The organism is Pseudomonas khavaziana, assembly GCF_019145205.1.
GTDB classification, from domain to species: domain Bacteria; phylum Pseudomonadota; class Gammaproteobacteria; order Pseudomonadales; family Pseudomonadaceae; genus Aquipseudomonas; species Aquipseudomonas khavaziana.
Genome location: NZ_JAHSTT010000011.1, coordinates 1 through 112,434, shown reverse-complemented (window position 1 = coordinate 112,434; position 112,434 = coordinate 1). Strand labels below are relative to the sequence as shown.

General features: G+C 60.4%; 111 protein-coding genes, 1 tRNA gene and 2 pseudogenes (1 of these 114 only partly in view). 74 read left to right on the top strand and 40 right to left on the bottom strand.

All coding sequences use genetic code 11. The annotated features are described in order from the left end of the window. Positions 1-795, bottom strand: the 5' portion of a protein-coding gene (gene pvdN / locus KVH01_RS23025) for a pyoverdine-tailoring periplasmic protein PvdN (protein WP_217883032.1). It extends 474 nt beyond the left edge of the window; the window shows 795 of its 1,269 coding nt (coding positions 1-795); the start codon lies at positions 793-795; its stop codon lies beyond the left edge, outside the window. Positions 796-813: 18 nt separating this feature from the next. Continuing rightward, positions 814-2,163 carry a pyoverdine-tailoring dipeptidase-like protein PvdM gene (pvdM, locus tag KVH01_RS23020; protein WP_217883031.1) on the bottom strand — a complete coding sequence of 450 codons (1,350 nt, stop codon included), beginning with the start codon at positions 2,161-2,163 and terminating at the stop codon, positions 814-816. 142 nt (positions 2,164-2,305) lie between these two features. Between pvdM and pvdP the strand changes: the two genes are divergently transcribed. Further along, positions 2,306-3,931 (top strand): pyoverdine maturation tyrosinase PvdP, encoded by a 1,626-nt coding sequence (gene pvdP, locus KVH01_RS23015; protein ID WP_217883030.1) that lies wholly within the window; start codon positions 2,306-2,308, stop codon positions 3,929-3,931. Positions 3,932-3,952: 21 nt separating this feature from the next. On the opposite strand, the gene KVH01_RS23010 is transcribed toward pvdP, so the two are convergent. From KVH01_RS23010 to KVH01_RS23000, 3 genes are all read right to left on the bottom strand, one after another. Beyond that, the gene (locus tag KVH01_RS23010) at positions 3,953-4,495 is read right to left on the bottom strand and encodes an acyl-CoA thioesterase (protein WP_217883029.1); all 543 of its coding nucleotides are present in this window, start codon (positions 4,493-4,495) and stop codon (positions 3,953-3,955) included. Between the two features lie 752 nt (positions 4,496-5,247). After that, positions 5,248-5,478, bottom strand: coding sequence for a hypothetical protein (locus KVH01_RS23005; RefSeq protein ID WP_124400378.1), 231 nt, complete (start codon positions 5,476-5,478; stop codon positions 5,248-5,250). Positions 5,479-5,621: 143 nt separating this feature from the next. Next, the gene (locus KVH01_RS23000) at positions 5,622-6,344 is read right to left on the bottom strand and encodes a pirin family protein (RefSeq protein WP_217883028.1); all 723 of its coding nucleotides are present in this window, start codon (positions 6,342-6,344) and stop codon (positions 5,622-5,624) included. Between the two features lie 179 nt (positions 6,345-6,523). Here KVH01_RS23000 and KVH01_RS22995 point away from each other — a divergent pair, with 179 nt between their 5' ends. Further along, entirely contained in the window at positions 6,524-7,474 is a 951-nt protein-coding gene (locus tag KVH01_RS22995; RefSeq protein ID WP_043051494.1) for a GlxA family transcriptional regulator, read from the top strand. Positions 7,475-7,624: 150 nt separating this feature from the next. Further along, entirely contained in the window at positions 7,625-9,079 is a 1,455-nt protein-coding gene (locus tag KVH01_RS22990) for a winged helix-turn-helix domain-containing protein (RefSeq protein WP_217883027.1), read from the top strand. On the opposite strand, the gene KVH01_RS22985 is transcribed toward KVH01_RS22990, so the two are convergent. After that, positions 9,026-11,797: an ATP-binding protein gene (locus KVH01_RS22985; protein ID WP_217883026.1), complete on the bottom strand. Its 2,772-nt coding sequence runs from the start codon at positions 11,795-11,797 to the stop codon at positions 9,026-9,028. The two genes, KVH01_RS22990 and KVH01_RS22985, sit on opposite strands and share 54 nt — an antisense overlap. Positions 11,798-11,855: 58 nt before the next feature. After that, complete coding sequence (locus KVH01_RS22980; RefSeq protein ID WP_043051491.1) at positions 11,856-12,254, bottom strand: helix-turn-helix domain-containing protein; 399 nt, start codon at positions 12,252-12,254, stop codon at positions 11,856-11,858. A gap of 204 nt (positions 12,255-12,458) precedes the next feature. Between KVH01_RS22980 and KVH01_RS22975 the strand changes: the two genes are divergently transcribed. From KVH01_RS22975 to KVH01_RS22955, 5 genes are all read left to right on the top strand, one after another. Then, the gene (locus KVH01_RS22975) at positions 12,459-13,364 is read left to right on the top strand and encodes a LysR family transcriptional regulator (protein WP_217883025.1); all 906 of its coding nucleotides are present in this window, start codon (positions 12,459-12,461) and stop codon (positions 13,362-13,364) included. Positions 13,365-13,624: 260 nt separating this feature from the next. Continuing rightward, a complete protein-coding gene (locus tag KVH01_RS22970) occupies positions 13,625-14,215 on the top strand; it encodes an antibiotic biosynthesis monooxygenase (protein WP_043051489.1) in 591 nt (196 codons plus the stop codon). Continuing rightward, the gene (locus KVH01_RS22965; RefSeq protein WP_217883024.1) at positions 14,212-16,050 is read left to right on the top strand and encodes an amidohydrolase; all 1,839 of its coding nucleotides are present in this window, start codon (positions 14,212-14,214) and stop codon (positions 16,048-16,050) included. Before KVH01_RS22970 ends, KVH01_RS22965 begins: the two co-directional genes overlap by 4 nt. 24 nt (positions 16,051-16,074) lie before the next feature. Then, on the top strand, positions 16,075-16,692 hold the full coding sequence (ycaC, locus tag KVH01_RS22960) for an isochorismate family cysteine hydrolase YcaC (protein WP_043051487.1): 618 nt from the start codon (positions 16,075-16,077) through the stop codon (positions 16,690-16,692). Between the two features lie 197 nt (positions 16,693-16,889). Continuing rightward, entirely contained in the window at positions 16,890-17,771 is an 882-nt protein-coding gene (locus tag KVH01_RS22955; protein WP_217883023.1) for a LysR family transcriptional regulator, read from the top strand. Here the strand turns inward: KVH01_RS22955 and KVH01_RS22950 are convergent. Together KVH01_RS22950 and KVH01_RS22945 are read right to left on the bottom strand one after the other, a co-directional pair. Then, a complete protein-coding gene (locus tag KVH01_RS22950; RefSeq protein WP_217883022.1) occupies positions 17,758-18,795 on the bottom strand; it encodes an AraC family transcriptional regulator in 1,038 nt (345 codons plus the stop codon). The genes KVH01_RS22955 and KVH01_RS22950 overlap by 14 nt on opposite strands. 1 nt (position 18,796) lies before the next feature. Continuing rightward, positions 18,797-19,711 carry a GGDEF domain-containing protein gene (locus KVH01_RS22945; RefSeq protein ID WP_217883021.1) on the bottom strand — a complete coding sequence of 305 codons (915 nt, stop codon included), beginning with the start codon at positions 19,709-19,711 and terminating at the stop codon, positions 18,797-18,799. Between the two features lie 382 nt (positions 19,712-20,093). Between KVH01_RS22945 and KVH01_RS22940 the strand changes: the two genes are divergently transcribed. From KVH01_RS22940 to KVH01_RS22920, 5 genes are all read left to right on the top strand, one after another. Continuing rightward, complete coding sequence (locus tag KVH01_RS22940; RefSeq protein WP_217883020.1) at positions 20,094-22,607, top strand: TonB-dependent receptor; 2,514 nt, start codon at positions 20,094-20,096, stop codon at positions 22,605-22,607. A 143-nt stretch (positions 22,608-22,750) separates the two neighbouring features. Further along, a complete protein-coding gene (locus KVH01_RS22935; protein ID WP_217883019.1) occupies positions 22,751-24,616 on the top strand; it encodes a phytase in 1,866 nt (621 codons plus the stop codon). Between the two features lie 48 nt (positions 24,617-24,664). Beyond that, positions 24,665-25,357 carry a protein TolQ gene (gene tolQ, locus KVH01_RS22930; RefSeq protein ID WP_043051366.1) on the top strand — a complete coding sequence of 231 codons (693 nt, stop codon included), beginning with the start codon at positions 24,665-24,667 and terminating at the stop codon, positions 25,355-25,357. Between the two features lie 14 nt (positions 25,358-25,371). Further along, positions 25,372-25,818 carry a protein TolR gene (gene tolR / locus KVH01_RS22925; protein ID WP_032889397.1) on the top strand — a complete coding sequence of 149 codons (447 nt, stop codon included), beginning with the start codon at positions 25,372-25,374 and terminating at the stop codon, positions 25,816-25,818. After that, complete coding sequence (locus tag KVH01_RS22920; RefSeq protein WP_217883018.1) at positions 25,815-26,570, top strand: energy transducer TonB; 756 nt, start codon at positions 25,815-25,817, stop codon at positions 26,568-26,570. The genes tolR and KVH01_RS22920 overlap by 4 nt, the downstream gene beginning before the upstream one ends. Positions 26,571-26,641: 71 nt before the next feature. On the opposite strand, the gene KVH01_RS22915 is transcribed toward KVH01_RS22920, so the two are convergent. Together KVH01_RS22915 and KVH01_RS30045 are read right to left on the bottom strand one after the other, a co-directional pair. Continuing rightward, entirely contained in the window at positions 26,642-27,601 is a 960-nt protein-coding gene (locus tag KVH01_RS22915; protein WP_217883017.1) for an ABC transporter substrate-binding protein, read from the bottom strand. Positions 27,602-27,686: 85 nt separating this feature from the next. Beyond that, positions 27,687-27,785, bottom strand: a pseudogene (locus tag KVH01_RS30045) (hypothetical protein); the annotation flags it as partial. A 148-nt stretch (positions 27,786-27,933) separates the two neighbouring features. Here KVH01_RS30045 and KVH01_RS22905 point away from each other — a divergent pair. Both KVH01_RS22905 and glsB read left to right on the top strand, forming a co-directional pair. Then, on the top strand, positions 27,934-28,278 hold the full coding sequence (locus KVH01_RS22905; RefSeq protein ID WP_057011215.1) for a hypothetical protein: 345 nt from the start codon (positions 27,934-27,936) through the stop codon (positions 28,276-28,278). A 55-nt stretch (positions 28,279-28,333) separates the two neighbouring features. Then, entirely contained in the window at positions 28,334-29,242 is a 909-nt protein-coding gene (glsB, locus tag KVH01_RS22900) for a glutaminase B (RefSeq protein WP_217883016.1), read from the top strand. A gap of 151 nt (positions 29,243-29,393) precedes the next feature. Here the strand turns inward: glsB and KVH01_RS22895 are convergent, their stop codons facing one another. The 5 genes from KVH01_RS22895 to KVH01_RS22875 form a co-directional block, all read right to left on the bottom strand. Next, positions 29,394-29,633: a DUF6124 family protein gene (locus KVH01_RS22895; RefSeq protein WP_217883015.1), complete on the bottom strand. Its 240-nt coding sequence runs from the start codon at positions 29,631-29,633 to the stop codon at positions 29,394-29,396. A 371-nt stretch (positions 29,634-30,004) separates the two neighbouring features. Next, a complete protein-coding gene (locus KVH01_RS22890; RefSeq protein WP_217883014.1) occupies positions 30,005-31,273 on the bottom strand; it encodes an NAD(P)/FAD-dependent oxidoreductase in 1,269 nt (422 codons plus the stop codon). Then, complete coding sequence (locus KVH01_RS22885; RefSeq protein WP_217883013.1) at positions 31,270-32,022, bottom strand: amino acid ABC transporter ATP-binding protein; 753 nt, start codon at positions 32,020-32,022, stop codon at positions 31,270-31,272. The genes KVH01_RS22890 and KVH01_RS22885 overlap by 4 nt, the downstream gene beginning before the upstream one ends. Continuing rightward, complete coding sequence (locus KVH01_RS22880; protein WP_043051693.1) at positions 32,019-32,687, bottom strand: amino acid ABC transporter permease; 669 nt, start codon at positions 32,685-32,687, stop codon at positions 32,019-32,021. Before KVH01_RS22880 ends, KVH01_RS22885 begins: the two co-directional genes overlap by 4 nt. Next, positions 32,684-33,466, bottom strand: a complete 783-nt coding sequence (locus tag KVH01_RS22875; protein WP_217883012.1) for an ABC transporter substrate-binding protein — start codon at positions 33,464-33,466, stop codon at positions 32,684-32,686. Before KVH01_RS22875 ends, KVH01_RS22880 begins: the two co-directional genes overlap by 4 nt. A gap of 214 nt (positions 33,467-33,680) precedes the next feature. Between KVH01_RS22875 and KVH01_RS22870 the strand changes: the two genes are divergently transcribed. Continuing rightward, the gene (locus tag KVH01_RS22870) at positions 33,681-34,460 is read left to right on the top strand and encodes an IclR family transcriptional regulator (protein WP_217883011.1); all 780 of its coding nucleotides are present in this window, start codon (positions 33,681-33,683) and stop codon (positions 34,458-34,460) included. A gap of 201 nt (positions 34,461-34,661) precedes the next feature. Here the strand turns inward: KVH01_RS22870 and KVH01_RS22865 are convergent, their stop codons facing one another. Both KVH01_RS22865 and KVH01_RS22860 read right to left on the bottom strand, forming a co-directional pair. Further along, complete coding sequence (locus tag KVH01_RS22865; protein WP_057022581.1) at positions 34,662-35,906, bottom strand: saccharopine dehydrogenase family protein; 1,245 nt, start codon at positions 35,904-35,906, stop codon at positions 34,662-34,664. A 28-nt stretch (positions 35,907-35,934) separates the two neighbouring features. Further along, the gene (locus tag KVH01_RS22860; protein WP_043050558.1) at positions 35,935-37,032 is read right to left on the bottom strand and encodes a carboxynorspermidine decarboxylase; all 1,098 of its coding nucleotides are present in this window, start codon (positions 37,030-37,032) and stop codon (positions 35,935-35,937) included. A gap of 252 nt (positions 37,033-37,284) precedes the next feature. On the opposite strand from KVH01_RS22860, the gene metE reads away from it, so the two are divergent. Next, positions 37,285-39,573, top strand: coding sequence for a 5-methyltetrahydropteroyltriglutamate--homocysteine S-methyltransferase (gene metE, locus KVH01_RS22855; RefSeq protein WP_217883010.1), 2,289 nt, complete (start codon positions 37,285-37,287; stop codon positions 39,571-39,573). 119 nt (positions 39,574-39,692) lie between these two features. Here metE and KVH01_RS22850 read toward each other — a convergent pair whose 3' ends face one another. Continuing rightward, positions 39,693-40,847, bottom strand: a complete 1,155-nt coding sequence (locus tag KVH01_RS22850; protein ID WP_217883009.1) for a DUF1624 domain-containing protein — start codon at positions 40,845-40,847, stop codon at positions 39,693-39,695. Between the two features lie 72 nt (positions 40,848-40,919). Here KVH01_RS22850 and KVH01_RS22845 point away from each other — a divergent pair, with 72 nt between their 5' ends. The 3 genes from KVH01_RS22845 to yfcF all read left to right on the top strand — a co-directional run bounded on the left by KVH01_RS22845 (position 40,920) and on the right by yfcF (position 43,560). Further along, positions 40,920-41,462, top strand: a complete 543-nt coding sequence (locus KVH01_RS22845; protein WP_043050588.1) for a DUF924 family protein — start codon at positions 40,920-40,922, stop codon at positions 41,460-41,462. 242 nt (positions 41,463-41,704) lie between these two features. Next, positions 41,705-42,823 carry an MFS transporter gene (locus KVH01_RS22840; protein WP_217883008.1) on the top strand — a complete coding sequence of 373 codons (1,119 nt, stop codon included), beginning with the start codon at positions 41,705-41,707 and terminating at the stop codon, positions 42,821-42,823. A 110-nt stretch (positions 42,824-42,933) separates the two neighbouring features. Continuing rightward, a complete protein-coding gene (gene yfcF / locus KVH01_RS22835; RefSeq protein ID WP_217883007.1) occupies positions 42,934-43,560 on the top strand; it encodes a glutathione transferase in 627 nt (208 codons plus the stop codon). Here yfcF and KVH01_RS22830 read toward each other — a convergent pair. Then, positions 43,519-43,803, bottom strand: coding sequence for a hypothetical protein (locus KVH01_RS22830; protein ID WP_046072273.1), 285 nt, complete (start codon positions 43,801-43,803; stop codon positions 43,519-43,521). The genes yfcF and KVH01_RS22830 overlap by 42 nt on opposite strands. A 136-nt stretch (positions 43,804-43,939) precedes the next feature. On the opposite strand from KVH01_RS22830, the gene KVH01_RS22825 reads away from it, so the two are divergent. Together KVH01_RS22825 and KVH01_RS22820 are read left to right on the top strand one after the other, a co-directional pair. Further along, positions 43,940-44,584: an ATPase gene (locus KVH01_RS22825; protein WP_217883006.1), complete on the top strand. Its 645-nt coding sequence runs from the start codon at positions 43,940-43,942 to the stop codon at positions 44,582-44,584. 45 nt (positions 44,585-44,629) lie between these two features. Continuing rightward, entirely contained in the window at positions 44,630-44,971 is a 342-nt protein-coding gene (locus KVH01_RS22820) for a hypothetical protein (RefSeq protein WP_043050565.1), read from the top strand. Positions 44,972-45,229: 258 nt separating this feature from the next. Here KVH01_RS22820 and rne read toward each other — a convergent pair whose 3' ends face one another. Then, complete coding sequence (rne, locus tag KVH01_RS22815) at positions 45,230-48,376, bottom strand: ribonuclease E (RefSeq protein ID WP_217883005.1); 3,147 nt, start codon at positions 48,374-48,376, stop codon at positions 45,230-45,232. A 765-nt stretch (positions 48,377-49,141) separates the two neighbouring features. Between rne and rluC the strand changes: the two genes are divergently transcribed. Genes rluC through KVH01_RS22800 form a run of 3 tightly spaced genes read left to right on the top strand, consistent with a single transcriptional unit; the run spans position 49,142 to position 51,755 of the window. Next, positions 49,142-50,101: a 23S rRNA pseudouridine(955/2504/2580) synthase RluC gene (rluC, locus tag KVH01_RS22810; protein WP_005790558.1), complete on the top strand. Its 960-nt coding sequence runs from the start codon at positions 49,142-49,144 to the stop codon at positions 50,099-50,101. Continuing rightward, on the top strand, positions 50,088-50,750 hold the full coding sequence (locus KVH01_RS22805) for an HAD-IA family hydrolase (RefSeq protein ID WP_043050095.1): 663 nt from the start codon (positions 50,088-50,090) through the stop codon (positions 50,748-50,750). Before rluC ends, KVH01_RS22805 begins: the two co-directional genes overlap by 14 nt. A 21-nt stretch (positions 50,751-50,771) precedes the next feature. Next, positions 50,772-51,755, top strand: coding sequence for a S49 family peptidase (locus tag KVH01_RS22800; protein ID WP_217883004.1), 984 nt, complete (start codon positions 50,772-50,774; stop codon positions 51,753-51,755). Positions 51,756-51,888: 133 nt separating this feature from the next. Here KVH01_RS22800 and KVH01_RS22795 read toward each other — a convergent pair whose 3' ends face one another. Next, positions 51,889-52,467: a Maf family protein gene (locus tag KVH01_RS22795; protein WP_217883003.1), complete on the bottom strand. Its 579-nt coding sequence runs from the start codon at positions 52,465-52,467 to the stop codon at positions 51,889-51,891. Positions 52,468-52,572: 105 nt separating this feature from the next. Here KVH01_RS22795 and KVH01_RS22790 point away from each other — a divergent pair, with 105 nt between their 5' ends. The 20 genes from KVH01_RS22790 (at position 52,573) to KVH01_RS22695 (ending at position 70,183) form a co-directional block, all read left to right on the top strand. After that, a complete protein-coding gene (locus KVH01_RS22790) occupies positions 52,573-53,103 on the top strand; it encodes a YceD family protein (protein WP_034120803.1) in 531 nt (176 codons plus the stop codon). Positions 53,104-53,116: 13 nt separating this feature from the next. Further along, complete coding sequence (gene rpmF / locus KVH01_RS22785) at positions 53,117-53,299, top strand: 50S ribosomal protein L32 (RefSeq protein WP_003179396.1); 183 nt, start codon at positions 53,117-53,119, stop codon at positions 53,297-53,299. 4 nt (positions 53,300-53,303) lie between these two features. Next, positions 53,304-54,314: a phosphate acyltransferase PlsX gene (plsX, locus tag KVH01_RS22780; RefSeq protein WP_217883002.1), complete on the top strand. Its 1,011-nt coding sequence runs from the start codon at positions 53,304-53,306 to the stop codon at positions 54,312-54,314. A gap of 139 nt (positions 54,315-54,453) precedes the next feature. Further along, positions 54,454-55,392, top strand: coding sequence for an ACP S-malonyltransferase (gene fabD / locus KVH01_RS22775; RefSeq protein ID WP_217883001.1), 939 nt, complete (start codon positions 54,454-54,456; stop codon positions 55,390-55,392). Positions 55,393-55,416: 24 nt separating this feature from the next. Continuing rightward, a complete protein-coding gene (gene fabG, locus KVH01_RS22770; protein ID WP_003189275.1) occupies positions 55,417-56,160 on the top strand; it encodes a 3-oxoacyl-ACP reductase FabG in 744 nt (247 codons plus the stop codon). A gap of 191 nt (positions 56,161-56,351) precedes the next feature. After that, positions 56,352-56,588 carry an acyl carrier protein gene (gene acpP, locus KVH01_RS22765; RefSeq protein WP_003175607.1) on the top strand — a complete coding sequence of 79 codons (237 nt, stop codon included), beginning with the start codon at positions 56,352-56,354 and terminating at the stop codon, positions 56,586-56,588. 128 nt (positions 56,589-56,716) lie between these two features. Further along, positions 56,717-57,961 carry a beta-ketoacyl-ACP synthase II gene (gene fabF, locus KVH01_RS22760; protein ID WP_217883000.1) on the top strand — a complete coding sequence of 415 codons (1,245 nt, stop codon included), beginning with the start codon at positions 56,717-56,719 and terminating at the stop codon, positions 57,959-57,961. Beyond that, on the top strand, positions 57,961-58,776 hold the full coding sequence (pabC, locus tag KVH01_RS22755) for an aminodeoxychorismate lyase (protein WP_217882999.1): 816 nt from the start codon (positions 57,961-57,963) through the stop codon (positions 58,774-58,776). The genes fabF and pabC overlap by 1 nt, the downstream gene beginning before the upstream one ends. A 1-nt stretch (position 58,777) precedes the next feature. Beyond that, on the top strand, positions 58,778-59,899 hold the full coding sequence (mltG, locus tag KVH01_RS22750; protein WP_217882998.1) for an endolytic transglycosylase MltG: 1,122 nt from the start codon (positions 58,778-58,780) through the stop codon (positions 59,897-59,899). 19 nt (positions 59,900-59,918) lie between these two features. Next, positions 59,919-60,551, top strand: coding sequence for a dTMP kinase (gene tmk, locus KVH01_RS22745; protein WP_217882997.1), 633 nt, complete (start codon positions 59,919-59,921; stop codon positions 60,549-60,551). After that, positions 60,544-61,533: a DNA polymerase III subunit delta' gene (locus KVH01_RS22740; RefSeq protein ID WP_217882996.1), complete on the top strand. Its 990-nt coding sequence runs from the start codon at positions 60,544-60,546 to the stop codon at positions 61,531-61,533. Before tmk ends, KVH01_RS22740 begins: the two co-directional genes overlap by 8 nt. Positions 61,534-61,597: 64 nt before the next feature. Beyond that, positions 61,598-62,386, top strand: coding sequence for a TatD family hydrolase (locus tag KVH01_RS22735; RefSeq protein ID WP_217882995.1), 789 nt, complete (start codon positions 61,598-61,600; stop codon positions 62,384-62,386). A gap of 445 nt (positions 62,387-62,831) precedes the next feature. Next, entirely contained in the window at positions 62,832-63,497 is a 666-nt protein-coding gene (locus KVH01_RS22730) for a TetR/AcrR family transcriptional regulator (RefSeq protein ID WP_217882994.1), read from the top strand. Positions 63,498-63,623: 126 nt separating this feature from the next. Continuing rightward, on the top strand, positions 63,624-64,592 hold the full coding sequence (locus KVH01_RS22725; protein WP_043050083.1) for a GTP 3',8-cyclase MoaA: 969 nt from the start codon (positions 63,624-63,626) through the stop codon (positions 64,590-64,592). A gap of 136 nt (positions 64,593-64,728) precedes the next feature. Continuing rightward, positions 64,729-65,334: a DUF4823 domain-containing protein gene (locus KVH01_RS22720; RefSeq protein WP_043050082.1), complete on the top strand. Its 606-nt coding sequence runs from the start codon at positions 64,729-64,731 to the stop codon at positions 65,332-65,334. Between the two features lie 16 nt (positions 65,335-65,350). Next, positions 65,351-65,911, top strand: coding sequence for a DUF1285 domain-containing protein (locus KVH01_RS22715; protein ID WP_217882993.1), 561 nt, complete (start codon positions 65,351-65,353; stop codon positions 65,909-65,911). A 70-nt stretch (positions 65,912-65,981) separates the two neighbouring features. After that, positions 65,982-66,695, top strand: coding sequence for a GntR family transcriptional regulator (locus tag KVH01_RS22710; RefSeq protein WP_217882992.1), 714 nt, complete (start codon positions 65,982-65,984; stop codon positions 66,693-66,695). Then, complete coding sequence (locus KVH01_RS22705; protein WP_043050079.1) at positions 66,692-67,693, top strand: ADP-ribosylglycohydrolase family protein; 1,002 nt, start codon at positions 66,692-66,694, stop codon at positions 67,691-67,693. The genes KVH01_RS22710 and KVH01_RS22705 overlap by 4 nt, the downstream gene beginning before the upstream one ends. Positions 67,694-67,800: 107 nt before the next feature. Next, positions 67,801-69,267: a purine-cytosine permease family protein gene (locus KVH01_RS22700; RefSeq protein ID WP_217882991.1), complete on the top strand. Its 1,467-nt coding sequence runs from the start codon at positions 67,801-67,803 to the stop codon at positions 69,265-69,267. After that, on the top strand, positions 69,260-70,183 hold the full coding sequence (locus KVH01_RS22695) for a PfkB family carbohydrate kinase (protein ID WP_217882990.1): 924 nt from the start codon (positions 69,260-69,262) through the stop codon (positions 70,181-70,183). The genes KVH01_RS22700 and KVH01_RS22695 overlap by 8 nt, the downstream gene beginning before the upstream one ends. 271 nt (positions 70,184-70,454) lie before the next feature. Here KVH01_RS22695 and KVH01_RS22690 read toward each other — a convergent pair whose 3' ends face one another. The 4 genes from KVH01_RS22690 to KVH01_RS22675 are packed head-to-tail and all read right to left on the bottom strand — an operon-like array spanning position 70,455 to position 72,831. Beyond that, the gene (locus KVH01_RS22690; RefSeq protein ID WP_043050076.1) at positions 70,455-70,835 is read right to left on the bottom strand and encodes a Rho termination factor N-terminal domain-containing protein; all 381 of its coding nucleotides are present in this window, start codon (positions 70,833-70,835) and stop codon (positions 70,455-70,457) included. Between the two features lie 50 nt (positions 70,836-70,885). Then, positions 70,886-71,152 (bottom strand): hypothetical protein, encoded by a 267-nt coding sequence (locus tag KVH01_RS22685; RefSeq protein ID WP_217882989.1) that lies wholly within the window; start codon positions 71,150-71,152, stop codon positions 70,886-70,888. 51 nt (positions 71,153-71,203) lie between these two features. Next, the gene (locus KVH01_RS22680) at positions 71,204-71,548 is read right to left on the bottom strand and encodes a hypothetical protein (RefSeq protein WP_057014649.1); all 345 of its coding nucleotides are present in this window, start codon (positions 71,546-71,548) and stop codon (positions 71,204-71,206) included. Next, positions 71,545-72,831: an MFS transporter gene (locus KVH01_RS22675; protein ID WP_225924325.1), complete on the bottom strand. Its 1,287-nt coding sequence runs from the start codon at positions 72,829-72,831 to the stop codon at positions 71,545-71,547. Before KVH01_RS22675 ends, KVH01_RS22680 begins: the two co-directional genes overlap by 4 nt. 188 nt (positions 72,832-73,019) lie before the next feature. Here KVH01_RS22675 and KVH01_RS22670 point away from each other — a divergent pair, with 188 nt between their 5' ends. The 6 genes from KVH01_RS22670 (at position 73,020) to KVH01_RS22645 (ending at position 78,965) form a co-directional block, all read left to right on the top strand. After that, on the top strand, positions 73,020-73,499 hold the full coding sequence (locus KVH01_RS22670) for a GNAT family N-acetyltransferase (RefSeq protein WP_043050118.1): 480 nt from the start codon (positions 73,020-73,022) through the stop codon (positions 73,497-73,499). A 148-nt stretch (positions 73,500-73,647) separates the two neighbouring features. Beyond that, positions 73,648-74,469 carry an SDR family oxidoreductase gene (locus KVH01_RS22665; protein ID WP_217882988.1) on the top strand — a complete coding sequence of 274 codons (822 nt, stop codon included), beginning with the start codon at positions 73,648-73,650 and terminating at the stop codon, positions 74,467-74,469. A 35-nt stretch (positions 74,470-74,504) separates the two neighbouring features. Beyond that, on the top strand, positions 74,505-75,485 hold the full coding sequence (locus KVH01_RS22660) for a substrate-binding domain-containing protein (RefSeq protein WP_217882987.1): 981 nt from the start codon (positions 74,505-74,507) through the stop codon (positions 75,483-75,485). Beyond that, positions 75,482-76,981 carry an L-arabinose ABC transporter ATP-binding protein AraG gene (gene araG / locus KVH01_RS22655; RefSeq protein WP_217882986.1) on the top strand — a complete coding sequence of 500 codons (1,500 nt, stop codon included), beginning with the start codon at positions 75,482-75,484 and terminating at the stop codon, positions 76,979-76,981. Before KVH01_RS22660 ends, araG begins: the two co-directional genes overlap by 4 nt. A gap of 18 nt (positions 76,982-76,999) precedes the next feature. Next, positions 77,000-77,965, top strand: coding sequence for an L-arabinose ABC transporter permease AraH (gene araH, locus KVH01_RS22650; RefSeq protein WP_217882985.1), 966 nt, complete (start codon positions 77,000-77,002; stop codon positions 77,963-77,965). Positions 77,966-78,161: 196 nt separating this feature from the next. Then, entirely contained in the window at positions 78,162-78,965 is an 804-nt protein-coding gene (locus KVH01_RS22645) for an IclR family transcriptional regulator (protein WP_217882984.1), read from the top strand. On the opposite strand, the gene KVH01_RS22640 is transcribed toward KVH01_RS22645, so the two are convergent. Beyond that, positions 78,966-80,018: an NAD(P)-dependent alcohol dehydrogenase gene (locus KVH01_RS22640; RefSeq protein WP_217882983.1), complete on the bottom strand. Its 1,053-nt coding sequence runs from the start codon at positions 80,016-80,018 to the stop codon at positions 78,966-78,968. Between the two features lie 180 nt (positions 80,019-80,198). Here KVH01_RS22640 and KVH01_RS22635 point away from each other — a divergent pair, with 180 nt between their 5' ends. Next, complete coding sequence (locus tag KVH01_RS22635; RefSeq protein WP_217882982.1) at positions 80,199-81,092, top strand: AraC family transcriptional regulator; 894 nt, start codon at positions 80,199-80,201, stop codon at positions 81,090-81,092. 174 nt (positions 81,093-81,266) lie between these two features. Here KVH01_RS22635 and KVH01_RS22630 read toward each other — a convergent pair whose 3' ends face one another. Continuing rightward, a complete protein-coding gene (locus KVH01_RS22630) occupies positions 81,267-82,931 on the bottom strand; it encodes an electron transfer flavoprotein-ubiquinone oxidoreductase (RefSeq protein WP_217882981.1) in 1,665 nt (554 codons plus the stop codon). Between the two features lie 515 nt (positions 82,932-83,446). Between KVH01_RS22630 and KVH01_RS22625 the strand changes: the two genes are divergently transcribed. From KVH01_RS22625 to KVH01_RS22560, 14 genes are all read left to right on the top strand, one after another. Then, the gene (locus tag KVH01_RS22625; protein WP_015885405.1) at positions 83,447-84,196 is read left to right on the top strand and encodes an electron transfer flavoprotein subunit beta/FixA family protein; all 750 of its coding nucleotides are present in this window, start codon (positions 83,447-83,449) and stop codon (positions 84,194-84,196) included. Positions 84,197-84,198: 2 nt separating this feature from the next. Next, the gene (locus KVH01_RS22620; protein ID WP_057014755.1) at positions 84,199-85,128 is read left to right on the top strand and encodes an electron transfer flavoprotein subunit alpha/FixB family protein; all 930 of its coding nucleotides are present in this window, start codon (positions 84,199-84,201) and stop codon (positions 85,126-85,128) included. Between the two features lie 179 nt (positions 85,129-85,307). Further along, positions 85,308-86,123, top strand: a complete 816-nt coding sequence (locus KVH01_RS22615) for a substrate-binding periplasmic protein (protein ID WP_217882980.1) — start codon at positions 85,308-85,310, stop codon at positions 86,121-86,123. Between the two features lie 9 nt (positions 86,124-86,132). After that, positions 86,133-86,495 carry a DUF4398 domain-containing protein gene (locus tag KVH01_RS22610; RefSeq protein ID WP_217882979.1) on the top strand — a complete coding sequence of 121 codons (363 nt, stop codon included), beginning with the start codon at positions 86,133-86,135 and terminating at the stop codon, positions 86,493-86,495. Next, on the top strand, positions 86,492-87,304 hold the full coding sequence (locus tag KVH01_RS22605; RefSeq protein WP_217882978.1) for an OmpA family protein: 813 nt from the start codon (positions 86,492-86,494) through the stop codon (positions 87,302-87,304). Before KVH01_RS22610 ends, KVH01_RS22605 begins: the two co-directional genes overlap by 4 nt. Positions 87,305-87,556: 252 nt before the next feature. Continuing rightward, complete coding sequence (locus KVH01_RS22600) at positions 87,557-88,996, top strand: aminotransferase-like domain-containing protein (RefSeq protein WP_217882977.1); 1,440 nt, start codon at positions 87,557-87,559, stop codon at positions 88,994-88,996. A gap of 93 nt (positions 88,997-89,089) precedes the next feature. Further along, complete coding sequence (locus tag KVH01_RS22595) at positions 89,090-89,578, top strand: translation initiation factor 2 (RefSeq protein WP_217882976.1); 489 nt, start codon at positions 89,090-89,092, stop codon at positions 89,576-89,578. 162 nt (positions 89,579-89,740) lie between these two features. Further along, complete coding sequence (locus KVH01_RS22590) at positions 89,741-89,995, top strand: YkgJ family cysteine cluster protein (RefSeq protein ID WP_043047177.1); 255 nt, start codon at positions 89,741-89,743, stop codon at positions 89,993-89,995. Positions 89,996-90,036: 41 nt separating this feature from the next. Next, positions 90,037-90,642, top strand: coding sequence for an START domain-containing protein (locus tag KVH01_RS22585; protein ID WP_217882975.1), 606 nt, complete (start codon positions 90,037-90,039; stop codon positions 90,640-90,642). A gap of 79 nt (positions 90,643-90,721) precedes the next feature. Beyond that, positions 90,722-90,982: a hypothetical protein gene (locus KVH01_RS22580; protein WP_034126755.1), complete on the top strand. Its 261-nt coding sequence runs from the start codon at positions 90,722-90,724 to the stop codon at positions 90,980-90,982. A gap of 215 nt (positions 90,983-91,197) precedes the next feature. Next, positions 91,198-91,539, top strand: coding sequence for a ribonuclease E inhibitor RraB (locus KVH01_RS22575; RefSeq protein WP_003193463.1), 342 nt, complete (start codon positions 91,198-91,200; stop codon positions 91,537-91,539). Between the two features lie 446 nt (positions 91,540-91,985). Next, complete coding sequence (locus KVH01_RS22570) at positions 91,986-93,395, top strand: circularly permuted type 2 ATP-grasp protein (protein WP_217882974.1); 1,410 nt, start codon at positions 91,986-91,988, stop codon at positions 93,393-93,395. 4 nt (positions 93,396-93,399) lie between these two features. After that, entirely contained in the window at positions 93,400-94,350 is a 951-nt protein-coding gene (locus tag KVH01_RS22565; protein WP_043047173.1) for an alpha-E domain-containing protein, read from the top strand. Beyond that, a complete protein-coding gene (locus tag KVH01_RS22560) occupies positions 94,347-95,129 on the top strand; it encodes a transglutaminase family protein (protein WP_217882973.1) in 783 nt (260 codons plus the stop codon). Before KVH01_RS22565 ends, KVH01_RS22560 begins: the two co-directional genes overlap by 4 nt. A 103-nt stretch (positions 95,130-95,232) precedes the next feature. On the opposite strand, the gene KVH01_RS22555 is transcribed toward KVH01_RS22560, so the two are convergent. Continuing rightward, complete coding sequence (locus KVH01_RS22555) at positions 95,233-96,033, bottom strand: c-type cytochrome (RefSeq protein ID WP_217882972.1); 801 nt, start codon at positions 96,031-96,033, stop codon at positions 95,233-95,235. A 649-nt stretch (positions 96,034-96,682) separates the two neighbouring features. On the opposite strand from KVH01_RS22555, the gene KVH01_RS22550 reads away from it, so the two are divergent. From KVH01_RS22550 to KVH01_RS22540, 3 genes are all read left to right on the top strand, one after another. Continuing rightward, positions 96,683-97,888 carry an acetyl-CoA C-acetyltransferase gene (locus tag KVH01_RS22550; protein WP_217882971.1) on the top strand — a complete coding sequence of 402 codons (1,206 nt, stop codon included), beginning with the start codon at positions 96,683-96,685 and terminating at the stop codon, positions 97,886-97,888. A 16-nt stretch (positions 97,889-97,904) separates the two neighbouring features. Beyond that, positions 97,905-100,049 carry a 3-hydroxyacyl-CoA dehydrogenase NAD-binding domain-containing protein gene (locus KVH01_RS22545; RefSeq protein ID WP_217882970.1) on the top strand — a complete coding sequence of 715 codons (2,145 nt, stop codon included), beginning with the start codon at positions 97,905-97,907 and terminating at the stop codon, positions 100,047-100,049. A gap of 206 nt (positions 100,050-100,255) precedes the next feature. After that, entirely contained in the window at positions 100,256-100,978 is a 723-nt protein-coding gene (locus KVH01_RS22540; RefSeq protein WP_217882969.1) for an amidotransferase, read from the top strand. Here the strand turns inward: KVH01_RS22540 and KVH01_RS22535 are convergent. The 3 genes from KVH01_RS22535 to KVH01_RS22525 all read right to left on the bottom strand — a co-directional run bounded on the left by KVH01_RS22535 (position 100,975) and on the right by KVH01_RS22525 (position 103,754). Next, positions 100,975-101,946 (bottom strand): magnesium and cobalt transport protein CorA, encoded by a 972-nt coding sequence (locus tag KVH01_RS22535; protein WP_043047199.1) that lies wholly within the window; start codon positions 101,944-101,946, stop codon positions 100,975-100,977. The two genes, KVH01_RS22540 and KVH01_RS22535, sit on opposite strands and share 4 nt — an antisense overlap. 159 nt (positions 101,947-102,105) lie before the next feature. Next, entirely contained in the window at positions 102,106-102,849 is a 744-nt protein-coding gene (locus KVH01_RS22530) for a 1-acylglycerol-3-phosphate O-acyltransferase (RefSeq protein WP_217882968.1), read from the bottom strand. Between the two features lie 212 nt (positions 102,850-103,061). Continuing rightward, positions 103,062-103,754, bottom strand: coding sequence for a crotonase/enoyl-CoA hydratase family protein (locus tag KVH01_RS22525; RefSeq protein ID WP_217882967.1), 693 nt, complete (start codon positions 103,752-103,754; stop codon positions 103,062-103,064). 321 nt (positions 103,755-104,075) lie between these two features. On the opposite strand from KVH01_RS22525, the gene KVH01_RS22520 reads away from it, so the two are divergent. Next, positions 104,076-104,165, top strand: a tRNA-Ser gene (locus tag KVH01_RS22520). Between the two features lie 85 nt (positions 104,166-104,250). On the opposite strand, the gene KVH01_RS22515 is transcribed toward KVH01_RS22520, so the two are convergent. Then, positions 104,251-104,520, bottom strand: a complete 270-nt coding sequence (locus KVH01_RS22515) for a short-chain dehydrogenase (protein WP_217882966.1) — start codon at positions 104,518-104,520, stop codon at positions 104,251-104,253. Positions 104,521-105,059: 539 nt separating this feature from the next. Here KVH01_RS22515 and KVH01_RS22510 point away from each other — a divergent pair. Further along, positions 105,060-106,187 (top strand): saccharopine dehydrogenase NADP-binding domain-containing protein, encoded by a 1,128-nt coding sequence (locus KVH01_RS22510; RefSeq protein ID WP_217882965.1) that lies wholly within the window; start codon positions 105,060-105,062, stop codon positions 106,185-106,187. A 2-nt stretch (positions 106,188-106,189) separates the two neighbouring features. After that, positions 106,190-106,687: a DUF2269 family protein gene (locus KVH01_RS22505; protein WP_003193355.1), complete on the top strand. Its 498-nt coding sequence runs from the start codon at positions 106,190-106,192 to the stop codon at positions 106,685-106,687. Between the two features lie 50 nt (positions 106,688-106,737). On the opposite strand, the gene KVH01_RS22500 is transcribed toward KVH01_RS22505, so the two are convergent. The 6 genes and pseudogenes from KVH01_RS22500 to KVH01_RS22475 form a co-directional block, all read right to left on the bottom strand. Beyond that, positions 106,738-106,905: a hypothetical protein gene (locus KVH01_RS22500; protein WP_404822085.1), complete on the bottom strand. Its 168-nt coding sequence runs from the start codon at positions 106,903-106,905 to the stop codon at positions 106,738-106,740. Continuing rightward, positions 106,902-107,355 (bottom strand): annotated as a pseudogene (locus KVH01_RS22495) (thiol-disulfide oxidoreductase DCC family protein). Before KVH01_RS22495 ends, KVH01_RS22500 begins: the two are co-directional and overlap by 4 nt. A 131-nt stretch (positions 107,356-107,486) precedes the next feature. Further along, entirely contained in the window at positions 107,487-108,218 is a 732-nt protein-coding gene (locus KVH01_RS22490) for a hypothetical protein (RefSeq protein ID WP_225924324.1), read from the bottom strand. 2 nt (positions 108,219-108,220) lie between these two features. Next, on the bottom strand, positions 108,221-108,556 hold the full coding sequence (locus KVH01_RS22485) for a hypothetical protein (protein WP_003193349.1): 336 nt from the start codon (positions 108,554-108,556) through the stop codon (positions 108,221-108,223). Between the two features lie 162 nt (positions 108,557-108,718). Beyond that, positions 108,719-109,297, bottom strand: a complete 579-nt coding sequence (locus tag KVH01_RS22480) for a DUF4337 domain-containing protein (protein WP_124379015.1) — start codon at positions 109,295-109,297, stop codon at positions 108,719-108,721. 54 nt (positions 109,298-109,351) lie between these two features. After that, a complete protein-coding gene (locus tag KVH01_RS22475) occupies positions 109,352-109,717 on the bottom strand; it encodes a DUF2784 domain-containing protein (RefSeq protein WP_217882964.1) in 366 nt (121 codons plus the stop codon). 107 nt (positions 109,718-109,824) lie between these two features. Here KVH01_RS22475 and KVH01_RS22470 point away from each other — a divergent pair, with 107 nt between their 5' ends. Beyond that, positions 109,825-110,514 (top strand): HAD-IA family hydrolase, encoded by a 690-nt coding sequence (locus tag KVH01_RS22470; protein ID WP_043047105.1) that lies wholly within the window; start codon positions 109,825-109,827, stop codon positions 110,512-110,514. Between the two features lie 111 nt (positions 110,515-110,625). On the opposite strand, the gene KVH01_RS22465 is transcribed toward KVH01_RS22470, so the two are convergent. Continuing rightward, positions 110,626-111,372 carry a 3-oxoacyl-ACP reductase family protein gene (locus tag KVH01_RS22465; protein WP_217882963.1) on the bottom strand — a complete coding sequence of 249 codons (747 nt, stop codon included), beginning with the start codon at positions 111,370-111,372 and terminating at the stop codon, positions 110,626-110,628. A 106-nt stretch (positions 111,373-111,478) separates the two neighbouring features. Here KVH01_RS22465 and KVH01_RS22460 point away from each other — a divergent pair, with 106 nt between their 5' ends. Then, entirely contained in the window at positions 111,479-112,402 is a 924-nt protein-coding gene (locus tag KVH01_RS22460; protein WP_217882962.1) for a LysR family transcriptional regulator, read from the top strand. The last annotated feature ends 32 nt before the right edge of the window (positions 112,403-112,434 follow it).

Here is a 112,434-nt window from a genome sequence, read left to right as displayed (position 1 = left end):
GCCGAACATCCACTTGTGGGTGCCGGCGATGAAGAAGTCGCAGTGCATGTCCGGGAAATCCAGGTTCTCGACGCCGAAGCCATGTACGCCGTCGACCACATAGAGGATGCGGTCGTTGTCGTCACGGTTGCGGTTATGTTCGTTCACCAGTTGGCCGATCTCGCCGATGGGCAGTTTCACGCCGCTGCCGGATTGCACCCAGGTCATACCCAGCACGCGGGTGTTGGGGCGAATGTTGCGCTTGATATTGCCCATCACTTCGTCGACGGATACCTGGGCGGCGTTCTCGAACAGGTGGATACGACGCACCCGGGTGCCCTGCTTGAGCGCACGAAAATCCAGGCTGTTCTGCGTGGCGTAGTGCTCATGCACCGTGGTGAGGATTTCCTGGTCCGGCCGCACCTTGATCCCGCCATAAATCATCGCCAGGCCTTCGGACGTGCTGCCGGTGAGAGCGATCTGTGCAGGAGTTGCATTCAGGTAGCGGCCGGCCCATTCACGCACCTGGCCTTCACGCTTCCAGGTTTCCTGCAAGTCCCAGTCCATCGCCAGACCTGGGTTGCGGTCGATTTGCATGCGATAGCGTTCAATGGCCTCGCGCACCGGCTTGGGGTGCGAGGCCACCAGGAAGTTGGAAAAGTGCAGGTAATCCGGGTCCTGGTTGAACAGCTGTTTTAGTCCCGTCCATGGGTCGTTCGTAGTGGCTGCCACTGCCCGGGGTAGCAGTGCGGTGCCCAGTGGCAGGCTCGCGGCAAAGACGCCGGCCTGCTTGAGAAATGTACGGCGGTCGGTCATGGACTTACTTCGTGGTGATTAGCGGTTGGCCAATGGCTTGGCGGCTTTTTGTACCTGGTCCCAAACCCGCAGGAAGTTGCCTCCCCACAGCTTGGCGATATCGGCTTCGGAGTAGCCGCGCTGGATCAGTTCGGCGGTGACATTGCGCACCTCGCCGACGTTCTCCCAGCCCTTGAGGCCGCCGCCGTCGTTGAAGTCCGAGGCGATGCCGACGTGATCGATGCCGATCTTGCGCACGGTGTAGTCGATGGCGTCCCCCAGGTCCTTGAGGGTGGCCTTGGGTTCTTCCTCGAGGATGGCGTACAGCGCGCTGGCGTATTGGCCGAAGCGTTGTTCGGGCCAGGCGGCAATGATTGCGTCGCCGGGCATCAAGGCCACGGCCAGGTTGGGCAACGGCGGCAGGTCGAAGCGCGCGCGCAGGGCGTTGAGCTTGTTCTGGGTCGGTTGGCTCAAGGGGCGCAGGTACGCAGGGAAGCCCACCACCTGCACCACACCGCCGCTGTTCTTGATCAGTTGCAGTTCCTTGTCGCTGAGGTTGCGTGGGATATCCACCGACGCCCGTGGCGCCGAGTGGGACGCCACCATCGGCGTGCGGCTCAATTGCGCGACCTGCTCCAGGGCCTTGGTCGACATCTGCGACACGTCGATGATCACTCCCAGGTCATTCAGGCGGTGCACCGCTTGTTGGCCGATGGGCGAGAGGCCCTCGAGGGCGTCGGTCGAATCATTGAAAAACGGCAACGGACGCGACGAGTCGGACCAGGCGTTATTGCCGATGTAGCTGAAACCGAACATGCGCATGCCGCGTGCGGCCCACAGGTCGAGCTGGTTCAGATCATTGCCCAGGGGATAGGCGTTGAGCATGCTGATGAAAATTGCAAACTTGCCTTCGCCGTGCAGGCGCCGCATATCGTCCGGGGTGTAGGCGATGCCCACCTGGTTGGGAAAATCACGAACCATGCCGGAGATGATCTTGTAGCGCACCTCCTGCTCATGGCGGGCCTCTTCGACAAAACCGTCGGTGGGCTTGTGCGGGGCATTGGGGCCGCTCCAGATTTCCGGCCAGCCAAAGATCGTCAGCGCCGCGCCGGACAATCGCCCACGCGCTGCCTTGGCCAGGTCGAACTGGCCGCTGCCATCCTTGTCGGCCTCGTTGCCCGCTGTGCCGAAATCCAGGGGCACGGTGATATGGCTGTCAAACGACAACAGGCGATCCTGCATTTCATTGGCTTGCTGGATCACCTCCAGCGAGTAGCCGGCGTTGCCCTTGAACCACTGATCCCAGACCAGAAAGCCGGCCCCGGCACCGATAGCCAGAGCCAACGGCAGGCCGATATACAGCGCCTTTTTCGAACGTGATTTTGTCATTGCCATCTCAGTCAGTTGAGGCCTTTGCTATCAGGAAAGAACGAGCGATGACGGGGGAAATTTAGATGGTGGTGGTACGGCGGTAAATTTCAGCGGGCTGCAAACGTTCTAGCTCTGATTAAGCCGTTTCCTAAGGTAGACAATGACAATCTCTCGACGTGGGTTCATCGCAGGCCTGGCGCTGACCGGCGCGGCCGTGCCGGCGGCCTTTTACGCCCATCGCGAGCTGACGCGGGAAGAGTTCCCCATTACCCCCGGCGAAGCCACGGTCGACCTTGCCGATACTCAGGGCCAGCACCTGGCGGACGCCTTGCGCGGTGTGTGGAGCCTGCGCCTGGAAGGCCGCGATGCCGGGCTCAAGGACTTGCCTTTGCAGGGCTTGGAACTGCTGCTCGACATCGCCCCCCGTGGCCGCGGCCTGCGTGGTTACCTGGACACCGCCGAGAACCTGCGCGCCGACGGCGAGCCGCGTTACCGTGTATTGGGCGATCTGCTCACCGGCGATGGCGCCGTGCTCTATTGGCGGTTGATCGACCGCGATGCGCAGGCCGGTGTGCCCACCTATGAATTCAAGATGACCCTCGATGAAGTCTGGGCCGACTTCGGCAATGCCGGCAGCGGCACCCTGAGCGGGCAGATTCTCGACCTTGCGCGCCCCCTGGCCTTGACCGAGCGCGACAATCGTTTCATCGCCCACAAACAGCTGTTTCCCGAAGCCCGCCAGCGCATTGGCCTGAATCCGACCTTGCTGGCCTGGCTGGTGTCTCCCGAACATCGGCTGTTTCACCAACTCTGGCATGCCAGCCGTGATCGGTGGCACAAGCTCTCCGAAGAGCAACGCGAGGCCCTGCGCGGCATCGGCTGGCAACCCGGGCCCCGGGGCCAGGAGCGCGACGCCCGAGGCAAACGCAAGGATCGCAACGGCTCGGGTATCGACTTTTTCTTCATGCACCGCCATATGCTCGGCACCGCACGCTCCATGCAGGATTTGCCCTCATGGCCGCAATTCCCCGAACCGCAACCTGCGCTGGAGCGTGATCGCCTGGGTTTTGTGCGGTACTTCGACAACCACGACGGCTTCGCGCTGCCCCCTTGTTGGTCGGCACCGGATGACGCCGACTACACCCAGTGGGTCAGCGATATCAAGGCGGCCGAGACCTACCACAGCAACTTCCAGGTCTGGGAGTCCCAATACCGCGATCCGCGTTACCTGGCCCAACTGACCCTGGGGCAACTGGGCTCGGAGATGGAGCTGGGCCTGCACGACTGGCTGCACATGCGCTGGGCCTCGGTGCCCCGCGATCCGTCCAACGGTGCGCCGGTGCCGTTCGCCCGCGACCCTGCGGACTTTGCCGCGCGCTGGTATGCGCCTGAAAACGACTTTCTCGGCGATCCATTTTCATCCCATGTAAACCCGGTGTTCTGGCATTTCCATGGCTGGATCGACGACCGCATCGAAGACTGGTTCCGTGCCCACGAACGGTTCAACCCAGGCGAGGTGACGCGGATGAGGGTCAACGGCGTGGCCTGGTTTGCACCGGGCCGATGGGTGGAGGTGGGCGACCCATGGCTGGGCCCGGACACCCACGGCTGCAGCACCACACCGGGGCTGCAACAGGGGCGCTCGATGGAAATGGACCCGGAAATCATGAAGCTGGCCCTGCGTATCATCTTTGGCGCCGATGAGGAACTGCTCGAGGGTTTGTTCAAGCGCGTACCAAAACGGCCGTGGTATGCGCGGCACTTGAAGGTCAAGCGTCAGACATAAGATGTAGCCCAACAGATGTGTTCAAACCTGCTCTTCATCCCTCAGTTGCACACTCATTTCATCGCAACTACGCGCCCAGTTGCTTAGCCATTGCGGCATCGGCGGCGAGCTTTCGTTCAAACCCAGTTCGCGCACGAATTCCGCCGGGGGCAGGGTGCCCTTTGCGGAGCGAAACACCCCGCGTATCACCACCACGCCAATCACTCGGCCGTTACTGACGAAACGGTGTTCCATCAGGCTCCACTTGTGGTCCCAGCCGAGCATGCGGGTGTGCACTTCGAAGACCTCGAACAGCTTCAACTCTCGACGGAACTTGCCCCAGGTATCGCCCACGATCGGCACGGCCTTGTGACGCAGCGCCACACGGAAGGCGCCGGTGCGCAAGACAAAATCCATGCGCGCCACATCCGCCAGGGTGAAGTACCGGCCATTGGTGACATGCCGGTTGAGGTCCAGGTCCAGGGGCCAGACGCGCATGCGCACCACCGTGGTGTCCAGGCCATGTACCGGTTTGCGCCATGGGCGGCGCAACAGCATGTGCAGTAATCGAAACCAGAGATTCATGAAACTACTCGACAGTTGATCAATGGCAGCACTGTAAAGATGCGTGATCGGCTAGGGTAGGTCCGCAAATGACTTATTACATGGGAAAAGCGCAAATCGGGTTCTAATATGCACATTGTTCTGCTGCGGTTTCTTTTTACTCTCAAGGGGGCCTTGCCGACGGTTGCCCAAAGCCGACCAGTACCTGACTGACGGTCTCGGTCCAAATGTGGAGGGGGCTTGCCCCCGATGACGGCCTCACAGCCGACCAGTATCTAACTGATGGTCGCGGTCCAAATGTGGGAGGGGGCTTGCTCCCGATGGCGGCCTGACAGTTGACCAGGATGTTGGATCACACCGAGTACATATCCATTATTTAGGTAACGGCCACAATTGGTTCCGCTTTTACAGCGGGTCACTTTGAAAAGCGCAAAGTAACCAAACGCTCTTGCCCCACCACTCGGCACCTCGCCCAGGCTCGGTGTGCCCGTAATCCGCCATGGATTTGGGGGGCCGCCGCCACGCGCCATCCATGGCGCGGGGCGGCTAAACCGGCATCCCTGCCGGTTTACCCCCCAAATCCCTGTCGAATTCCGGCCAGCGTGGTTTAACGGGGCGCCTAAGATCAAGATCAAAAGCCAGATCAAGAGCGGCTCGCTGCGCATCGTGGTTGGCGTAGGGCGATGCAGGATTTTGCGATTTTCATGCAAATCGCAGACGAAAAAAAACCGGCTGATCAGGCCGGTTTGGGGTGTCCCGCCAACTGAGCGGGGTTATACGTGGGTGCTCAGCAAGCGTTCGGCACCACCTTCGGCGAGGCCACGTTCCTGCAGGCGATCCGCACCGCCTTCAGCCAGGCCACGTTCCTGCAGGCGATCCGCGCCACCTTCGGCAACGCGGGTTTCTATCAGGCGATCCGAGCCGCCTTCAGCGACTACCGGATGGGCAAAAGCGTTTGCAGCGAGTACCGAGAAAGCGAGGCTAAGCAAGAGTTGGCGTTTCATGATGGTGTGCTCCGAGTGTCTTAGTTTGGGTGCCGTTTGGCATGGGGTTGATGTTACGCGTTGGTTTTTTTAAGAGAACTTCATTGCGCTGATGGTGACTATCGATGCCAGCGATGGTCCTTGCCGAACCATCACTGCAAGCCTCACGGCATCTGCGGCAGTTCATTGGGGCGCAGGTCGAACACCAGCACCTCGGCGTCCTCGCCATGGCTCAGGCGAATCTGGCGCTCGTCACGCACCCGCACACCGTCGCCTTCCTGCAGGCGTTGGCCATTGAGTTCAACGCTGCCGCGTGCCACATGAACGTAGGCGTAGCGATCCGGCGCCAGCTCCAGCCGTGTGCTTTCGTCGCCGTTGAACAGCCCGGCATACACCCGTGCATCCTGGCGAACGTTCAGCGAGCCATTGGCGCCGTCCGGGGAGATGATCAACTGCAAGCGCCCGCGCTTCTGCGCTTCACTGAAATGTTCCTGCTGATAGCGCGGCTTGGCGCCGGCCTCGTTGGGCACGATCCAGATTTGCAGGAAGTGCACCCCCAGACGTTGGCTGTGGTTGAACTCACTGTGGGCCACGCCGCTGCCGGCGCTCATCAACTGCACATCGCCGGGTCGGATCACCGAGCCGGTGCCCAGGGTGTCCTTGTGTTCCAGGGCGCCTTCGAGCACGTAGGAGAAAATCTCCATGTCGCGGTGCGGGTGCTGGCCAAAGCCTTTGCCGGCGGCGACGCGGTCATCGTTGATGACCAGCAGGTCGGAAAAACCCTGTTCGTTGGGGTTCCAATAGTTGGCGAAAGAGAAGGTGTGGAACGACTTCAACCAACCGTGATTGGCGGCGCCGCGTTCGGAAGCTTTGCGAAGGGTCAGCATGGTCCAGTCCTCAAGTGAGCGCGGGCTGCGAGATGCAGGGCGCTGGGGTGAGGAGAAGATTAATGGTTATCGAATTATTCATTAACGAGCTGAAAATAGAATAACTGTCTCCCTCTGGTTGACACTCAAAGTCGTGCCATAATGCCCGCCGCATTTCTGTTCAATGGACTCTCCCGCTTATGAAAACCGTGGCCATGGCGCTGTTTCCGGACTTCCTGCTGCTCGACATGGCCGGGCCGCTGGAAGTGTTTTCGATTGCCAACCGCTACCTGCCGGCAGCCGATCACTACCAGATCCTGACCATTGGCACTGAGCCCGGGCCGTTGCGGGCCTCCAACGGCGTGATGGTGCAGACCGATCTGCTCCTGGAGCAGGACCATGCCGCCTATGACCTGCTGCTGGTGCCTGGTGGCCCGGGTGCCTATAACGAATGCCATCCCGCGCTGCTGCCCTGGCTGAAAGCAGCGGCGCCACGGTCCCGGCGTTTCGGCTCGATCTGCACCGGCGCCTTCGTGCTCGGGCACGCAGGCTTGCTGGACGGGCATCGCGTGACCACCCACTGGCATTACACCGAGCGGCTGATCAAGGCGTTCCCCAATGCCATTGTCGAGACCGACCGTATCTACTTGCAGGACGGGCGCCTGATCACTTCGGGCGGCGTCACCGCCGGTATCGACCTGGCCCTCTCGGTGGTCGCCCAGGACCACGGCAAGCAAGTGGCGGTGGATGTGGCCAAGGTGCTGCTGGTGGTGATGAAGCGCCAGGGCGGTCAGGCCCAGTTCAGCCCGATGACCGCTGCCGTGGCGCCCCAGGAAACCGCGATCACCCGCGTGCAGAACCATGTACTGGCGCATCTGGAACAAGCCTTTACCATCGAATCCATGGCCGAACTGGCCGGCATGAGTGCACGGCATTTTGCGCGACTGTTCGCCAAGGACGTGCAGATGACGCCCATGGCGTTCCTGCAGGGCGCACGCATCGACCGTGCCCGGCACTTGTTGGAAACCACCGACCTGCCACTCAAGACCGTGGCGTTCCACGCAGGCTTCGGCAGCGTGCGGCATATGCGTTTTCTGTTCAGTGAAAAGCTGGGTCTGAACCCTACCCAATACCGACAACAGTTCAGTTAACGACACAATGTCCGTCCAGGGCACTCGATTGTCCGTATCGCTCCCCGTGCCAGCATTGCCCTGTCATCGCCAGCTGGCAAGATAGCGCCGAGCCCATGGAAAAGGACGCGCAGGCACTCAAGCACGGGTGTTCCAGCGCTTTTAGCGGACATGCACAACTCTGCGGCGATCAGCTTCGGCCCTTACACTTTTCATCGGCAACAGCGCCTGGTCAGCAAGACGGGCCTGCCGGTGGCGCTGGGCGGACGCGCCCTGGATATTCTTGCGGTGCTGCTCGAGGCGCCTGGGCAATTCATCAGCAAGACGACCTTGATCCAGCGGGTCTGGCCCAACAGTGTCGTCGAGGACAATAACCTGCGCGTGCACATTGCCGCATTGCGCCGGGCGCTCGACGGGCCACGCCTGATCCTCAATCACCCCCAGCGCGGTTACTGTTTCGTCGCCCCTGTGCAAGGTTCGGCGCCGACGTTACTGCCACAGCACAACCTGGCGGCGCGGCTCAGCCCGATATGTGGCCGCGATGAGCTTGTACGGGTGCTGGCGCGACGCTTGCCCGCGCACCGGCTGTTGACGCTCACCGGGATGGCCGGCATTGGCAAAAGTACATTGGCCCTGGCCTTGGCCGAGCGGGTATTGCCCCGCTACCGCGACGGGGTGTGGTGGGTCGACCTGACCCGCATGCATGCACCCCACGAACTGCTCGGCAGTCTGGCCACGGTATTGCAACTGCAGGATTGCGAGTGCCTTGATGAGCTGTGCCGCCAATTGGCCTCGCGCCAGTTGCTGTTGGTACTCGATGGTGCCGACCGGTTGCTGGGCGCGTCTCGCAAGCTGGTGCGTGCATTGCGCGAACGGGCGCCCGGCGTCAGCGTGCTGGTCAGCAGCCGCGAAGCGCTGCTGGCCCCTGGCGAGTGGGTGCTGCGCGTGCCGCGTCTGGCCGTGCCGTCGCCGTCGGCATTGAGCAGTGTCGAGCAGGCCATGATCTGTCCCGCGGTGCAGCTGTTCATCGCTCGGGTGAGTGCCAGCCAGCAGGGGTTTGTATTACGACGTCAGGATCTGGCAGCGCTGCGCGATATTTGCCGGCGCCTGGACGGTATCCCGTTGGCCCTCGAACTGGCGGCGGTCCAAGTCGACGCATTGGGCGTCAGCGGTGTGCAGAGACAGTTGCGCACGGGGCTGGAGACGTTGACCGGTGGGCGACGCACGGCGGTGGAACACCATCGATCACTGACTGCTGCCCTGAACTGGAGCTACGAACGCCTGAGCCTGCCGGAGTGCTGGCTGTTCCTGCAGTTGGGGTTGTTCAAGATGGCAGTGACCTTGCCCGCCTTGAGCGAGCTGGTGAGCGGGACCGAGCTTGAGCACGCCGACCTGGCCTATCTGCTGGCGCGCCTGGTCAATGTCTCGCTGCTGAGCGTCGAACCTGGGCTAGACCCCCAGCGCCGCTACCGCCTGCTCAATTGCGTGCGCAGTTATGCCCTGGCGCAACTGCGTGACCCGCGTCAGGTCGAGCGTTTGCAGCAGGGTTACGAGCCATGTGTGGGCGCTTTTTCAGGCCGGCCGTTTGTCTTGCAACTCGTCGAGCAGGCTGCCTGCGCGGACTAAGTCGCGAGTGGTGAAGCCTTCGGTAAATCGCCCGTAGACTGAACCCAGCAGGTCCCGCGCCGCCTGCAAACGCCCCTGTTGTTGCCACAGTTGTGCCAGGGAAGTCGCACAGCGCAGTTCCCAGGCCAAGGCACCTTGTTGGTGCGCCAGGCCCAGGGTGTCGAGCAACAGGGCTTCAGCGGCGCGACTGTCGTCCCGTTGCACCCACTGTTCGGCACAGACCCGCAGGATTTCAGGCGCGCACCAGCCCGAAGAGCCTGCGCGTGCGCGCTCGAAGGCTGCTTCATTGACTTCGTCGGCGCCGAATGTGATCAGGGTGTCCTCGATCAGTCCCAGGCCCTGCAGATCCTGGTTGCCCAGGATGCCGGCGTAATGTCCGGCCCAGGTCTGAAACAGCTGCGCCGAATGTTTGTGCGACTGTTCCAGCAGCAGCTTTTGCAGGGCTTGAGCATCGTCTTCGTTGCCGTTGTAGCGGGCGATGACGACCCCGGCCAGGGCCAGGGTGTAACAGATCGACGTGCCATGATTGATCTGCAGGGCCAGCTCCAGCGCCTGGCTGGCGGTGCGCCAGGCGCGATCGGGAAACCCCTGCAACCACAGGATCCGCGCCAGCAGGGTCAAGGACGCCACGCTTTGATCGTATTGCACGCCGACGCCATGGGCGAACCGGTTCACATGGCCGCTGTGGCTCATGCGCTGCAGCACTTGTTCGGCATTGTGTCGGGCGAGCGCCTGGTTCCCGGTGTAATGCTGGGCCAATGCGCGCAATCGTTGGGCGCTCAGCTCCAGCAACGGTTCGGTACGCGGGTCGAGGCGATCAAACTGCAGGCTTTGTTGCAGCGCTTGGGCATAGCGCCCGGCGCACAGGTTTACAGCCATTTGTCCGGAGACCGCACGCAGTTGCCCTGCAACGTCCCGACGTGCCAGGGCCAGGCGTTCGGCACTGACAAAGGCTGCAATGGTGCGGGGCGCAGCGCCCATGGCATGGTAGGAGAGGCTGCCCAGGGCCAATTGCAATTGAAGGATCAGTTGCGTGCAGGGCGTATCGACCTGGCCTATCAGCGCCAGTGCCTTGTCCACATAGCCGCCGTGCTCACGCAGCAATGACAATTCCTGCCACAGGGGCATTGCGCTGACCGTCAGGCGGATGGCCAGCAAGTGCCCGACGTCCTCGGCAAAGCCCCAATCGAGTGCGGCGCGCACGTCTTCGCGCAGCGGTGCATAGCGGTCAAGCCAAGGCTGTGTGGCCAGCAGTTCCCAGTCGGTCCGGGCCTGCTCCATCAGCGCCAGGCAGCGGGCCGCATGGCGCTCTCGGGTGGCTGGCAGTTCGCCGGCGAGGCTGAGCTTTTCCAGGGCGTAGGTGCGGGTGATATCCAGCAGGCGATACACCATCTCGTCATCGCCGGCTTCCACATTCAACAAAGACTTGGCCACCAATTGCGTGATGGAGCCCAGCACTTCGGCGGGTGCGAGCGTTTCCCCTGCGATCACCGCTGCGGCGCTGGCCAGGCTGAAGCCTGCGCGAAAAACCGCGAGGCGACGCAGGCAGGTTTTTTCGCACTCGCCGAGCAGGTCAAAGCTCCAGTCGAGGGTAGCCCGCAGCGTTTGCTGGCGGGGCAGGGCGCTGCGCCGCCCGCGGGCCAGCAGGCGGAAATTGTCTTCCATCTGTACCAGCAGCCCCTGTAAGCCAAAACGCTCGATTTGCGCGGCCACCAGTTCAATTGCCAGGGGAATGCCGTCCAGGCGCTGGCAGATATCAATCGCCAGGGGCAGTTCAGCTTCGCTGAGGGCAAAGCTGTCCTGATGGGACATGGCCCGCTCGATCAGCAATTGCATGGCCGGATAGCCCAGGGCCTGGGCACGGTTGCCGGTGGCGGGCGGGCAGGCCAGCGGCTCGAGGCGTTGCACATATTCACCGTCGGCGCGCAGGGCTTCGCGACTGGTGGTGAGGATGTGCAGGTGCGGCGCATGGCGCAACAGGGTTTCGCTGATCAGGGCGATGTCGTCGAGCAAGTGTTCGCAGTTGTCGATCACCAGCAGCATCTGGCGTGCCTGCAGGCTACGGGCGAAGCTGACCAGCGGTGCATTCGCAGCGGGTGTCAGGTCGAGGAGGGCGGCGAGGTTGGGCAGGATCATCGAGGCTGCGCTGAGTGGCGCCAGGTCCAGCAGATGAATGCCGTCACGGTAATGCCCGATCAACAACTCGGCGACGCGCAGGGCCACGGTGGTCTTGCCGATGCCACCGGCGCCGGTCAGGGTGATGAAGCGCTGCTGCGGCAGTTGCTGCACCAGGGCGTCGATCAGGGCTTGGCGGCCAATCATTCGCGTACGCCGCAACGGCAGGTTATGGCTCGGGCGCTGGGGCATGCCACCTGTGGGTAGCGTCATCGGTTCAATGCTCAGTGGCGCGACAAAACTGTAGCCGCGCTGAGCGACCGTGACGATATAGCGCTGCCCGGCCTGGCCATCGCCCAGTGCCTTGCGCAACGCGGCCATATGCACCCGCAGGTTGCCGTCTTCCACCACGGTTTTAGGCCAGACCCGCGAGATCAGCTCCTGCTTGCTCACCACATTGCCGGCCTGCTCCAGCAGGACCAGCAGGATATCCACGGCCCGCCGCCCCAGGCGCAGCGGGCGACCGGCCTCCAGCACCAAACGCTGGCGCGGGTGGACACGGTAGGGGCCGAAGTGCACGGCCTGGTCGCTCAAGTCAGTCATGGCTGCCCTGGTTCCGGAGTCGAAGATGGGCCAGCATATTCCAGGTGCGTGAAGACCACTAGGCGGCGATCACCAAAGGCTTGTGGCGCGACTGATGGTTTCGCCAGGTCATCGGGTTCACGCCTTCGCTGCGCGTGAACATATGGCAGAAGTGCGCCTGGTCGCAGAAACCACATTCCAGGCTGATTTGCGTGAGGCTCAAGGACGAACCGGTGATCAACTCCTTGGCGCGCTGGATGCGTTGCTGGCGGATCCATTCCTGGGGCGATAGCCCGGTGGTGCATTTGAATGCGCGGGAAAAGTGGCTGCGCGACAAGGCGCAGGCCTGGGCGAGGTCGGCGATGGCCAGGCTTTCGCCGAGGTTGGCGAGGATCAGTTGCTTGGCGATTCGTTCGCGCCGGGGGCACAGGCCGCCGGTGGCGGACAAACGTGGGGCGTATTGCTCGAGTCGGGCCATGACAGATATCCGTAGTCGATGGGAGCGTTCCCGGTGGATGAGTGCAGTGTAGACGCCTGCATTCTTGGTGCAGGAGCACCGGCCTGACGAGTTAATCGTTGTTAATTTCGCCAGCTGCAGGCGTGGAAAAGACAGCACAGGCATGCAATCACGGGTGGTGCGGATATGCTTCCCTGACCGTCTGGAAAACGTTTGGATACCGCCATGAACCGCAACGACCTGCGACGCGTCGACATGAACCTGCTGGTGATTTTCGAAGCCTTGATGTTTGAAAAAAACCTGACCCGGGTCGCCGAAAAACTATTTATGGGCCAACCGGCCGTGAGCGCCGCACTGGGTCGTTTGCGCGACTTGTTCGACGACCCATTGCTGCTGCGCAACGGCCGCGGCATGGAGCCCACGTCCCGTGCGGTGGCAATACTCAAGGAGCTGCAACCGGCCATGGACACCATCTCGGGCGCCGTCAGCCGCGCCAAGGACTTCGACCCTTCCAGCAGCAGCGCGGTGTTTCGCATCGGCCTGTCCGATGACGCCGAGTTCGGGCTGTTTCCGGCGTTGCTCAGCCAACTGCGCGAAGAGGCACCGGGCATCATCGTGGTGGTGCGCCGGGCTAATTACCTGTTGATGTCAGCTTTGCTGGCCAGCGGTGAGATCTCGGTGGGCGTCAGCTACACCACCGAACTGCCGGCCAATGCCAAGCGCAAGAAACTGCGGGACATCCCTTGCAAGGTACTGCGCGGCGATGACGGCGTGGCGCCGCTGACCCTGGATGACTACTGCGCCAGGCCCCATGCGATGGTGTCGTTTTCAGGCGACTTGAGCGGCAATATCGACCTCGACCTGGCACGCATCGGCCGCTCGCGCCGTGTGGTGCTGGCTGTACCGCAGTTCAGCGGGTTGCGTGCATTGCTGGCGGGCACGCAGATTATCGCCACCGTACCGGATTACGCGGCCTGCGCTTTGACCGAGGGCACCCGCTTGCGCGCCGAAGACCCGCCGTTTGCGATCGATGCAGCGGAGCTGTCGATGGTGTGGAGCGGGGTGCATGACAATGACCCGGCGGAACGTTGGTTGCGGGGGCGAATTTCGGAGCATATGGCGGCGAACTGACTGCCAAGTGACTCAGTCTCAAGCCTGTCGGTGATCCTCTGTAGGAGCGAGCTTGCTCGCGAAGAACGTCAACGATAACGCGTGTTTTCTGAATAAACGCGGCGCCTATGGGTTTTTCGCGAGCAAGCTCGCTCCTACAGGCATAGGGCTTGCCCCCTCCAACATCCTCACGCTCCAAACAGCACATACATCCAATTCCCAATATCCACGGCCCGGCAAACTCCTCCCATCGCTCAATCCTGCGGGGGAGTCACCCAACCATGGACCCAACACCCAAGACCAGCCCGGACGAAGTCGTCACGCTGGTGGTCAAGCACCGGGTCAAGCCCGGGCGCGAAACCGAGTATGAAGCCTGGCTGCGCCGTATCGTGCGTATTGCCGGTGAGCGCCCCGGCCATCTGGGCGTCGATGTGGTACGCAGCCGGCAGAACGGCATGGCGCTGTTCACCTGTGTGCTGCGCTATCGATCCACCGATGCCCTGGAATTGTGGCTTGACTCTCCCCAACGTCAGGCCCTGATCGACGAAGCCGCGCCGATGCTGGCGGACGGCGACCAGACCGAAATCGGCGCCGTCAATGAGTTCTGGTTCGCGCCCCAGGCCGACGGCGCTGCCCAGCCGCCGCGCTGGAAGCAGGCAGTGGTCAGCCTGTGCGTGATTTTGCCGCAAACCTTGCTCCTGCCGTTTATCTGGGGGCCGATCCTGCGCCTGCACCCGTTGCTATCCAACTACGTGGTCTCCACTTTCCTGGTCACCCTGACCATTGTGCTGTTGGTGGTCTACCTGCTGATGCCGGCGGCCACCCGCTTGTTTGCCCCCTGGCTTCAACCTTCTGTAAAGGAAACCCTATGAACGCCGATCTGATTTTGTTCAATGGCCAGTTTCACACCGTGGACCGGGAAAACCCACGGGCCACCGCCGTCGCCATTCGTGAGGGGCGCTTTGTCGCTGTGGGTACCGACGGTGAAGCCATGGCCCTGCGCGGCAGCGCCACCCAGGTCATCGACCTCAAGGGCCGCACGGTGATCCCCGGGCTCAATGACTCGCACCTGCACCTGATCCGTGGCGGGCTGAACTACAACCTCGAACTGCGCTGGGAAGGCGTGCCGTCCCTGGCCGATGCCTTGCGCATGCTCAAGGACCAGGCCGACCGTACCCCTACACCGCAATGGGTGCGCGTGGTCGGCGGCTGGAACGAATTCCAGTTCGCCGAAAAACGCATGCCCACCCTCGAAGAACTCAACCAGGCCGCGCCGGACACCCCGGTGTTTGTGCTGCACCTGTACGACCGCGCCTTGCTCAACCGCGCGGCGTTGCGGGTGGCCGGCTACACCAAGGACACGCCCAACCCGCCAGGCGGCGAGATCGTACGCGACAGCCACGGCAACCCCACCGGCATGCTGGTGGCGCGTCCTAACGCGATGATCCTGTATTCGACCTTGGCCAAGGGTCCGAAACTGCCCTTGGAATACCAGGTCAACTCCACCCGCCAGTTCATGCGCGAACTCAATCGCCTGGGCCTGACCAGCGCCATCGATGCCGGTGGCGGCTTCCAGAACTATCCCGATGACTATGCGGTGATCGAACAGTTGGCCAAGGATCAACAGTTGACGGTGCGCATCGCCTACAACCTGTTCACCCAGAAGCCCAAGGAAGAACTCAGCGACTTCAAGAACTGGACCGGCAGCGTCACTCTGCATCAGGGCGATGACTATCTGCGTCATAACGGCGCTGGCGAAATGCTGGTGTTTTCGGCGGCGGATTTCGAAGACTTCCTCGAACCGCGCCCGGACCTGCCGCTGACCATGGAACAGGAGCTGGAACCGGTGGTACGCCACTTGGTGGAACAGCGCTGGCCGTTCCGCCTGCACGCCACCTACGACGAATCCATCTCGCGCATGCTCGATGTGTTCGAGAAAGTTAACCGCGACATTCCCTTCAATGGCTTGCCATGGTTTTTCGACCATGCTGAAACCATTACCCCGAAAAACATCGAGCGCGTGCGCGCCCTCGGCGGCGGCATTGCGATCCAGGACCGCATGGCGTTCCAGGGTGAATACTTTGTCGAGCGCTACGGTGCCAAGGCCGCCGAAGCCACGCCGCCGATCAAGCGCATGCTCGCCGAAGGCGTGCCGGTAGGAGCGGGCACCGATGCCACGCGGGTCTCCAGCTATAACCCCTGGACCTCGTTGTACTGGATGGTCAGCGGCCGCACCGTTGGCGGCCTGGAGCTGCACGCCGAGGGTCTGCCACGCCTTACCGCGCTGGAGTTGTTTACCCACGGCAGCGCCTGGTTCTCGTCCGAGCAGGGCAAGAAGGGCCAGATCAAGGTCGGCCAGCTGGCGGACGTGGCCGCGTTGTCGGCGGACTTCTTCAGTGTCGACGAGGAAGCCATCAAGTGGATCGAATCGGTACTGACCGTGGTCGGCGGCAAGGTGGTATACGGCGCGGGTGACTTCGAAGATTTCGCCCCGCCACGCGTGCCGGTGCTGCCGGACTGGTCGCCGGTGGTCAAGGTACCAGGGCACTGGCGTCCGTCCTCGCCCTTGCAGGCCCAGGTCCACCAGTGCAGCGGCCCGTGCGGCGTGCATGCCCACAGCCATGAAAAAGCCCGTCTTTCCAGTGTCCCAGTCAGCGACTTCCAGGGCTTCTGGGGTGCGTTTGGCTGTTCATGCTTTGCCTTTTAATCCAGAAACCAAAGGAGTTACCCCATGACTTACAAGCGCTTGAACAAAGACGACGCGGTTGTCCTGCTGGTCGATCACCAGACCGGCCTGATTTCTCTGGTGCAGGATTTCTCCCCCAACGAATTCAAGAACAACGTGCTGGCCCTGGCCGACGTGGCGAAGTTCTTCAACCTGCCGACCATCCTGACCACCAGTTTTGAAGGCGGCCCCAACGGCCCACTGGTGCCAGAGCTCAAGGCACTGTTTCCGGATGCGCCGTACATCGCCCGCCCTGGCCAGATCAACGCCTGGGACAACGAAGATTTCGTCAAGGCCGTCAAGGCGACCGGTCGCAAGCAGATCATCATTGCCGGCGTGGTCACGGATGTATGCGTAGCCTTCCCGACCCTGTGCGCCCTCGACGAAGGGTTCGAGGTATTCGTGGTCACCGACGCCTCCGGCACCTTCAATGAAACCGTGCAACAAGCCGCCTGGGCACGTATGACTGCCGCCGGCGCACAGTTGGTGAACTGGTTCTCGGTGGCCTGCGAGCTGCAGGTTGACTGGCGCAACGACATGGAAGGCCTGGCCAACCTGTTGTCGCCGCGCATTCCCAACTACCGCAACCTGATGAACAGCTACTCGGCGTTCACCGCCAAGTAAGCAGGTCTGCCAGATGTAGGCAGTCTCCTGTGGGAGGGGGCTTGCTCCCGATGGCGGTGTGTCAGTCACAGCACTTTTGACTGATGCACCGCCATCGGGAGCAAGCCCCCTCCCACATTTGATTGTGTTCCCATATTAGGTTTGTGGTGTGGCCGCTGAAAGGCTATAAATCAGCCATCGTCCACCGAGAAGCGACAATGAACCCTTTCGAAGACATGCGCCTGTTCTGCCAGGTCATGGAGTCCGGCAGTTTCACCGCTGCCGCCGAGCAACTGGGCCTGTCCAAGCAATTCGTCAGCCGCCGCCTGATCCAGCTGGAAGAGCGCCTCGGCGTGCGTCTGCTCAATCGCTCTACCCGGCGCCTGGATGTCACGCCTTTGGGGCAGAGCTACTACGAATCCGCCCTGCGCCTGCTCGGTGAAGTCGAGCAAGTGGAGCAGGGCATCGCCGGCCAGAACAGCGAGCCGCGTGGCACCATCCGCCTCAGCGCGCCGTTGTCATTCGCCATGGCTCACCTGGGCTGCCTGCTGCCGTTGTTCCTGCAACGTCATCCGCAGGTGTCGGTGGAAGTCGACCTGAGCGACCGCCCGGTAGACTTGATCGGCGAGGGCTACGACCTGGTGCTGCGCATCGGCACCCTGGAAGATTCCACCCTGATTGCCCGCCGGATCGCCAGCGTGCAGCGGGTGTACTGCGCCAGCCCCGATTACCTGGCGCTGCGGGGTACGCCGTTGAAACCCGAGGACCTGACCGCGCACGCCTGCCTGCCCTATGGCCATGGTCGCCAGGTGCAATGGCGCTTCAAAGGCAAGTTGCAGGGGTTGAACGTCAGTGGGCGTATGCGCGTGAATAACGGCGAGTTGTTGCGTGATACCGCCATCGCCGGGCTGGGGGTGACCTACCTGCCGACCTTTATCGTCGCGGAGGCGTTGAAAGATGGGCGCCTGGTGACACTGCTGGACGACTTCGCCCCCGAAGCACTGACCCTGTCGGCGGTATATCCCCAGCACCGGCAAAGCTCACGGCCGGTGCAGGCGCTGGTGGAGTTTTTGCGCGAACGCCTGGCTAGCGGCTGTTGAACAGCTGGCGGATCAGGTTCGGTGTGCTGCCGGTCCAGCGCTTGAACGAACGCCGGAAGTTCGCCGCATCGTTGAAGTTCAGGTACGTCGCCACCTCATCATTGCTGTAGCCCTTGAGCTGATACAGGTGCAACGCCACCTGTTTGCGTACCCGGTCCACTTGCTGTTGAAAACCGGTGTCATGCTTGCTCAACTTGCGCTTGAGGGTCGCCGGGCTCATGGCGAAGGCCTGGGCCGCCTGTTCCAGGCTGGGCGGCTGGCGTACCAGGTCGCGCAGGTAGTCGTAGAGACAGTCGAGAAAGCTGCCAGCAAAACCCAGCTGTTCGATCTGCTCGCGGGCCTGCCGACGCGCAACCTGACCGGCCGTGGCCGAGGCGCCAGGCCAGGGGCGGGTGAGGTATTCACGCGGGATGCTCATCATGTCCAGCGGGCGCTCAAAATGCGTGTCTTCGCCCAGGTGAACCCAGTACTGCTCGATATAACGCGGCTCGGCATGGCTGAAACTGCATGCCCACGGCAGGCGCTCGCCGCTCAGCCATTGGCTCATGGCAACCAGCGAGGTCATGCTGGCTTCCAGCAGGAAACGCCAATGCTCGCCGGCGCCGCAACTGTCCAGCCAGTACAGGTAGGCGTGATGCTCATCCAGCTCCAGTTGCAGGGTGGCCAACGGGCTGAGCAGCACCTGTTGCTGGATCAGGATCTCCACGGCCTGGTGCAGGTTTTGCGCATGGCCTAGGGCGTGGCTGGCGGCGCCGTAATAGCCCGGCAGCAGACGCTGGCCAAACAAGAAGCTGCTGTCGTCGGCGTCCAATAACTTGCGGCTGTTGCCGATCAGGCCGAAGAACTGTTGCGGGCTCAGGTGCGCGGTGCCGGCCAGGATGTCCTCGTGAAACAGGCCGGTGCCGCGCAGCAGGCGATGGCTGTCGATGTCGCGGGACAAGGCCAGGTCGATCAGCGTGGCGGGTTGGTAATGCCCTGGGATGAAGCGGCTGTCGGCTTCATACCAGCTGGTTTTCACGGCCATCTCAGGCACTTTTCGCAAGCGGTTGCTTGGCCCTGGCCAACGCCAGGTTCAGGCGCTTGAGCAAGTCCTGGGACGGTTCTTCAAGGGCCATGACTACGGCGGTGGTCGCGGCCAGTTGCAGGCGTTCGCCTTGTTGCCGGGTCTTGTGGGCCAGGCCGAGCACTGCCTGCTGCAACTCCAGCGCCAGCTCCCTGGCCTGGCGTTCACCGGTATTGGGCAGCAGTACCACAAAGCGGTCACCGGCCAGGCGGCACAGCAGGTCCTGGCGGCGCAGGTTGAGCAGCAGCAAATGGCTGAGGGCCTGCAGCACCGCGTCACCCTCGGCATGCCCGTAGGCCTGGTTGATGGCGGCAAAGTTGTCCAGATCCAGGGCGAGCAGCGACAGCGGTTGTTGCTGGTCGCGACTGTCTTGCAGGCTGCCGGCCAACTGGCGCTTGAGATAGTCAGCGCCGGCCAGCGGCGTGAGTTTGTCGAACAGCCGATGCTCACGGAACAGCCGCTCGCGTTTTTCCATCTGCGCGCTGATCGCCAGTTGTTCGCGGTGCCAGTGGTAGATGCCGATGGTCAGCAGGACCATGCCCACCGGCATCGGCCCGGACTCCAGCCAATGGTCCCAGGTGATGCTGTCGGGCAGGCGGATAAACTCGTCGAGGCTGTCGATCCACCAGGAGAAAAAGATGCACGACAGGCCCAGCGCCAGGTAGTTGGTGACGCGCCCTGCGGGGCGGCTTTTGAGCACTAGTCCCAGCCATACCAGGGCGAGCAGGGCGGAACCGCCTTCGCCGACAATATCCAGCCACACCCATTCACTGACGCTTTTCAATTCGCCACAGGCCAGGTGCAGGATCAGCCCGAGATTGGCGGCGACCAGCAGCAACGAGAGTTTCCAGCGGTGGGGCTTGAGCACGCAAAACATGGCCGCGAGTCCTTGGGCAAATGAGCGATGGGCGCCAGCACAGCAGATGGATGTGACCGTTGGATGACGGTGGGCGAGGGTCGAATCAGCTCATCTCACAGGCAACAAAGATTAAACATGTGGTAGGGGGCTTGCTCCCGATGACGGTGTATCAGTCAGCTTATTTGTAGCTGACACACCGCTATCGGGGGCAAGCCCCCCTCCCACATGAGAACTGCTGAGGTCATATCAGCTCATTCCAAGCCAATAATCCGTGTAAACCTGCGGTTTACGGACATGACCACTCAATGCTGTCACAGAACCGTCATCCCCCACCCCTAGCGTGCCCTCCCAGTTGCCGGGCCCTCTTGCCTGGCGCCAATGGATTCTTGGGGAGGATTGCATGTACAAGCGCACCGGGCTCGTCAGCTTCACGCTTACCGCCTTGGCCCTGGCGATGGCCAGCGAGCGGCTCACGGCGGCCGAGGCGGCCACCACCGAGCATGTCGAAGTGGTCGGCCAGGCCGCTGCCATGGACAGCGCCCTCAAGGAACAACGTTCTTCCGACAGCATCAGGAGCGTGATACATGCCGACGGGGTAGCCCAATTACCGGATGAAAACGTCGCCGAAGCGGTGCAGCGCCTACCGGGCATCAGTGTGGAACGCGACCAGGGCGAAGGGCGTTTTGTCAGCGTGCGCGGCCTGGGCCCGGACCTCAACAGCGTCACCATCAACGGCACCCTGGTGCCCGCGCCGGAGAGCGAACGCCGCGCCGTGGCCCTCGATGTACTGCCCTCTGAGTTGGTGCAATCGCTGTCGGTGATCAAGACCCTGACCCCGGACATGGACGCCAACTCACTCGGCGGCACCGTGGATGTGAAGAGCCTGTCGGCGTTCGATCACAAGGGCCTGTTCTATACCGGTAGCACCGAAGCCAGCTACGACAAGAACACTCGCCAGACCAGCCCGAAATTCTCCGGTGCCGCCAGTAACCGCTTCAGCCTCGGCGATGGCATCGATAACTTCGGCGTGGCCGCAGCGCTGAGCTGGCAGAAGCGCGACTTCGGTTCGGATAACGTCGAGACCGGTGGCGCCTGGGATTTCACCGACGGCGCCAGGCTCAACGAGTTCGAACAGCGCGACTACGACATCAGCCGCGAACGCGCAGGTGGCGGCCTGAACTTCGACTACAAGCCCGACGACCTCAGCAGCTATTACCTGCGTAGCCTCTACAGCCGCTACAAGGACACCGAAACCCGCAACGCCGCCAGCCTCGAATTTGCCGACCCGCAAGCGCCTGGTGAACTGGGCGATGCCGAGGGCAAGCGCAAGCTGAAAAACCGTGAGGAAACCCAGCAGATCCAATCCTATGTGTTTGGCGGCGAACGCATGCTGGGCCTGTGGACCCTCAGCGGCCAGGCCGGCTACAGCCAGTCCAGCGAAGATAGCCCGGCGCACATTGCGGGCGCCACCTTCGACGGCGGCGACTTCGCCAACAGCGGTTTCTATGACAAGGACAAACCCCGTCCGATCATCGGCAGCGGCTTCTACGACGCCAGCAATTTCAGCCTCGACAAGGTCGATTGGGAGAAACAGTACACAAAGGACACCGAGAAAAACCTGCGCCTGGACCTGGCCCGTGACTATGACCTGAGTGGCTATGCCTCCCAGTTCAAGTTCGGTGGCAAGGCCAGCCGCCGCAACAAGGACAACGACTTGGAGGCCTGGGTCTATAAGGACCTGGATCAGCAAGGTCTCAGTGATGAACAGCTCAACCTCACGCAGTTCCAGAAGGGCAGTGTCGACTACCGTCTCGGCCGATATGGCCCAGGTATCAGCGCGGGCAACATCCGCCAGCTGATTGGCGGCCTCAATCGGGATGATTTCTACGACCCCACCGAGTCCAGGGTCAACGACTTCACCATCCGCGAAGATATCAACGCCGGCTACCTGATGAACACCGTCGATATCGACGACTGGCGGTTCATCGCCGGGATGCGTTACGAGGGCACCGAGTTCGAAGCCAAGGGCACCGGCGCCACCGACGGCCAGTTCAGCGCCACAGAGACCAAGCGGCGTTATCACCATTGGTTGCCGGGCCTGCACGCACGCTATCAGATCGATAAGAACACCCAGGTGCGCGCCGCCTGGACCAAATCCGTGGTGCGCCCAACATTCGGCCAGCTGGCGCCGGGTTTCGTGATCGACGATGACGAAGCCACCTTCGGCAACCCGGACCTCAAACCCCTGGAATCGAGCAACCTGGACCTGGGCATCGAACACTTCATGGGCCGTGCCGGCACCGTATCGGCGTTCGTGTTCTACAAGGACATACAGAACTTCGTCTACAACACCGACGTGGCCGGCACGGGTGCCTGGGCCAACTTCTCCGAGGCCCACACCTACGCCAACGGCGACAGCGCCAAACTCTACGGCCTGGAGCTGGCCTACTCACAGAAGTTCGACTGGCTGCCCGCGCCGTGGAATGGCTTGCTGGTCGGTGCCAACAGCACCTTCAGCCGCTCCAGCGCGGATATCGAAGGTTTCGACAGCGCCAGCGGGCGCAACCGCAAGCGCAGCATCAGCCTGCCCAACCAGTCGGACACGGTCGGCAACCTGATGCTTGGCTGGGAAGACGACAAGCTCAGCCTGCGCCTGTCGGCCAACTACAAATCGGCCTACCTGTATGAACTGGCCTCGATCAACGACAAGGCCCATGACCTGCACGTCGACGCGCAGACCTTCGTCGACTTCAGTGCGCGCTACTCGGTGACCAAGAACCTGCAAGTCAGCTTCGAGGCCCAGAACCTCACTGATGAGTCGTACTTCGTCTACACCGGCCACCGCAGCTACAACGGCCAGTACGAAGAGTACGGCCCCACTTACAAGCTGGGCCTGACCTTCACCCATTTCTAAACCGCACCTGGATTCCAATGTGGGAGGGGGCTTGCTCCCGATAGCGGTGTGTCAGCCTCCATTGTATTCACTGAACCACTGCCATCGGGAGCAAGCCCCCTCCCATATTGGATCTTTATCGTATTCGAAGGATTTGCCTGTTCATGAGAATTTCCAAGCTGTACCTGTTGATCGCGCTGGTCACCGGCGCCAATGCATTCGCCACCGACCTGGCCCTGTCGCCTTGGGCGCCGAGCCTGAATGCCGAAGCCGTGGCCTTTTTGCCCAACGCCACCGAGCGCCTGGCCGCCGGTACCCGCGACGGGCTACAACTGCTCGACAGCCAGGGCGCTGAACTGGCGCGCTTCAAAGGCAATTTCACCAGCCTCGATACCCGCGTCACAGGCGCCCAGGTACTGGTCGCCAGCCTCGACAACGACCGCCAACAGGCGTTGCTGATCAGCCTGGACACCGCCAGCAAAAAATGGGGCAAGCCCCTGTACCTGCCAACCCGCGACTACTCGGTGAATGGCCTGTGCCTTTATCGCGATTCGGTGGCCAACCTGTTCGTATTCCTGGTGGGCGAAGAAGGCAAGGGCGAGCAATGGCTGGTGGGCAACGGCGCGACGCTGCTCGCCGAACCCCAGCGTGTACGCGGTTTGCCGCTGCCGCCATCGGCGCAATTCTGCCAGGTGGACGACGCCACCCAGCAGTTGGTGGTCAATGAAGAGAATGTCGGCTGGTGGGCCTACCCAGCGCACCCGGAAGCCGATGTGAAACGCACACCGGTGGCGCTGTTCGATGACTCCAAGCGCCAAGCCGGGGCCATGGCGCTGGTGCCGGGTGGCATGGTTGCGCTGGACCCGAAGAGCGCCCAGTTGCACCTGTTCCAGCACGCCGGCGAGCGCTGGCTGGAGGAAGTGAGCCTGAGCCTGCCGGGGCTCAAAGAACCGCAGCAACTGGCGATCAATGGCCGCCAGCTGCTGGTGCGCGATGACGACAGTGGCAAGCTCTACCAGGCCAGGCTCGACTGGCAGGCCAAGCCCGTCGCGGCCGCACCGACGCTGCCGGAAGTCGCGGCCTTGCGCCAGAGCGATCCGGTTGGCCGCCAGGGCGATGCGGCGGACGACCCGGCGATCTGGATTCACCCCCAGACACCGGCCAGCAGCCGTGTGCTCGGCACCAACAAAAAACAGGGCCTGCTCGCCTATGACCTCGACGGCAAGCTGTTGCAGGAGCTGGCGGTGGGCCGTCTGAATAACGTTGATGTGCGTTCCAACTTCAAGCTCGGCGCACAAACGGTCGACCTGGCCGTGGCGAGCAACCGCGACCGCAACAGCCTGAGCCTGTTCAGCATCGACCGTCAGAGCGGCGAGCTGCGTGAAGCCGGTGAAGTGCCCACGCCGCTCAAGGATATCTATGGCATTTGCCTGTTCCAGCCCGCCAGCGGCGAGATCTACGCGATTGCCAACGGCAAGGACGGCACCTTCCTGCAATACCGTCTCAGCGCGCCGCACGGGCGTGCGCAAGGCGAGTTGGTGCGCCAGTTCAAGGTCGACAGCCAACCCGAAGGCTGCGTGGCCGACGATCAGCGCCAGCGCCTGTTTATCGGTGAGGAAGACGTCGGTGTATGGGCGGTGGATGCACGCGCCGACCAGCCGGCAACGTTGACCAGCGTGATCAAGGTCGGCCCGCAGCTGCATGCGGATGTCGAGGGCCTGGCGCTGTACCAGAGCGATCAGCGTGACTATCTGGTGATCTCCAGCCAGGGCAATGACAGCTACCTGGTGGTGGACGCCGAACCGCCGTTTGCCGTGCACGGTGCCCTGCGCGTTGGCTTGAATGCCGCCGGCGGCATCGATGGTGCCTCCGAAACCGACGGCCTCGAGGTCACGGCCGTCAACCTGGGCGGGCCATGGAGCCAGGGCATGCTGGTAGTGCAGGACGGGCGCAAGCGCATGCCCGAGCAAACCCAGAACTTCAAGTTCGTACCCTGGGCTGAGGTAGCCCGCGCCTTGAAGTTGCCTTGAGCCTGTCATCAGGCAGTCATTCATTTTCAATCGAATAGGAGCTTCACCATGCACGCGACGATGGAACATATGACGATCTGGGGGTTGATCAGCGACGCCAGCCTGTTGGTCAAGGCGGTCATGCTGACCTTGCTGTTGGCGTCCTTGCTCAGTTGGTACCTGATAATCCAGCGCGGCAGTGTGCTGCGCCGCCTGGAACGGCAGTTGAACGGTTTCGTGCAGCGTTTTCGTGCCGCGCCGGATTTGCCGGCGCTGTCCCGTGAGATCCAACAGGCGGGCGAGGGCGGCATTGCGCCGATCTTTATCGCCGGGGTCCAGGAATACCAGCACTTGCACAGTCATGACCCGGCTGTGCTCGAAGGCGTTGAGCGCGCCTTGCAGGTAGCGATCACCGAGCAGGAAATCGAGCTGGAAAAGGGCTTGCAATTTCTCGCCACCGTGGGATCGGTCAGCCCGTACATCGGCTTGTTCGGCACGGTATGGGGCATCATGAATTCCTTTATCGGCCTGTCCCAGGTGCAACAGGCCACGCTGTCCACCGTCGCGCCGGGCATCGCCGAAGCCTTGATTGCCACGGCCATCGGCCTGTTTGCGGCCATCCCCGCGGTGATCGCCTATAACCGCTTCGCGGCCCGCGGCCAGACACTGCTGACCCGCTACTACGCGTTTGGCAATGAACTGCAAGTGCGCCTGCACCGTTCCCTGCGCGGCACGTCGAGCAACCTGGCCGTGGCCGCCTGAAAGGAGCAATTCCCATGTTAGTCAGGCCGCAACGCAAGCACGGGCCCAAGGCCGAAATGAACGTAGTGCCGTATATCGACGTGATGTTGGTGCTGCTGGTGATCTTCATGGTCACCGCGCCGATGCTGACCCAGGGCGTGAAGATCGAACTGCCCAAGGTCGCCGCCGAGGCACTGGCCACCGACACCCGCCAGCAGATCCTCACGCTGTCGGTCAAGGCCGACGGTGGCTACTACTGGAACCTCGGCGGCGAACTCGATACCCAGCACCAGACCGACAGCGCCGTAAGCCTGGACGAAATGGGCGCCAAGGTCATGCAGGTAGTGGCGGCGCGCAGCGACACCCAGGTGTATATCCGCGCTGACGACAACGCCGGTTATGGCCGGGTGGTCGCGGCCATGGCGGTGTTGCAGAAGGGCGGTGTCAGCAACCTGGGACTGGTGACCGAGGCCCCGCAATGACGGCGATGATCATGCACAACCCCACGCCGGCGATGGCGCCCAGGGATGCTTCGGGGGTTTGGAGAAACAGCCTCGCCGCCGGCCTGGCGGTGGCACTGCATGTGGGCGTGCTGGCCGCGTTGATGATGGCTTGGTCGACGCAAACGCCTGTGGTGGATGCGCCGCGGGTGATGCACACCCAGTTGGTCATGCTGCCCGCTGCGCCCGCGCCTGAACCGCTGGCGGCTACCTCCGCACACCCTGAGCCTGAGCCGGTGCCTGAGCCGGTGCCGGCAAAGCCCAGGGTTGACCCGCAGGTCCAGGTGCAAAAACTCGAGAAAGCCGCCTTGGCGCGTAAACGCGTCGAGGAAAAGAAAGCCGAGCAACAGCAGGAGCGCCTCGCCACCGAACAACGCAACCGTGAGCTCGAACAACAGCGCCTCGATCAGCAACGCCTGGCCGTTGAAAAAGCCCGGGCTGCCATACCTGCGCCAGCCTTCGACAGCCGCCAATATCAACCCCTGAGCAAGGCAGCGCCGGACTATCCCGAGCGCGCCCTGGACAAGAACATTGAAGGCGATTGCACCTTGGAGTACAGCGTCAACATTCAGGGCCGCGTGGAGAATCCCAAGGTATTGGACGGCTGCCACCCACTGTTTATCCGGCCTTCACTGGCGGCGGCGAATACCTTTCGCTACCAGCCGAGGATCGTTGACGGCAAGGCTGTAGCCGTACCGGCAGTGCGCAACACCTTCCACTACCGCATCAAATGACTTCTCGCGGCCAACACAGGACCAATGTGGGAGGGGGAGTGTCCAGGCCAGCGTCTTGAGCGGAGCTGGCACTACAACTGGGACGCACGCTTGGTGTTGAAACTTGGATCGAAGCCCTGGGAGACGTCGATGTGCTTGGGCAGCAGCCCTTCTTTGACATAGGTGTCGGCGGTGGCTTGCAGGCCGCGGACCACGCTGTCGTCAATCGCGACAGGTGACAGGTGGGTGTCCTTGGCCACTTCGATGTGCACGGCCAATGGCAAGCCGGTGATCCTGGCCTGGGCGGCGGCGTATGCATCGGGGTGGGCGTTGGCCCAGGCGTAGGCGCGGTCAACCCGTGCGACAAAGTCGTCCAGTTGCACGCGTTTGTCGGCGATCGCCTGGCCGGTGGCGGCGAAATAGAGGTGATTGCTCAACAGGTTCTTGCCGCTGACCAGCACGCGGGCGTTGCTCTGTGAGGTGACCACGGTGGTGTAGGGGTCCCATGTTGCCCAGGCATCTGCAGTGCCGTTGTCCAGCACCAGCCGCGATTCGGCGGGCAGCAGGAAGATGAAGTGCACATCCTGGGTGCTCAGGCCGGCATCGTTCAGGGCCCTGATTGCCAGGTAGTGCCCGATGGAGCCGCGGCCGGTGACAATTTTCTTGCCCTTGAGATCTGCCGCAGTCTTGATCGGCGAGTCCTTGGGCACCAGCAGTGCGGTGGTGTTACGCCCTTCGGCATGGATGATGCTGATCACTTTGATTGAGGCGCCCGCGCCCAGGGCGAACACATAGGGAGCATCGCCCAGGGCGCCGACATCCACGGCGCCGGCATTCAGCGCTTCGCCCAGGGGCGAAGCCGAGGGGAATTCCGACCACTTGATCTCATAGGGAACGTTTTGGCTTTCGCCAGAAGCGTCCAGCAGTGCCTTGATCGTGGACTTCTGGTTGGCTACGCGCAGCGGTTGCAGGTCGGCTGCCTGGGCGGTGGACAGGCCGAGGGCCAATGCGGCGCCCAGCAGCAGGCGTTTGAATGGGGTGGCGTACAGCATGGGGCAAACTCCAGGCGTTGGATAAAAGGAGATACCTCCGCCTGGAGAAGGGGTCGGATGTCCGTGGGAACGGTGCAGCGGTGGGTCAGATTACATAGAAACCATGGGTGCCGTCGCGGGCCAGTTGCGCGACCAGGCCGAACTCCCAGTCCAGGTAAGCCTGCATGGCTTCCCGTGGGTGGTGGAGTCCAAGGACCGCGCCTGGGCATTGGCCCGCGATGTGCTCGATGAGCAGGTCTCGGATGTGGCGCATTTCTAAGCCTGGCCAACCCTCGACAGCGGCCACAATTGAACTACCTTGATTGACGAGCCTTCCCACTCGGTACTCAAGCATGCGCACGTTATGGACGCGGTATCTGGCGTTGCTGGACAACGACCTGAGCACACAGATCTTCGACAACGTAAAGAACCTGCTGGTGTGCGCACTGTTGTTCGCGGCGGGGACCAATACGCTGGTGGGGCAGCGTGAGTTGTTTATCGGGGTGTTCGCCTCCAACGTCGCCGGTTGGGGGCTGATTATCCTGTCGACGCTATTGATGTTGCTGAACGTCAGTGATGGCATTCGAAGGCTGGCCAAGTTGCGCTATCACTTGGCGCTGCAACTGTTGCTGATCCTGGTGTACGTGGTGGTTGCCGAGCGGGTGGTAGAGATTGTGTGGGGCTACCGCGCCCATTAACGTATCCTGCGCGCCTGGTTTTTTACTGATTCAAACACAGATGACAGGACAAGATATGCAGGCGCTGCTCGAGTCGATTCTCGACGAAGTGCGCCCCCTGATCGGCCTCGGCAAAGTGGCCGACTACATCCCCGCGCTGGCCGACGTGCCGGCCCAGCAACTCGGCATCGCGGTATACGGTAATGACGGCGCAGCTTATTGTGCCGGGGACGCCGACACCCTGTTCTCGGTGCAAAGCATCTCCAAGGTGTTCAGCCTGGTGCAGGCCATCGACCACGGCGGCGAGAGCATCTGGGAACGCCTGGGCCACGAACCGTCGGGCCAGCCATTCAACTCCATGGTGCAACTGGAATTCGAACGCGGCCGCCCGCGCAACCCGTTTATCAATGCCGGCGCCCTGGTGATCTGCGATATCAACCAATCGCGCTTCGCCGTGCCGATCCTGTCGATGCGCGACTTTGTGCGGCGCCTGTCGGGCAACCCGCAGATCCTGGTCAACAGCGTGGTTGCCGAGTCCGAAGCCCAGCATGGCGCACGTAATGCGGCCATGGCCTACCTGATGAAATCCTTCGGCAACTTTCACAACGATGTGGACGCGGTGCTGCACAGCTACTTCAACTACTGCGCCTTGCAGATGAGCTGCCTGGACCTGGCCCGGGCGTTCAGCTTCCTCGCCAACGAAGGCGTGAGTGCCCACAGTGGCGAGCAGATTTTGACAGCGCGTCAGACCAGGCAGGTCAACTCGATCATGGCCACCAGCGGGCTGTATGACGAGGCGGGCAATTTTGCCTATCGCGTCGGGTTGCCGGGCAAGAGTGGGGTAGGTGGCGGGATCGTCGCTGTGGTGCCGGGGCAGTTCACGGTGTGCGTGTGGTCACCGGAGTTGAACGCGGCGGGGAACTCGCTGGCGGGGATGAAGGCGTTGGAATTGTTGAGTGAGCGGATTGGGTGGTCGGTGTTCTGAACACATCACCAAAGCAAAATGTGGGAGGGGGATTGCTCCCGATAGTGGTGTGTCAGCTAGCATATTCTTCACTGACCCACGGCTATCGGGGGCAAGCCCCCTCCCACATTTGGATCTCCAATGGTTTGGAGGTCTTCATACGGTCTTGTCTTTACGCGACTGGGTGGGTTTCATCCAGCACCTTGCCTACCAGTAGCTGCACGCCTTCGAGCATTCGGCAGATACCCAGCGCTACATTGCGGTGGGCGCCGTCGATTTCGAAAGCCAGGTGGGTGGCGATGTCGGTAATGGATGCCAGGTCCTGGGAGGCATTGACCAGCAGGGTTTCAGTGTCGAGGTTGGGGCAGACAGTGAAAAGGGTTTCTGGGGGATTTGGGGTGTTTTTGATCATGGTGAAACTCCGTCGACAAGTGGAGCCGCCAGCGTTCGCGGTCAAACGAAGAGGGTGGCAGCTGTACGCGGGTTGACCGACCGGTTGTCAACGAACCCGGCATACCCGAAGGTATCCCGCGCACAACTGCCGCGACACGATACCTCAGGCACAAAAAAAACGCCTGAAGAGGTGCAGGGCGTAGCAGTTCGTTAACAAGGTCGGACGGTCAAATCCGGCCGCTGAATTGGCAGCGACGGCCCAGAGGTTAGTCAGTGAAGTTCCGATCTACAACCTGAAACAACTGTGGGAAAAGTCTGAGCGGTTGCTCGGTCCCACAGTGGCACAAAGCCCATTCCGCACGGGTTTTGTGTTGTTCGGTCGAGTCGGGGTCAGCTCACATTCAACCGATCCAACAAGCTGTACCAAGCCACCCCAGCCCCAATATAAAACCGCTGCAACCCATGCAACGGCAGCCGCTGCAACGGCGTCACCGGGTAGGCAAACTCTGCATGGCTGTCGCACAGCCGCCCGGCCAGTTGCTGGCCCAGGCTGGTACACAGCGCGATCCCACGCCCATTGCAGCCCAGTGCCAGGGTCAACCCCGGCGCCGGTTCGTGGACATGGGGCATGAAGTCCCGCGTGATCGCGATACGCCCGGCCCAGCGGTAGTCGAATTGCAGCGGTCCCAACTGCGGAAACAGCAGCGCCAGTGAGCGTTCCAGGTGGGCAAAGTCTTCTGGCCCGGTGGGATCGTTGAACAAACCACGGCCCCCCATCAGCAGACGCCCATAGGCGTCTTTACGAAAATACAGCAGCAACCTCTGTGCAGTAGACACGGTTTCCTGGCCGGGCAAGATGCTCTCGGCCGCGTGACCCTTCAATGGCTTGGTGGCGACGATAAAACTGTTGGCCGCCAGCACGCTCTGAGCCATGCCGGGCCAAAGGTTGCTGCTGTAGCCATTGGTCGCCAGCACCACTTGATCGGCCATGACCTGCGCGCCACCCGCTGTCTGCAACTGCCAAGCCGAACCCTGGCGCTGCAACCCTGTCACCGCGCTGTGGCCATGCACCCGCGCACCGGCCGCCAATGCTGCTGCGACCAAGCCACGGGCGTATGCCAAGGGCTGGATCGCGCCGGCACGCCCATCCAGCCAGCCGCCGGCAAACGCCGAGCTGCCCATGCGCGCCGCCACTGCACTGGCATCCAGATGTTGCACCGGCACGCCGCGCCGGGCCCATTGGTCCGCCCGCGCATGCAGCCTGGTCACGCCCCTTTCGTTGTAAGACACCTGCATCCAACCCTTGCGCACCGGGGCGCAATCGATACCATGTCGCTCGATCAGCTTGAATACCAGGTCTGCCGAGCCCGATACCGTGGAGATCAGCGCCTCGGCGCGCTCCGGCCCGTACATCCTTACCAGTTGCTCCGGGTCATATTTGAGCGTGGGGTTGACCTGCCCACCGTTACGCCCCGATGCGCCCCAACCTGGCTCATGGGCTTCCAGTACGCACACGCGCACGCCACGCTCGGCCAGGTGCAGCGCTGTCGACAAGCCGGTATAGCCAGCGCCGACAATCGCCACATCGACCTTCACTGACTCGTTCAGCGCGGGCGTGGGCACTACCGACGGTGCAGTTGCCGACCACAACGACTTCATGACAGGCTCCGCGTGTTGCCGGTGGGGTGCAGCACGCGCCGCAGGAAGTCCTGGGTGCGCGCATGCTGTGGGTTGCCCAGCACTTGCTCGGCGGGGCCGCTTTCGACGATGTAGCCGCCATGCAGGAAGCACACACGGTCGGCTACTTCACGGGCGAAGCCCATTTCGTGGGTGACCACGATCATGGTCATGCCTTCATCGGCGAGCGTGCGCATCACCGCCAGCACATCGCCGACCAGCTCCGGGTCGAGGGCCGAGGTGGGTTCGTCGAACAGCATGGCCTCGGGTTTCATCGCCAGGGCGCGGGCGATGGCCACGCGCTGCTGCTGGCCGCCGGAGAGTTGTTCCGGGTAGGCGTCGGCCTTGGCGCTCAGGCCGACTTTCTCCAGCAGTACCAGGGCTTCCTCGCGCACTTGCCGCGGCGGCTCACCTTTGACGTACACCGGGCCTTCCATCACGTTTTCCAGCACGGTGCGGTGGGGGAACAGATTGAAGCGCTGGAACACCATGCCCATGCGGCTGCGCAGGGTGTGCACCGTCTTGCTGGCGCGCTGCACGGTTTCACCGAACACCTTGATATGGCCGCCGTCGTAGGCTTCCAGTGCATTGATGCAGCGCAGCAGGGTGGATTTGCCCGAGCCCGAGGGGCCGACCAGGCACACCACTTCGCCCTTGGCCACGGCGAGGTCGACGCCGTGCAGCACGCGGTGGTCGCCGTAGTGTTTTTGCAGCTGACGAATCTCGATCATGCTTTTTTCCTCCGGCCCAGGTACTGCTCCATGCGGCGCAGGCCATATACCAGCGGCAAGCTCATCAGCAGGTAGAGCAGGGCGACCAGGGTGTAGACGGTCATGTTCTGGAAGGTCGACGAGGCGATCAGCTGGCCCTGGCGGGTCATCTCCGCCACGGTGATGGTGGACACCAGGGACGAGTCCTTGAGCATCATCACCAAAGTGTTGCCGTAGGGCGGCAGGGCGATGCGAAATGCCTGGGGCAGGATCACCCGGCGCATCATCAGCATCGGGCGCATGCCCAGGGCCTCGGCGGCTTCACGCTGGCCCTGTTCGACGGCAATGATGCCGGTGCGGAAGTTCTCGGCCTGGTACGCCGAGTAGGCGATGCCCATGCCGATCACCCCGGCGTAGAACGCGGTGAGGTGGATGCCCATGTCCGGCAGCACGAAGTAGATGTAGAACAGCTGCACGATGATCGGCAGGCCACGGATCACATTGATGATGGTACTGGCCGCCCACGACAGCGCACGGATCGGCGACAGCTTGAGCAACGCCAGCACCAGGCCGATGGCACTGCTGAGCAGGAACGACAACACCGTGATCTGGATCGTCACCCAGGCGCCTTGCAGCAGGATCGGCAGGAAGTCCTGGGCGTTTTGCAGGAACTCGGCCAAGTTCATGGGCGCGCCTGGGTATCCAGCCCCCATTTCTTGAGAATACTGTCCAGGGTGCCATCGGCCTTGATGCTGGCGATGGCGTTGTTCAGGCGTTCCAGGGTTTCGGCATCGCCCTTGCGCACCACCAGGCACACTTCGCCGACATTGGTGGGCTGGTAGTCAGGCGCCAGTTTCACGCCTTTGAATAGCTTCTGGCGGATCTGGTAAGCCACCACCGGCTGGTCGCCGACGGCGGCCTTGATGCGGCCCAGGGACAGGTCGCGGACCATCTCGCCGATGGAGTCGTAGGTGCGGATTTCCTTGAAAATACCCAGTTTGTTCAATTGGTCGTAGAAGATCGTCCCGGCTTGCACGCCGACCACCTGGTCTTTCAGCGGGGTGAGGTCGGGATAAGTGGCATTGTCATCGGCGCTGACGATCAGGCGTTCACCGTAGGCATACACCGGCGCGCTGAAGTCGACCACCTTGGTGCGCTCTTCGGTCTTGAGCATGCCGGCGGAAATAAAGTCCAGCTTGCCGGAGGTCAGCGACGGGATCAGGGCGGCAAAGTTGGTCTGTTCGATCTGGCTGCTGAACCCACCGGCTTTACCCACGGCTTCGGCCACGTCGACCATCACACCCTGAATGCTATTGCTCTTGATATCGAGGAAGGTAAACGGCGAACCACTGGCCGTTGCCCCGACTTTGTACGAGGACGCACCCTCTGCGTGCGCAACGCTGATACAAAGCGCGGCACATACACCGAAGGCAAGGCGGCGAAACAAGGGCGAAAGACTGTTCATCGGGTTACTCCATAAGGAAAACAGAAGTCAGTTGCGCAAGCGACTGCTGATAAAACCGCAAGCTCTATGCCATTTTGAATCGGATAAATCGTAAATGATCGAATAAAGTTTAATAAATGAACGTATTGTATCGCTATGCGATATTTAGTAGTCATTTTATAGCTTTTAAGGTAGAAATATCGCCACGCCTGATTGACCTGCCCGCGAGTTCGCCATGCCCGAAGACCGCAACAGTTTGCATAACCAATCCCTGGAAAAAGGCCTGTCTGTGCTCAAGGCATTCAGCGCCCAGCGCCGCAGCATGAGCCTTGCAGAGGTGGCCGAGGCCGCCGGCATGACCAAAAGCTCGGCCCAACGCATGGTGTTTACCCTCGAAAGCCTGGGTTACCTTCGGAAACACTCGCGCACACGACATTACCAACTCACACCTCGGGTGCTGGAGCTGGGGTTCAGTTACCTGGATGCGCATTCGTTGATTGAAGTGGCCAACCCGTTCTTGTCCGAGTTGACGCGGTTGACTGGTGAGACGTCATGTCTGACCGAGCCGGCGGGCCATGACATGACTTACATTGCGCGGTTTGTCAGCGCCGGGTTTGTGCCGGTGCACATGCCGATCGGTTCGCGGGTGCCGATGTACTGCACCGCGTCGGGGCGGGCTTATTTGAGCGCCTTGCCGCAGGATGAAGCGCTGGCACTGATCCAGAACAGTCAGCGAGTGGCGCACACCAGCCATACCGTGACAGATGTCGACCGAATTCTGGAATCGCTGCAGCAAGTACGCGAGCATGGGTATGCGGTAAATGGCCAGGAACTGTTCCTGGGCGACATGACCATCGGCGCGCCCGTGCTCGGCGCCAATGGCCGGCCGGTGGCGGCGGTGCATGTGGTGGCGCCGACCAGTCGCTGGAGCCAGGCGGAAGCGGAGCGGCAGTTGGCGCCGGCGCTTTTGCAGTGCTCAAGAGCGCTGAGTAACTCGGCGCGGAACCTGGAATAACAGGTAGTCCAGGTCAAAAGGTGGGTGGGGGCTTGCCCCCGATAGCGGTGGGTCAGTAAAGAATAGGCTGGCTGACACACAGCCATCGGGGGCGAGCCCCCTCCCACATTTGGCTCTCCAGCGTTCTGGGAATATCTAGAATACCCAGACAAAAAATGCGCCCGGTTGGGCGCATTTTTTTGTGTGGTCAGCTATCGCCTATCAGGCAATCGCATCCCAAGCGCGATCACCGTTCTCGTCCTTGATCCGGGTCGGTAAGCCCATCACATCCAGCGCTTTCAGGAACGGCTCAGCCGGCAGTTCCTCGACGTTGGCCATGTGCTTCACATCCCACTCGCCACGCGCAACCAGCAGCGCAGCAGCGACCGGTGGTACGCCTGCGGTGTAGGAGATGCCCTGGCTGTCGGTCTCGGCATACGCCTCTTCGTGATCAGCCACGTTGTAGATGAACATCTCACGCGGCTGGCCATCCTTGGTGCCTTTGACCAGGTCGCCGATGCAGGTCTTGCCGGTGTAGCCCGGGGCGAGCGAAGACGGGTCGGGCAGTACGGCCTTGACCACTTTCAACGGCACCACTTCCAGGCCTTCGGCGGTCTTGACCGGCTTCTCGGAGAGCAGGCCGAGGTTTTTCAGTACGGTGAACACGTTGATGTAGTGTTCGCCGAAGCTCATCCAGAAACGCACGTTGGGCACGTCGAGGTTTTTCGACAGCGAGTGCACTTCATCGTGGCCGGTGAGGTAGAGGTTCTGCGAACCAACTACCGGCAGGTCGTCGGTGCGTTTGACTTCGAACATGGTGTTGCTGGTCCACTGGCTGTTCTGCCAGCTCCACACCTGCCCGGTAAATTCGCGGAAGTTGATTTCCGGATCGAAATTGGTGGCGAAGTATTTGCCATGGGAGCCGGCATTGACGTCGAGAATGTCGATCGAATCAATGCGGTCGAAATGCTGTTGCTGCGCCAGCGCGGCGTACGCGTTGACGACACCTGGGTCGAAGCCCACGCCAAGGATGGCGGTGATGTTCTTCTGTTTGCATTCTTCCAGGTGATTCCATTCGTAGTTGCCGTACCACGGCGGGGTCTCGCAGACCTTGCCCGGCTCTTCGTGGATGGCGGTGTCGAGGTAGGCCACGCCGGTATCGATGCAGGCGCGCAGTACCGACATGTTGAGGAACGCGGAACCGACGTTGATGACGATCTGCGACTCAGTCTCGCGGATCAGGGCCTTGGTCGCTTCCACGTCCAGGGCGTTCAGCGCAAAGGCTTGGATATCAGCGGGTACCTTGAGGCTACCCTTGGCCTTGACGCTGTCGATGATGGCCTGGCATTTGGAGATGTTGCGCGACGCGATAGCAATACGACCGAGTTCGTCGTTGTGCTGCGCGCACTTGTGGGCCACCACCTTGGCGACACCTCCTGCACCAATGATAAGAACGTTCTTTTTCAATTGCTTTATTTCTCCTATATCCGCCAGCTTAGGAAAGGCTGGACAGGTAGTCGTCGTAACCAAATTCACGAACCACCTCGACTGTACCGTCGAGTTGTTTCACTACGATGGACGGCATTTTCAGGCCGTTGAACCAATTTTTCTTGACCATGGTGTAGCCCGCGGTGTCGATGAACGACAGCCGATCGCCGATGGCCAGCGGACGATCGAATTGATACTCGCCGAAGATGTCCCCGGCCAGGCAGGATTTGCCGCACACCATGTAGGTGTGTTCACCCTCGCTTGGCGCCAGTTTGGCATTGAGGCGATAGATCAGCAGGTCCAGCAGGTGGGCTTCGATGGAGCTGTCTACTACGGCGAGGTGCTTGCCGTTGTAGAGAGTGTCGAGCACGGTGACTTCCAGGGAGGCGCTGTTGGTGATCGCAGCTTCGCCCGGTTCCAGGTACACCTGCACGCCGTACTTCTCGGAGAACGCCTTCAAGCGCGCGCAGAACGCATCCAGCGCATAGCCTTCACCGGTAAAGTGGATGCCGCCGCCGAGGCTGACCCACTTGACCTTGTGCAGCAGCTCACCGAAACGTTCCTCGATGGTGCCAAGCATTTTGTCGAACAGGCTGAAGTCGCCGTTCTCGCAGTTGTTGTGGAACATGAAGCCAGAGATCTGCTCAATCACGCCGTCGATCTTCACCGGGTCCCATTCGCCCAGGCGGCTGAACGGGCGCGCCGGGTCGGCCAGCAGGTAGTCGGAGCTGCTCACCTGCGGGTTTACGCGCAGGCCACGGGTCTTGCCCTCGGAACGCTCGGCAAACCGCTGCAACTGGCTGATGGAGTTGAAGATGATCTTGTCGCAGTTCTCCAGCATCTCTTCGATTTCATCGTCGGCCCAGGCCACGCTGTAGGCGTGCGCTTCACCTTCGAACTTCTGGCGACCGAGCTTCAACTCATACAGCGACGACGAGGTGGTGCCGTCCATATATTGCTGCATCAGGTCGAACACCGACCAGGTGGCAAAGCACTTGAGTGCCAGCAGAGCCTTGGCGCCGGACTGCTCGCGCACGTAGGCAATCTTCTGCATGTTGACCAGAAGCTTCTGTTTATCGATGAGGTAATACGGCGTTTTGATCATTTTTGAGAGCCTGCGGCGGTGCCTGCCAAAAAAGGACACGCATTGTGCCCGCACTTGGAACAGATCGAAAGGTTAGCGGGCGGTTTTTGCGCGCCGTGCTTGAGCATAAGGCTTGAGTGTTACGGTTCGTTAGGATGACCGCGCTGCAAACATGAGCAGATCTTGTGATGATCTAGAATAAAATGAGTTTGTCTCACTATTACCGCCTGCCGACAATGGCTGCCATAAATACCGACATTGGAGTTGTAAGTCATGGCAGTCGCTCATTCCCTGGGATTTCCGCGCATTGGACGCGATCGTGAACTGAAAAAAGCGCAGGAAGCGTTCTGGAAGGGCGAGCTCGACGAGGCCGGCCTGCGTGCCGTGGGCCGTGACTTGCGCAAGACCCATTGGGAGCTGCAAAAACAGGCCGGCATTGAACTGCTGCCCGCCGGTGATTTCGCCTGGTACGACCAGGTGCTCACCCACTCGCTGATGTTCGGCGTGATCCCCGAGCGCTTCCGCCCGGCCGACGGCCAGGCCACGTTGCACACCCTGTTCGCCATGGCCCGCGGGGTCAGCGACACCTGCTGCGGCGGCGCTCACGCCCAGGAGATGACCAAGTGGTTCGATACCAACTATCACTACCTGGTGCCAGAGTTCAGCGTCGACCAGCACTTCCACCTGGGGTGGGACCAACTGTTCGAAGAGGTCAAGCAAGCCCGTGACCTCGGCCACGCCGTCAAGCCGGTCGTCATCGGCCCGCTGACCTACCTGTGGCTGGGCAAGGCCAAGGGTGGCGATTTCGACAAGCTCGATCTGCTCGAGCGCCTGTTGCCGCTGTACGGCCAGATCTTCCAGCGCCTGGCGGACCTGGGCGTGGAGTGGGTGCAGATCGACGAGCCGATCCTGGTGCTCGATTTGCCCCAGGAGTGGAAGAACGCGTTTGAGCGTGCCTATAACCTGATCCAGCGTGACCCACTGAAAAAGCTGGTGGCGACCTACTTCGGTGGCCTGGAAGAGAACCTCGGTTTGGCCGCTAACCTGCCAGTGGATGGCCTGCACATCGACCTGGTGCGAGCGCCGGACCAGTATCCGACCATCCTCGACCGCCTACCGGCTTATAAAGTGTTGTCCCTGGGCGTGGTCAATGGCCGCAACGTGTGGCGCTGCGACCTGGAAAAAGCCCTGGCCACCTTGCAGCATGCCCACCAGAAATTGGGCGATCGCCTGTGGGTTGCGCCGTCCTGTTCGCTGCTGCACAGCCCTGTGGACGTTGGCCGTGAAGACCAGCTGGATGCGGAGCTGAAAAGCTGGTTGGCCTTTGCTGTTCAGAAGTGTGCGGAAGTGGCGGTGCTCGCCCAGGCCGTCGACCAGCCCGAGGCGCCCAACATAGTTGTCGCCTTGGCGCAGAGCCGCACCATTCAAGCGGCTCGCGCGACTTCGCCACGCATCCACAAACCTGCCGTTCAAGCCCGTGCGGCTGCTATTTCTGCCCAGGACAGCCAGCGTCAGTCGCCGTTTGCCCAACGCATCGCGAAACAGCGGGCCGGCCTGGACCTGCCGCTGTTCCCGACCACCACCATCGGTTCATTCCCGCAAACTACGTCGATCCGCCTGGCACGCCAGTCTTACAAGGCCGGCAAGTTGAGCGAAGCCGAATACGTCGAGGCCATGCACAGTGAGATCAAGCACGCCGTCGAGGTCCAGGAAAACCTCGGGCTGGATGTGCTGGTGCACGGTGAAGCCGAGCGTAACGACATGGTCGAATATTTTGCCGAACAACTGGATGGCTACGCGTTCACCCGTTTCGGCTGGGTGCAGAGCTATGGTTCGCGCTGTGTGAAACCGGCGGTGATTGTGGGTGATCTGAGTCGCCCGAAAGCCATGACCGTGGAGTGGATCCGCTACGCCCAGGGCCTGACCGACAAAGTGATGAAGGGCATGCTGACGGGGCCTGTGACCATGCTGATGTGGTCGTTCCCACGGGAAGACGTGAGCCGCGAAGTGCAAGCGCGGCAACTGGCCCTGGCGATTCGTGACGAAGTGCTGGACCTGGAAGCGGCCGGGATCAAGATCGTGCAGATCGATGAAGCCGCGTTCCGTGAAGGCTTGCCGTTGCGCCAGGCGCAGTGGCAGCACTACCTTGACTGGGCCACCGAGGTGTTCCGCCTGTGCGCCTGTGGTGTGCGAGACGAAACCCAGATCCACACCCACATGTGCTACAGCGAGTTCAACGATGTGATCGAGTCCATCGCGGCGATGGATGCCGACGTGATTACCATCGAAACCTCGCGTTCGGACATGGAGCTGCTCGACGCATTCGAAGCCTTTGCTTACCCGAATGAAATCGGCCCGGGGGTCTATGACATCCACTCGCCACGGGTGCCGGATGCGTCGGAGATGGCCAACTTATTGCGCAAGGCCGCCAAACGGATTCCGGCGGAGCGCTTGTGGGTCAACCCCGATTGCGGGTTGAAGACCCGGGGCTGGCCGGAGACCGAAGCGGCGCTTATTCACATGGTCACCGCCGCCCGCCAACTGCGCGCCGAATTGGCCTGATACGGATTAAAAATGTGGGAGGGGGGCTTGCCCCCGATGGCGGAGTTTCAGTACCAAATCCATTGGCTGACCCACCGCTATCGGGGGCAAGCCCCCTCCCACATTTGGAGTAGCGATAGTCAGAGATATTTGAGCCAGGCGATGTCGCGCCGACGCGCCTTGAGCCCGGCAAACCAACGCACGGGCGGGTACAACGCCAGCGGCAGCAACAGTGCGGCCAGCCACACCGCGCCGATGCTGTCGAAGCCGAAATAATTGCCTTGGTTGAGTCCAAACAACGCAGCACAGGCCACATACAGTATTTTCAGCACATACAGGTGCAACAGGTAGAAGAACATCGGCGCGGCGCCAAACACGGCCAGTACACCGATCCAGCGTTTATGCCCGACACGTTCGAACGCCAGCAGTACCAACAAGCCAATGCCCAGCGTCAGCGCCAGGAACAACAGTGAAGGCGGGTACTTGGTAATGTTGAAGAAGCTCATCAGTGTCTGCACGCCGCTGTCATACGCCTGCCAAGGCTTGTCGCCGTACCCGTTGACCGCCCGCAACAACACAAAACCCACCAGCGCGCCCAACCCCGCCATCAACAAATAACGCTGACGTGTGGCCGGCGATGTGACATTGGCAAACCAGGGTCCAAGACCGTAGCCCAGGGCAATCACGCCGATCCACGGCAACACCGGGTAGGTCACGCGCAGCCGCAGGTTTTCAGACACCTGGATCCAACTGCGTTCATGCAGGATCGACCACACCAACTGCGACGTCGATCCCGGAGCCAAGTGCACTGCATCGAGCAGGTTATGCCCGGCAATGATCACCAGGGCCAAGCTGATCAGCAACGCACGCGGCAACCACACCAGGGCGGCGAGGGCGATCATGCTCACGCCGATTGCCCAGATCACCTGCATATAGATCACTGCGGGCGGCAACTGGAACGTCCAGGCGAAGTTGACCAGGGTGAACTCCAGCACCACCAAAAACAGCCCGCGCTTGAACAAAAACGCCGACACGTCGTGCCGGCCCTGGTATTTCTGGCCATACAGCCAGGCCGACAAGCCGGTGAGCAGCACAAACACCGGCGCGCATAGATGGGCCAGGGTGCGGCTGACAAACAGCGCAGGCTCTGTGCTGTCGATGCTCATCGGGTCGCTGACCTGGCGATGCAGCAGGAAGGTTTCGCGCACATGGTCCAGTAGCATGAACAGGATCACCAGGCCGCGCAGGGCGTCGATGGACTGCAGGCGTTGGCGTAAGGTAGTAGCGTCGGTCATAAGTAGGGAATCGCGAGCGGGCAAATAATTGACGTTATCCTATAACATTTATTGAGGCGCATGATGATCAGCATGAAAACGCAATCGGCCGAGGCCGTAATCGAATTCTGGAAACAGGCGGGGCCCAAGCGTTGGTTCGCCAAGGACGATGGCTTCGACACAGTTTTTCGCGACACCTTCTACGCCACCCATATGCAGGCTGCACGGCGCGAACTGGAAGATTGGCTGACCTGCGCCGACGGTGCGCTCGCGTTATTGATCCTGCTGGACCAATACCCGCGTAACGCCTTTCGCGGCACCGCGCATATGTTCGCCACCGATCCGCTGGCGCGCCTGTATGCGCACCAGATGGTGGACGCCGGACTGGATCAACAGATCGAACCTCAGTTGCGCGCGTTCTGTTATCTGCCGTTTGAACACTCGGAAGATCCGCAGGACCAGCAACGCTCGCTGACGCTTAACCAGCAGTTGGATGCCAATACTTACCACTGGGCCAAGGAACACGCCGTTATCATTGAGCGGTTCGGGCGCTTTCCTCATCGCAATGCGGTGTTGGGCAGGGCTACGACACCAGCGGAACAGGTTTTTTTGGATGAGGGTGGATTTGCGGGGTAGGGCGTAGGAGGAGGCTTGCTCATCGCCTCTAGCTGATCCAACAGCGCTGTGCGTCGGTTAGCTTGGAGGAAACCTGAATCACCTGAAGAATTCGCCTACAAAGTTTTAGGTTAAATCCCATACTTTGCGTGCTTGTAAAGGTTTCTTGCGTGCTCAAACATTATTATCAGGATAACTAACTTGAGACGCATGACTTGCAGCCAAATGTGCGAATACTGATTTTAGCTTGCAGCACCACTGTGATGGCCCAGCTTGGCGTGACGCTTTATCTTCCAGTCACGCCTTATATCGTCGATGCACTCGGTATGAGTGCGGCTGAAGGCTACAGCGCCTTACTAATGTATTTAAGCGGTGCCGCAGTTCCATTGATTTTCGCCGTTCATCTTATTAGGTTATTTGGTCGTTCAGCAGTTCTGTGGATGTTTTGCTGCATTTTCTTTAGTGGAAGTTTTTTATCCGTGTGGGCTAATGACGATAAAAGCTTTTATCTTTCCAGGCTGCTGCAAGGCTTGGGTGGCGGCGGGGCGGCGTTGCTGGGACGCGCATTGTTATCGGAGGTTTTCTCGGGAGCTCACTTGGCGAGGAATTTATCCCTTTTATCCTATTCATTTGTTTTTGCGTTGGTGGCGGGACAAGTCGCAAGCGGGTTTTTAGTTTCTTTTTTTCGCTGGGAAGTGGTGGCAGTGGTCATGGCGTGCGGCTCAATCATCTGCGCTATCTTGGTACTGCCTGTAAGAGAGATTCTGTCTGCTCTGGATATCGACAGTCAGCAGCGAGTCGGACGTCCAAGGTATGCAGCTATGGTCAGTCATCCCAGCTTTTATTTGCCGGTCATACTAGGCGGGTGTGGTTATGGGGTGTTTGTTGTGTACCAAGGTGTAGGTGTCTACGTTTTTGACGCGCTATTGGAGTGGGATAGCGCGCAATACGGGATGTTTGGGGTATGGCTGGGGCTTGCCTATTTCGGCGGGGCGCTGTCTGTAAGGTATGCATTGAGGTCGGTTAGCATATCTGCACTTTCAATTATGGCCGGCGGTGTGCTGCTTTTTGCGGTGTCGATATTTTTGTTAACAACCTTAAAGCACTTGGATCGCCACTTTGTGTTCTTGGCATATCTAGCAGTCTGGTATGCCCAGGCAATGATCTACCCCTGTGTCGCGTCCATGGCGGTAAAAAAATACCCAGGTATTGAGGCAATGATGCTGTTTAGTTTCTTGCAACAGCTAGTTGCTCTGTTATTCGGAGCATTAGCATCACTGCTCATCGCCGTTGGACTGCATGGCGTGGCATTACTAACCCTTGGTTTAGGCGCCTTGGGAGCGCTGGTGACAGTTTTACTGTCAAATAACAGTAGCAGCTAGGCATCGGGGCGGCTTTTGTATTCCCACCAGGAATGCCCCCATAAAAACCCGGCATTGTCCTTATCGACCCGAATCTCGTAGCTTAGAGGCTCATCCACCGGAGATAGCCCATGAGCCAACTGCGCCTCTACGTTGATTCGCTGTTCACCAGCCCCTACGCCATGTCGGTGTTCGTCGCGCTGCGGGAAAAAGGTTTGGCGTTCGAGACGGTTCCTCTGGATCTGGATGCTGGACAAAACCAGTCGGCAGATTACGCCCAACGCTCCCTGACCCAACGGGTACCCACTCTGGAACACGGTAATTTCACGCTGTCGGAATCTTCGGCAATCACTGAGTACCTGGACCAGGCGTACCCTCAGATCTGCGTTTACCCAACTGATCTGCAGCAGCGAGCGAGGGCGCGGCAGGTTCAGGCGTGGCTGCGCAGCGATTTGCTGCCGATTCGCCAGGAACGTTCGACGCTGGTGGTGTTCTACGGGCAGAAGATGCCGCCTTTATCGCCGGTGGCTCAGGCCGCTGCGGGCAAGTTGATCACTGCTGCTCAGGCACTTCTGGCAGGCAACCCTAAGTATTTGTTTGGCGAATGGTCAATTGCCGATGTGGACCTGGCGGTGATGCTCAATCGCCTGATCCTCAACGGCGACAGTGTACCGACCGAGCTGGTGGTGTACGCGCAGCGCCAGTGGCAACGGCCGTCAGTGCAGGAGTGGGTCAACCTGCAACGGCCGGTGCTCTAGCTGCCACTCTTCCTCGACACGTCGGTCGAGCTCCTCCCAGTGGGCCATGCCCAGCACCCGTGTGGTGTTCAAGCCCCGCAGGTAGCCGCGTAGTTGTTGGGCGCTGGCCGAGCGTTGTTCAGCATCGGCGCTTGGGTCCAGCAACACGTTTTCATAATCGACCAGGTAATCGGCGACCCGCTCGCGAAATTCCGGCAGTACGGCTTCGCGGATGCGGTCGAAGGTTTTCTGGTAGGGCTTCATGGCGGGGTCCTTATAGATTTTATCGGCTGCCTGACACTATCGGTTCAAATGATAGTCACCATCAAGGATCACAAGTTCTGTTTTTTCGCCAATCGCGCAGAATCTGCACATCGAAACGCGGTCAAGGAAATGCGCGATGAGGACGATTATCCAGTTTGCACTAATGGCCCTGATGCTGGGCTCGGCGGCCATGACCACCCCGGCGATGGCCGATGAACTGCGTACAGGCCATTTGCTCCCGCTTGCCGCTGGCGTAGACTCCCTGCAGCGCGCCCAGTCGGTGGGGGTATTGTTCAGCGAAAACACTCGCGAGAACCTTAATTACCTTGAACGCTACCACGCCATGGCGCTGAACGGCGCCAAGGACGCGTTGGATGGGCGTATTCGTGAAGCGTTCGTCAACAGCTCCGATCCGCAACTGGCCATCGACTGGTTGATGAATTCGCTACAGGGCACTTTTCTCTCGGTGACGGTCTATAGCAGCCTGGATGCCCTGGTGCGGGCACATCCGGACGTGGTGGTGGTGCTCGATGCCCATAACCAATTGCTGACCCAGCGTAACGACCGGGTCGAGGCGCGCTTTGCCGCACGCTTCTATGACGCGAACCTGCAGTACATCGCCAAGGCTGAAGGCTCGGTGGACAAGCATGTGCCGTCGGTGTGGGTGCACGATAAGGCCGCGCCTGAGATCGCCGCGCTGATCGAGCAACAACGCGATGTCCAGCAAGACGCCCTGAAGCAGTTCGATATGTCGCTCAAGGCCCTGGTTCGCGCAGGTTGACCCGCGAATGGATGTAAACCCTATTGGTTATTTTCAGGAATCTGTATGCGCTCTTTTTTTGCCCCGGCCCTGGCCTTCGCTGCTTTGTCGCTGACCGGATGTATCACTGCCCCAAATGCTCCCTCACTGACCCTGCAAACCGCCAAGACCCCTGAAGGCTATGTGCAGTGCGTATTGCCCAAGCTGGAAAAACACGGCATCACCTCGACCGTGACGCAGAACTCGCGCCACGCCAAGGTGTTGTTGACCAGCAAGATCGCTGCCGATGATGTGCTGGAGGCCTACAAATCCCAGGACGGCACCAAGGTGTTCCTGTATGAGCGCAAACCGCTGGCCTCGGCGATCAAACCGTCGCGACTGGAGCAGGCGGCACAGGACTGTAAGTAAAGTGGGAGAGGCTTTCCCTAATGCTAGTCAGTTAAGCGTACATTGCCCTCCGTAGGAGCGAGCTTGCTCGCGAAAAACGTCAACGATAAAGCGTGCTTCCTGAATGAACGCGGCGCCTGTGAGTTTTTCGCGAGCAAGCTCGCTCCTACAGGCATTAGGGCAAGCCCCTCCCACACTTGAACAGCCGTGTGTTCGAATCTTTTGCAAAAAAAAGCCCCGCCTGATTGCTCAGGCGGGGCTTTTTAGTGGCGGATGGAATCAAACGAGGGGTTTAGGCTCTTCTTCCACGGCCTTGTGCTCTACCGCCTGGGCAGCCGCTGCAGCCGCTGCTTCGGCTTCCTTGCGGCGACGACGCACTTCACGTGGGTCGTTCGGCGCACGGCCGTTTTCGGTAAGGGCGCTGGCAGGTGCAGCTTCAACTACAGGGGCGGCCACTTCGGCAACCACTGGGGCTTCAACTTCAACCACGGGTGCAGGCTCCACAACCGGCGTCGGCTCAACCACTGGGGCTGGCTCGGCGACGACTTCGGCAACCGGCGTCGGCGCTTCTTCTACCGCAGGGGCAGGCGTTGGCGCTTCAACCGGGGCAGCCGGCTCAGCGGTCCACTGGAAGGCGGTCTGTTCTTCGCGAACTTCACGCACAACCGGGGCAGCTTCTTCGGCAGCCGGTGCTTCTACAGCCGCTTCAACCACTGGCGCAGGCTCGATAACCGGTGCGGGCTCAACAGCAACCACTTCGGTTTCTGGCTGTGCGTCGCGAACCGGGGCAACTTCCACTTCCGCAGCCACTGGGGCTTCGATCGGGGTAGTGGCTTCAACGACTGGCGCTTCAACAGTCGGCGCTTCAACCACTGGGGTCTCGGCGGCTGGCGCTTCTACCGCAACGGTTTCCTCGACAGCAGCGGTAGCTCGCTCGGCTTGCTCGTGGGCCTGGGCCTCGGCAGGTGCGCTGATGACCGAGCTGGCAACGGCAGCGGTAACGGCCAAGCCGGCAGCCAGTTCGGCGCCCGTTGGTTCGTTGCTGGCGGCTTCGGCATTTTCGCCGGCTTCTTCCGAACCTTCGATCACGTTGCCGTTGGCGTCACGTTGACGCTCGCGACGGTTGCTGCGACGACGCTGTCCACGGGAGCGGCGGCGTGGACGATCGCCTTCGGCGTTGTCCTGACCGTCTTCCTGCAGTTGCTCTTCGCCGGTCAGTACTTCTTCTTCGCTGGCGGCAGAGGCTTGCTCAGCGCGTGGTTGACGCTCCTCACGCGGTGGGCGCGGCTGGCGCTCTTCACGTGGGGCACGCTCTTCGCGCGGCTGGCGCGCCGGGCGTTCTTCGGTGCTGGCAGCGGCGGCAGCAGCAACGGCTGGCGCGGCGTCCAGCGGCTCACGCAGTTCACGCACGCGCTCTTCGCGCTCGCCACGCGGCTTGCGATCTTCACGCGGGGCACGTGGGGTACGTGGTGCGCGCTCTTCACGCGGTGCACGTTCTTCGCGGGCGACGGCCGGGGTGTCTTCGCGGGCTTCGCGAGGTGCACGCTCTTCACGTGGCGCGCGTTCTTCACGCGGTGCACGTTCTTCGCGAGGCTTGCGCTCTTCGTCACGGCGACCGTTGCGGTTACGGCTCTGCTGGCGACCGTTGCGACGTTCTTCGTTGCGCGCCGGGCGCTCGGTGGCAGGCTTTTCGACCACGACCGGGGCAGCAGGCTCTTCTTTGGTGGCGAACAGGCTGACCAGCGATTTCACCAGGCCCTTAAACAGGCTTGGCTCAGGCAGGGCGGCCGGGGCGGCAACCGGAGCAGCGGCTTCGGTCGGCATCGGTGCGTTGGCACGGGCCGGCGCGGTCTTCACGGCGGCTTCCTGGCGGACCAGGGTGCGGGTCGCAGCCGCTGGCTGGACTTCTTCCACTTCGGCAGCGGCAGCAGCTATTTCATAGCTGGACTGGCCGCTATGGGCTTCCGGACTGTCATCACGCAGGCGCTGGACTTCGAAGTGCGGCGTCTCGAGGTGGTCGTTCGGCAGGATGACGATACGGGCACGGGTGCGCAGTTCGATCTTGGTGATCGAGTTGCGTTTTTCGTTAAGCAGGAAGGCGGCAACCGGAATCGGCACTTGCGCGCGGACTTCGGCGGTGCGGTCTTTCAGGGCTTCTTCTTCGATCAGGCGCAGGATCGCCAGGGACAGCGATTCAACGTCACGGATGATGCCGGTGCCGTTGCAACGCGGGCAGACGATGCCGCTGCTCTCGCCCAGGGATGGACGCAGGCGCTGGCGGGACATTTCCAGCAGGCCGAAGCGCGAGATACGGCCGACTTGCACGCGAGCACGGTCAGCTTCCAGGCATTCGCGGACTTTCTCTTCCACGGCGCGCTGGTTCTTGGCGGGGGTCATGTCGATGAAGTCGATCACGATCAGGCCGCCGATATCACGCAGGCGCAGTTGGCGGGCGATTTCTTCAGCCGCTTCCAGGTTGGTCTGCAGGGCGGTTTCTTCGATGTCGCTGCCTTTGGTGGCGCGCGCCGAGTTGATGTCGATGGACACCAGGGCTTCGGTCGGGTCGATGACGATGGAGCCGCCGGAAGGCAGTTCGACCACGCGCTGGAAGGCGGTCTCGATCTGGCTTTCGATCTGGAAACGGTTGAACAGCGGTACGCTGTCTTCGTACAGCTTGATCTTGCTGGCGTACTGCGGCATCACCTGGCGGATGAAGGTCAGGGCTTCGTCCTGGGCTTCAACGCTGTCGATCAGCACTTCGCCGATGTCCTGGCGCAGGTAGTCGCGGATGGCGCGGATGATCACGTTGCTTTCCTGGTAGATCAGGAATGGCGCGGAACGATCCAGGGACGCTTCTTTAATGGCGGTCCACAGTTGCAGCAGGTAGTCGAGGTCCCACTGCATTTCTTCGCTGCTGCGGCCCAGGCCTGCAGTACGAACGATCAGGCCCATGTCGGCCGGTGCGACCAGGCCGTTCAGCGCTTCACGCAGTTCATTGCGCTCTTCGCCTTCGATACGACGGGAAATGCCGCCGGCACGTGGGTTGTTCGGCATCAGCACGAGGTAACGGCCGGCGAGGCTGATGAAGGTAGTCAGGGCGGCGCCCTTGTTGCCACGTTCTTCTTTCTCGACCTGCACGATGACTTCCTGGCCTTCGCTCAGGACGTCCTTGATATTCACGCGGCCTTCGGGGGCTTTCTTGAAGTATTCGCGGGAGATTTCTTTGAGGGGCAGGAAGCCGTGGCGCTCGGAGCCGAAATCGACAAAGGCAGCCTCAAGGCTTGGTTCGATGCGAGTAATACGGCCTTTATAGATGTTGGCCTTCTTTTGCTCGCGTGCACCGGATTCGATGTCCAGGTCGTAGAGGCGTTGGCCATCTACCAGTGCAACACGCAACTCTTCGGGTTGAGTTGCGTTAATCAGCATTCTTTTCATGTTGTACCGTCGGTTTCCGGGCTGCCGGAAACGGCGTTCGGCACACACGACTTCTCACGGTCGGTGTCAGGTGCGTCAAGAGTGGTTGGCCACTCCAGTGTCCAGCAAAACCTGCCAATTGGGCCGGTATCGCGACGGACGCGTCCTGCTCGTTAGCGGTGGTGACAAAGGCACCACTTCAACAAAAGCTAAGGTCAGGAGGAGGAATCAACCGGCGACTGTGGACGAGATGAAGCGTCTAAAATAAGCCTAGTGCTACACAGTCCGACGGTTGTGCATCTCCACCCTACACGTATCCCTGATAATTCGGGTGCTGCCGCGCGCAGAATCCGCAGCGGGTTGGCATTTACCGTGTTCTCCAATGGGGAGTCCACGCTCATGGCTAAACAAGACTAGGTGTGGGCGACTGCGCTCTCACTCAGCTCTTAACAGGCGTTGTTTCCGAAGTATTCGCCGTGGTCTGGTTCAAGATTGACTGCACTTTGTGAACTGGCCGTAAATATCGGCGCAGAATGCGAGTATTCACTCTGCTTTCTGCACTCGCTTCAGGCCTCATGTCACCTGCGCTTGTTACAATCTTGAGCCTTCCAAGGTGGCGAAAGCCCCGTAGGACGGCCTCGCGTCCTGATGAATTGCGATGGTCAGGGCCGGCAATTTGCCGCATGTCCTCTGTCCAGGCCGCTTTTGGCGGCGTTCGCGACTATAGCAGCAATGATTAAGTGCTTCAATTCCATAAAAATTGTTATCATCGCCGGCATGACGACTACCACCCCCCCGACCCCCAGCGTCCAGCTGCTTGAGGTCTCGCCGGAATATGCCGGCCAACGCATCGACAATTTTCTCCTGGCCCGGCTCAAAGGCGTGCCCAAGACCTTGATCTACCGCATTTTGCGTAAGGGCGAAGTGCGCGTGAACAAGGGCCGGATCAAGCCTGAGTACAAATTGCAGGCGGGCGATATCGTCCGTGTGCCGCCTGTGCGCGTGCCTGAGCGCGACGAGCCTGTGCCATTGGCCCAGGGTCTGTTGCAGCGCCTGGAAGCCTCGATTGTCTTCGAAGACAACAAGCTGATCGTGATCAACAAGCCCTGCGGCATTGCAGTTCATGGCGGCAGTGGTCTGAATTTCGGCGTGATCGAAGCCTTTCGCCAGTTGCGCCCGGATGCCAAGGAGCTGGAACTGGTCCATCGCCTGGACCGTGACACCTCCGGCCTGTTGATGATTGCCAAGAAGCGCAGCATGTTGCGTCATCTGCACACTGCCCTGCGTGGCGATGGCGTGGACAAGCGCTACATGGCGTTGGTGCGTGGTAACTGGGCCAGCTCGATCAAGAGCGTGCGTGCGCCGCTGCAGAAAAGTAACCTGCGCTCCGGCGAGCGTATGGTCGAGGTGGACGAGGAGGGTAAGGAAGCCCTGACCCTGTTCAAGGTGCTTCGCCGTTTCGGTGACTTTGCCACCATGGTCGAGGCCAAGCCGGTCACTGGCCGCACCCACCAGATTCGTGTGCATACCCTGCATGCGGGCCACTGCATTGCTGGCGATACCAAGTACGGCGACGAGGGCTTCTCCAAGGAAATCCGCGACCTGGGCGGTAAGCGCCTGTTCCTGCATGCCTATATGCTTACGGTGCCGCTGCCCGATGGCGGCGAGCTGAAATTGCAGGCGCCGGTCGATGAGATGTGGGCCAAGACCGTGGAGCGTTTGAGTGTCGCACCTTGACTACAAGCTGCTGATCTTCGATTGGGATGGGACGCTGGCCGATTCCATTGGTCGGATTGTCGAGTCGATGCACATGGCGTCAACCCGTTCAGGCTATGAGCTATGCAGCGACCTGGCGGTTAAAGGCATCATCGGCCTGGGCTTGCCTGAGGCCATCCGCACCCTGTACCCGCAGATCGGTGACCAGGAACTGATAGCGTTCCGGCAGCACTATGCCGATCACTACATCGCTCTGGAAGCCGAGCCGTCGCCGCTGTTTGACGGCGTAAGGCAATCCTTGGCGGCGTTTCGTGCCGAGGGCTATCACTTGGCTGTTGCTACCGGTAAGGCTCGCCGTGGTTTGGATCGTGTGCTTAAGGCCCATGGTTTCGAGGATTATTTCGACATCACTCGCGCTGCGGATGAAACCGCCAGCAAGCCTCATCCTCTGATGCTGGAGCAGATCCTGGATCATTGCGGAGTGTCGCCACGCCAGGCATTGATGGTGGGTGACGCGTCCTTCGACCTGATGATGGCGCGCAATGCCGGCATGGACAGCGTGGCGGTCAGTTATGGCGCCCAGGCTGCCGAGGCGTTGCAGCAATACGAGCCGAGGCTGACGATTGATCATTTTTCTGAATTGCAGGTCTGGCTTAGCCGGGCCCAATGAGTTTTTGCTGGGGTTAATGGCATGAGTGACGAGTGGAAAGCGCCCGAAAAGGCCGAGAGCAGTGATGATAAAAGCTGGAAGCTGCTGGAGAAGACCCTCCTGGCCAGCGTCCAGGAACAGCGTCGTTCGCGGCGCTGGGGGATTTTCTTCAAGCTGCTGACCTTTGTTTACCTGCTCGGCATGCTGGCGCTGTTCAGCCCGCTGATGGACATGGAAAAAAGCGCCACCCGCGGCAGTCACTACACTGCCTTGATCGAAGTGCGTGGAGTGATTGCCGACAAGGAGCCCGCCAGTGCCGACAATATCGTCACCAGTCTGCGCGCCGCTTTCGAAGACTCCAAGGTCAAGGGCGTGATCCTGCGCATTAACAGCCCGGGCGGCAGCCCTGTGCAGTCGGGCTATGTCTATGACGAGATTCGTCGCCTGCGTGCATTGCATCCGGATACCAAGCTCTATGCGGTGATTTCTGACCTGGGTGCCTCAGGGGCCTATTACATCGCCAGTGCCGCCGACCAGATCTATGCCGATAAGGCCAGCCTGGTGGGCTCCATTGGCGTGACGGCAGCCGGTTACGGGTTTGTCGGCACCATGGAGAAGCTGGGGGTGGAGCGGCGCATCTACACCTCCGGCGAGCACAAGGCATTCCTGGATCCGTTCCAGCCGCAAAAGGCTGATGAGACCCAGTTCTGGCAGGGCGTGCTCGACACCACCCATCGCCAGTTCATTGCCAGCGTGAAGCAGGGACGTGGGGATCGATTGAAGGATAAAGACCATCCGGAGCTGTTCTCCGGGCTGGTGTGGTCGGGCGAGCAGGCATTGCCGCTGGGCTTGATCGATGGCCTGGGCAGTGCCAGTTCGGTGGCGCGGGATGTGGTTGGCGAGAAGGAGTTGGTGGACTTTACGGTTGAGGAATCGCCGTTTGACCGTTTCTCCAAGAAGCTTGGTGCCAGTGTGGCTGAGAAGCTTGCGCTGTATATGGGCTTCCAAGGCCCGACGCTACGCTGATATCTCAAGCCAGCTGTAGATCAAAATGTGGGAGGGGGCTTGCCCCCGATCGCGGTGTGTCAGCCATAGATAACTTGGCTGGTCCACCGCTATCGGGGGCAAGCCCCCTCCCACATTTGTTTTTATGGTGTTCTCAGGGGATTTGCACGCCTTCAGCGAGCAGCATATCCACCAGTCGAATCAGCGGCAGGCCGACAAGGCTGGTCGCATCCCGCCCTTCGGTGCTTTGGAACAGGCTCACGCCCAGCCCCTCGGCTTTGAAGCTGCCCGCGCAGTCGTAGGGTTGCTCGATCCGCAGGTAGCGCTCAATACGCTCTGCATCCAACTCGCGCATGTGCACGGTAAAAGGTACGCAGTCGACCTGGCAGCGCCCCGTCTCACTGTTAAGCACTGCCAACCCGGTAAGAAAGATCACCCGTTTGCCACTGGCCGCCAACAATTGCTCGCGGGCGTTTTCAAAGGTGTGGGGTTTGCCGATGATCCGGCCTTCCAGTGCTGCCACCTGATCGGAGCCTATGATCAAATGCCCTGGATGGCTGGCGGCAAGGGCGCGGGCCTTTTGTTCGGCCAGGCGCTTGACCAGCTCGGTGGCCGATTCATCCATGTGGTGGCTTTCGTCGATATCCGGTGAGCTGCAGGTGAATGGCAGGTGCAGGCGGCTCAGTAATTCCCGGCGATAAACCGAGCTGGACGCGAGTAATAAAGGCAGCATATACGTCTCCTCAAGGCAGTCGCCGATTCTAGCGACGTGACCGGCTGACGCACAGGGCTGAATTTCCTTTGACATGGCCGGGTGCATCCCTATAATGCTGCGCCTATGTTGAATGACCCGATTCCACCTCACGTTGACCCGCGCAAATTGGCTGATCGTGGCACCACCCTTCAAGGTGAAGTGCTGCTGGCCGATTTGGAGAGACTCTGCGACCCGCTTTCCGACACTGTCGGTACGGTGCAGGCTAAATTCGTTTTTGAACGAGATGAACGTAAGTCTGTGGTAATCCACAGCATTATCGACACCGAAGTCAAAATGGTTTGCCAGCGTTGTCTTGAGCTGGTCACCCTGCCGATCCACAGCGAATGCAGTTATGCTGTGGTGAAAGAGGGTGCGAATACCCAGTCGTTGCCGAAAGGTTATGACGTGCTGGAACTGGGCGAAGATCCATTGGATCTGCATGCACTGATCGAGGAGGAGCTTCTGCTCGCCTTGCCCATTGTGCCTGCTCATCATCCGGAAGAATGCCAGCAGCCGGAGGGTCTCGATGACGAGGCCGAGCCGAGCGAGGACGAGGTAACGCGGTCCAACCCGTTCAGTGTATTGGCGCAGTTAAAGCGTGACCCAAACGTTTAGGAGTTAATCAATTATGGCTGTTCAGCAGAACAAAAAATCCCGCTCCGCCCGTGACATGCGCCGTTCGCACGACGCTCTCGAGGCTAGCACCCTGTCTGTGGAAAAGACCACTGGTGAAGTTCACCTGCGTCACCACGTATCGCCAGAAGGCGTATACCGTGGCCGTAAAGTGATCGACAAGGGCGCTGACGAGTAATCACTTGTCTGCTCAAGTCATCGCGATTGACGCAATGGGCGGGGACTTCGGTCCCCGCAGCATTGTTCAGGCCTGCATTGCCAGCCTGTCTGCAACGCCCTCGCTGCACCTGACCCTCGTCGGTCAACCCTCTCTTCTTGAAGAACTGATTGCCAGCCATCCGGCGGTGGATCGCGCGCGCCTGACGATTACGCCGGCCAGTGAAACCATCAGCATGGATGAAAAGCCGGCGGCCGCCCTGCGCGGCAAACCCGATTCTTCAATGCGAGTGGCTCTGGAGCTGCTGCGTGATGGTAAGGCGCAAGCCTGTGTCAGTGCCGGCAATACCGGGGCGTTGATGGCCTTGTCGCGGCATGTGCTCAAAACCTTGCCCGGTATTGACCGGCCGGCGATGGTCGCGGCGATCCCGACGCAGAAAGGCTATTGCCAACTGCTGGACCTGGGCGCCAATGTCGATTGCAGTGCCGAGCACTTGTTGCAGTTTGCCGTGATGGGCTCAGTGGCCGCCGAAGCGCTGGGCGTGGCCCGTCCGCGGGTGGCCCTGCTGAATATCGGCACCGAGGACATCAAGGGCAATCAGCAGGTCAAGCTTGCCGCCACCTTGTTGCAAAGTGCGCGGGGCTTGAACTATATCGGCTTTGTCGAAGGTGACGGCTTGTACCGTGGCGAGGCCGATGTGGTGGTGTGTGACGGTTTTGTCGGCAACATACTGCTTAAGTCCAGCGAAGGCCTGGCGACCATGATTGCCTCGCGTATCGAGACATTGTTCAAGCGCAACCTGGCGTCGCGCATGGTGGGTGCCTTGGCGTTGCCGTTGATGCGCCGCCTGCAGGCTGATCTGGCGCCGGCTCGGCATAATGGCGCGAGCTTCCTGGGATTGCAGGGCATTGTGGTGAAAAGCCATGGCTCGGCAGGTGTCGAGGGCTTCCAAAGCGCAATTGCGCGGGCCTTGATCGAGATCCAGGAAAACCTGCCGCAACGCTTGCACGGCCGTCTTGAGGATCTGTTGCCTTAGGCGAATTGGCCCGGGAGTGCTTAAATGTGACCGGCCAGTTCAATTGACCATCCAATCTGTCAGTTTCGGTGCTCCCTCCATTCATTTTAAGATCGGGAGCGACTATTTTCGACGACCCGATCATTTAGGGGCTTGTTACATGTCTACATCCCTCGCATTCGTCTTTCCAGGGCAGGGTTCGCAGTCCCTCGGCATGTTGGCCGAGTTGGGCGCGCAATATCCGCTGATCCTGGATACCTTCAAGGAAGCTTCCGACGCCCTGGGTTACGACCTGTGGGCGCTGACCCAGCAAGGGCCGCAAGAGCTGCTCAACCAAACCGATAAAACCCAGCCGGCCATCCTGACCGCTTCGATCGCCCTGTGGCGCTTGTGGCTGGCCGAAGGCGGCGCGCGTCCGGCATTCGTCGCCGGTCACAGCCTGGGCGAATACAGTGCTCTGGTTGCAGCAGGCAGCCTCACCCTCGGTGAAGCGGTCAAGCTGGTGGAGCGTCGTGGCCAGTTGATGCAGGAGGCCGTACCGGCCGGGCAGGGCGGCATGGCTGCTATCCTTGGCCTGGAAGATGCTGACGTGATTGCTGCCTGCGCCGAAGCGGCCCAGGGCGAGGTGGTCAGCGCGGTGAACTTCAACTCCCCAGGCCAGGTGGTGATCGCTGGCGCCAAGGCGGCTGTGGAGCGTGCCATCGAAGGCTGCAAGGCCCTTGGTGCCAAGCGTGCGCTGCCATTGCCGGTGAGCGTGCCGTCCCACTGTGCGCTGATGCGCCCGGCTGCCGAGCGTTTTGCCGAGTCCATCGCGGCCATCGACTGGCAGGCGCCCCAGATCCCGTTGGTGCAAAACGTCAGTGCCGCGGTTGCACCCGACCTTGAGACCCTCAAGCGCGACCTGCTGGAGCAACTCTACAAGCCAGTGCGCTGGGTTGAATCGGTCCAGACCCTGGCCGCCAACGGCGCTACCGAACTGGTCGAGTGCGGCCCGGGCAAAGTCCTGGCGGGCCTGAACAAGCGTTGCGCCGACGGTGTGTCGACCGCCAACCTCAACACCCCTGAAGCCTTCGCTGCCGCCCGCGCGGCACTGGCCTGAATTGCGAAATTAGGAGAAGCCTGCATGAGTCTGCAAGGTAAAGTTGCACTGGTTACTGGCGCAAGCCGTGGCATTGGCCAGGCGATCGCCCTGGAACTGGGCCGTCAGGGCGCCGTTGTGATCGGCACCGCCACTTCCGCCTCGGGCGCCGAGCGTATCGCCGCGACCTTGAAGGAAAATGGCGTGCAGGGCACCGGCCTTGAGCTGAATGTGACCAGCGATGAGTCCGTGGCTGCCGTATTGGCCCAGATCACCGCACAGTTCGGCGCGCCGGCAATTCTGGTGAACAACGCCGGCATCACCCGTGACAACCTGATGATGCGCATGAAAGACGACGAGTGGTACGACGTGGTCGATACCAACCTGAACAGTCTGTTTCGCCTGTCCAAGGGCGTTTTGCGCGGCATGACCAAGGCGCGTTGGGGCCGAATTATCAATATTGGCTCCGTAGTGGGTGCCATGGGCAACGCAGGCCAAGTAAACTATGCCTCCGCCAAGGCCGGCCTGGAAGGTTTCAGCCGTGCACTGGCGCGTGAAGTCGGCTCGCGGTCGATTACGGTCAACTCGGTGGCCCCAGGGTTCATCGACACCGATATGACCCGCGAACTGCCGGAAGCACAGCGTGAAGCCTTGCTGACGCAGATTCCGCTGGGCCGTCTGGGCCAGGCCCAAGAGATCGCGAATGTGGTCACTTTCCTGGCATCCGACGGTGCGGCATACGTGACTGGGGCTACAATCCCGGTGAACGGCGGGATGTACATGAGTTAAATTGTGACGGATCGCTTCAAAAAAATGTCATACGAGCTGTCTAAAATCCGTTATAAAGCTGCAACTTAATTTATAGGCAGATGGTCGGCGGGGTACAGGGTGAAGCTTTCAGTTGAAAAGCTGAAATGGCTTTCTATACACTTACCCACTGGCCAGCTGCCTGAATTTGTCCATTAGGAGTTAAACAAGGTATGAGCACCATCGAAGAGCGCGTCAAGAAAATCGTCGCCGAGCAACTGGGCGTTAAGGAAGAAGAAGTGGTCAACACTGCTTCCTTCGTAGAAGACCTGGGTGCCGATTCCCTTGACACCGTTGAGCTGGTGATGGCTCTGGAAGAGGAATTCGAGACCGAAATCCCGGACGAAGAAGCTGAAAAAATCACTACTGTTCAAGCTGCCATCGACTACGTTACTAGCCACCAGGCGTAATAGTTTGTAGTCGTCGCTTGCTGTCAGGGAAAAACCGCACTGCTGTAACGGCGTGCGGTTTTTTCTTTAAGCGGTGATGAAAAGCAAGCTGCGAAGCGAAGTGTCGTCATTAGAAAAAGGAGAGTGCTGTGTCGCGTAGACGCGTCGTAGTCACCGGTATGGGTATGTTGTCGCCACTGGGCACGGATGTGCCAAGCAGTTGGCAGGGCATTCTGGCTGGCCGCAGTGGTATTGGTCTGATCGAACACACGGACCTTTCTGCCTATTCCACCCGTTTTGGCGGCTCGGTAAAGGGTTTCAATGTCGAGCAATACCTCTCGATCAAAGAGTCCCGCAAGCTCGACCTGTTCATTCAATACGGCCTGGCCGCCGGTTTTCAGGCAGTGCGGAATGCCGGCCTGGAAGTCACCGACGCCAACCGTGAGCGTATCGGCGTGGCCATGGGCTCGGGTATTGGCGGCTTGACCAATATTGAAGAAACCAGCCGCACGCTGCACGATTCCGGCCCTCGTCGAATTTCACCGTTCTTCGTACCGGGCTCGATCATCAATATGATTTCCGGCTTCCTGTCCATCCACCTGGGGGCACAGGGGCCTAATTACGCCATTGCGACGGCGTGCACCACCGGTACTCACTGCATCGGCATGGCGGCGCGTAATATCGCCTACGACGAGGCGGACGTGATGATCGCCGGTGGCGCCGAAATGGCCGCCTGCGGCCTGGGCATGGGCGGCTTCGGCGCGTCCCGTGCGCTGTCGACCCGCAATGACGAACCGACTCGCGCCAGCCGTCCATGGGACAAGGGCCGCGACGGCTTCGTACTGGCTGACGGTGCCGGTGCCCTGGTACTCGAAGAGTTGGAGCACGCCAAGGCGCGTGGCGCCACCATCTACGCGGAGCTGATCGGCTTTGGCATGAGCGGCGACGCCTACCACATGACCTCGCCACCGTCCGACGGTGCCGGTGCTGCGCGTTGCATCACCAACGCCCTGCGCGATGCGAAGGTCAACCCCAACCAGGTGCAGTACATCAACGCTCATGGTACTTCGACGCCGACCGGCGACCTGGCGGAAGCCGAGGCCATCAAGTCGGTGTTCGGCGAGCACGCCTACAAGTTGGCGGTCAGTTCCACCAAGTCCATGACCGGCCACCTGTTGGGCGCGGCAGGCGCGGTGGAGGCGATCTTCAGCGTGATGGCGATCAAGGATCAGGTCGCTCCGCCGACCATCAACCTGGACGAACCGGACGAAGGCTGCGACCTGAACTTCGTGCCTCACGAAGCGCAACCGATGCCGATCGACGTGGCGATTTCCAACTCGTTCGGTTTCGGTGGCACCAACGGGTCCCTGGTGTTCCGCCGGTTCGCCGAGTGATGCACAGCTGGGTCGACGGTCAACCAGCGGACTCCGTGCCCCTGAAAGATCGCGGCCTGGCGTATGGCGATGGCTTGTTCGAGACCATCGCCGTCAAGGCCGGGCAGCCGCTGTTGCTCGACCGTCACCTGCAGCGCCTGAATGAGGGCTGCAGGCGTTTGGCCTTGGTTGCCGATCACGGGTTGATTCGCAGCGAAGTGCTGGCCTATGCCGTCGCCCTCGGCGACGGTATCCTCAAGTTGATCCTTACCCGTGGCGATAGCCTGCGCGGCTATGGTCTCAATCCTGGCGCTCCGGTGCGCCGTATCTTGCAGGGCAGTGCGCCCGCGACTTATCCCCCCGCCCATGGTGTCGAAGGCATCCGCCTGTTTCCGTGCGCGACCCGCTTGGCCGAACAGCCGTTGCTGGCCGGTCTCAAGCACCTCAATCGTCTGGAGCAAGTGCTCGCACGCGCAGAGTGGCAAGATGCCGATCATGCCGAAGGCCTGATGCTGGATATGTCCGGTCGGGTTATCGAAGGCGTGTTCAGCAACCTGTTTCTGGTGCGCAACGGTTTGTTACTAACCTCTGACCTGAGCCGTTGTGGCGTGGCCGGCGTGATGCGCGCCGAGCTGCTGGCCCAGGCTCAAGCGCTGGGCATCCCGGTAGCCGTGGCCGACGTCAGTGTCGAGCAGTTGCGACAAGCCGATGAAGTCTTTGTCTGCAACAGCGTATATGGCATTTGGCCGGTGCGCGGATGCGCTGCGATGAGCTGGTCGGTTGGGCCACTCACCCGTAAACTGCAGGGTATTGTTCGCGCGCTATTGGATATTTGAGTTGATACGAAAACTGGTTTTACTGCTACAGATCAGCCTGGTCTCGGCGGCGTTGCTCGTGGGCTTTTCGGCCTGGAAGCTCGACTCTGCCCTCAAGCAGCCCTTGAAGCTGTCCCAGGAGCAGTTGCTCGACGTCCCGGCTGGCGCTACCCCTACGGGCACCTTCAATCGACTGGAAGCTGACGGTGTGCTCGACGATGCCTTCTGGCTGCGCCTGTACTGGCGCTTCAATCTCGAAGGCCAGCCACTGCACAGCGGCGAATACCGCATGAATCCCGGTCTTACCGCCGAGGGGCTGATTGGCTTGTGGCAGCGTGGCGAAGTGGTGCAGTACAGCCTGACGCTGGTGGAGGGCTGGAATTTCCGCCAGGTACGCATGGCCTTGGCCAAGCACGAAAAGATCGTGCAGACCCTTCCAGGGCTGACTGACAGTGAAGTAATGGAAAAGCTCGGCCACCCGGGTGTATTCCCCGAGGGGCGTTTCTTCCCCGACACTTATCGCTTCGTGCGCGGCATGACCGATGTCGAATTCCTGAAAAAAGCCTACGACCGCCTGGACGATGTCCTCGCCCAGGAGTGGAGCAAGCGTGCCGCCGATGCGCCGTACACTGACCCTTACCAGGCGCTGATCATGGCGTCCCTGGTGGAGAAGGAGACCGGTGTACCGCAAGAGCGTGGGCAGATCGCCGGTGTGTTTGTGCGTCGCATGAAGATCGGCATGTTGCTGCAGACCGACCCGACTGTGATCTACGGCCTGGGTGAGCGCTACAACGGCAAGTTGACCCGCGCCCACCTCAAGGAAGCCAACCCTTACAATACCTATATGATCGCCGGCCTCCCGCCGACACCCATCGCCATGGTCGGTCGCGAGGCCATTCACGCGGCGCTGAACCCGGCGCCAGGCAGTAGCCTGTATTTCGTCGCCCGTGGCGATGGCAGCCATATTTTCTCGGATAACCTGGATGCGCATAATGCCGCCGTGCGCGAGTTCCAGCTTAAGCGGCGTGCCGACTACCGCTCCAGCCCGGCGCCGGTGGTGAAACCACTGGACGACGCAGCCCCGCCCGGCGACGCACCGATCGAGCCCGCGCCGGACACCATCGTGCCGCAAAGCCCGCAATGACTCTGACTAAGGACTGCCCGTGACTGGCTTGTTTATTACCCTGGAAGGCCCGGAAGGCGCCGGCAAAAGCACGAACCGTGACTACCTGGCCGAGTGCCTGCGTGCCCAGGGCATCGAAGTGGTGCTGACCCGTGAACCGGGTGGTACGCCACTGGCCGAGCGGATTCGCGACGTCCTGTTGGCCCCGGGTGACGAGCAGATGAACCCGGACACCGAGCTGCTGCTGGTATTTGCCGCCCGTGCCCAGCACCTGGCCGAAGTGATCCTACCGGCCCTGGCACGCGGTGCCGTGGTGATCTGCGATCGTTTCACCGATTCCACCTACGCCTACCAGGGCGGTGGCCGAGGCTTGTGCCTGGAACGCATCGCTACCCTGGAAACCTTCGTGCAGGGGGATGTGCGCCCCGATCTGACCCTGCTGTTCGACCTGCCGGTGGAAGTGGGCATGGCTCGCGCCAGCGCCCGGGGGCGCCTGGATCGTTTCGAGTTGGAAGGGCAGGCATTTTTCGACGCTGTACGCAGCGCATTCCTGCAACGTGCCAAGGCTGAGCCTGCACGTTATCACCTGCTGGATGCCGCCCAGCCGCTGGCCCGGGTGCAACAGGCCATCGACGCACTGTTGCCGACACTGTTGGAGCGCACCCGTGGCTGAGTCCTACCCATGGCAGGACAGCCTCTGGCAGCAATTGGCCGGGCGCGCCCAGCACGCCCATGCCTATTTGCTGCATGGGCCGGTGGGCATCGGTAAACGCCACCTCGCCGAGCGCCTGATGGCCAGCCTGTTGTGCCAGCGTCCGGTCAATCTGCAGGCGTGCGGAGAGTGCAAATCCTGCCTGCTGCTCAAGGCTGGCAGTCACCCGGACAACTATGTGCTGGAACCCGAGGAAGCGGACAAGGCGATCAAGGTCGACCAGGTGCGTGATCTGGTCAGCTTCGTGGTGCAGACCGCGCAGATGGGCGGGCGCAAAGTGGTGCTGATCGAGCCGGTCGAGGCGATGAACATCAACGCGGCCAACGCCTTGCTCAAAAGCCTCGAAGAACCCTCCGGCGATACCGTGCTGCTGCTGGTGAGCCACCAGTCCAGCCGTTTGTTGCCGACTATTCGCAGCCGCTGCGTGCAGCAGGCCTGCCCATTGCCGAGCGAGGCCATGAGCCTGCAATGGCTGGCGCAGGCATTGCCGGAATGCACCGCAGAAGAGCGCGTCGAATTGCTGACCCTGGCGGCCGGTTCGCCCTTGGCGGCAGTCAAGCTGCAGGCCCAAGGCGTGCGTGAGCAGCGGGGGTTGGTCGTGGATGGCGTGAAGAAGCTGCTCAAGCAGGAACTGTCCGCCACGCAACTGGCCGAAGGCGCCTGGAAGGATATCCCCCTGTTGCTGTTGTTCGACTGGTTCTGCGACTGGTCCAGCCTGATCCTGCGCTACCAGCTGACCCAGGATGAAAACGGCCTGGGCCTGGCGGATATGCGCAAGGTCGTGCAATACCTGGCGCAGAAAAGTGCCCAGGACAAAGTGCTGAACATCCAGGACTGGATTCTTGCCCAGCGCCAGAAGGTACTCGGCAAGGCCAACCTCAACCGCGTGCTGTTGCTCGAAGCGCTGCTGGTGCAGTGGGTCGGCCTGCTCGGTCGGCGTTAATTTCCGTGGCCGACGGGTGTATCGTTGGCCAGACCCTTTTCGTGACTTAAAGCCCTGACTCCCTATGCTCGTAGATTCCCATTGCCACCTTGATCGTCTCGACCTTGCCCAGCACAGCGGTTCCCTCGACGCCGCCCTTGAAGCTGCCCGTCAGCGTGGGGTAGGCCACTTCCTATGTATCGGTGTCAGCGCTGAGAACGCCGCCGACGTCAAGGCACTTGCTGAGCGCTACACGGACGTGGATTGCTCTGTGGGTATCCACCCGCTGGACCTCAAGCCCGGCGAAGCCCCGGCCCTCGATTGGCTACTGGGCGAACTCAACCACCCACGGGTGGTAGCCATCGGTGAGACCGGCCTGGATTACCACTACGAACCCGAAGCCGCCGAGTTACAGCAGGCTTCGTTCCGCCTGCACCTGCAAGCTGCCCAGCAGACCGGCAAGCCGGTGATCGTCCACACCCGTGGCGCCCGGGCCGATACCTTGACGCTGCTGCGTGAAGCCGCGCTGCCACAGGCCGGTGTACTGCATTGTTTTACTGAAGACTGGGACATGGCCAAAGCCGCCCTGGACCTGGGGTTCTATATTTCCCTGTCGGGTATCGTCACCTTCCGCAACGCCGACGCCCTGCGTGACGTAGCTCGCCAGGTGCCAGCCGATCGCTTGCTGGTGGAAACGGATTCGCCCTACCTGGCGCCTATCCCCCATCGCGGCAAGCCGAATCTGCCGGAATATGTGCGTGACGTGGCCGATTACCTGGCAATGCTGCGTGGCGAGTCCTACGAGCATTTTGCCGAGCAGACTACCGAGAACTTCAAGCGCCTGTTTCCGCTGGCCCATGTAGCAGTTGGATAAACGCTCGAATCCCAGGCAAAAAAAACCCGGGTTCTGGGGGGGGGAATCCGGGCTAAGACCATTAGGAGTAAAACAAGGGCACACAGTCCGTCGGTACCCAGGTCGACGCGTCACTTGGGGGAGATGTCGCGCCGACAGTTGAAGTATTGATCACTATCCCATTCAGTCCAGTCGGATCTGATCGTTTTTTAAACAGATTTGGAATACGTCCGCTTCTCTTGAGTTCTCATTGCGCAGGTGGGCAGGTTCAGGTGATACGTATTATTTCTGACTGATAGAGGGAGAATCGTTGGCGCATTGAAAGTTATGTGCCTGGCGGGTTCACATAGACATTGCCCAACGACCGTTCAGTCGGGATAATCCCTCGCATCGGGTAAATCGTATCGCCACGTATCTATGGCCCTGCGCAACCCTCCCTATTCCGACCTCTGCAGACCTCTTCCTCATGCACAAAGAACCCCGTAAGGTCCGTGAGTTTCGCCGCCGTGAGCAGGAAATTCTCGACACCGCACTCAAGTTATTCCTCGACCAGGGCGAAGACAGTGTCACCGTCGAGATGATTGCGGATGCCGTGGGTATCGGCAAAGGCACGATCTACAAGCATTTCAAATCCAAGGCCGAGATCTATCTGCGCCTGATGCTCGATTACGAGCGTGACTTGAACGAGCTGCTGCACTCGGCCGACGTCGACAAAGACAAGGAAGCCCTGTCCCGCGCTTACTTCGAGTTCCGCATGCGTGACCCGCAGCGCTACCGCCTGTTCGACCGCCTGGAAGAGAAGGTGGTCAAAGGTCACCAGGTGCCGGAAATGGTCGAGGAGCTGCACAAGATCCGCGCCTCGAACTTCGAACGCCTGACGCTGCTGATCAAGGGCCGTATCAATGAAGGCAAGCTCGAAGACGTGCCGCCGTATTTCCACTATTGCGCCGCCTGGGCCTTGGTGCATGGCGCTGTAGCGCTGTACCACTCGCCGTTCTGGAGCAATGTGCTGGAAGACCAGGAAGGCTTCTTCCAGTTCCTGATGGACATCGGCGTGCGCATGGGTAACAAGCGCAAGCACAGCACTGACCTGCCAGGCGCTGAAAAGGGTGAAGAAACCCCGGCTACGTAAGTCATTTGCCAATGATTTACTGCCAGGTGCAGTACCCCAGGAATATACTCAGGCAAGGATCTTGCTAAAAGCTGATTTATAAGTCAGCTTTTAGTGTGCCCGAATTATCCGCTGCCGGAGTGATCCATGATCGTTGATCGTCAAGGCAGGCGTTTTCGCAATTTGCGAATCAGCCTGACCTCAGCCTGCAATTACGCGTGTACCTATTGCGTGCCAAATGGCAAGCGGCTGGTGGCTGCCCAGGACGAACTCTCGGCCGAGGCCATGGCCCGGGGCGTGGCTTACCTGATCGAAGCCGCCGGTATCGAGCGCTTGCGCATTACCGGCGGTGAACCGCTGGTCAGCCCCAAGCTGGAAGCCTTCATGGGCGCGGTAGGGCAGATGGGCCTCAGCGACATCAGCCTGACCACCAACGGCCAACTGTTGGCGCGCAAGCTGCCGTTGCTGGTGACCGCCGGCATTCGGCGCATCAATGTCTCCCTTGATACCCTGGATGCCGACGCCTTCCGCAGCATCGCCCGTGGCGGCGACCTGGCCACCGTGCTCGATGGCATGGACCAGGCCAGCGCCGCCGGGATCAAGATCAAGGTCAATATGGTGCCGTTGCGCGGCCAGAACCTGGACCAGGTAATGCCCCTGCTTGATTACTGCCTGGAGCGAGGCTACGAGCTGCGCTTTATCGAACTGATGCGTATGGGCCACTTGGCGAAAGACTCCAACGCGTTCCTGCAACAGTTCGTCAGCTTGCAACAACTGCTCAGCCTGATCGGCGAACACCACGAATACCTGCAGGCCAATGCACCCGTCGACGCCACGGCCGTGCGCTACGAAGTGCCGGGCAAGGGCTTCTTCGGCGTGATCGCCAACGAAAGCGTACCGTTTTGCCGCACCTGTTCGCGGTTGCGCTTGTCCTCCACCGGTTGGTTGCACGGGTGCTTGTCCTCGAGCAACCGTCATTACGTCGGTGATTTGTTGGACCAGCCGCGCCACCAGGCATTGCCGGCCCTGCAGGGTTTGCTGATGAAGGCCCTGGGCGACAAACAGGAAGTAGCTTTTTCTGGCGGCGCGACGGTCATGAAGATCATCGGCGGCTAATGTAGATCTTCCGAGTTCACACAAATGAATGTTGGGGCTTGCTCGCACATTTGATTTGAGGCGCTGCTCAATGGCGCGGATTCTGCATCTCACGCCCATTCGCCGGTTTTCCGTCACCGGCTTCTGGAGGATTAGGATGCGTAGTCTGGTTTTGCTGCTGGTGTCGTTGACCCTGGGCGGTTGCATGACCGTCAGCGATATGGCCGAAGGCACCCGCTATCAGATGAGCGACGCCGGCTTGCTCGACCATAGCGACACCCGGCGTACCGCCTCGGTGCGCATACAGCCGGATTCTTTTGTGTTCATCGCCCAGGGCGCCTTCGTACCGCCGGGCAGCGCATATCCGCGGCCTAACGTCGTAGCCGAGGAGGCGTTCAACGGCTTCGTCGAATATTTCCCGATGGTGCGTCGTGCGCGCCAACCGGAAGGTCTTGAACAGGCCATGGCCGAAGCCCGCGAGGCGGGTGCCCACTACTTGCTGTATTGCCGTTTTGCGGCAGCCGATGACCGTATCGGCAACGCCGACGAGTGGACTGACCAGCAAGCCCTTGACCGCCTGGGACTGGACAGCGGCGTGATCCAAGTCATGTTGATCGAGACCAGCACCCAGTATTTGATTGATACTGCACGTATTCGCAGTCGTGGCGGTTTACTGACGTTCCACGACACATCGCCACAAGATCTGATTGCCCGTCCCCTGGCGCAATACGCCCGAGGCTTGTTGGGCATGAGCAATCAGTAGACCTGAGGAGAACCCCATGACCGATTCCGCCAAGGCCAATGATCTATTGGCCCAGTTGCCCAAGGGCAAGGGTCCGGCACCGGTACATCTGTGGAACCCGGATTTCTGCGGCAACATCGACATGCGCATTGCCCGTGACGGCACTTGGTTCTATCAGGGCACACCGATCGGGCGTAAGCCGATGGTCAAATTGTTCTCCAACATCATTCGCCGCGACGGCGATGAGTATTTTCTGGTGACTCCGGTGGAAAAAGTCGGCATCACCGTCGATGACGCACCTTTTGTCGCCGTCACCCTGGACGTGCAAGGGCAGGGCGAAAGCCAGGTATTGTGCTTCACCACCAACGTCGACGAGCAGGTCGAGGCCGGCCTTGAACACCCGCTGCGGGTTGAGATCGATCCTGTTACTCAGGAACCTGCGCCCTATCTGCGCGTGCGCACCAATCTTGAAGCCCTTGTGCATCGCAACGCGTTTTACCAATTGGTGGAGCTGGCCGTGAGCCGTCCGATCAATGGTCAAAACTGGCTTGGGGTATGGAGCAGCGGGGTGTTTTTCCCTATCGGCCTGGAACCTTGAAGGCGTTTTTTCCTACTTCCTAAGATAATTCCCTTGCTGTAAATGGCCGCTTTCGGTTATCAATTTGTACATGATTAGACATGTCCGATTTGATAAGAAAAAACGCGTCGTCGACGAGCTCATCCGTCGTATCGAGGGTGGAGTAATGGCCGACGGTTTCCTGTTGCCGGGAGAGCACCAATTGGCCGAGGAGTTTGCTGTCAGCCGTGGCACGCTGCGCGAAGCCCTGGCCGAACTCAAACGCCGCAGCTACATCGCCACCCAGAGCGGCGTCGGTTCCATCGTCACCTTTGACGGCATGGTGCTCGACCAGCGCAGCGGTTGGGCCCAGGCCTTGGCTGATACGGGTGCCCGGGTGAGTACCGACATCCTGCGCTTCGAAGCGGTGAGCCGTCCTGACCTGTTCAGCCGTTTCGGCACTGATCAATTTATTGCCCTGGACCGCCGCCGGCGTAAGGGCAATGGTACTGCCGTGTCTTTGGAGCGCTCCTTGATGCCTGCTTCTGGTGGCCTGGAAAGCCTGCCCCGTACCGGGTTGATCGATAATTCCCTGACCATCACCCTGGCTGCCTACGGCTATGTGGGCGCCGAGGGCGATCAATGGATCGGTGCCGAGCCCTTGAGTGATGAAGACGCTGACTTGCTCGGCCGGCCCGTCGGCACGGTATTCCTCAAGGCCTCGCGCACTACCTACGACCGTCGCGAGCGTTTTATGGAGCATGTCGAAAGCGTGCTCGACCCCTTGCATTTTCGTCTGCACCTGCAGTTTGGAGATTCAAAATGAGCCGGGAAAATCGCGCCCTCGGCGCCTTTTACGGCCTCGCCCTGGGCGACGCCTTGGGCATGCCCACCCAGTCCTTGAGCCGAGAGCAGGTACAAAAGCGCTTCGGCGCCATCACTGCGCTGGAAGATGCGGACGCCGACCAGCCCATTGCGCCGAACATGCCCGCCGGTTCCATCACCGATGACACCGAGCAAGCCATCCTCGTTGCTGAGCTGCTGGTGGACGGTCAAGGCCGGATCGAACCTGCCGTGCTTGCCCAGCGCCTGATCGACTGGGAAGCGGGGATGCGCGCCAAGGGTTCCCAGGACTTGCTCGGGCCGTCGACCAAGCGCGCCATCGACATGATCCTCGCCGGTCACACCCCGGAGGAATCCGGGCGCTACGGCACCACCAACGGCGCTGCCATGCGCATCACCCCGGTGGGCATTGCCACCGATATCAGCGATCCGGCACGGTTTATCCAGGCGGTGATCCAGGCCTGCCAGGTCACCCATAACACCTGCCTGGGCATCTCCAGCGCCGCAGCCGTGGCGGCGGTGGTCTCGGCCGGTATCGACGGCGTGGACCTGGGCGAAGCCCTGAACATCGGCATTCAGATTGCCCAGCAGGCCGAAAACCATGGTTATTGGATTGCCGGCGGACGCATCTCTACGCGCATCAGTTGGGCCCGCACCCTGAGCGTCGGCAGTGGCGACAAAGCTCTGTTTGCAGACCTGCTCTATGAGTTGATCGGCACTTCGGTTGCCTCACAAGAGTCGGTGGTGGTGTCGTTTGCCCTGGCGCAGCAAGTGGCCTGCGGCGACATGAGTGCCTTCGAAGCCCTGTGCCTGGCTGCCAGCCTGGGAGGTGATACTGACACGATCGCCGCCATGCTCGGCGCCATGCTGGGAGCGTGCCTGGGCATGCAGTGTTGGCCTGAGGCATTGATCGAGCAGGTCCGGAAGGTCAATGGCCTGGACTTGCAGCCGTTAGTCCGTGGGTTACTCGCATTGAGGTAACGCCACAGATCACACATTTGATCGCATCGAGTCATGACGACCGTGTAAAGGTTCACATTGCGCATCTGCCACAACCATAACAATACAGGCACCTGGAGTTCCCCTTCATGAGCAGTACCTCTTCCGGCCAAAGCGCCGGGCAATTGGAAACACGCGGCATCGAACCGGTCCCCGAAGGCGAATGCAATGGTCATCCGTTGCAATTGTTCTGGGTGTGGTTCGCTGCCAATATCAGCATTCTCGGCTTGCCACTCGGCGCGACGCTTGTGGCGTTTCGTGGCCTGGCCATCTGGCAGGCGATCATCGTCGCGATTCTCGGCGCAGCCGGCTCCTTCGCGGTAGTGGGCATCATCTCCATCGCCGGCCGCCGTGGTCGCGCGCCGAGCCTGACCTTGTCCCGTGCCATCTTCGGCGTGCGCGGCAATATCGGCCCGACGCTGGTGTCCTTGATGTCACGCCTGGGCTGGGAAACTGTCAACACCACCACTGCAGCCTTTGTGTTGCTGTCGTTGTGCTCGATCCTGTTCGGTTCTGCGGTCGAGGCGAAAAGCGCGCCAGTGCTTACGCTGATCTTCATTGCCATCTTCGTGCTGCTGACCCTGGCTGTGTCCGGCCTCGGCCATGCCACCTTGCTGGTGATCCAGAAGTGGGCCACTTATGTATTCGGCGCCTTGAATATCCTGGTGGGCGGCTTTCTCTGCGCCACCATCGACTGGAGTGCAGTGTTCAATGCTACCCCGGCGCCATTGAGCGCGATGATCATTGGTGTGGGCACCATGGCCGCGGGCACGGGTATCGGTTGGGCCAATGCCGGTGCCGACATGTCGCGTTACCAGCACCGCAGCGTCAAGGCCGTGCGCCTGGTGGCTTCTGCCGCGTTTGGTGCGGGGATTCCGCTGGTGTTGCTGATCACCCTGGGCGGCCTGCTGTCGGTAGGTAACAATGACCTGGCGTCAGCCACCGACCCGATCATCGCGATCCGCGACATGCTGCCGACCTGGATGGCCGTGCCGTACCTGATCACTGCGTTCGGTGGTCTGTTGCTGTCGAACAACCTGTCGGTGTATTCGGCCGGTCTGACCACTCTGACCCTGGGCTTGAAGGTCAAGCGTGTGCATGCGGTGATCGTCGATATCGTGGCGATCTTCGCAGGTTCCATCTACTTCATGCTGATCGCCGACAGTTTCTACGGACCGTTCATCACCTTCATTTCGCTGCTGGCGGTGCCGATCACGGCATGGGTCGGGATCTTTGTGGTCGACCTGATTCACCGTCACTACTACAGCCCCACAGATCTGCTGGATGTCAGTCCGAGCAGCGCCTACTGGTACCGCGGCGGCGTGGAATGGCGGGCGTTTGGCGCCTGGGCGGTGGCCATTGTGCTGGGGTTCAGCTTCACCACCATCGGTACTACCGCCGACAACATCTGGTTTGCCGGGCCGTTGTCCGACTCCTGGCTGGGCCATAACGGCCTGGGCTGGATCGTCACGTTCCTGATGGCGGGCGGAATTTATGCGGTACTGGGCGGCGCGGCTGACCGTCGTCCGGCTTTGGTAGAGAGCCCTAATGTCTAGATTGCTGCACACCGGCCAGGTCATCGTCGATCTGGTCATGGCCCTTGATACGCTGCCGGCAACTGGCGGCGACGTGTTGGCAAAGTCCGCCAGTTTCGAAGCTGGTGGTGGTTTTAACGTCATGGCTGCCGCTCGACGCAATGGCTTGCCGGTGGTTTACCTGGGCCGCCACGGCAACGGGCGCTTCGGTGACCTGGCGCGCGCGGCGATGCAGGCCGAGGACATTGAGATGGCCTTGGCGGCCAGCAGCGACAAAGACACCGGCCTGTGTGTGTCCCTGACCGAAGCCAGCACCGAGCGCACATTCATTTCCCATATCGGCGTCGAGGGCGAGCTGAGTGCCGAGGACCTGGTCCGGATCGCGCCGCATGCCGATGACTATGTGTACGTCAGTGGTTACAGCTTGCTCCTTGAGGGCAAGGCACAGCCGTTGATTGACTGGCTGCTGGCATTGCCACGGGAGATCGTGGTGGTGTTCGATCCGGGACCGCTGGTCAAGGCGCCGGACTCAGCGTTGATGCGTGGGTTGCTGCCGCGTATTGATATCTGGACCAGCAATGGCCCGGAAGCCCTGGCGTTTACCGGGGCGACGGATATCGCCGCCGCGTTGCCAGAACTGAATCGATACCTGCCTGCACAAACGCTGCTCGTAGTACGCGATGGGCCGAATGGCTGCTGGGTAGGGCGCAGGGATGAGATTGAACATGTGCCCGGTTTCAAGGTGCAGGCGGTGGACAGCAATGGTGCGGGGGATGCGCACGCAGGGGTGTTTATTGCGGGCCTGGCGACGGGGTTGAAGCCGGCTGAAGCAGCGCGCCGGGCGAATGCGGCGGCGGCATTGGCCGTGACGCGTTGGGGGCCGGCTACCTGTCCAGGCGCAGCCGAAGTTGATGCACTAGTTTCCAGACAAACATAAATGAGTGAGGGGGCTTGCCCTAATGCCAGTCAGTTAAGCGGTCATCGCCTTCTGTAGAAGCGAGCTTGCTCGCGAAAAACGTCAACGATAACGCGTGTTTGCTGAATGAACGCGGCGCCTGTAAGTTTTTCGCGAGCAAGCTCGCTCCTACAAAAAAGCCTTAACTGACTGGCATTAGGGCTTGCCCCCGATAGCCGAGCGTCAGTCAATACATCTGTTGACTGGTCCACTGCAATCGGGGGCAAGCCCCCTCCCACATTTTGATGGGTGTTCAGCCTGCTTTTTTCAGCGCTTGGATCAACTCATCCTTGCGCATGGTCGACCGTCCAGGGATATTCTTGGCCCGCGCTTCTTTCATCAGGCTTTCCTTGGTTTGCGTACCCAGCGAGGCGCGGCTGCTGCGCGGGTGTCCTTCACGGCTGGCCGCCGCACGTTTGGACGACTCATGCCGATCCTCGGCTTTCTTCGCCGGGGCCTTGCGCCGGCCCGAACCACCGGCTTTTTCACCGCCGCCAGACTGCTTGTTGACGGTGGCCCAGGCACGGGCTTCGGCTTCTTCCTTGGATAATCCCTTGTGCTCATAACTGTCTTCGATATGAGCGGCCTTGCGTTTCTGTTCGGTGGTGTATTTGGCTTTGCTTCCACGAGGCATCGCTAAAACTCCTTCTGGCCCCTGTTGCCGGGGGCCAGACCAAAAATGGATTACTGAGGGGCTGCACCGTCCAGCTTGCGCGCCTCATCCACACCCGAGGCAGTCAGCTTGATCGGCAGGTTCAACGAGTATTCACCGGCGTCATCAGTGGTCACATGCCCATCCTTGATCAGTCCGCGGTCCTGCAGAAACGCCAAGACACTGGCCACCTCCTTTTCACCGCGGTAATTGTCCAGCACCTCCTTGCCCAAGCCTTGCGGATGGGCGTGCAGCAGACGGGTGAGGACTTCTTTTTCAAGGTTTCTATCGACGTTCATGTGTACCTCTTCACTGGGAAATGATCGGGTGTCGGTCGTGCTATGGGTGTCTCAAGGCGCGGGTTGTTTCGGTGCACCAGGGACGTTCGAGTCATCCCCTTTGTTGATCTTCGGCTCATTGGCGCCAGGGCCCATCTTACCGTTGCCGACGGCAGCCGGTGCCTGGCGCTGGGTGTCGTTGCCCTTGGTGCGTGGGTCCGCGCCGTTGTCGATGATCGCGCCACCGTTGGTATCAAGGCCGGTGCCCATTGAATCCTGGGACTCCTGGGTGGCGGGGCTGGGCGGGCTGCCGACTGGATCAGTCTTGCCGGTAGATGATGTAGCGGCGAACGCGCCCAGGGAGGCGGCGGACAACAGGCCGGCGAGGGCGAGGGCAGACAATTTGGAATTTTTCATGAGGGTGTCTCCATATGATTAATGTCCTTACCCTGTATTGGTCCCCCCTCATTCGGTGATCGTGCCTTGATGTCGACGAACGGTATCAATTCGCCTGTATCCGTTTTATGTGCCCAAACGCTACGCCCTATCAGGCGCACTGTGGCGATCGCCCAATTGAGTGCGGCAATAACCAGTATGCTCAGCATCATTGTCCAAAGGCCGTAATCGACAATGATCTTGCCCGCGAGCCAGGGAAACCCGAAGACGCCGACAAAGTACGCCATGCTGAACAGCAATAACGCCTGGGACGTGGTGCCACTGGGTGCCTCATTGGCCACCAGCCCATTGATCACCGAATACGTCAGGCCATACCCGACCCCCAAAATAGCGGCGGCCAGTAAATAGCTGAGGTTGCCGCTTACACCAAATGCAAACAGCGCGATGGCGCCGAGCATTATCCCGGACAACACGCAGGCAGCCTGGTAGGCGTCGCGCTTGACCACAAATCCGGCGATCAGCAGACGGCTGCTGATCGCCGCCGTAAGGAAACCTGCAAAGAACAGTGAGTAGTCCAGCCCATGGGCAGCGGCGTAGCTGGTCTGGAACGATGACAGCCCACCAAACACGCAACCCCCCAGGCCGACCATCAGGATGGCGAACGCCGCTTTGGACGACAGTACGCGGCGGCTAGCGAACCAGGAGATCTTCGACGCCGGCACATTCGCATGCCCCTTGAGCAGGGGGCCCATGCGCCAGAACATCACCACGCCGGCAAGGCTGGCCAGCCCGGCGATATAGAACGCGGCCGTCACGGGCAGGTCCAGCGCAGTGGCGGCGCGCCCCAGCAAAGGGCCGGAGCCGATTCCGCTCAACATGCTGCCCGACAGCAGGGCGAAATACCTGGCGCGCTGGCAGGGTTCCACCAGCAGCGTCACGATGATCGGGCCCAGGGTATAAAACACGCCCCAGCCCAGACCCAGGGACAACCCGAACACCATCAAGCCCTGGCCGAACCCAGGCGCTACGGCGAACCCCAGGCAGGCCACCACCAGCAATACGCCGGTGCTCGCAATCGCTCGCGCCGCGCCCAACGCATCCGCCAAGTGCCCGGAAAGAAGCACCGCCACAAAGGTGCTGAGCATTGCGGTGGCGATGACGCTGCCGGCGTCATGCTCGTTGCCGCCGCGTGAGTGAATCAGCAACGACAGCAAAAAAGTTGAACCGTAGGAGAGCGACAGCAGGAAACTGGCGAGGCAGAACAGTGCGAAAGTCTTTGAGCCTACGGGAGAAGTGGCGTGCATAAGCAGGACCTGATCATTGGATTTATGCCGACTGTTTACCATGGGCGCCCGTCGGGAGTGTTCTGTGTTTGCCGGTGCTGGCATCCCTGCGCGGCGGAGTAAGACACGCTCCTGAGCATGAAATTGCGCTGCAATCGGTCACTGAACGGCCTTAGTATGTGAACTTTGAATTTACCCAAGGCTTGCCCATGACCATCGAGATTCGCCCCGCCGTGCCCAGCGATGCTGCGCAGATCCTGACCTTTATCACCGAGCTGGCCGAGTACGAGAAAGCCCGGCATGAGGTGATCGCTAGCGTGGTGGATATCGAACGCAGCCTGTTCAGCGAAGGTGCCACGGCCCATGGCCTGATGTGTCTGCGCGACGGCCTGCCGATTGGTTTTGCGGTGTTCTTTTTCAGCTATTCCACCTGGCTGGGCAGCAACTGCCTGTACCTCGAAGACCTCTATATCAACCCGGAACAACGTGGCGGTGGGGCAGGCAAGAAGTTGCTGCGCCACTTGGCCAAGATCGCCTGCGACAACGGTTGCGGTCGCTTTGAGTGGAGCGTACTGGACTGGAATGAGCCTGCGATTGCCTTCTATAAGTCCATCGGCGCCCAGCCGCAGGAAGAGTGGGTGCGCTACCGCATGGAAGGTGATGCGCTGAGGGATTTTGCCCAAGGTTGACGGTCTTCAGAACCGGCTATGAATGGCCGGTTTATTTTGCGATTGCTCACAATATGGGATTGAAATTTATATATTGAGATATTTCAAGATCTAGGTTTATAGTCGCCTGCATCAGCACTCACTATCAAAAAATAAAACAGGTGAAGCGATGCAGGCACAACCGTTGTCACTACCCGCGGTGCCCGAGCCGACTTACGGCGAGCGTTTGAAGAACAAGGTAGTGATAGTCACCGGCGCTGCCCAAGGCATTGGCGAAGCGATTGTCGCCTGCTTCCAGGCCCAGCAGGCGCGCTTGGTGATTGCCGATATCCAGGGCGAAAAAATCGAGAAGATCGCCGCCCATTGGCGCGAACGCGGTGCGCAGATCCATGCCCAACCTGTCGATATCACTTCCAAGGATCAATGGCAGGCGCTGGTCAACCTGGCCATCGAGCGCTTCGGCCGCGTGGATGTGCTGGTCAACTGCGCCGGGGTCAATGTGTTCCGCGACCCCTTGGAGATGACCGACGAAGACTGGCGCCGCTGCTTTGCCATCGATCTTGACGGCGCCTGGTACGGCTGCCGCTCGGTGTTGCCGCACATGCTCGAGCAGGGCATCGGCAACATCATCAATATTGCCTCCACCCATTCCAGCCACATCATTCCCGGGTGCTTTCCCTATCCCGTCGCCAAGCATGGCTTGCTCGGCCTTACCCGCGCCCTGGGCATCGAATATGCGTCCAAGGGTATCCGCGTGAATGCCATCGCCCCGGGTTATATCGAAACCCAGCTCAATGTCGATTACTGGAACGGTTTCCCCGACCCTCACGCCGAGCGCCAGCGAGCGTTCGATCTGCACCCGCCCAAGCGCATCGGCCAGCCCATCGAGGTGGCGATGACTGCGCTGTTCCTGGCGACCGACGAGGCGCCCTTTATCAATGCCACCTGCCTGATGATCGATGGCGGGCGGTCGGTGATGTACCACGACTAACAAAGCGTTTTCCAATAACAAGAAGGAGGTGGTTCATGTTCAAGAAGGCACTCGGGGCTATGGCACTGGCGTTGGCTTTCAGCGGCGTTGTATCGGCTGAAGAAGTAAAGATCGGCTTCCTGGTCAAGCAGGCCGAAGAACCCTGGTTTCAAACCGAATGGGCCTTCGCCGAAAAAGCCGGCAAGGAACACGGTTTCACCGTGATCAAGATCGCCGTGCCCGACGGCGAGAAAACCCTCTCGGCCATCGACAGCCTGGCCGCCAACGGCGCCAAGGGTTTTGTGATCTGCCCGCCGGACGTGTCCCTGGGCCCGGCCATCGTCGCCAAGGCCAAGGTCAATGACCTGAAAGTGATGGCCGTGGATGACCGCTTCGTCGACGCCAAGGGCAACTTCATGGAGGACGTGCCGTACCTGGGCATGGCCGCCTTCGAAGTGGGTCAGAAGCAGGGCGCCGCCATGGCCGCCGAGGCGAAGAAACGCGGTTGGGACTGGAAGGACACCTATGCGGTGATCAACACCTTCAACGAGCTCGACACCGGTAAAAAGCGCACCGACGGCTCGATCAAATCCCTGGAAGAAGCCGGCATTCCCAAGGATCACATCCTCACCGCCGCGCTTAAAACCCTCGACGTTCCCGGCAGCATGGACGCCACCAACTCGGCCCTGGTCAAGCTGCCCAGTGGCGCGAAAAACCTGATCATCGGCGGCATGAACGACAACACCGTGCTCGGCGGCGTGCGCGCCACTGAAAGCGCCGGCTTCAAGGCGGCCAACGTGATTGGCATCGGCATCAATGGCACCGATGCCATCGGCGAATTGAAGAAAGCCGACAGCGGTTTCTTCGGCTCCATGCTGCCGAGCCCGCATATCGAGGGCTACAACACCGCGCTGGCGATGTACGAATGGGTCACCAAAGGCAAGGAACCTGCTAAGTACACCGCCATGGACGAAGTCACCCTGATCACCCGCGAAAACTTCCAGGAAGAACTGACCAAGATCGGGCTGTGGAAATGACCGCTGCGGCCCTGCGTTTCGACGCGATCGGCAAAACCTTTCCCGGGGTCAAGGCGCTGGATGGCATCAGCTTCACCGCCCACCCGGGGCAGGTGCATGCCTTGATGGGCGAGAACGGTGCGGGCAAGTCGACGCTGCTGAAGATCCTCGGCGGCGCCTACATCCCCAGCAGCGGCAGCGTGCAGATCGGCGCGCAGGTCATGGCGTTCAAAAATGCCGCCGACAGCATCGCCAGCGGCGTCGCGGTGATCCACCAGGAACTGCACCTGGTGCCGGAAATGAGCGTCGCCGAGAACCTGTTCCTCGGGCACCTGCCGACGCGCCTGGGCGTGGTCAATCGCGGCTTGCTGCGCCAGCAGGCGCTGGCGTGCCTCAAGGGCCTGGCCGATGAGATCGACCCCGACGAGAAGCTCGGGCGCCTGTCCCTGGGCCAGCGCCAACTGGTGGAAATCGCCAAGGCGCTGTCCCGTGGTGCCAACGTGATCGCCTTCGATGAGCCCACCAGCAGCTTGTCGGCGCGGGAAATCGACCGGCTGATGGCGATCATCGCGCGCCTGCGGGATGAGGGCAAAGTGGTGCTTTACGTGTCGCACCGCATGGAAGAGGTGTTCCGTATCTGCGACGCGGTGACGGTGTTCAAGGACGGTCGCTATGTGCGCACCTTCGAAGACATGAGCAGCCTGACCCACGATCAGTTGGTGACCTGCATGGTCGGCCGCGATATCCAGGACATCTACGACTACCGCGCGCGGGAGCAGGGCGAGGTGGCGCTCAAGGTCGACGGCCTGCTCGGCCCGGGGCTGCGTGAGCCGATCAGTTTCCAGGTGCGCAAGGGCGAAATCCTGGGCCTGTTCGGGCTGGTGGGCGCGGGGCGCACCGAGCTGTTTCGTTTGCTCAGTGGCCTGGAGCGCGCCAGCGCCGGCAGCCTGGCGCTGTGCGGGCAAGCGCTGCAGTTGCGTTCACCCCGCGACGCCATCGCCGCCGGCATCTTGCTGTGCCCGGAGGACCGCAAGAAAGAAGGCATCATCCCACTGGCCAGCGTTGCCGAAAACATCAACATCAGTGCCCGCGCGGCGCATTCCACCTTTGGCTGGCTACTGCGCGACGGCTGGGAAAAAGGCAACGCCGACCGGCAGATCCAGGCGATGCGGGTCAAAACCCCGAACGCCGCGCAGAAGATCATGTACCTGTCCGGCGGTAACCAACAGAAGGCCATTCTTGGTCGCTGGCTGTCGATGCCGATGAAGGTGCTGCTGCTGGACGAACCCACCCGTGGCATCGATATCGGCGCCAAGTCAGAGATCTACCAGATCATCCATAACCTGGCGGCCAGCGGCATTGCGGTGATCGTGGTGTCCAGCGACCTGATGGAAGTGATGGGCATTTCCGACCGTATCCTGGTCATGAGCGAAGGCGCCCTGGCCGGTGAATTGCCCCGCGAGCGGGCGGATGAAGCACGACTGCTGCAACTGGCACTCCCGCGTTCGCGGGCTTGAAGAATAAGAGGTGTGGGTATGTCTCAGGCAAAAACTGCAAAGGGCTTCTGGCCGGCGTTCAACCAGCGCAAATTTCTCGATGACTGGGTGATGCTGTTGGCGGCGTTGGGCATCTTTGTGCTCAGCGCAGTGTTTATTGATAACTTCCTGTCGCCGCTGAACATGCGTGGCCTGGGCCTGGCGATTTCCACCGTGGGCATTGCCGCGTGCACCATGCTGTTCTGTTTGGCGTCGGGGCATTTTGATTTGTCGGTGGGCTCGGTGATCGCCTGCGCCGGCGTAGTGGCGGGGATTGTGATCCGTGACACCGACAGTGTGGCGCTTGGCGTGTCGGCGGCCCTGGGCATGGGCCTGGTGGTGGGGCTGATCAACGGCATCGTGATTGCCAAGCTGCGCATCAATGCACTGATTGCGACGCTGGCGACCATGCAGATCGTACGCGGCCTGGCCTACATCTTCTCCAACGGCAAGGCGGTGGGGGTGATGGATGAGCGCTTCTTCGTGTTTGGCAACGGCCAACTGCTGGGCGTGCCGGTGCCGATCATCATCACCGTGCTGTGCTTTATATTCTTCGGCTGGCTGCTCAACTACACCAGCTATGGGCGTAACACCATGGCCATCGGCGGCAACCAGGAAGCCGCGCTGCTGGCCGGGGTGAATGTCGACCGCACCAAGATCATCATCTTTGCCGTGCACGGTTTGATCGGCGCGCTGGCCGGGGTGATCCTCGCCTCGCGCATGACCTCCGGCCAACCGATGATCGGCCAGGGCTTCGAGCTGACGGTGATTTCGGCGTGCGTACTGGGCGGGGTATCGCTGAGCGGCGGCATCGGCATGATCCGCCACGTGATCGCTGGGGTGCTGATCCTGGCGATCATCGAGAACGCGATGAACCTGAAGAACATCGACACGTTTTACCAGTATGTGATCCGCGGCTCGATCCTGCTGCTGGCGGTCATCATCGACCGCATGAAACAACGCTGAGTTATTCCAGGTGAGGACTCAATGTGGGAGGGGGCTTGCTCCCGATAGCGGTGTATCAGATAGAAAATCTGTAACTGACCCACCGCTATCGGGAGCAAGTCGAATCGTCGCACCGCCCCTCCCACATTGGATCTCCTGTGTTCAGGAGGGCGGTATTTGCCATAATGCCCCCGCTTTTTTATTTATAGGCCCGGATATGCAGGAAAACGCCCACACCCCCGTCAAAGACGCCGCCCCCACCGGCACCCAGACCCTGCTGCGTGGCCTGGGCGTGGTGCAAGCGGTGGCGGCCGGTGCGCGGGATCTGAAAGAGATCGCCCGGCGCATCGGCACCACCCGCAGCACCACGCACCGCCTGGCCAGTTGCCTGGTGGATGAGCGTTACCTGCGCGTGGTGCCGCAGGTCGGGTACCTGCTGGGTCCGAAGCTGATCGAGTTGGGGTTCCAGGCCCGCGAAGAGCTGCCATTGGTGAACCTGGCGGTGCCGTATCTGGACGAGCTGTCGGCCTTGACGGGCGACACCATCCATCTGGCGATCCGTGAATACGACGACGTGCTTTACCTGCACAAGAACCCCGGTCGCAACGGACCGGAAATGCGCTCACGGGTCGGCCATCGCATGCCGCTGGCGCGTACCGGCATCGGCAAGGCGTTGTTATTGGATGATTCGCCGCAGGAGTGGCAGCGCCTCTACGAAGTCAGCTTGCCGGCGGCAGGCAAAAACCTGCAATGGCCGCAGCACCCGGAGCAATCCTGGGCGCAATTCGAGCAGCGCATGGGTGAATATGTGGCGGGCGGTTATGCTTTCGATCTGGAAGACAACGAGCCGTCGATCCGCTGTGTGGCCGCACCGGTGCGTGATGCCAGCGGGCGGATAGTCGCCGGCATCAGCATCGCCAGTACCGTGCCCTACATGCCGCTGGAGAAAATGGCCGAGCTGATCCCTGTGATCAAGCAGGTCGCAGCCCGGCTGTCAGCGGAGTTGGGCGCGAAAGCCTGATCAGGCTTTCAGGCTCGCCATGTCGATGACAAAGCGGTACTTCACGTCACCCGCGATCATGCGTGCGTAAGCCTCGTTGATCTGACGGATGTCGAGCATTTCGATGTCGCAGGTGATGTTGTGCTCGGCGCAGAAATCCAGGACTTCCTGGGTTTCGGCAATACCGCCGATCAGCGAACCGGCCAGCACTTTACGGCCCAGCACCAGCTTGGCGGCATTGACGGGCGGGTCCACCGGTTCGATCAGGCCTACCAGGATATGCACACCGTCAAAGCGCAGTACATCGAGGTAGGGGTTCAGGTCGTGTTGCACCGGAATGGTGTCGAGCAGGAAGTCGAAGTGCGCGGCCGCGGCTTTCATCTGCTCGGCGTCGGTGGACACGATCACATGATCGGCGCCTTGGCGACGGCCTTCCTCGGCCTTGCTCGCGGAGCGGGTGAACAGCGTCACTTCGGCGCCCATGGCCTTGGCGAACTTGATACCCATGTGGCCCAGGCCACCCATGCCGAGAATCCCGACTTTGTCGCCAGCCTTCACACCGTAGTGTTTGAGCGGCGAGTAGGTGGTGATGCCTGCGCACAGGATCGGCGCGGCGCTGGCCAGGTCGAGCTTGGCCGGGATCTTCACCACGAAATGTTCGCTGACCACGATGCTGTCGGAGTAACCACCCATGGTGTTGCTGCCGTCCACACGGTCCGGGGTGGCGTAGGTCATGGTCGGGCCTTCGAGGCAGTATTGCTCGAGGTCTGACTGGCAGGCTTCGCAGTGGCGACACGAATCGACCATGCAGCCGACGCCGACCAGGTCGCCGACTTTATGTGCGGTCACGTTGGCGCCGACAGCGGTGACCTTGCCAACAATCTCATGGCCCGGCATCAGCGGGTAAACGGCGATGCCCCACTCGTTGCGTGCCTGGTGGATGTCGGAATGGCAGACGCCGCAGTAGAGGATCTCGATGGCCACGTCATCTACGCGCGGGCTGCGGCGTTCAAACGACATGGGGGCGAGGGGAGTGGTGGCCGACTGGGCGGCGTAACCGATGGCGGTGTACATGCTAAACCTCGCTAAAGCTTGGACTGGTGAGGCGGCGCATTCTGCGCGCCGGCCCTGGACGCGAACATGGCAAATGCTCCGAGTCTCATGCCTATTCGTCCGGGACTGGCATTGCTTTGGATGTATTCGCCGTCAGACCTGCGATGATGTTCTCATCCCTTGTTCACGAAGTTTTTTGCCATGTTGTTGACCCGCCATCTCGACGCCAACGCCACGCTGGTGTCCCTGATTGAGGGGCTTGCGCCCCGCGACGGTTTCTCCCCGACTTACCTGCCGGGTGTGCAGGTGCTGCGTGCCAGTTGCGACGTGGCGCGGGGGCCGCAGATTTATGAGCCAAGCCTGATGTTCGTGGCCCAAGGCAGCAAGGTCGCCTACCTTGGCCCGAGAACGCTGGAGTATGGTGCCGGGCATTATCTGGTCCAGGCGATGCCGGTGCCGTTCGAATGCGAAACCTTTGCCATGGCGCCTGGCGCGCCGTTGTTAGGCGTGACGGTGGGTATCGATCGGGTGGTGCTGGGGGAGTTGGTCATTGCCATGGGCATGCAGGGCGGACCACCGCCGACGGCGCAGACATTGGAGTCGATGAGTTCGGTGGTGCTGGACGACGCTATGCGCGGGTGTGTCGAGCGACTGTTGCAGTGTCTGCACGATCCGCTGGAAAGCCGGATCATGGGCCCGGCGCGGGTGCGCGAATTGTTGTTCACCGCGTTGCGTGGGCCACAGGCGGATGTGCTGCGTGCGCTGGTGGAACAGCAGGGGCAGTTTTCGCGAATCGCCACGTCATTGAACCACCTGCATGCCCATTACGCCGAGCCGCTGAATATTGAGACGTTGGCCGGTTATGCCCATATGAGTGCCTCGACCTTTCATGAGCATTTCAAGCGTTGCACCTTGTTGTCGCCGGTGCAGTACCTCAAGCGCCTGCGGTTGTTGAAAGCCCAGCAGTTGCTGCTGGTAGAGGGGATGAGTGTGGCGCAGGCGGCGCATAGCGTGGGGTATCAGAGCACGTCGCAGTTCAGTCGCGAGTACAAGCGCTATTTCCTGCGTAACCCTGGTGAAGAGCGGGCCGCCTGACACCCCACTGTAGGCGCGAGCTTGCTCGCGAAAAACTAATAGACGCCACATTCATTCAGACAGTACGCGTTATCGTTGACGTTTTTCGCGAGCAAGCTCGCTCCTACATGTTGATCGATGCCGCCCACAAAAAAGGCCCCCATCTCGGGAGCCTTTTTTGGTTAAGCGAACGACTTACATATTCGGGTAAGTCGGCCCACCCGCACCTTCCGGTGTCACCCAGATGATGTTCTGCGAAGGGTCCTTGATGTCACAGGTCTTGCAGTGCACGCAGTTCTGGGCGTTGATCTGGAAGCGCTTCTCGCCGTCTTCCTTGGTGATCACTTCATACACGCCGGCCGGGCAGTAGCGCTGCGCCGGTTCATCGTAGAGCGGCAGGTTGGTGCCGATCGGGATGCTCGGGTCTTTCAACTTCAAGTGGCAAGGCTGCTCTTCTTCGTGGTTGGTACCGGAGATGAACACTGAGCTCAGTTTGTCGAAGCTCAGCTTGCCGTCGGGTTTGGGGTAGTCGATTTTCTTGCAGTCTTTGGCCAGCTTGAGGCAGGCGTAGTCCGGCTTGGTGTCGTGCAGGGTGAACGGCATCTTGCCGCCGAGGATGTTCTGGTCGAACCAGTTGAAGCCGGCGCCGATGATCGGGCCGAACTTGTGCATCGCCGGGCCGAAGTTACGGGTGGCGAACAATTCCTCATACAGCCAGCTGGCTTTGAAGCCATCGACATACGCAGTCAGCTCGTCACCGCCCTCGGATTCGGCGAACAGGCGATCAGCAACCGCATCGGCGGCGAGCATGCCGGACTTCATCGCAGTGTGGCTGCCCTTGATCTTGGCGAAGTTCAGGGTGCCGAGGTCGCAGCCGATCAGCGCGCCGCCCTTGAAGACCATCTTGGGCAGCGAGTTCAGGCCACCTTTGCAGATGGCGCGGGCGCCGTAGCTGACGCGCTTGCCGCCTTCCAGGTACTGGGCCAGTACCGGGTGGTGCTTGAGGCGCTGGAACTCGTCGAAGGGCGACAGGAAGGTATTGCTGTAGGACAGGTCGACAATCAGGCCGACCACCACCTGGTTGTTTTCCAGGTGATAGAGGAACGAACCGCCGGTGTTCTCGGCGCTCATGATGTCCAGCGGCCAACCGGCGGTGTGCACCACCAGGCCTGGCTGGTGCTTGGCCGGGTCGATTTCCCAGATTTCCTTCAGGCCGATACCGTAGTGCTGGGCGTCGGCGTCGCTGTCCAGGTTGAAGCGCTGGATCAACTGCTTGCCGATATGGCCACGGCAACCTTCGGCAAACAGCGTGTACTTGCCACGCAATTCCATGCCCGGGGTGTATACGCCTTCTTTGGGCTTGCCTTCGCGGTCGACGCCGAGGTCACCGGTGATGATCCCGCGCACCACGCCGTTCTCGTCGAACAGCGCCTCCTGAGCGGCGAAGCCTGGGTAGACTTCCACGCCCAGGTTCTCGGCCTGCTGGGCCAGCCAGCGGCACAGGTTGCCCAGGGAAATGATGTAGTTGCCTTCGTTGTGCATGGTCTTGGGCACAAAGAAGTCGGGAACCTTGGTGGAGGTATCGCTGCTGCGCAGTACATAGATGTCGTCACGCACCACCGGGGTGTTGAGCGGGGCGCCGAGCTCTTTCCAGTCCGGGAACAGTTCGTTCAGGGCCCGGGGTTCGAACACGGCACCGGAGAGGATGTGGGCGCCGACTTCGGAGCCTTTCTCGACCACGCAGACGCTGATTTCCTTACCGGCTTCGGCGGCCTTCTGCTTCAGGCGGCAGGCGGCAGACAGGCCAGCCGGGCCAGCGCCGACGATGACCACGTCGAATTCCATGTATTCGCGTTCCACAGGCTATCTCCTACTCAAGGCTCAACAGGCTTTTTTTTCTAATGGGTGGAGGTTCGGCGGGGTTCTGCTCAACGGCAGCACCCACCTGTCTCTCTAGGTGGCGCATTATATATAGACCACTGGCAGCGTCCAATACAAACGTTTGTTTGAATTGCCCGCAGCCTAGGTAAATCAAAGCAACGGGGCTTATGACTGACCATTTTGCCGTATTGACCAGAATAGGCGTTCCGGTCAAGATACGGTCGGTTTTGCGCTTCCCGTAGGCAGACTGCAGGTTTCAAGAGCACGTCCAAAGGCCGGCCCAAGGTAAAAATGTGACGCGCCCCCGAACAATGGGGCGCAGTTTACACGCCGCGATAAAGAATGACCTCTCAGTCACCACTGACGAACGGTCGTCACTTCCCGTGTGCAAGGCCACTGCCGAAGTCTTTGGAGGTGCCCTTGTGTGCCGATGAGCATCAACCGCCAGGTTCGCCTAGGCGACTTTCTTTTCACCGGAGAGTAACGAGGAATCCATGAAGGTTCTTGTAGCTGTCAAACGCGTTGTCGATTACAACGTGAAAGTTCGCGTCAAGGCGGACAATTCCGGCGTCGACCTTGCTAACGTCAAGATGTCGATGAACCCTTTCTGCGAAATCGCTGTGGAAGAAGCCGTACGCCTGAAAGAGAAAGGTGTTGCGACTGAAATCGTCGTGGTGTCCATCGGTCCGACCACTGCCCAAGAGCAGCTGCGTACCGCTTTGGCCCTGGGCGCCGACCGCGCAATCCTGGTCGAATCCGCCGAAGAACTGACCTCCCTGGCGGTTGCCAAGCTGCTCAAGGCCGTTGTCGACAAGGAACAGCCTCAGTTGGTGATCCTCGGCAAACAAGCCATCGACAGCGACAACAACCAGACGGGCCAGATGCTGGCCGCACTGACCGGTTACGGCCAGGGCACCTTCGCTTCGAAAGTCGAAGTGAACGGCGACAGCGTCGCGGTGACCCGTGAAATCGACGGCGGCGCGCAGACGGTTTCCCTGAAACTGCCGGCCATCGTCACCACCGACCTGCGTTTGAACGAGCCGCGCTATGCGTCCCTGCCAAACATCATGAAAGCCAAGAAGAAGCCTCTTGAAGTGCTGACTCCTGATGCTTTGGGCGTTTCCACCGCCTCCACCAACAAGACCGTCAAGGTTGAAGCGCCGGCAGCACGCAGCGCGGGCATCAAGGTCAAGTCGGTGGCTGAACTGGTCGAGAAACTGAAAAACGAAGCGAAGGTGATCTGATCATGACTATCCTCGTAATCGCCGAACACGATAACAAGGTGCTGGCCCCGGCCACCCTCAACACCGTGGCTGCCGCTGCGAAAATCGGTGGTGATATCCACGTATTGGTTGCTGGCCAGGGCGCTGGCGCCGTGGCTGAAGCCGCTGCGAAAATCGCGGGCGTGAGCAAAGTCCTGAACGCTGACAATGCCGCCTACGCGCATCAGTTGCCAGAAAACGTTGCGCCGCTGGTTGCAGAGCTGGGCGCTGGCTACAGCCACATCCTGGCTGCCGCCACCTCCAACGGCAAAAACATCCTGCCACGGGTTGCCGCGCAGCTGGACGTTGACCAGATCTCCGAGATCATCTCGGTAGAAAGCGCCGATACTTTCAAGCGCCCGATCTACGCTGGTAACGCCATCGCCACCGTACAGTCCAACGCTGCGGTCAAAGTCATCACCGTGCGCGCCACCGGTTTCGATCCGGTTGCCGCCGAAGGTGGTTCGGCCGCCGTTGAAGCCGTCTCCGCTGCCCACGACGCTGGCACGTCCAGCTTTGTTGGCGAAGAGTTGGCCAAGTCGGATCGCCCTGAGCTGACGGCTGCCAAGATCGTCGTTTCCGGCGGCCGCGGCATGCAGAACGGTGACAACTTCAAGCACCTGTACGCCCTGGCCGATAAGCTGGGCGCTGCGGTCGGCGCTTCCCGCGCAGCCGTCGACGCAGGCTTCGTACCCAACGACATGCAGGTCGGCCAGACCGGCAAGATCGTTGCGCCACAGCTGTACATCGCCGTCGGTATCTCCGGCGCGATCCAGCACTTGGCCGGTATGAAGGACTCCAAGGTGATCGTTGCGATCAACAAGGACGAAGAAGCGCCGATCTTCCAGGTTGCCGATTACGGCCTGGTGGCGGACTTGTTCGAAGCCGTACCTGAGTTGGAGAAGCTGGTCTAATCCAGCCGCTTCACTTATAAAGAGCCCGGTCTTGTGACCGGGCTTTTTTATTCCCTGTAGGAGCGAGCTTGCTCGCGAAAAACTCCCAGGCGATGCATTTATTCAGAAAGCACGCGTTATCGTTGACGTTTTTCGCGAGCAAGCTCGCTCCTACCAAGAACTTTACGAAGGAACATGCCATGGAGCTGCGCCCCTGGACTGTACTGCTGGGCCTTGTGCTGCTGCCGAGCCTGTCACTGGCCGCCGGCAAGTGCGAGCGCCTGGTGATCACCGGCAGCCCGGATGCACCACCTTTGTTGTGGCGTGATCCCCAGGACCCGACGCATCTGATCGGCGCTACCGCCGAGGTGCTGCAACAAGTGGGCAAAGAGCTCGGGCTGAAAATCGACCTGCTCTACGGCGGCAAACGCTCCCTGGCCCTGGATGAAGCGCGCAGCGGGCGCATGGACATCCTCGCCGACGCGCCGTTGAACCTCGGTGAACTGGACAACTTCGACTACATCCATCCGGCGTTGATGCAGACCGATTACCTGGTCTGGACACGCAAGGATTCCCCCCTGGCCTACACCACAGTGGCGGACCTGCACGGCCACAAAGGCGCGGTATCGGAACGCGCCCGCTTGAGCGCTGAATTCGAAGCCTTCGCCGGCCAGCAGCTCAGCCTGCAACGCCTGCCCAATCTGACGCCGGCATTCCAGAAATTGTTGCTGGGTGAGGTGGATTACGTGCTGGCCGGGCGCTATTCCGGCATGGCCATGGCCCAGACCTTGGGCATGAATAACGATCTGGTCGCCCATGAGATGCCTGTCGATCAGCCCGGCTTGTACCTGGCGATTTCCCACAACTCGGCGTGCAATGATCCATGGCTGCGCGGACAGTTGGCGAAAAAGATGACAGAATTGCCCGCGTCCGGTGTCGCGCAAGCCGCGCTGCAGCGCAATCTGGAGCGCTGGAAGGCGCAACTGCAACAGCCTGTCGGCACCCCAACACAGTAGGGATTTACAGTGATTTTTCGACCTCTTTTCGCGGCCCTCTCCGTCGTCGCTCTGGCGGGATGTGCAACCGATCCTGCGCCGAATGAACAAATGCGCCTGACCCAGCAAGCCTTGGAGCAAGCCACCGCGGTCGGGGTCAACGCCGACGAATCGCCCGAGCTGAAACTGGCCGAAGAAAAATTCGCCAGGGCCAAGGCCAACATGGCCGACCAATCCTACAAGCGCGCGCGTATGCGGTCCGAACAGGCTGAGCTGGATGCGCGTCTCGCCGAGGCTAAAGTGCTCACCGCCAAGAGCCAGGAACAATTGAACGTGCTCAATACCCGCATCACCCGCTTGCGTAAGCAGCTGCAGTTGGGAGACGCGCAATGAGCCCGATGATCCGTGGTTTGGGCTGCGTGTTGCTGCTGGGCAGTGCGGCATTGGGCGGTTGCGCCAGCCAACCCAGCAGCGAGCAGGCGTTGCAACAGGCCGGCGATGACTTCCAGAAGGTCAAGGAGGACGCCAACGTGCTGCGCTTCGCCCCCAAGGATGTGATCCGCGCCGGCGAATCCCTGGCCCGTGCCGATCGCTTGTCCAGCTACTGGGGCAGCGGCGCCGATGTGGTGCATTACGCCTATCTGAGCCAGCGCTACAGCGCCATCGCCCGTGAACACACCGAGCAAGGCCTCAACGCAGAACGCGGCACCCAACTCGAATTGGAACGCCAGCGCCTGCAACTGGCCCTGCGCGAAAACAAACTGGCCAGCGTGCAGCAACAGGGCAAGTGGGTTGAAGCACAAATTGCCAGCCTCACCACCCAGACCGACCGTGGCCTGGTGATGACGCTGGGAGATGTGCTGTTCGACACCGGCGAAGCGGAACTGGCCAACTCGGCCAATCGCACGGTGTTGAAGATCGTGCAGTTCCTGCAACTCAACCCCAAGCGTCGGGTGCGCGTCGAGGGTTACACCGACAACACCGGGGGCGAGCAGGAAAACCTCAAGCTGTCCCGCGACCGTGCCCAATCGGTGGCGGACCTGTTGATGGACCTGGGTATCGATGACAAGCGTATCGAGGTCCAGGGTTATGGCGATCAGTATCCGGTAGAAGCCAACGCCTCCGAACGAGGCCGCGCACAGAATCGCCGGGTGGAAATCGTATTCTCCGACGAGAAAGGCCAACTGGGCGCCGCTCGCTGAGCGCCAGGCTGCGATTTAATGTGGGAGGGGGCTTGCTCCCGATAGCGGTAGTTCAGTTGCAACATCTTTGACTGATACACCGTCATCGGGAGCAAGCCCCCTCCCATATTTTGTCAGGCGTACTCCCTTTACAGTTTTTGCTGTCACTCCCTCCCGCGCTCGACTATCGTGACAACTGTCCCCGTACACTTCTAAACTGTGCTGGTATGTTTCACACAAAAATAAAATACCCGTGAAATCGAGTGCTGCGTCATGACCAATCTGTTGCTTTACCAGCGTATTGCCCAGCAACTGGCTGAGGACATCCGACGCGGTGTCTACCAACCGGGGGAGCGCGTGCCATCGGTGCGCAAAATGAGTTCCCAGCTCAATGTGAGCCATGCCACGGTTCTGCAGGCCTATGCCAACCTGGAAGACCAGGGGCTGATCCGGGCGCGGCCGCAGTCGGGCTATTACGTGCACCAGACGCCCGCACTCACGGCGCCGACGCCAGACATCGCACGGGTCGAGCGTCCAGGCTTGGTCACCCGCAGCAGCATCATCCAGCAGGTATTGGTCGAATCGCGCCGTGAAGGGGTGTTCCCCTTGGGCGCTGCGGTGCCGAGTGTCGATTACCTACCGGTACGGGCGCTGCATCAGCAGTTGGCCAAGGTCACACGGTTCCAGAGCCCACGTGCCTTCAGCTATATGTTCAGCCCCGGCTTTGAACCGCTGCGTCGCCAGGTGGCGATCCGCATGCGCGATGCCGGTGTGGTGGTAGACCCTTCCGAGGTAGTGATCACCCACGGCTGCGTCGATGCGTTGCAGATGTCCTTGCGTGTACTCACGCGGCCTGGCGACCTGATCGCCGCCGAATCACCGACTTACTACGGCTTATTGCAACTCGCCGATTTGCTCGGCCTGAAAGTCATCGAGATCCCCAGCGACCCAGCCACGGGCATGAGCCTGGAAGCCCTGCAGCTGGCCGCCAACCAGTGGTCGATCAAGGCGCTGGTGCTCACCACGCGCCTGAGCAACCCCCTGGGTGGCACCATGCCCGAGGAGCGCCAGAAACAACTGCTGCGCCTGGCGTCGGATTTCGATATCCAGATCGTCGAGGACGATATCTACGGCGAGCTGATGTTCGAACTGGGTCGCACCAAGGCTCTGAAAGCCTACGACCGCCTTGACCGGGTCATCTACTGCTCGAGTTTTTCCAAGACCTTGTCCCCGGGGGTGCGTATCGGCTGGATGATCGCCGGCAAGTACCAGCAGGAGATCCAGCGCCTGCAGATGTTCAGTACCCACTCAGCATGCAGTGTCACCCAGATGGGGGTCGCGGCCTACCTGGAAAACGGTGGCTACGACCGCCACCTGCGCTATATCCGCCAGGAATACCGCAAGAACCTCAGCGCCTTCCAACTGGCGGTGCAGCAATATTTCCCCGAGGGCACCCAGATGACCCGTCCAACCGGCGGCTTTATCCTGTGGGTCAGTTTGCCGGGTCGGGTCAATACCCAGGAACTGCACGTGCGTGCCTTGCAACAGGGCATCAGTATTGCGCCAGGGCTGATCTTCAGTAATACGGAACAGTTCAACCACTGTATTCGCCTCAACTGCGGTACCCCCTGGAACCGCGAGGCAGAGCGGGCGTTGATGACCTTGGGCATGCTGGCCAGCCAGTTGTGCCAGGAGACCGGGGCGGTTTTTTGAGGCGTGCAAAGGGGACAACACTGATCTGCGCCCTTGTCATGTCGCCCACAACAAGCGAGCATATGGCCTTCTGCCGTTAACGCTGCTGGCGATATGACTTCTATTTTTCGCGTTACCCTGGTGATTGGCCTGTTGAGCCTGTGCAATGTCAGCACTGTGCTGGCGGAGCCGGTGGCGGATGGCAAGCCGGCAGTCAGTTCTGAACAGAAGACCTCAGCGAAGAAACCAGCTCCCGCGAAAAAAGCCCCCGCCACGCAGAAAAAAACCGCAACGACCAAAAAGCGCGCGCCTGTTGCGAGCAAGTCCAAGTCGGCCCGTGAAGTCGCCAAGACTAAATTGCCACCGGCACAGTTGGACCTTTCGCTGCCTTCGGACATGGTCAGGCTGTTGCAGCCGATCGGCACCATGCCCAAGCCCAAGAGCGTGCCCTTGCTGCCGCCGATGTTTGGCGAAAAGCCCACCGACAACAGTGCGTTCCAGATCAACGGCCGCTTGCTCAGCAATGAGATGAAGCTGCAACTGCGCAACGATGAGCGCCGTGATGTTGAAGGCGCCGCGCTGGATTTTGAATTCAAGCAGTAAACTATGCCGCTATGCGTGACCCAGGTTGCCGACCATCTGTCGCAGACTGGTCGGTCACTTTTGTTTTGTGCGAAAAACCCCTGTTGGACCATTTTAAAACGGCTGTTTAAGGGCGTACTCTAGCCCGGCCATCCCTATTGAGTCGTCGAGGACCTGCTGGTCATGAAATGCCGTGAAGGCTGTGGCGCATGCTGCATCGCCCCCTCCATCAGTTCGCCGCTGCCCGGAATGCCCCAGGGCAAGCCAGCAGGTGTTCGCTGCCTGCACCTGTCGGTCGGACAACTGTGCCAGCTGTTCGGCCTGCCTGAACGGCCGGCGGTGTGCAGTGATTTTAAGGCTGATATCGAGGTCTGTGGCAATGACCAGGCCGATGCAATTCGCTTGATCGGCTGGTGGGAGCAGATGACGGCGGCTTGATGGGCTTTACTATTGGAACTTCAACAATAAGGAATACAACAATGGGTTCGCTGAAACGACTGGCCGTGTTGTTCGGTTTTACGCTGCTGTTTGCTGCTACTGCCCAGGCTGAGGATTGGCAAGTGGCCAAGGACGAAGACGGTATCAAGGTGTCCCTGAGCGAAGTTGCCGGCTCCAAGTACAAAGCGTATCGCGGCGTGACCGTGATCAAGGCGCCTGTGGCCAAGATCGTTGCATTGCAGGAAGACGTGGCGGGTGCCTGCGCGTGGATTCACGAGTGCAAATCCCAGAAACTGGTCGACAAGAAAGGCGATGAGGCCTGGACCTACACGCAATTCAAGGCACCCTTTCCGGTGAGTGATCGTGACTCGTATACTCATGTCACAACCGCTAAAAACGCCGATGGTAGCGTAACCCGCACCTTGCAGGGCGTGCCTACCTACAAGCCGGAAGAAAAAGGCTATGTGCGGGTCGCCCAGGTCGAAGGCTTCTGGAAACTGGTGCCCAAAGGCGCCAATGAGACCGAAGTGACTTACCAAGTGCACACCGAGCCGGGCGGCAGCGTGCCGTCGTGGTTGGCCAACAAATTTGTGGTGGAAGCGCCGTTCAATACCCTGAAGGCCCTCAAGGAGCGCGCTGAAAAATAAGCCCAACTGATCCGGTGCCTCCTGCCTTGGGTGGAACGTTTGGCAAAGCCTCAAGGTCCAGATAGATGTAAGCCCACACATGGGTTTTATCGAGGAGGCACCGATGCCGAAGTGGAATGTTTCTTTCATCAATGACCGTGGCGAGCCGGTAGTCGAGCAATTCGACTGCGAGCATGAGCCGACGCTGGAAGAAGCCGCACAGATGGTGCGGGTGCGTGTGTCACCGGTGTTGGAAAAGCTGGACCTTAACGATCTTGCCGATCGTGTTCCCGATCCCACGGTCAAGAGCCTGCATGATCAAAATGGTATCAAGGACCTCAAAGTCGAACCCGCGGCCTGAACATTTTCTCTAAACCCTTCTTCAAGCACCTCTGGTGGAGGTGGTAGCTTCGCGCTACTCTGCAATCGAGATCAGCGAATGAATCGCTAAGGTCTGGTCTTGTCAGCTACATGCTTGTTTTCCAGCGGTGTTGTTCCTGCCGTAGTACTCGCGCCAGTAGGGCGCGAGCTTCGGGAAGCACGGAAAGTCTATCCATCATTTGAGGAGCACTTTTCATGAGCACAGCCTATCAAGAAGACATCAGTACCAACGTCCTGCGCCGCATGAAAGAAGGCGGTTTCGATTTCTCGCGTTTTCACCCCATTGAGTTCTACGCCATTTTTCCGGATGAGGAACGGGCGCGCAGGGCTGCGGGTCGATTTCGTGGCGAATCCCTGAATGCCCAGGTCAGCGCGCGCGACGATGGCGCCTGGTATCTGGAACTGAGCAAAATCATGTTTGCAACCTACGACGGCATAGGAGACTTCGAGCAAGACTTCGAGGCGGTGGTCGAGCCCCTGGGTGGGATCATCGAAGGATGGGGCGTCAAGCAGGAGGTGCGTGGGTTACCCATGTAGTTGGTGTTTATGAGCAGCGCAGCGTATCGGCTGACCTTTGGGTCGGCCGATTTTGTTTGGGGCTTCGGCAGGAGCGCTGGTTTCGTTGCACGCAAAAAAAAGCCACCCCAATAGGGTGGCGGAAAGGGAAGCTCGAGGGAGCAGATCAGTACACGAAGTAACACAGTACCGCTTGCACAAAGGGTTTCGCTGTAGGACATGTCCTGTTCAGCCGATGGAGGTGATTATCCGCAGCGCTGGCCGGGCAGTGAAATCAACTCTGGCTATGCTATCGATAGGCAAGTGCCGCGTTGCAATGACGCGTGCGACGTGCACTGGGGACGTTCTACGCACCGGGATGGTGCGAAGAATCCGCCTGAGTTATTCAAATCATTGATTTTTAAGTGTTTATGCCGCTGGCACGGGCCTTGCGAAGGTTCTCGCGTCCGGGTGACAAGGAGTACGGCATGATCCGCACTTATTACGATGAAATGTACGATGGGGCAGGGCAGGTGCGTCCTCATTACCGCGAGTTCGCCCGCTGGCTGGCCGACACCCCCACGGAATTGCTGGCCCAGCGTCGGCGCGAAGCCGATTTGCTGTTCCACCGGGCCGGGATCACCTTCACCCTCTATGGGGATGAGCTGGGCACTGAGCGCCTGATTCCCTTCGATACCATTCCGCGCAGTATTCCGGCCAGTGAATGGCGGGTTGTCGAGCGCGGCTGTATCCAACGGGTCAAGGCACTGAACATGTTCCTCGCCGACCTGTACCACGACCAACGCATTATCAAGGCCGGCATTATTCCCGCCGAGCAGGTACTGGCCAATGAGCAGTATCAGTTGGCAATGCAGGGCCTGGACTTGCACCGTGATTTGTATTCCCATATTTCCGGGGTCGACCTCGTGCGCGATGGTGACGGCACCTACTACGTACTGGAAGACAACCTGCGCACGCCCAGTGGCGTCAGCTACATGCTCGAAGATCGCAAGATGATGATGCGCCTGTTCCCGGAACTGTTTGCGGCCCAGCGCATCGCGCCCATCGACCACTACCCCAACCTGTTGCTCGATACCCTCAAAAGCGCCAGCCCCCTGGATAACCCCAGCGTGGTGGTGCTGACCCCGGGGCGCTTCAACAGCGCGTTCTTCGAGCATGCGTTTCTTGCCCGGGAAATGGGCGTGGAACTGGTGGAAGGGGCGGACCTGTTCGTACGCGACGACCGTGTATTCATGCGCACCACCGATGGCCCAAAAGCCGTGGATGTGATTTACCGCCGCCTCGATGATGCCTTCCTCGACCCGTTGGCCTTCAACCCGGACTCCATGCTCGGCGTGCCCGGCCTGCTTGCGGCCTATCGTTGCGCTAATGTGGTGCTGGCCAATGCCATCGGCACGGGAGTGGCGGACGACAAGTCGGTTTACCCGTTCGTCCCTGAAATGATTCGCTTCTACTTGGATGAAGAGCCGATCCTGCAGAACGTTCCGACCTTTCAATGCCGTAATCCCGACGAATTGTCCCACGTACTGGCCCACCTGCCCGAGTTGGTGGTCAAGGAAACCCAGGGCTCCGGCGGCTATGGCATGTTGGTTGGCCCCGCGTCCACGGCGGCGGAAATCGAAGCTTTTCGCGCGCGCATCAAGGCTAAGCCCCACGCCTATATCGCGCAGCCGACCCTGTGTTTATCCACCTGCCCGACCTTCGTCGAAAACGGCATCGCCCCACGGCATATCGACCTGCGCCCGTTCGTGCTGTCCGGCAAGGAAACCCGCGTGGTGCCCGGCGGCCTGACCCGCGTGGCCCTGCGCGAAGGGTCGCTGGTGGTCAACTCGTCCCAGGGCGGCGGCACTAAAGACACCTGGGTGGTCGAGGACTGATGCCATGTTGAGTAGAACTGCCTCGGATTTGTACTGGATGTCGCGCTACCTGGAACGTGCCGAAAACCTCGCACGCATGCTCGACGTCAGCTATTCACTGTCGTTGATGCCCCAGGATGGGCGCGGCGACGGCCTGCACGAACTGGCCATGCCGTTGTTGATCACCGGCACCCTGGAGGATTACCACGAGCGCCACGGCCAATTGCATGCCGAGCGCCTGCTGCACTTTTTCGCACTGGATGCTGCCAACCCGGCCAGTATCTACAGTTGTCTGGGCGCTGCGCGGGCCAGCGCCCATGCAGTACGTGGGCGAATCACCGCTGACATGTGGGAAAACATCAACGCCACCTGGCTGGACATTCGCGATATCGCCCAACAGGGGTTGAGCCGCTACGGCATGAGCCGGTTTTGTGAGTGGGTCAAGGAGCGCTCCCATCTGTTCCGCGGCGCCACCTACGGCACCATCATGCGTAACGATGCCTTCCGCTTTATCCGCCTGGGCATTTTCATAGAGCGCGCCGATAACACCCTGCGCCTGCTGGACGCGCGCTACGAAATGGCCGGCGACCAGGCTGCGGCGGTCAGCGATGGCACGGCTCACGCGTACTACCAATGGAGTGCGTTGCTGCGTGCGTTGTCGTCATTCGAGGCCTACACCGAGATTTATCGTGATGCGCCGGGTTCCAGGCAAGTGGCTGAGCTGCTGCTGTTACGCGCCGATGTCCCGCGTTCACTAAGGGCGTGCAGTGAGGAGATTGCCCAGATCCTCGCCAGCCTGCCCGGTCTCAACGGCCGCCCGGCCCAGCGCCTGGCCGCCGAGATGGACGCTAGCCTGCGCTTTACCACCATCGACGAAATCCTCGAGGAAGGCCTGCATGCCTGGCTGACCGACTTTATCCCCTTGGTCCGCCAATTGGGCGACGCCATTTACAGTTCCTACCTGGAGGCGGCATGAGACTCTCTATCAGCCACGAAACCACCTACCACTACCAAGACCAAGTGCGCGCCAGCATCCAGTACCTGCGGCTCACGCCCCATGACAGTGAACGCCAGCACGTGTTGAGCTGGCAGCTCGACCTGCCACGCCCGGTGCGGGCGCAGGTGGATCCCTTCGGCAATATCCTGCATGTGCTGACCCTGGACGAACCCCACGACGCCATTATCATCGGCGCCCGTGGCCAGGTGGAGATCGACGAGTTGCGCGAGGCCGAACACGAAAGCCAGTCTGCCTGGCCTTTCCTGCGCTGCACGCGCCTGACCGAGCCCGATGAAGCCCTGCGCCGGTTTGCCGAGCAGCATTGCCACCAGCGTCGCGACCGCACGGCGCTCATCGATCTGATGCAGGCCCTCAATCAAGCGATGATCTACACGCCGGGGGCTACTGAAGTCGACACCTGTGCCGCCCAGGCCTTTGCAGGCGCTGCGGGCGTGTGCCAGGACCATACTCATGCCTTCCTGGCTTGCGCGCGTAGCCTGGGGATTCCTGCGCGGTATGTGTCGGGGTATTTGTACACCGAAGACTGCGCCCATCTGGCCAGTCACGCCTGGGCCGAAGCCTGGCTGGATGACGCCTGGTACAGTTTTGACGTGACCAATCAACTGGCCCGGCCAGAGCGGCACTTGAAGCTGGCCGTGGGCCTGGACTACCTCGACGCCTGCCCTGTACGCGGCATGCGCCGAGGGGGTGGGCATGAGCAGATGCATGCCAAGGTATTTGTGGCACCGCAGCAATGACCGATAACTGTAGGAGCGAGCTTGCTCGCGAAAAACGTTAACGATTACTCGGGGAGCCTGATACCCAACGGTGCTCACAGGTTTTTCGCGAGCAAGCTCGCTCCTACAACTTGCGGCCTGCCATATGCCGCAGATAATCCAACAGCAAATCCAACTCATGTTCCGGCAATACACTGGCAGCAAACGCCGGCATCTTTGCCTGTGGCCAGTGCCTAAGGCTTTGCGGGTCACGGATATAACGCTTGAGGAAATCACCGCCAAAATATTCGGTGGGGCTGTAGGGAATATTCAGGTCCGGACCCACTTGGGCATCGCCCGCGCCGTTGAGGCGGTGGCAGGCCAGGCAGTTCTTTTGGAACAACGCAAAGCCCTGCTTGACCGGGTCATCCGCCGTCAGCCTCGGGTCGGGTAACAGCGCAGGGAAACGTTCGGCAACCGTCTGCAATTGCTTGATCCTGGAGACTTGGAACGGCCACTGCTCCGGGCTGATGTGCCCGGCTTCGGGGTGGGTCCACACCAGGTAGAACGGCCCGGCGCTCGGTTTGCCTTGTGCAAGCGCGGGCCATGGACGGGCCGGGTCTTCCACCGCCAACCAGGCGCGGGCGCCGGTTTTTTCCAACAACGGCGCGGCAGACAGTTCTGCGGCGAAACCATCCAGGGCAACCGCTTGCAGGTGGCTCTGAGGTTTAAGGCCGGGCAGGAGTGCCGCCAGGGGCACCGCGCGATAGGTCATGTTGTGCTTGTAGGACACGTCATCGACGATCTGCACCGTCTGCGCTTGCGGGTGTTTGAGCAGATCAGCGGTTTGCCAGGTCTGGCTGGTGTGGTCCAATTCGATGGTCAATTGCGCAGCGGCTACAGGAAAGCTCAGCAGCAGGGCAAGTAAGGCTAGGATCGATTTCAAGGCGGCGGCCCGAGGCTAGGTGGCGGTGGCGCTCACGATACCGGAAATTGACAGGTAAAAAGACAGCCCCCGCTACGGCAGTGCTAAGCGCACTGTTCCGGCAGGTGCTGCCAAAAGCTGCAGGCCTGGTGCTGTATGTGCACGTGTCTGGGGTCGGGGCGTCACCCGAGCACCTTGGTCAGGTTGGGCAGGATCAGAATCAGTGTGGTGGCGAACAGAATAAGTCCTGCCTGACGTACTTTCGAATGTTTGAACATGGCTGACTGCCTATTTTGTTGTTATTCCTGAGCGTCAAATGCGTGCCGGTTAATTTCAGTATCACGAGCTGGCGTTGCACTTTTCTTACAGCTGCTCCAGCAAGACCCGGCAGCAGCGTGTCACAGGTTCAACCTTAGAGCGCCCGCCCTTCTTCGCTTAGATCCATTTCATATCAGCTAATCAGCATTTGCGCTAAAAAAGGCATGAGGCTTAGTGCCATCTTGGCGCCAGCCCTAGGGCTAGACAGCTAAAACGATTAATCAGGCGTTTTGCGTAGCTACCTACCGTTCGTCCGAGCGAGGGGGTCAAAAGCATTGAGCGCATTCGTCATTGAAACCGTGTCAATCGGGCCTAAGGTAGGGGCATACACTCACAGCGGCTCGAGGATGTCATGACCCAAGCTTTGATCTTTGATGCGATACGCACGCCCCGGGGCAAGGGCAAGGCCGACGGTGCCCTGCACAGCGTCAAGCCGGTAAACCTGGTAGCGGGCTTGCTCACTGCGCTGGCGCAACGCAGCGATCTTGATACGCGCCATGTGGATGACATCGTGCTCGGCTGCGTCACTCCCGTGGGCGACCAAGGCGCCGATATCGCCAAGACTGCCGCGCTGGTAGCGGATTGGGACATCAGCGTCGCCGGCGTCCAGGTCAATCGCTTTTGTGCCTCGGGCCTGGAGGCGGTCAACCTGGGCGCGATGAAGGTGCGTTCCGGCTTCGAAGACCTGGTCGTCGTCGGCGGCGTCGAATCTATGTCCCGGGTACCCATGGGCAGCGATGGCGGCGCCTGGGTGCTCGACCCGCAAACCAATATGCACAGCCACTTCACGCCCCAAGGTATCGGCGCCGACCTGATCGCCACCCTGGAAGGCTTCAGCCGCCAGGATGTGGACGCCTTTGCCCTGCAGTCCCAGCAGAAAGCCGCCCGGGCACGGGCAGACGGTTCCTTCAACAAGTCGCTGATCGCAGTGCAGGACCAGAACGGTATCGTGCTGCTGGACCATGACGAGTTTATCCGGGGCGACTCCACCCTTGAGGGCTTGGGCAAGCTCAAGCCCAGCTTCGAAATGATGGGCCAGATGGGGTTCGACGCCACCGCACTGCGGGTCTACAGCCATGTGGAGCGCATCCAGCATGTGCACACCCCGGGCAACAGCTCAGGCATCGTCGACGGCGCCGCATTGATGTTGATCGGCTCCGAGGCCAAAGGTCGCGAACTGGGCCTGCAACCGAGGGCGCGCATTGTTGCCACGGCCGTGACCAGCACCGACCCGACCATTATGCTCACCGGCCCGGCGCCGGCCACTCGCAAGGCCCTGGCCAAGGCCGGCCTGCGGGTTGAAGACATCGACCTGTTCGAAGTCAACGAAGCGTTCGCCTCGGTGGTGCTCAAGTTTATCAAGGACATGGGTATCGACGCCGCCCGGGTCAACGTCAACGGCGGTTCCATCGCCATGGGCCACCCGCTGGGCGCCACCGGTTGCGCGATCCTCGGCACCTTGCTCGATGAGCTGGAGGTGCGTCAGCAACGCTACGGCCTGGCCACGCTCTGTGTCGGCGGCGGCATGGGTATCGCCACCATTATCGAACGCCTCTGAGCCTAAGGAATCTGTCATGACCGATGCCATTCGTTACGAAAAAGGCCAGGACCAGATCGTGGTGCTGACCCTCGACATGCCCGGCCAGAGCGCCAACACCATGAACGCCGCCTACCGCCAAGCCATGGCGGCCACCCTCACGCGCCTGGAAGCGGAAAAGAACGAGATCGCCGGGGTGGTGATTACCTCGGCAAAGAAAACCTTTTTTGCCGGTGGCGACCTCAATGAGCTGATCAAGGTCAATAAAGCCCACGGCAAAGATTTCTACGACAGCGTGCTGGTGTTGAAAGCGCAGTTGCGGCGCCTGGAAACCCTCGGCAAGCCAGTGGTGGCTGCGATCAATGGCGCGGCCTTGGGCGGCGGCTGGGAGATCTGCCTGGCCTGCCATCATCGGGTCGCGCTGGACGACAAAGCCGTTCAGCTCGGCCTGCCGGAAGTCACCCTTGGCCTGCTGCCGGGCGGTGGCGGGGTCGTGCGTATGGTGCGCATGCTGGGCCTGGAAAAAGCCCTGCCGTACTTGCTCGAGGGTAAAAAAGTCCGACCCGCCCAGGCCCTGCAAGCCGGTTTGATTGGCGAGCTGGCGGCGGATCGTGATGAATTGCTGAGCAAGTCACGGGCCTGGATTCTCGCTAATCCTGAGGCCAGGCAACCGTGGGACAACAAGGCGTATCAGATCCCAGGTGGTACACCGTCAAATCCCAAAGTCGCGCAGATGCTCGCCATTGCCCCATCGATTTTGCGCAGCAAAACCAATGGCTGCTTCCCGGCGCCGGAGAAAATCCTCTGCGCGGCCGTTGAAGGCGCCCAGGTGGATTTCGACACCGCACACCTGATCGAAACCCGCTATTTCACCGAACTGGTGACCGGGCAGGTGGCGAAAAACATGATCGGCACCTTCTGGTTCCAGCTCAATGAAATCAACGCCGGCAGCTCGCGGCCCCAGGGTTTTGCCCCTTACGTCACACACAAGGTCGGTGTGCTCGGGGCCGGGATGATGGGCGCCGGCATTGCGTATGTCAGCGCTTGTGCGGGCATCGACGTGGTGCTCAAGGACATCAACCTCGCCGCCGCCGAGAAAGGCAAGGCGCACTCGGCAGCGTTGCTGGACAAGAAGGTCAGCCGTGGGCAATTGACCGCCGAACAGCGGGAAACCACCCTGGCGCGCATTCATCCGACGCAGGATGATGCCGATCTGGCCGGCTGCGACCTGATCATCGAGGCGGTGTTCGAAGACCGCGAGCTCAAGGCCAGGGTCTCGGCCGCCGCACAAAGCGTGGTCGGTGCCGACGCAGTGATCGCCTCCAACACCTCCACCTTGCCGATCAGCGGGCTCGCCACGGCAGTCCCCGATCAAGCCAGGTTTATCGGCCTGCACTTTTTCAGTCCCGTGGACAAGATGCCCCTGGTGGAAATCATCAAGGGTGCCCACACCAGCGACGAAACCCTGGCCCGAGGGTTTGACTTCGTCCTGCAAATCAAGAAAACCCCGATTGTGGTCAACGACAGTCGCGGCTTCTTTACTTCGCGGGTGTTTGGCACGTTCACCAACGAAGGCATCGCCATGCTCGGCGAAGGCGTGGCCGCGCCGATGATCGAAACCGAAGCGCGCAAGGCCGGCATGCCGGTGGGGCCGCTGGCGGTGTCCGATGAAGTCTCCCTCAGCCTGATGAGCCATATCCGACAGCAAACCACCAAGGACCTGCAGGCCGAAGGCAAGGCCATGCCGAACCATCCGGCAACGGCGGTGATCGATCTGTTGGTGAACGAATACAAGCGCACGGGCAAGGCGGCAGGCGCTGGTTTTTACGACTATCCCGCTAGCGGCCAGAAGCACCTGTGGCCTGAGCTCAAAACCCGCTTTGAACAGCCCGGAAAGCAAATCTCACCCCAGGACGTGCGTGACCGCTTGCTGTTTATCCAAGCCATCGAAACCGTACGCTGCGTGGAGGAGGGCGTGTTGATGTCCACGGCGGATGCCAACGTCGGTTCAATCTTCGGCATCGGCTTTGCCGCATGGAGTGGCGGGGCGTTGCAGTTTATCAACCAGTACGGGCTGAACGACTTCATCGCCCGCGCCCGCTACCTGGCCGAGGAGTACGGGGAGCGCTTCTCGCCACCGGCGTTGTTGCTGGAGAAAGCCGCAAAAGGCGCGCTGTTTTAGTCGTCTTACTGTAGGAGCGAGCTTGCTCGCGAAAAACGTCAACGGTAACGCGGGTATCCTAAATAAACGCGTTGCCCGTACGTTCTTCGCGAGCAAGCTCGCTCCTACAGGGAGTGTGGGCGCCCATTGGGGGCTTGCTTTGAGGGTGTATTTCAAGGCAGGCTCTGGGGTGTGCAATATTCCCATCGCCGTGTCAGGTATTTTTTATGTCGCTACGCGTCTGCATCCTGGAAACCGATATCCTGCGTCCAGGCTTGATCGATCAGTACCAAGGTTACGGGCAGATGTTCAAGCGCCTGTTCGCCAAGCAACCGATTGCCGCCGAATTTGTCGTCTACAACGTGGTGCAGGGCGAATACCCACCGGATGACGAAGTGTTTGACGCGTACTTGATCACCGGCAGCAAGGCCGACTCGTTCGGCACTGACCCTTGGATCCAGACCCTCAAGACCTATGTGCTCGAGCGCTACGAGCGCGGTGACAAGCTGTTGGGTATCTGCTTCGGCCATCAACTCCTGGCATTGCTGCTCGGCGGCAAGACTGAGCGCGCGAGCCAGGGCTGGGGCATGGGCATCCATGACTACAAACTGGATGCCAAGGCCCCATGGATGAGCCCCGAGGTGCCGGAGCTGACGCTATTGATCAGTCACCAGGACCAGGTCACGACCTTGCCGGAAAATGCCACGGTCATTGCCTCCAGTGAGTTTTGCCCGATTGCCGCTTATCACATCGGTGACCAGGTGTTGTGCTTCCAGGGGCACCCTGAATTTGTCCAGGACTATTCCCGCGAGTTGTTGGAGATTCTTCAGACAACCCTTGGGGAAAAGGTTTACACCAACGGCGTTGCCAGCCTGGAACGCGACCACCACGGCGCAACCGTGGCGGAGTGGATGATGCGTTTTGTCGCCCACAAGCCGGACGCCAGCTAAAGCCAGCCCGAACGCTTGAAGCTGGCCCATAAACCTGTGCAGCCCAGCGCAATAAACCCGAGCACCGCAAAATAGCCGTAGTGCCACTGCAGCTCGGGCATGTTCTGAAAGTTCATCCCATAAATCCCCGCCACTGCCGTGGGGAAGGCCAGGATCGCCGCCCACGCGGCGAACTTGCGCTGTACTACGCTCTGGCGCGAGGCCTCCAGCAACACACCGATCTCGATGGTCTGGCTGGCGATATCACGCAGGGTGGTGAGGTCTTCCATCTGCCGCGTCACGTGGATCTGCACGTCGCGAAAGTAGGGGCGCATGTTCTTGTCGATAAACGGAAAGCTCAGCTTCTGCAGCTCCTGGCTGATCTCCACCATCGGCGCGACATAGCGCTTGAGCCGCAGCACGTCGCGGCGCAGGCCGTGCAGGTTCTGGATATCGCCCTCGCTCAGCGAGCTGCACAGTACGTTGCGCTCCAGCTCATCAATCTCCGCATGGATCGCCTCGCTCACCGGCTGGTAGTTTTCGGTGACGAAATCCAGCAGTGCATAGAGTACGAAATCTTCCCCATGCTCCAGCAGCAGTGGCCGCGCTTCACAACGTTGGCGCACAAAACCGTAGGACGCCGAATGACCATTGCGTGCGGTGATGATGTAGCCGTTGCCGGCAAAGATATGGGTTTCGATAAACTCCAGTTTGCCGTTCTCGCGCACCGGTGAGTAGGTGACGATAAACAGCGCGTCGCCGAAGGTTTCCAGCTTCGGGCGGCTGTGCTTTTCCATGGCGTCTTCGATGGCCAGTTCGTGCAGGTTGAACTGGCGTTGCAGATTGTTCAGCTCCTGGGCGCTGGGCTCTTCCAGGCCGATCCACACGAAGTGTCCGGGTTTGGCGGCCCAGGCCGCGCCTTCATCGAGGGTGATATCCGAGACTTTCTTTCCGGCGCTGTAGACGGCGGCCGCAACAACTCTACCCATGGTGCTGATCACTTCTTATCAAGAGGACAGATGTTGGGCAGCTTAGCCTGAATGGCGTTCCGTTGTTGCGGGCTGATGTTGCCCTATCCCCCTGTAGGAGCGAGCTTGCTCGCGAAAATCGTCAACGATAACGCAGCGCCCACAGGTGACCCGCGTCGCTTATAGGTTTTTCGCGAGCAAGCTCGCTCCTACAAGTTCACGGTCCATCTGGGCAATGCACTCATCCATCTGTGTCTGGCAGGCCAGCATCAACTGAGGGATATCATCCACTGTCAGGCCAATCGTAGGAATCGGCGGCAATGAACGTATGAGCACATCCCCACTGTCCCAGCGATTGAGCTTCATCTGCTTCGCATAAGTGCTGACACACACCGGCACGATCGGCACGCCGGCCGCAATTGCCATATGGAAAGCGCCTTTTTTGAACGGCAACAACCCTTTGCCCAGGTTGCGCGTGCCTTCAGGGAACACCCAGATCGAGGTATCCTCATGCTGCAACGTATGGGTGGTGGTAAGCATGGCACGCCGCGCCTTGTGTGCATTGCCGCGGTCGATCAACACATTGCCCGCCAGCCAGAACAACTGGCCGAACAGCGGCACCCATTTCAGGCTTTTCTTGGCGATGCATACGGTGCGGTGCGGCACTACATTGCCAAGTACAAACAGGTCATAGTTGGACTGATGGTTGGCGATCACCACACAGGTACCGGACTTGTTGCGCAGCGAGTCGACATCTGTCTTCAACTTCAGGCGCAAAATCCACATGGCCGGTAATGCGTAAAGACGGGCACAGAGGCGGCTGTTGTCCGGATTGAATGGCCGACATACGCCTATAAGCACGCCCAATACCCCGGCGATCATAAAGTGCAGGCCCATCAACAGCATACGTAACAGAAAAAGCATCGAAACGGCCCATCGGGACAAAAGGTGGCGCAGTGTACGGATGTGCACTGTATTCGGCAATTGCCCCTACATATGTAGGAGATAGGCGATGTTTAAGCGCATGTTTCTACGCACGCCAGTAACGGCTGCCCAGAGCGGCTATAGATGTCTCGGGTTTATTTGTAAGAAAAAGCCCGATACTAGATCGGGCTGTGATAAAGCAGGTGTAGGAGTTAACTCAGGTGATGGCCTTGATCCTGGATGATTGCTTCGTCCAGAGCCTCCAGCAGCGCCCGGCGCACTTTTAACTTGGTGTGCTTGTGAGCGTTCATATTGATCTTCTTCAACTGCCGCGCCGCCTCCAGGGCTGCCGCGTGCAATTCTTCCGGTGCCACGACCTTATCGAGGAAGCCTGCTTGCAGTGCGCCTTGCGGATCAAACATCTCGGCATTGATCACTGACCGATGAAATGCCGACTTGCGCAGACGATCCCGCGCCAGCTCGATACCCGCATGGTGCATGGTCATGCCGATTGCCACTTCATTCAGGCCAATGCTGAACGGGCCTTCCACGCCAATGCGATAATCCGCCGACAACAATAAAAACGCGCCCTTGGCCACCGCATGTCCAGAGCACGCCACGATCACCGGGAACGGATGCGCCAACAAACGCCGCGCCAGGGTCGAGCCCGACGTCACCAGGCTGATCGCTTCTTTAGGGCCGGCCGTCATCACCTTCAAATCATAACCACCTGACAAAATCCCCGGCGTGCCCGTGATGATCACCACCGCCCGATCCTTCTCTGCCTGATCCAGCGCAGCATTGAATTCGCTGACCACCGCCGGAGAAATGGCATTGACCTTGCCGTTGCTCAAGGTCAGGGTCGCGATACCGTCTTCGAAATGGTAGGCAATCAACTCACTCATGACGCGGTTCCTTGTAGGGCTTGTTATAGAGAGAATGCAGCAGACGTTACCCACCAAGCCTTCCCGGGTAAAGCGCTGTGACTGACTACCCGGTCAGGCTTTTCCCCTATGCCCAAGGGTAGACGCCCCGCAGTACAGCGCAGCAGTCCCGCTAAACCGGTGCTGGGCCTGCCCAAGAATGGCAGAAACACCGCCGGTTACCGGGCGCGCCACGGCATAACTGTCTAACCGCATGAAAATTCTGAAAAAAACCTTTGCCATCAGAAAGGCTTTCGACTACATTAGCGCGCCTCGACAGACTGAACTGGTTTGACGAGATACGGTGAAGTGTCCGAGTGGCTTAAGGAGCACGCCTGGAAAGTGTGTATACAAGAAATTGTATCGAGAGTTCGAATCTCTCCTTCACCGCCAAATTCGATGTAAACAAAACCCCTGGTTTCGAGAGAAACCAGGGGTTTTGTGATTTATGGGGTTTGAAAAGTCCAGCTTTATCAGGTCACGCGCTTGGCATATCCATTCGCCTTCCTATGACGTCCAGCAAATCGCAGCCGTCGCGCAAAGGGATTGAACAAAGCAACGCAAAATCACTGAGTACAACCGCGTCACTACTGATTTCACTACGTAGAGCAAGGTTCTCAAGGACTTGTGTAACGGCACGAAGTCGATAGGTCGCGGCGTCGAGGAGTATTTCCAATGGCACGGTGGTATCGACAAAAAGGGCAGGTGTGGCGCTGTCGTTGCTGGTAAGTGCTATGTATTGGTTCATGCGTAAAGTCCGTTCGCTTGGAGGGGGAGAAGCCACCTATTTGTCGCCAAACAAAAGGTGGCAACTGTACGCAGGTTGGCGAACCGGCATAAGAACGGACAAAGACCGGCAGACCCGAGGGTCTCCCACGCACAGCTACCATTGAGCAGCTTATTGCGTGCAGGGGCATCCCGCAAATCAGCCGGGAGGCTTTTGCCATCTTATAGTCGAGTCGCCAAACCCGGTCGCCATATGGGCGACCAGAAGACTATAGGCATTGAGGTTTTAAAACGGCAGCCTGTCGCTTCTGAGTAATGTGTAGGACGTTGCCCAAAGCCACCAACCCCTGTGCGATTGAAGGCGCAAATGTAGCTCGAACCTACTCTGGCGACGGGTGGTGTGATCATGACCCGTTGCATTGACTCACAACCGTAGCCGTTTCCTCGAGGCTCCCAGTTGATCCAGGCTCAAGCAGCTGAACAAATCGGGTATCTTTAGCCGACTCAGCCGCCAGTTTTCCTCAGGCTCAGCGCATGATCGATTGTTTAGGGAAGAATGGAATGACTCTCAGGGTGATGGTAGTTGGTGGCTACGGCAATTTCGGCAGTATCGTTTGTCGTCATCTAGTATTGGCGCCGGGTATTGAGGTGGTGATCTCTGGCCGCGACCCACACAAGCTGCAGCGCAAGTTGGATGAGCTGAAAAACCAATCGGGCACCCTCTGCGAAGGCTGGTGCGGCGATGCCATGGGAGCCGGGTTCGCCTCCGTTTTGCGTTCGATGAACATCAAGTGGGTGATCCACACCGGCGGCCCGTTCCAGGGGCAGTCCTATGCTGTCGCCCAGAGTTGCATCGACGCTGGAGTGAACTACTGCGACTTGTCCGACTGCCGCACCTTCGTCAACGGCGTGAGCGTGCTGGATGCACAAGCACGGCAGGCAGGCGTGGCGATCCTTAGCGGGTGCAGCTCCGTGCCGACGCTGTCGTCCGCCATCATCGATCAGTATCGCTATCGCTTCACCCGTATCGACTCGATCGAGCACGGTATTTCCTCCTCGGCCAAGATGCCGGGCCTGTCCACCGTCGAAGGTGTGCTGGCTTACGCGGGCAAACCAATCAAGCAGCTCAGGCATGGCCAGGTGCATGAAGTGCTGGGCTGGCAGGACCTGGCGCTGCGCAAAATGCCTGAGCTTGGCACGCGGGTGTTGGCGAATGTGGATGTGCCCGATATGGACATCTTTGCTGGCCGCTATGGTGCCCACACCCTGAGCTTCAAGGCTGGTGCGGGGCTCAAGCTTGGCGGTGTCGCCAACTATCTGCTGGCCCAGGCGCTGCGGTGGGGCGTCGTGCGTGACCATCTTGCCTGGGCTGCGCGGCTTCATCGGCTGGGTACTTGGTTCGAGCGCTTTGGCGATGGCAAAAGCGCGATGTACATCGACGTGAAAGGCCTCGGTGCAGAAGGGCAACCGCTGTCCCTGGCGGTGCAACTGACGGCGCTGAATGATAAAGGCCCGGAAATCCCCAGCTGCGCCGCCGTTGCTCTGGCCCTCAAAGTCGCCCAAGGCTATGTGCCTGAACCCGGTGCGCGGCCGTGCGTTGGCGAAATCACCGTCGACGAATACATGGCCGCCATCAACGACCCGGCGAACCTTAGCCTGGCCGTGCATTTCTCTGACGGGCAGGGCTGACCATGCTCTATCTGAGCCTGAAATACATCCACATCATCGCGGCGATTTTCCTGTTTGGCTTCGGCATGGGCTCGTATCTGTATCTGATCGCCGCGAGCCGTACGGCCAACCCGCAAGTGATTGCCCATGTGGCGCGGATGGTGGTGCAGTTCGATACCTGGATCACTACGCCGGCGGGCGTCATTCAGATCATTACCGGCTTTGTGTTGATCAAGCTTGCCGGACTTGGGTTGACCACCGAATGGGTGCTGACTTCGCTGATCATCTTCCTGTGTGTGGGGGCTCTTTGGCTGCCGGTGCTGGTGCTGCAGAAGCGTTTGCAGCAGATGGCGCTCAGTGCGGTTGAGACGGGCAGGGCGCTTGGTGATGGATACCGCGGCGTCTATAGGCAATGGTTCTGGATGGGCGTTTTGGGTTTCTCTGGGATGTTTGTGATCGTGCTGATCATGGTTACGAAGATGACGCCATGGCAGTTGATTGGGCTGTTGCTGTATGGCTGACATCAGCGCTGGCCGTGCACTTGAGGCACTCGGGCTGAAATAAGTGCCGTTCAGGGCTTGGTATTGGCGAACAACTGCACCTGCTCGATCCCGTGCGCCTGGATCATTGCCCGCTCACCCTGGCTTAGCCACAGCAGCTTCGGCACCAGCCCATGATAGGCAAACATGAAAGCCAGGCCGCCCCGGGCGATCCAGTTGATGCGCAACAGGGGATTCATGGCTGATCCTTTAAAAAGCGCTGTTCATGATCCGCGTTCGGCAACAGGCAGGTATCGTATTTCCCGAACAGCCAATAGCGATTGCGCGCGACGCGGTCGTAAGCCCAATCCCGAAGAAAGCGCGGGATGCCGCGCAGGAGCAGCACTGGGCACCAGCGGGCAGGCAGTTGCGCAATGATTTGCAACACCGCCTCCGAGCGCTCCCAACAGTGCCGATCGCGGATCACTGCGAGGGTTGTCGAACTGCTCCAGTGGCAACCCCGCCCACGCCAGCAGCGCCTGGCCCTCGGGTGACTGCACGGCGGCTAATCGCAAGCACCGTTGGTGGTCGTGGCGGATCAGAAACCTTGCCCAACCGCTACACAGCTTGCACACCCCGTCGAACAACACCACGGTTTCACCGGGCTTGAGGAATGGCGCGGGGGGAGGGCGGGGGTCGGAGGCAGGCATGTGTATGGGTCCAGTCGGGCCGGGTTAGTCTGATCATACCTGCCTTCGCCCACACTGTGCTGTTTGGGGTTAGCTACCCCAATGGGCTTCAGGGGGCGCGCCGATGATTCGAAGGCAGATCTGTCACCGCTTCAAGGCGACTCTTCGGTACTCAGAAACGGTCCGACTGAGCCAAATGGGTAACTGTTCATGCCAATACGCAAAGGCGTTATCGGGCTAGCTGCAGCGCCGATCAGCAGGACGTTGTCGATAACAATGGTCTCTCCCGGTGCCCGATTATCTGCGGCGACGATGAGGTAATAAGTACCGCTGTTTTTCACTGTACCGGTCAAGGCTTGGTTGATGACTCCGACTATGCCGGTCGCCTTGCCAAAGCCTTCGCCTTGCACATTACCCTGGGCATCCATGAGGATTAAATACGGGTTCAAAGCGTATTTGCTGAATCCTAAGCAGGCGTTGACGCACCAAGAGTTAACGTTGATATGGAAGACTTTATCTTTAACCAGGGTAGTGCTGAACACTCGATAATTAGAGGGCGTTCCATTGATCAGGATACGAGGTTCTGCGGCGGTAATTTTCCATTGAGGTGGTCGCCAACCGGGGTCGACAGGCATGGGTACTGCCTGCGAAATATGCAGGGCTTCCACCGGTGTGAGAGCCAAAGGCGTCTGGCTGTTTTTGACTTGGTCTATAAACAGCGTTGCTGGACTGCTTGAACACGCCGTTATAAAAAAACTGAAGAGTGATACAAACAATATTCGCATGACTGCTTCCTTTAATCGGCTGCTCTCGACGTAGCACATCCGCTTATCACTGGCGCTAAAAAGCCGCTGTCTCATACCGAGATCAAGCGGCTTTTTCATACTTATTGCGCGGTTTTCAACTTGATCACATCACCGGAAATCTTGGTGGTGTAGCCGTTCAGTACCCAGGCCCAGAACCACTTTTCCTGCACTTGGGTGTTGATCAGCGCATCGCCGCCCTTGGCTTTGATGGCTGCATCCTGGGCGCGTACGAAACGGTTGTTCTGGCCGATCGGGATAACGCCCAGCAGCATGATGCCGGTGGCGCTGGCTTCGCTGTGGCCGAGGACGGTGTATTGGCTGGCGTCGTATTGCTGGGTTTTCATGGCGGTGCCGGTGCAACCTGCCAGGGTGAAACCGAGAACGGCTGCTGCAACTACTTTACTGACGTATTTCACTTGTAACTCCATGGACTCAATCTCGAGACTCAATTCTCGAGGGGCGACACTCTAAGCGCTCAGCAGGCAGATTGAAATCAATCGGCCAAGGTTTCATGTGTAGGTGGCGACTGTCAGGCCGCCATCGGGAGCAAGTTCCCTCCCACATTTGCCCGCGTTGGGTCAGAGATGCAGCGATGCCAGGCTGCCCAGCACCACAGCCACTGCGCCGGCCGTATACGACATGCGTTTGAGCCACTCCTTACGGGTGAGCAAGGTGATCGCCGCCAACGAAATCGCGATCTGAATCGCTGTCATCGCCTGGGCCCAGCGATGGTGCTGGTGCAGTGCCTGCTCGGATTTCTGATCCCATTGCCGTGAGGTAGCCTCCAGCTTCTCGGCTTGCTTGCGCACGTCTTCCTTCTGCTTTTTGTAGCGCTCGATCTCATCCGTGTAGTGCGCCGCATCCACGCCGGGAATATGGGTGGCCAGCTCCGCCAGGTTCTGGCGGCTGGATTTGGCTTGGTAGTAGTTCCATTGGTTGGCGGCTTCGGTCTTGATGATGGCGGCGTTGTTCTTGTCCATCGCAGCTGTGCTTTCGCTGGAGCCCGCCTGGTAGCTGAGCATGGCGCCGACGGTGGCCATGATGGCGGTCATCACGGCGATGCGGCTGGCGAAGGTGTCGCCGCGACCGTGGGCATGTTCGGTGGTGTGTTCTAGGTGTTTTTCGTGGGGGCTGGGGACTTCGAAGGCTTCGGACATGGCGGCGTCTGCGAACGGATTGAGGAGGGCTGATTCTTCACCAGCGCAGCTGTCTCAAGCCTGTACGTAACGTCGGATAACCCGCCCGTACACCGCCAGGTTAACCAACACCACCACGGCTCCCAGCGCCAGCTGAATATTCGCGGTCAGGCCAGCCGGGTAGATCAGCGTCAGTATGTAGTGTTCGATAAACCCGCCGCCATAACCGTCTTGCCCGGCCAGGTGGCGCAACAGGTTTTCCCAACGCGTGAGCGGGCAGGGCAGGTGCAGCACTTCCACCGCGATGCCCCAGGCAACGGCGGGCAGGTGCAGCCACATTACCCGGGGCCACTTCAGGGTGAGCAGGCCGCCGAACAGCACGAACAGGATAAAGCTCAGGTGAAACAGCACGAGGCCGTCGGCGGCTAGTCGGTAGAACATTGTGGGTACTTCGAAAGGAGGGGTGGACTGTTTAAAGGGTTGCTCGCTGGCAAGCGTGGCCGTTATTGTGCTGAATCCTTTTAGTCTTACCCCAGGGTTTTGTTGTGATGAATGCACCGCGTACAGCAGTCGGTCCAATCAAGGCCGTAATTTTCGATATGGATGGGTTGTTGCTGGATACCGAAGGCATCTACACCGAAGTCACGCAGATCATTGCCGAGCGCTACGGCCGTACCTATGACTGGGGGATCAAGCAGCACATCATTGGGCGTGGTGCCCAGGACCTGGCCGATTACGTGGTCAAGGCGCTGGACTTGCCGATCACACCCGCCGAGTTTCTGGAAATACGCGAACCGCTGATGAGCGAGCGCTTTCCCAAAGCCCTGGGCATGCCCGGCGCCGAGGCGTTGGTGCGGCACTTGAAGGCGCACAATATTCCGATTGCCGTGGGCACCAGTTCATCGCGTAATTCGTTTGGCCACAAGACCACCCTGCACCGTGAATGGTTTGGCCTGTTCGACACTATCGTTACTGCGGACGATCCGGAGGTGGGCGCTGCGAAGCCTGCGCCGGATATCTTCCTGACTGCCGCGCGCCGTCTGGGTGTGGCGCCAGAGGATTGTCTGGTGTTCGAAGACTCGCCGTTCGGCGTGACCGCCGCGAAGGCCGCCCATATGACTGCCATTGCTGTGCCCGATGAGGCGATGGCGGACAGCAAGTACCAGCATGCTGACCAGATCATCCGCAAGCTCGCGGATTTCGATTTGGCGGCCTATGGCTTGCCACCCATGGCCTGATTCAACATAGGGCAAAATGTGGGAGGGGGCTTGCTCCCGATGGCAGTGTGTCAGTCAGCTGATCTGTATCTGACCCACCGCTATCGGGAGCAAGCCCCCTCCCACATTGGGTTATGTGCTGAAGCCACCATCGATGGTCAGGCTGGCACCGGTGATGTACCCGGCTTCCGGCCCTGCCAGATAGGCCACAAAACTGGCAATCTCCTCCACATGCCCATACCGACCTACCGCCATCAACCCGATCAGGCTTTCGGCAAAATCACTGTTCGCCGGGTTCATGTCGGTGTCCACCGGCCCAGGCTGCACGTTGTTGATGGTGATGCCCCGTGGCCCCAGGTCCCGCGCCAATCCCTTGGTCAACCCCACCAGCGCCGCCTTGCTCATGGCGTAGGGCCCGCCACCGCCAAAGGGCATGCGTTCGGCGTTGGTGCTGCCGATATTGATCACCCGGCCACCTTCGCCCATATGCTTGGCCGCTTCCTGGGTGGCGATAAATACGCTGCGCACATTGATCGCCAAGGTCTGGTCGAAGTCTTCCAGCTTGAATTCTTCCAGCGGCGCGATGGCCAGCACGCCAGCGTTATTCACCAGGATATCCAGGCGTCCAAACGCCTCGACCGTGGCGTTGACCGCAGCGCGAATCGCCGTGGCATCGGCGCTGTCGGCGTGAATCGCCAGAGCCTGACCCCCTGCGCTGATCACCTCGTTCTGCAGTGTTTCAGCCTTGGCGGCCGAGCTGACGTAGGTAAAGGCAACCGCTGCCCCCTGGGCGGCGAGGCGCTTGACAATGGCGGCGCCGATGCCGCGGGAACCGCCTTGGATCAGGGCGACTTTGCCGACGAGGTTTTGTGTGGTCATGTCGATCTCCGAGTAGTTGATGGGCCGAGTATCGACCTCACCCATCCAAGCCGGTAGACCGCGATTGCTATAGTCTGTGTAAACCAAAAGTTTAGAGTGGGGCGATATGGAGAGCTTTGGCAGTATCGAATGCTTTGTACGCAGCGCCGAGGGCGGCAGTTTTGCCGAGGCCGCCCGGCACCTGAGCCTGACCCCGGCAGCGGTGGGTAAAAGCGTTGCCAAACTGGAAGCGCGCCTGGGCGTGCGGTTGTTCCAACGCAGTACCCGACGTCTCGCCCTGACCGAAGCCGGCAAGCTGTTCCTGGACGAGGTCAGCTCCAGCCTCACCACCATCCAGAATGCCGTAGCCAACCTGGCCAGCGCCGAAGGGCGGCCGGTGGGCACGCTCAAGGTCAGTATGGGCACGGTAGTCGGCTGCTTGTATATCGTGCCGCTGCTGGGTGAATTCCTGAAACGTTATCCCGATATCATTCCGGACTGGCATTTCGACAATCGCCAGGTCGACCTGATTGGCCAAGGCTTCGACGCGGCACTTGGCGGCGGGTTCGAGCTTCCCCTGGGCGTGGTGGCGCGCAAACTGGCGCCAGCGCATCGGGTGTTGGTGGCATCCCCCGATTACCTGGCAGCACGGCCGGCGGTGTTACAGCCCGAGGACTTGGAGCGCTGCGACGGCATCCTGATTCGCTCACCGCAAACCGGTCGTGTGCGCTCCTGGCAACTGACTCATCGCAATGGCGAGCTCGGCCCGTTGAACCTCAAGCCGCGCATGACCATGAGCGACTCCCAAGCCGCCTGCATCGCCGCCCACCAGGGACTGGGCGTTGCACTGGTGAGCATGCCGTTTGCCGTACCCTGGCTGACAAGTGGCAAGTTGCTGCGGGTGTTGCCGGATTGGTATGTGAACGACGGCAATATTTCCATCTACTACGCCGAACACAAACTGTTGCCCGGCAAGACCCGGGCGTTTGTGGATTTCATCATTGAGCAGTTTGTCGAGCAGCAGTTAGGCCAAAGATTCAGTGCCATCTAACACCTTGTAGTGATCAAAATGTGGGAGGGGGC

Bases quoted from the DNA above. Each gene is read 5' to 3' on its own strand.
- KVH01_RS22645 (WP_217882984.1), top strand. From the start codon at position 78,162: ATGCAGGAAAACGCCCACACCCCCGTCAAAGACGCCGCCCCCACCGGC.
- KVH01_RS22790 (WP_034120803.1), top strand. From the start codon at position 52,573: ATGTTGAATGACCCGATTCCACCTCACGTTGACCCGCGCAAATTGGCT.
- KVH01_RS22710 (WP_217882992.1), top strand. From the start codon at position 65,982: ATGATTAGACATGTCCGATTTGATAAGAAAAAACGCGTCGTCGACGAG.
- KVH01_RS22575 (WP_003193463.1), top strand. From the start codon at position 91,198: ATGAGCACAGCCTATCAAGAAGACATCAGTACCAACGTCCTGCGCCGC.
- KVH01_RS22635 (WP_217882982.1), top strand. From the start codon at position 80,199: ATGTTGTTGACCCGCCATCTCGACGCCAACGCCACGCTGGTGTCCCTG.
- KVH01_RS22660 (WP_217882987.1), top strand. From the start codon at position 74,505: ATGTTCAAGAAGGCACTCGGGGCTATGGCACTGGCGTTGGCTTTCAGC.
- fabD (WP_217883001.1), top strand. From the start codon at position 54,454: ATGTCTACATCCCTCGCATTCGTCTTTCCAGGGCAGGGTTCGCAGTCC.
- metE (WP_217883010.1), top strand. From the start codon at position 37,285: ATGGCAGTCGCTCATTCCCTGGGATTTCCGCGCATTGGACGCGATCGT.
- KVH01_RS22680 (WP_057014649.1), bottom strand. From the start codon at position 71,548: ATGAAAAATTCCAAATTGTCTGCCCTCGCCCTCGCCGGCCTGTTGTCC.
- KVH01_RS22465 (WP_217882963.1), bottom strand. From the start codon at position 111,372: ATGACCACACAAAACCTCGTCGGCAAAGTCGCCCTGATCCAAGGCGGT.
- KVH01_RS22940 (WP_217883020.1), top strand. From the start codon at position 20,094: ATGTACAAGCGCACCGGGCTCGTCAGCTTCACGCTTACCGCCTTGGCC.
- KVH01_RS22595 (WP_217882976.1), top strand. From the start codon at position 89,090: ATGACTTCTATTTTTCGCGTTACCCTGGTGATTGGCCTGTTGAGCCTG.
- KVH01_RS22525 (WP_217882967.1), bottom strand. From the start codon at position 103,754: ATGAGTGAGTTGATTGCCTACCATTTCGAAGACGGTATCGCGACCCTG.
- KVH01_RS22505 (WP_003193355.1), top strand. From the start codon at position 106,190: ATGCTCTATCTGAGCCTGAAATACATCCACATCATCGCGGCGATTTTC.
- KVH01_RS22615 (WP_217882980.1), top strand. From the start codon at position 85,308: ATGGAGCTGCGCCCCTGGACTGTACTGCTGGGCCTTGTGCTGCTGCCG.
- KVH01_RS23010 (WP_217883029.1), bottom strand. From the start codon at position 4,495: ATGAATCTCTGGTTTCGATTACTGCACATGCTGTTGCGCCGCCCATGG.
- KVH01_RS22585 (WP_217882975.1), top strand. From the start codon at position 90,037: ATGGGTTCGCTGAAACGACTGGCCGTGTTGTTCGGTTTTACGCTGCTG.
- pabC (WP_217882999.1), top strand. From the start codon at position 57,961: ATGCACAGCTGGGTCGACGGTCAACCAGCGGACTCCGTGCCCCTGAAA.
- KVH01_RS22675 (WP_225924325.1), bottom strand. From the start codon at position 72,831: ATGCACGCCACTTCTCCCGTAGGCTCAAAGACTTTCGCACTGTTCTGC.
- KVH01_RS22990 (WP_217883027.1), top strand. From the start codon at position 7,625: ATGCACAACTCTGCGGCGATCAGCTTCGGCCCTTACACTTTTCATCGG.
- KVH01_RS22625 (WP_015885405.1), top strand. From the start codon at position 83,447: ATGAAGGTTCTTGTAGCTGTCAAACGCGTTGTCGATTACAACGTGAAA.
- KVH01_RS22550 (WP_217882971.1), top strand. From the start codon at position 96,683: ATGACCCAAGCTTTGATCTTTGATGCGATACGCACGCCCCGGGGCAAG.
- KVH01_RS22515 (WP_217882966.1), bottom strand. From the start codon at position 104,520: ATGAACCAATACATAGCACTTACCAGCAACGACAGCGCCACACCTGCC.
- KVH01_RS22720 (WP_043050082.1), top strand. From the start codon at position 64,729: ATGCGTAGTCTGGTTTTGCTGCTGGTGTCGTTGACCCTGGGCGGTTGC.
- pvdP (WP_217883030.1), top strand. From the start codon at position 2,306: ATGACAATCTCTCGACGTGGGTTCATCGCAGGCCTGGCGCTGACCGGC.
- KVH01_RS22995 (WP_043051494.1), top strand. From the start codon at position 6,524: ATGAAAACCGTGGCCATGGCGCTGTTTCCGGACTTCCTGCTGCTCGAC.
- KVH01_RS22560 (WP_217882973.1), top strand. From the start codon at position 94,347: ATGAGACTCTCTATCAGCCACGAAACCACCTACCACTACCAAGACCAA.
- KVH01_RS22820 (WP_043050565.1), top strand. From the start codon at position 44,630: ATGCGCTCTTTTTTTGCCCCGGCCCTGGCCTTCGCTGCTTTGTCGCTG.
- KVH01_RS22825 (WP_217883006.1), top strand. From the start codon at position 43,940: ATGAGGACGATTATCCAGTTTGCACTAATGGCCCTGATGCTGGGCTCG.
- KVH01_RS22480 (WP_124379015.1), bottom strand. From the start codon at position 109,297: ATGTCCGAAGCCTTCGAAGTCCCCAGCCCCCACGAAAAACACCTAGAA.
- KVH01_RS22880 (WP_043051693.1), bottom strand. From the start codon at position 32,687: ATGAACTTGGCCGAGTTCCTGCAAAACGCCCAGGACTTCCTGCCGATC.
- KVH01_RS22795 (WP_217883003.1), bottom strand. From the start codon at position 52,467: ATGCTGCCTTTATTACTCGCGTCCAGCTCGGTTTATCGCCGGGAATTA.
- fabG (WP_003189275.1), top strand. From the start codon at position 55,417: ATGAGTCTGCAAGGTAAAGTTGCACTGGTTACTGGCGCAAGCCGTGGC.
- KVH01_RS22540 (WP_217882969.1), top strand. From the start codon at position 100,256: ATGTCGCTACGCGTCTGCATCCTGGAAACCGATATCCTGCGTCCAGGC.
- KVH01_RS22600 (WP_217882977.1), top strand. From the start codon at position 87,557: ATGACCAATCTGTTGCTTTACCAGCGTATTGCCCAGCAACTGGCTGAG.
- araH (WP_217882985.1), top strand. From the start codon at position 77,000: ATGTCTCAGGCAAAAACTGCAAAGGGCTTCTGGCCGGCGTTCAACCAG.
- KVH01_RS22955 (WP_217883023.1), top strand. From the start codon at position 16,890: ATGAACCCTTTCGAAGACATGCGCCTGTTCTGCCAGGTCATGGAGTCC.
- KVH01_RS22500 (WP_404822085.1), bottom strand. From the start codon at position 106,905: ATGAATCCCCTGTTGCGCATCAACTGGATCGCCCGGGGCGGCCTGGCT.
- KVH01_RS22870 (WP_217883011.1), top strand. From the start codon at position 33,681: ATGCCCGAAGACCGCAACAGTTTGCATAACCAATCCCTGGAAAAAGGC.
- KVH01_RS22685 (WP_217882989.1), bottom strand. From the start codon at position 71,152: ATGAACGTCGATAGAAACCTTGAAAAAGAAGTCCTCACCCGTCTGCTG.
- KVH01_RS22980 (WP_043051491.1), bottom strand. From the start codon at position 12,254: ATGGCCCGACTCGAGCAATACGCCCCACGTTTGTCCGCCACCGGCGGC.
- KVH01_RS22935 (WP_217883019.1), top strand. From the start codon at position 22,751: ATGAGAATTTCCAAGCTGTACCTGTTGATCGCGCTGGTCACCGGCGCC.
- KVH01_RS22950 (WP_217883022.1), bottom strand. From the start codon at position 18,795: ATGGCCGTGAAAACCAGCTGGTATGAAGCCGACAGCCGCTTCATCCCA.
- rne (WP_217883005.1), bottom strand. From the start codon at position 48,376: ATGCTGATTAACGCAACTCAACCCGAAGAGTTGCGTGTTGCACTGGTA.
- KVH01_RS22730 (WP_217882994.1), top strand. From the start codon at position 62,832: ATGCACAAAGAACCCCGTAAGGTCCGTGAGTTTCGCCGCCGTGAGCAG.
- KVH01_RS22845 (WP_043050588.1), top strand. From the start codon at position 40,920: ATGAAAACGCAATCGGCCGAGGCCGTAATCGAATTCTGGAAACAGGCG.
- KVH01_RS22840 (WP_217883008.1), top strand. From the start codon at position 41,705: ATGGCCCAGCTTGGCGTGACGCTTTATCTTCCAGTCACGCCTTATATC.
- KVH01_RS22530 (WP_217882968.1), bottom strand. From the start codon at position 102,849: ATGCTTTTTCTGTTACGTATGCTGTTGATGGGCCTGCACTTTATGATC.
- KVH01_RS22905 (WP_057011215.1), top strand. From the start codon at position 27,934: ATGCGCACGTTATGGACGCGGTATCTGGCGTTGCTGGACAACGACCTG.
- tolQ (WP_043051366.1), top strand. From the start codon at position 24,665: ATGCACGCGACGATGGAACATATGACGATCTGGGGGTTGATCAGCGAC.
- KVH01_RS22690 (WP_043050076.1), bottom strand. From the start codon at position 70,835: ATGCCTCGTGGAAGCAAAGCCAAATACACCACCGAACAGAAACGCAAG.
- KVH01_RS22665 (WP_217882988.1), top strand. From the start codon at position 73,648: ATGCAGGCACAACCGTTGTCACTACCCGCGGTGCCCGAGCCGACTTAC.
- KVH01_RS23005 (WP_124400378.1), bottom strand. From the start codon at position 5,478: ATGAAACGCCAACTCTTGCTTAGCCTCGCTTTCTCGGTACTCGCTGCA.
- KVH01_RS22800 (WP_217883004.1), top strand. From the start codon at position 50,772: ATGAGTGACGAGTGGAAAGCGCCCGAAAAGGCCGAGAGCAGTGATGAT.
- rpmF (WP_003179396.1), top strand. From the start codon at position 53,117: ATGGCTGTTCAGCAGAACAAAAAATCCCGCTCCGCCCGTGACATGCGC.
- KVH01_RS22885 (WP_217883013.1), bottom strand. From the start codon at position 32,022: ATGATCGAGATTCGTCAGCTGCAAAAACACTACGGCGACCACCGCGTG.
- KVH01_RS22535 (WP_043047199.1), bottom strand. From the start codon at position 101,946: ATGGGTAGAGTTGTTGCGGCCGCCGTCTACAGCGCCGGAAAGAAAGTC.
- KVH01_RS22700 (WP_217882991.1), top strand. From the start codon at position 67,801: ATGAGCAGTACCTCTTCCGGCCAAAGCGCCGGGCAATTGGAAACACGC.
- KVH01_RS22975 (WP_217883025.1), top strand. From the start codon at position 12,459: ATGAACCGCAACGACCTGCGACGCGTCGACATGAACCTGCTGGTGATT.
- KVH01_RS22640 (WP_217882983.1), bottom strand. From the start codon at position 80,018: ATGTACACCGCCATCGGTTACGCCGCCCAGTCGGCCACCACTCCCCTC.
- glsB (WP_217883016.1), top strand. From the start codon at position 28,334: ATGCAGGCGCTGCTCGAGTCGATTCTCGACGAAGTGCGCCCCCTGATC.
- KVH01_RS22725 (WP_043050083.1), top strand. From the start codon at position 63,624: ATGATCGTTGATCGTCAAGGCAGGCGTTTTCGCAATTTGCGAATCAGC.
- pvdM (WP_217883031.1), bottom strand. From the start codon at position 2,163: ATGACAAAATCACGTTCGAAAAAGGCGCTGTATATCGGCCTGCCGTTG.
- KVH01_RS22890 (WP_217883014.1), bottom strand. From the start codon at position 31,273: ATGAAGTCGTTGTGGTCGGCAACTGCACCGTCGGTAGTGCCCACGCCC.
- KVH01_RS22695 (WP_217882990.1), top strand. From the start codon at position 69,260: ATGTCTAGATTGCTGCACACCGGCCAGGTCATCGTCGATCTGGTCATG.
- araG (WP_217882986.1), top strand. From the start codon at position 75,482: ATGACCGCTGCGGCCCTGCGTTTCGACGCGATCGGCAAAACCTTTCCC.
- KVH01_RS22670 (WP_043050118.1), top strand. From the start codon at position 73,020: ATGACCATCGAGATTCGCCCCGCCGTGCCCAGCGATGCTGCGCAGATC.
- KVH01_RS22510 (WP_217882965.1), top strand. From the start codon at position 105,060: ATGACTCTCAGGGTGATGGTAGTTGGTGGCTACGGCAATTTCGGCAGT.
- KVH01_RS22460 (WP_217882962.1), top strand. From the start codon at position 111,479: ATGGAGAGCTTTGGCAGTATCGAATGCTTTGTACGCAGCGCCGAGGGC.
- KVH01_RS22470 (WP_043047105.1), top strand. From the start codon at position 109,825: ATGAATGCACCGCGTACAGCAGTCGGTCCAATCAAGGCCGTAATTTTC.
- KVH01_RS23000 (WP_217883028.1), bottom strand. From the start codon at position 6,344: ATGCTGACCCTTCGCAAAGCTTCCGAACGCGGCGCCGCCAATCACGGT.
- KVH01_RS22735 (WP_217882995.1), top strand. From the start codon at position 61,598: ATGCTCGTAGATTCCCATTGCCACCTTGATCGTCTCGACCTTGCCCAG.
- tolR (WP_032889397.1), top strand. From the start codon at position 25,372: ATGTTAGTCAGGCCGCAACGCAAGCACGGGCCCAAGGCCGAAATGAAC.
- rluC (WP_005790558.1), top strand. From the start codon at position 49,142: ATGACGACTACCACCCCCCCGACCCCCAGCGTCCAGCTGCTTGAGGTC.
- KVH01_RS22545 (WP_217882970.1), top strand. From the start codon at position 97,905: ATGACCGATGCCATTCGTTACGAAAAAGGCCAGGACCAGATCGTGGTG.
- KVH01_RS22565 (WP_043047173.1), top strand. From the start codon at position 93,400: ATGTTGAGTAGAACTGCCTCGGATTTGTACTGGATGTCGCGCTACCTG.
- KVH01_RS22920 (WP_217883018.1), top strand. From the start codon at position 25,815: ATGACGGCGATGATCATGCACAACCCCACGCCGGCGATGGCGCCCAGG.
- KVH01_RS22475 (WP_217882964.1), bottom strand. From the start codon at position 109,717: ATGTTCTACCGACTAGCCGCCGACGGCCTCGTGCTGTTTCACCTGAGC.
- KVH01_RS22850 (WP_217883009.1), bottom strand. From the start codon at position 40,847: ATGACCGACGCTACTACCTTACGCCAACGCCTGCAGTCCATCGACGCC.
- KVH01_RS22965 (WP_217883024.1), top strand. From the start codon at position 14,212: ATGAACGCCGATCTGATTTTGTTCAATGGCCAGTTTCACACCGTGGAC.
- KVH01_RS22830 (WP_046072273.1), bottom strand. From the start codon at position 43,803: ATGAAGCCCTACCAGAAAACCTTCGACCGCATCCGCGAAGCCGTACTG.
- KVH01_RS22715 (WP_217882993.1), top strand. From the start codon at position 65,351: ATGACCGATTCCGCCAAGGCCAATGATCTATTGGCCCAGTTGCCCAAG.
- yfcF (WP_217883007.1), top strand. From the start codon at position 42,934: ATGAGCCAACTGCGCCTCTACGTTGATTCGCTGTTCACCAGCCCCTAC.
- KVH01_RS22705 (WP_043050079.1), top strand. From the start codon at position 66,692: ATGAGCCGGGAAAATCGCGCCCTCGGCGCCTTTTACGGCCTCGCCCTG.
- KVH01_RS22945 (WP_217883021.1), bottom strand. From the start codon at position 19,711: ATGTTTTGCGTGCTCAAGCCCCACCGCTGGAAACTCTCGTTGCTGCTG.
- ycaC (WP_043051487.1), top strand. From the start codon at position 16,075: ATGACTTACAAGCGCTTGAACAAAGACGACGCGGTTGTCCTGCTGGTC.
- KVH01_RS22915 (WP_217883017.1), bottom strand. From the start codon at position 27,601: ATGCTGTACGCCACCCCATTCAAACGCCTGCTGCTGGGCGCCGCATTG.
- KVH01_RS22875 (WP_217883012.1), bottom strand. From the start codon at position 33,466: ATGAACAGTCTTTCGCCCTTGTTTCGCCGCCTTGCCTTCGGTGTATGT.
- KVH01_RS22605 (WP_217882978.1), top strand. From the start codon at position 86,492: ATGAGCCCGATGATCCGTGGTTTGGGCTGCGTGTTGCTGCTGGGCAGT.
- KVH01_RS22490 (WP_225924324.1), bottom strand. From the start codon at position 108,218: ATGAAAAAGCCGCTTGATCTCGGTATGAGACAGCGGCTTTTTAGCGCC.
- KVH01_RS22970 (WP_043051489.1), top strand. From the start codon at position 13,625: ATGGACCCAACACCCAAGACCAGCCCGGACGAAGTCGTCACGCTGGTG.
- KVH01_RS22895 (WP_217883015.1), bottom strand. From the start codon at position 29,633: ATGATCAAAAACACCCCAAATCCCCCAGAAACCCTTTTCACTGTCTGC.
- KVH01_RS22580 (WP_034126755.1), top strand. From the start codon at position 90,722: ATGGGTTTTATCGAGGAGGCACCGATGCCGAAGTGGAATGTTTCTTTC.
- acpP (WP_003175607.1), top strand. From the start codon at position 56,352: ATGAGCACCATCGAAGAGCGCGTCAAGAAAATCGTCGCCGAGCAACTG.
- KVH01_RS22570 (WP_217882974.1), top strand. From the start codon at position 91,986: ATGATCCGCACTTATTACGATGAAATGTACGATGGGGCAGGGCAGGTG.
- KVH01_RS22590 (WP_043047177.1), top strand. From the start codon at position 89,741: ATGAAATGCCGTGAAGGCTGTGGCGCATGCTGCATCGCCCCCTCCATC.
- KVH01_RS22620 (WP_057014755.1), top strand. From the start codon at position 84,199: ATGACTATCCTCGTAATCGCCGAACACGATAACAAGGTGCTGGCCCCG.
- KVH01_RS22860 (WP_043050558.1), bottom strand. From the start codon at position 37,032: ATGATCAAAACGCCGTATTACCTCATCGATAAACAGAAGCTTCTGGTC.
- KVH01_RS22985 (WP_217883026.1), bottom strand. From the start codon at position 11,797: ATGACTGACTTGAGCGACCAGGCCGTGCACTTCGGCCCCTACCGTGTC.